General features: G+C 68.0%; 100 protein-coding genes and 1 pseudogene (1 of these 101 cut by a window edge). 50 read left to right on the forward strand and 51 right to left on the reverse strand.

Annotation, left to right across the window (positions count from 1 at the left end):
- Nucleotides 1-344 precede the first annotated feature (344 nt).
- From AL072_RS27050 to AL072_RS27075, 6 genes are read left to right on the forward strand one after another with little or no spacing between them, the layout of a single operon-like run.
- On the forward strand, nt 345-1,331 hold the full coding sequence (locus tag AL072_RS27050) for a beta-ribofuranosylaminobenzene 5'-phosphate synthase family protein (protein ID WP_245637049.1): 987 nt from the start codon (nt 345-347) through the stop codon (nt 1,329-1,331).
- Between the two features lie 28 nt (nt 1,332-1,359).
- Nucleotides 1,360-2,274: an NAD(P)-dependent methylenetetrahydromethanopterin dehydrogenase gene (locus AL072_RS27055; RefSeq protein WP_045585873.1), complete on the forward strand. Its 915-nt coding sequence runs from the start codon at nt 1,360-1,362 to the stop codon at nt 2,272-2,274.
- Between the two features lie 2 nt (nt 2,275-2,276).
- The gene (gene mch, locus AL072_RS27060) at nt 2,277-3,239 is read left to right on the forward strand and encodes a methenyltetrahydromethanopterin cyclohydrolase (RefSeq protein ID WP_045585874.1); all 963 of its coding nucleotides are present in this window, start codon (nt 2,277-2,279) and stop codon (nt 3,237-3,239) included.
- A gap of 5 nt (nt 3,240-3,244) precedes the next feature.
- The gene (locus AL072_RS27065) at nt 3,245-4,126 is read left to right on the forward strand and encodes a triphosphoribosyl-dephospho-CoA synthase (protein ID WP_045585875.1); all 882 of its coding nucleotides are present in this window, start codon (nt 3,245-3,247) and stop codon (nt 4,124-4,126) included.
- On the forward strand, nt 4,095-5,021 hold the full coding sequence (locus tag AL072_RS27070; protein WP_245637050.1) for a quinoprotein relay system zinc metallohydrolase 2: 927 nt from the start codon (nt 4,095-4,097) through the stop codon (nt 5,019-5,021). The genes AL072_RS27065 and AL072_RS27070 overlap by 32 nt, the downstream gene beginning before the upstream one ends.
- A gap of 24 nt (nt 5,022-5,045) precedes the next feature.
- A complete protein-coding gene (locus tag AL072_RS27075) occupies nt 5,046-5,879 on the forward strand; it encodes a quinoprotein dehydrogenase-associated SoxYZ-like carrier (protein WP_045585876.1) in 834 nt (277 codons plus the stop codon).
- Nucleotides 5,880-5,897: 18 nt separating this feature from the next.
- Here the strand turns inward: AL072_RS27075 and AL072_RS27080 are convergent, their stop codons facing one another.
- Nucleotides 5,898-6,257, reverse strand: a complete 360-nt coding sequence (locus AL072_RS27080) for a hypothetical protein (RefSeq protein WP_045585877.1) — start codon at nt 6,255-6,257, stop codon at nt 5,898-5,900.
- A 146-nt stretch (nt 6,258-6,403) separates the two neighbouring features.
- On the opposite strand from AL072_RS27080, the gene folP reads away from it, so the two are divergent.
- Nucleotides 6,404-7,489, forward strand: a complete 1,086-nt coding sequence (gene folP, locus AL072_RS27085; protein WP_045585878.1) for a dihydropteroate synthase — start codon at nt 6,404-6,406, stop codon at nt 7,487-7,489.
- Nucleotides 7,490-7,542: 53 nt separating this feature from the next.
- On the opposite strand, the gene AL072_RS27090 is transcribed toward folP, so the two are convergent.
- The 9 genes from AL072_RS27090 to deoC all read right to left on the reverse strand — a co-directional run bounded on the left by AL072_RS27090 (nt 7,543) and on the right by deoC (nt 17,160).
- Nucleotides 7,543-7,737, reverse strand: coding sequence for a hypothetical protein (locus tag AL072_RS27090; RefSeq protein WP_052710461.1), 195 nt, complete (start codon nt 7,735-7,737; stop codon nt 7,543-7,545).
- Between the two features lie 217 nt (nt 7,738-7,954).
- Nucleotides 7,955-9,604, reverse strand: a complete 1,650-nt coding sequence (locus tag AL072_RS27095) for an FGGY-family carbohydrate kinase (RefSeq protein WP_045585879.1) — start codon at nt 9,602-9,604, stop codon at nt 7,955-7,957.
- Nucleotides 9,605-9,628: 24 nt separating this feature from the next.
- Nucleotides 9,629-10,552, reverse strand: a complete 924-nt coding sequence (gene rbsK / locus AL072_RS27100; protein ID WP_045585880.1) for a ribokinase — start codon at nt 10,550-10,552, stop codon at nt 9,629-9,631.
- A gap of 15 nt (nt 10,553-10,567) precedes the next feature.
- Complete coding sequence (locus AL072_RS27105; protein WP_045585881.1) at nt 10,568-11,653, reverse strand: aldose 1-epimerase family protein; 1,086 nt, start codon at nt 11,651-11,653, stop codon at nt 10,568-10,570.
- A gap of 23 nt (nt 11,654-11,676) precedes the next feature.
- Entirely contained in the window at nt 11,677-12,669 is a 993-nt protein-coding gene (locus AL072_RS27110) for an ABC transporter permease (protein WP_045585882.1), read from the reverse strand.
- Between the two features lie 11 nt (nt 12,670-12,680).
- On the reverse strand, nt 12,681-13,658 hold the full coding sequence (locus AL072_RS27115; RefSeq protein WP_045585883.1) for an ABC transporter permease: 978 nt from the start codon (nt 13,656-13,658) through the stop codon (nt 12,681-12,683).
- Nucleotides 13,659-13,669: 11 nt separating this feature from the next.
- Nucleotides 13,670-15,172 (reverse strand): sugar ABC transporter ATP-binding protein, encoded by a 1,503-nt coding sequence (locus AL072_RS27120; RefSeq protein WP_045585884.1) that lies wholly within the window; start codon nt 15,170-15,172, stop codon nt 13,670-13,672.
- Nucleotides 15,173-15,262: 90 nt separating this feature from the next.
- The gene (locus AL072_RS27125; RefSeq protein WP_045585885.1) at nt 15,263-16,309 is read right to left on the reverse strand and encodes an autoinducer 2 ABC transporter substrate-binding protein; all 1,047 of its coding nucleotides are present in this window, start codon (nt 16,307-16,309) and stop codon (nt 15,263-15,265) included.
- A 179-nt stretch (nt 16,310-16,488) separates the two neighbouring features.
- Nucleotides 16,489-17,160: a deoxyribose-phosphate aldolase gene (gene deoC / locus AL072_RS27130; RefSeq protein WP_045585886.1), complete on the reverse strand. Its 672-nt coding sequence runs from the start codon at nt 17,158-17,160 to the stop codon at nt 16,489-16,491.
- Between the two features lie 245 nt (nt 17,161-17,405).
- Here deoC and AL072_RS27135 point away from each other — a divergent pair, with 245 nt between their 5' ends.
- From AL072_RS27135 to AL072_RS27145, 3 genes are all read left to right on the forward strand, one after another.
- Complete coding sequence (locus tag AL072_RS27135; protein WP_082109410.1) at nt 17,406-18,173, forward strand: DeoR/GlpR family DNA-binding transcription regulator; 768 nt, start codon at nt 17,406-17,408, stop codon at nt 18,171-18,173.
- A 166-nt stretch (nt 18,174-18,339) separates the two neighbouring features.
- Nucleotides 18,340-19,143 (forward strand): enoyl-CoA hydratase/isomerase family protein, encoded by an 804-nt coding sequence (locus tag AL072_RS27140; protein ID WP_045585887.1) that lies wholly within the window; start codon nt 18,340-18,342, stop codon nt 19,141-19,143.
- A 33-nt stretch (nt 19,144-19,176) separates the two neighbouring features.
- Nucleotides 19,177-20,358, forward strand: coding sequence for an acetyl-CoA C-acyltransferase family protein (locus AL072_RS27145; protein WP_045585888.1), 1,182 nt, complete (start codon nt 19,177-19,179; stop codon nt 20,356-20,358).
- Between the two features lie 38 nt (nt 20,359-20,396).
- Here the strand turns inward: AL072_RS27145 and mazG are convergent, their stop codons facing one another.
- The 3 genes from mazG to AL072_RS27160 all read right to left on the reverse strand — a co-directional run bounded on the left by mazG (nt 20,397) and on the right by AL072_RS27160 (nt 24,399).
- Nucleotides 20,397-21,206, reverse strand: coding sequence for a nucleoside triphosphate pyrophosphohydrolase (gene mazG, locus AL072_RS27150; protein WP_045585889.1), 810 nt, complete (start codon nt 21,204-21,206; stop codon nt 20,397-20,399).
- Between the two features lie 242 nt (nt 21,207-21,448).
- Nucleotides 21,449-22,648 (reverse strand): IS256 family transposase, encoded by a 1,200-nt coding sequence (locus AL072_RS27155; RefSeq protein WP_045582226.1) that lies wholly within the window; start codon nt 22,646-22,648, stop codon nt 21,449-21,451.
- A 521-nt stretch (nt 22,649-23,169) separates the two neighbouring features.
- Nucleotides 23,170-24,399: an MFS transporter gene (locus tag AL072_RS27160; protein ID WP_045585890.1), complete on the reverse strand. Its 1,230-nt coding sequence runs from the start codon at nt 24,397-24,399 to the stop codon at nt 23,170-23,172.
- Nucleotides 24,400-24,497: 98 nt separating this feature from the next.
- Between AL072_RS27160 and AL072_RS27165 the strand changes: the two genes are divergently transcribed.
- The 9 genes from AL072_RS27165 (at nt 24,498) to AL072_RS27205 (ending at nt 34,457) form a co-directional block, all read left to right on the forward strand.
- Complete coding sequence (locus AL072_RS27165; protein WP_045585891.1) at nt 24,498-25,436, forward strand: LysR family transcriptional regulator; 939 nt, start codon at nt 24,498-24,500, stop codon at nt 25,434-25,436.
- A gap of 297 nt (nt 25,437-25,733) precedes the next feature.
- Entirely contained in the window at nt 25,734-26,615 is an 882-nt protein-coding gene (locus tag AL072_RS27170) for a formate/nitrite transporter family protein (protein ID WP_045585892.1), read from the forward strand.
- An 83-nt stretch (nt 26,616-26,698) separates the two neighbouring features.
- Nucleotides 26,699-27,976 (forward strand): phosphopyruvate hydratase, encoded by a 1,278-nt coding sequence (gene eno / locus AL072_RS27175; RefSeq protein WP_045585893.1) that lies wholly within the window; start codon nt 26,699-26,701, stop codon nt 27,974-27,976.
- Nucleotides 27,977-28,441: 465 nt separating this feature from the next.
- Entirely contained in the window at nt 28,442-29,884 is a 1,443-nt protein-coding gene (locus AL072_RS27180; protein ID WP_045585894.1) for a bifunctional enoyl-CoA hydratase/phosphate acetyltransferase, read from the forward strand.
- 11 nt (nt 29,885-29,895) lie between these two features.
- Complete coding sequence (locus tag AL072_RS27185) at nt 29,896-31,125, forward strand: acetate/propionate family kinase (protein WP_045585895.1); 1,230 nt, start codon at nt 29,896-29,898, stop codon at nt 31,123-31,125.
- A gap of 64 nt (nt 31,126-31,189) precedes the next feature.
- Nucleotides 31,190-32,146, forward strand: a complete 957-nt coding sequence (locus tag AL072_RS27190; protein ID WP_045585896.1) for a DMT family transporter — start codon at nt 31,190-31,192, stop codon at nt 32,144-32,146.
- 108 nt (nt 32,147-32,254) lie between these two features.
- Entirely contained in the window at nt 32,255-33,025 is a 771-nt protein-coding gene (pgk, locus tag AL072_RS27195) for a phosphoglycerate kinase (protein WP_052710462.1), read from the forward strand.
- A 112-nt stretch (nt 33,026-33,137) separates the two neighbouring features.
- Nucleotides 33,138-34,160 carry a type I glyceraldehyde-3-phosphate dehydrogenase gene (gap, locus tag AL072_RS27200; RefSeq protein ID WP_045585897.1) on the forward strand — a complete coding sequence of 341 codons (1,023 nt, stop codon included), beginning with the start codon at nt 33,138-33,140 and terminating at the stop codon, nt 34,158-34,160.
- Nucleotides 34,161-34,211: 51 nt separating this feature from the next.
- Nucleotides 34,212-34,457: a hypothetical protein gene (locus tag AL072_RS27205; protein ID WP_045585898.1), complete on the forward strand. Its 246-nt coding sequence runs from the start codon at nt 34,212-34,214 to the stop codon at nt 34,455-34,457.
- Nucleotides 34,458-34,541: 84 nt separating this feature from the next.
- Here the strand turns inward: AL072_RS27205 and AL072_RS27210 are convergent, their stop codons facing one another.
- From AL072_RS27210 to AL072_RS27220, 3 genes are read right to left on the reverse strand one after another with little or no spacing between them, the layout of a single operon-like run.
- Complete coding sequence (locus tag AL072_RS27210) at nt 34,542-35,210, reverse strand: peroxiredoxin-like family protein (RefSeq protein ID WP_045585899.1); 669 nt, start codon at nt 35,208-35,210, stop codon at nt 34,542-34,544.
- Between the two features lie 42 nt (nt 35,211-35,252).
- Entirely contained in the window at nt 35,253-36,023 is a 771-nt protein-coding gene (locus AL072_RS27215) for an enoyl-CoA hydratase/isomerase family protein (protein WP_045585900.1), read from the reverse strand.
- 52 nt (nt 36,024-36,075) lie between these two features.
- Nucleotides 36,076-36,717 carry a glutathione S-transferase family protein gene (locus AL072_RS27220; RefSeq protein ID WP_045585901.1) on the reverse strand — a complete coding sequence of 214 codons (642 nt, stop codon included), beginning with the start codon at nt 36,715-36,717 and terminating at the stop codon, nt 36,076-36,078.
- 104 nt (nt 36,718-36,821) lie between these two features.
- On the opposite strand from AL072_RS27220, the gene AL072_RS27225 reads away from it, so the two are divergent.
- Both AL072_RS27225 and AL072_RS27230 read left to right on the forward strand, forming a co-directional pair.
- On the forward strand, nt 36,822-37,760 hold the full coding sequence (locus AL072_RS27225) for a LysR family transcriptional regulator (RefSeq protein ID WP_425388621.1): 939 nt from the start codon (nt 36,822-36,824) through the stop codon (nt 37,758-37,760).
- Nucleotides 37,761-37,885: 125 nt separating this feature from the next.
- Nucleotides 37,886-38,692 (forward strand): SDR family NAD(P)-dependent oxidoreductase, encoded by an 807-nt coding sequence (locus AL072_RS27230; protein ID WP_045585902.1) that lies wholly within the window; start codon nt 37,886-37,888, stop codon nt 38,690-38,692.
- Nucleotides 38,693-38,793: 101 nt separating this feature from the next.
- Here the strand turns inward: AL072_RS27230 and AL072_RS27235 are convergent, their stop codons facing one another.
- Nucleotides 38,794-40,395, reverse strand: coding sequence for a caspase family protein (locus tag AL072_RS27235; protein ID WP_045585903.1), 1,602 nt, complete (start codon nt 40,393-40,395; stop codon nt 38,794-38,796).
- A gap of 115 nt (nt 40,396-40,510) precedes the next feature.
- Complete coding sequence (locus AL072_RS27240) at nt 40,511-41,440, reverse strand: LysR family transcriptional regulator (protein WP_045585904.1); 930 nt, start codon at nt 41,438-41,440, stop codon at nt 40,511-40,513.
- Between the two features lie 108 nt (nt 41,441-41,548).
- Here AL072_RS27240 and AL072_RS27245 point away from each other — a divergent pair, with 108 nt between their 5' ends.
- Nucleotides 41,549-42,379, forward strand: coding sequence for an SDR family NAD(P)-dependent oxidoreductase (locus AL072_RS27245; RefSeq protein WP_045585905.1), 831 nt, complete (start codon nt 41,549-41,551; stop codon nt 42,377-42,379).
- Nucleotides 42,380-42,430: 51 nt separating this feature from the next.
- Here the strand turns inward: AL072_RS27245 and AL072_RS27250 are convergent, their stop codons facing one another.
- On the reverse strand, nt 42,431-43,336 hold the full coding sequence (locus tag AL072_RS27250) for a LysR family transcriptional regulator (RefSeq protein WP_045585906.1): 906 nt from the start codon (nt 43,334-43,336) through the stop codon (nt 42,431-42,433).
- Between the two features lie 100 nt (nt 43,337-43,436).
- Between AL072_RS27250 and AL072_RS27255 the strand changes: the two genes are divergently transcribed.
- Entirely contained in the window at nt 43,437-44,306 is an 870-nt protein-coding gene (locus AL072_RS27255) for an SDR family oxidoreductase (RefSeq protein WP_045585907.1), read from the forward strand.
- Nucleotides 44,307-44,340: 34 nt separating this feature from the next.
- A complete protein-coding gene (locus AL072_RS27260; protein ID WP_045585908.1) occupies nt 44,341-44,814 on the forward strand; it encodes an SRPBCC family protein in 474 nt (157 codons plus the stop codon).
- Nucleotides 44,815-44,836: 22 nt separating this feature from the next.
- Here the strand turns inward: AL072_RS27260 and AL072_RS27265 are convergent, their stop codons facing one another.
- Both AL072_RS27265 and AL072_RS27270 read right to left on the reverse strand, forming a co-directional pair.
- Nucleotides 44,837-45,361, reverse strand: coding sequence for a hypothetical protein (locus AL072_RS27265; RefSeq protein WP_045585909.1), 525 nt, complete (start codon nt 45,359-45,361; stop codon nt 44,837-44,839).
- Complete coding sequence (locus AL072_RS27270) at nt 45,361-45,756, reverse strand: DUF6152 family protein (protein ID WP_052710463.1); 396 nt, start codon at nt 45,754-45,756, stop codon at nt 45,361-45,363. Before AL072_RS27270 ends, AL072_RS27265 begins: the two co-directional genes overlap by 1 nt.
- A 111-nt stretch (nt 45,757-45,867) precedes the next feature.
- Here AL072_RS27270 and AL072_RS27275 point away from each other — a divergent pair, with 111 nt between their 5' ends.
- Nucleotides 45,868-46,428 carry a histidine phosphatase family protein gene (locus AL072_RS27275; protein ID WP_245637014.1) on the forward strand — a complete coding sequence of 187 codons (561 nt, stop codon included), beginning with the start codon at nt 45,868-45,870 and terminating at the stop codon, nt 46,426-46,428.
- Nucleotides 46,429-46,437: 9 nt separating this feature from the next.
- Here the strand turns inward: AL072_RS27275 and hydA are convergent, their stop codons facing one another.
- From hydA to AL072_RS27305, 6 genes are all read right to left on the reverse strand, one after another.
- Complete coding sequence (gene hydA / locus AL072_RS27280) at nt 46,438-47,874, reverse strand: dihydropyrimidinase (RefSeq protein WP_045585910.1); 1,437 nt, start codon at nt 47,872-47,874, stop codon at nt 46,438-46,440.
- 23 nt (nt 47,875-47,897) lie between these two features.
- A complete protein-coding gene (locus AL072_RS27285; RefSeq protein WP_045585911.1) occupies nt 47,898-48,629 on the reverse strand; it encodes a maleate cis-trans isomerase family protein in 732 nt (243 codons plus the stop codon).
- 47 nt (nt 48,630-48,676) lie between these two features.
- Entirely contained in the window at nt 48,677-50,014 is a 1,338-nt protein-coding gene (locus tag AL072_RS27290) for an amidohydrolase family protein (protein ID WP_045585576.1), read from the reverse strand.
- A complete protein-coding gene (locus AL072_RS27295; RefSeq protein ID WP_045585577.1) occupies nt 50,011-50,793 on the reverse strand; it encodes an ABC transporter ATP-binding protein in 783 nt (260 codons plus the stop codon). Before AL072_RS27295 ends, AL072_RS27290 begins: the two co-directional genes overlap by 4 nt.
- A gap of 4 nt (nt 50,794-50,797) precedes the next feature.
- Complete coding sequence (locus tag AL072_RS27300; protein ID WP_045585578.1) at nt 50,798-51,604, reverse strand: ABC transporter permease; 807 nt, start codon at nt 51,602-51,604, stop codon at nt 50,798-50,800.
- 168 nt (nt 51,605-51,772) lie between these two features.
- Entirely contained in the window at nt 51,773-52,813 is a 1,041-nt protein-coding gene (locus tag AL072_RS27305; protein ID WP_045585579.1) for an ABC transporter substrate-binding protein, read from the reverse strand.
- Nucleotides 52,814-53,007: 194 nt separating this feature from the next.
- Between AL072_RS27305 and AL072_RS27310 the strand changes: the two genes are divergently transcribed.
- Both AL072_RS27310 and AL072_RS27315 read left to right on the forward strand, forming a co-directional pair.
- Nucleotides 53,008-53,739 (forward strand): GntR family transcriptional regulator, encoded by a 732-nt coding sequence (locus AL072_RS27310; RefSeq protein WP_245637015.1) that lies wholly within the window; start codon nt 53,008-53,010, stop codon nt 53,737-53,739.
- Between the two features lie 416 nt (nt 53,740-54,155).
- A complete protein-coding gene (locus tag AL072_RS27315) occupies nt 54,156-55,682 on the forward strand; it encodes a S41 family peptidase (protein WP_045585580.1) in 1,527 nt (508 codons plus the stop codon).
- A gap of 12 nt (nt 55,683-55,694) precedes the next feature.
- Here the strand turns inward: AL072_RS27315 and AL072_RS27320 are convergent, their stop codons facing one another.
- The 5 genes from AL072_RS27320 to AL072_RS27340 all read right to left on the reverse strand — a co-directional run bounded on the left by AL072_RS27320 (nt 55,695) and on the right by AL072_RS27340 (nt 60,793).
- On the reverse strand, nt 55,695-56,495 hold the full coding sequence (locus tag AL072_RS27320) for an ABC transporter permease (RefSeq protein WP_045585581.1): 801 nt from the start codon (nt 56,493-56,495) through the stop codon (nt 55,695-55,697).
- Complete coding sequence (locus AL072_RS27325) at nt 56,492-57,412, reverse strand: ABC transporter permease (protein ID WP_082109359.1); 921 nt, start codon at nt 57,410-57,412, stop codon at nt 56,492-56,494. Before AL072_RS27325 ends, AL072_RS27320 begins: the two co-directional genes overlap by 4 nt.
- Complete coding sequence (locus AL072_RS27330; protein WP_045585582.1) at nt 57,409-58,482, reverse strand: ABC transporter ATP-binding protein; 1,074 nt, start codon at nt 58,480-58,482, stop codon at nt 57,409-57,411. Before AL072_RS27330 ends, AL072_RS27325 begins: the two co-directional genes overlap by 4 nt.
- A gap of 71 nt (nt 58,483-58,553) precedes the next feature.
- Nucleotides 58,554-59,609 (reverse strand): ABC transporter substrate-binding protein, encoded by a 1,056-nt coding sequence (locus AL072_RS27335; RefSeq protein ID WP_245637016.1) that lies wholly within the window; start codon nt 59,607-59,609, stop codon nt 58,554-58,556.
- A 227-nt stretch (nt 59,610-59,836) separates the two neighbouring features.
- Nucleotides 59,837-60,793: a LysR family transcriptional regulator gene (locus tag AL072_RS27340; RefSeq protein WP_045585583.1), complete on the reverse strand. Its 957-nt coding sequence runs from the start codon at nt 60,791-60,793 to the stop codon at nt 59,837-59,839.
- Between the two features lie 360 nt (nt 60,794-61,153).
- Here AL072_RS27340 and AL072_RS27345 point away from each other — a divergent pair, with 360 nt between their 5' ends.
- From AL072_RS27345 to AL072_RS27375, 7 genes are read left to right on the forward strand one after another with little or no spacing between them, the layout of a single operon-like run.
- Entirely contained in the window at nt 61,154-62,287 is a 1,134-nt protein-coding gene (locus AL072_RS27345; protein ID WP_045585918.1) for an NAD(P)/FAD-dependent oxidoreductase, read from the forward strand.
- Nucleotides 62,268-62,582: a (2Fe-2S)-binding protein gene (locus AL072_RS27350; RefSeq protein WP_200909932.1), complete on the forward strand. Its 315-nt coding sequence runs from the start codon at nt 62,268-62,270 to the stop codon at nt 62,580-62,582. The genes AL072_RS27345 and AL072_RS27350 overlap by 20 nt, the downstream gene beginning before the upstream one ends.
- Entirely contained in the window at nt 62,579-64,030 is a 1,452-nt protein-coding gene (locus AL072_RS27355) for an FAD/NAD(P)-dependent oxidoreductase (protein ID WP_045585584.1), read from the forward strand. The genes AL072_RS27350 and AL072_RS27355 overlap by 4 nt, the downstream gene beginning before the upstream one ends.
- Before the next feature lie 13 nt (nt 64,031-64,043).
- Nucleotides 64,044-65,201 carry an NAD(P)/FAD-dependent oxidoreductase gene (locus AL072_RS27360; RefSeq protein ID WP_045585585.1) on the forward strand — a complete coding sequence of 386 codons (1,158 nt, stop codon included), beginning with the start codon at nt 64,044-64,046 and terminating at the stop codon, nt 65,199-65,201.
- Nucleotides 65,202-65,226: 25 nt separating this feature from the next.
- Entirely contained in the window at nt 65,227-65,574 is a 348-nt protein-coding gene (locus tag AL072_RS27365) for a RidA family protein (RefSeq protein ID WP_045585586.1), read from the forward strand.
- Nucleotides 65,575-65,608: 34 nt separating this feature from the next.
- Complete coding sequence (locus AL072_RS27370) at nt 65,609-66,373, forward strand: transporter substrate-binding domain-containing protein (RefSeq protein ID WP_045585587.1); 765 nt, start codon at nt 65,609-65,611, stop codon at nt 66,371-66,373.
- 29 nt (nt 66,374-66,402) lie between these two features.
- Nucleotides 66,403-66,750 (forward strand): RidA family protein, encoded by a 348-nt coding sequence (locus tag AL072_RS27375; RefSeq protein ID WP_045585588.1) that lies wholly within the window; start codon nt 66,403-66,405, stop codon nt 66,748-66,750.
- An 81-nt stretch (nt 66,751-66,831) separates the two neighbouring features.
- Here AL072_RS27375 and AL072_RS27380 read toward each other — a convergent pair whose 3' ends face one another.
- Together AL072_RS27380 and AL072_RS27385 are read right to left on the reverse strand one after the other, a co-directional pair.
- Nucleotides 66,832-68,421 carry an MFS transporter gene (locus tag AL072_RS27380; RefSeq protein ID WP_060721752.1) on the reverse strand — a complete coding sequence of 530 codons (1,590 nt, stop codon included), beginning with the start codon at nt 68,419-68,421 and terminating at the stop codon, nt 66,832-66,834.
- Complete coding sequence (locus AL072_RS27385) at nt 68,418-69,521, reverse strand: HlyD family secretion protein (RefSeq protein WP_045585589.1); 1,104 nt, start codon at nt 69,519-69,521, stop codon at nt 68,418-68,420. Before AL072_RS27385 ends, AL072_RS27380 begins: the two co-directional genes overlap by 4 nt.
- A gap of 324 nt (nt 69,522-69,845) precedes the next feature.
- Here AL072_RS27385 and AL072_RS27390 point away from each other — a divergent pair, with 324 nt between their 5' ends.
- The 3 genes from AL072_RS27390 (at nt 69,846) to AL072_RS27400 (ending at nt 72,165) form a co-directional block, all read left to right on the forward strand.
- Nucleotides 69,846-70,619 carry an amino acid ABC transporter substrate-binding protein gene (locus AL072_RS27390; RefSeq protein ID WP_045585590.1) on the forward strand — a complete coding sequence of 258 codons (774 nt, stop codon included), beginning with the start codon at nt 69,846-69,848 and terminating at the stop codon, nt 70,617-70,619.
- A 101-nt stretch (nt 70,620-70,720) separates the two neighbouring features.
- On the forward strand, nt 70,721-71,401 hold the full coding sequence (locus AL072_RS27395; protein ID WP_045585591.1) for an amino acid ABC transporter permease: 681 nt from the start codon (nt 70,721-70,723) through the stop codon (nt 71,399-71,401).
- Nucleotides 71,398-72,165, forward strand: a complete 768-nt coding sequence (locus AL072_RS27400) for an amino acid ABC transporter ATP-binding protein (RefSeq protein WP_045585592.1) — start codon at nt 71,398-71,400, stop codon at nt 72,163-72,165. Before AL072_RS27395 ends, AL072_RS27400 begins: the two co-directional genes overlap by 4 nt.
- A gap of 37 nt (nt 72,166-72,202) precedes the next feature.
- Here the strand turns inward: AL072_RS27400 and AL072_RS27405 are convergent, their stop codons facing one another.
- From AL072_RS27405 to AL072_RS27420, 4 genes are all read right to left on the reverse strand, one after another.
- Nucleotides 72,203-72,928: a helix-turn-helix domain-containing protein gene (locus tag AL072_RS27405; protein WP_045585593.1), complete on the reverse strand. Its 726-nt coding sequence runs from the start codon at nt 72,926-72,928 to the stop codon at nt 72,203-72,205.
- Between the two features lie 159 nt (nt 72,929-73,087).
- Complete coding sequence (locus tag AL072_RS27410; protein ID WP_045585921.1) at nt 73,088-73,501, reverse strand: response regulator transcription factor; 414 nt, start codon at nt 73,499-73,501, stop codon at nt 73,088-73,090.
- Nucleotides 73,502-73,624: 123 nt separating this feature from the next.
- On the reverse strand, nt 73,625-74,359 hold the full coding sequence (locus AL072_RS27415) for a response regulator transcription factor (protein ID WP_245637017.1): 735 nt from the start codon (nt 74,357-74,359) through the stop codon (nt 73,625-73,627).
- A complete protein-coding gene (locus AL072_RS27420) occupies nt 74,352-75,875 on the reverse strand; it encodes a PAS domain-containing sensor histidine kinase (RefSeq protein ID WP_245637018.1) in 1,524 nt (507 codons plus the stop codon). Before AL072_RS27420 ends, AL072_RS27415 begins: the two co-directional genes overlap by 8 nt.
- A 351-nt stretch (nt 75,876-76,226) precedes the next feature.
- Here AL072_RS27420 and AL072_RS27425 point away from each other — a divergent pair, with 351 nt between their 5' ends.
- Nucleotides 76,227-77,924: a methyl-accepting chemotaxis protein gene (locus tag AL072_RS27425; protein WP_045585594.1), complete on the forward strand. Its 1,698-nt coding sequence runs from the start codon at nt 76,227-76,229 to the stop codon at nt 77,922-77,924.
- A gap of 40 nt (nt 77,925-77,964) precedes the next feature.
- Here the strand turns inward: AL072_RS27425 and gph are convergent, their stop codons facing one another.
- A complete protein-coding gene (gene gph, locus AL072_RS27430; RefSeq protein WP_045585595.1) occupies nt 77,965-78,645 on the reverse strand; it encodes a phosphoglycolate phosphatase in 681 nt (226 codons plus the stop codon).
- Between the two features lie 81 nt (nt 78,646-78,726).
- The gene (locus tag AL072_RS27435; RefSeq protein ID WP_045585596.1) at nt 78,727-80,181 is read right to left on the reverse strand and encodes an aldehyde dehydrogenase family protein; all 1,455 of its coding nucleotides are present in this window, start codon (nt 80,179-80,181) and stop codon (nt 78,727-78,729) included.
- Nucleotides 80,182-80,365: 184 nt separating this feature from the next.
- Between AL072_RS27435 and AL072_RS27440 the strand changes: the two genes are divergently transcribed.
- The 6 genes from AL072_RS27440 to AL072_RS27465 all read left to right on the forward strand — a co-directional run bounded on the left by AL072_RS27440 (nt 80,366) and on the right by AL072_RS27465 (nt 88,140).
- Nucleotides 80,366-82,642, forward strand: coding sequence for an FdhF/YdeP family oxidoreductase (locus AL072_RS27440; RefSeq protein ID WP_045585597.1), 2,277 nt, complete (start codon nt 80,366-80,368; stop codon nt 82,640-82,642).
- 405 nt (nt 82,643-83,047) lie between these two features.
- A complete protein-coding gene (locus AL072_RS27445) occupies nt 83,048-84,295 on the forward strand; it encodes an alpha-hydroxy acid oxidase (protein WP_082109398.1) in 1,248 nt (415 codons plus the stop codon).
- 66 nt (nt 84,296-84,361) lie between these two features.
- Nucleotides 84,362-85,126: an acetoacetate decarboxylase family protein gene (locus AL072_RS27450; RefSeq protein WP_045585598.1), complete on the forward strand. Its 765-nt coding sequence runs from the start codon at nt 84,362-84,364 to the stop codon at nt 85,124-85,126.
- Nucleotides 85,127-85,238: 112 nt separating this feature from the next.
- Complete coding sequence (locus tag AL072_RS27455) at nt 85,239-86,474, forward strand: ABC transporter substrate-binding protein (RefSeq protein ID WP_082109399.1); 1,236 nt, start codon at nt 85,239-85,241, stop codon at nt 86,472-86,474.
- Entirely contained in the window at nt 86,471-87,208 is a 738-nt protein-coding gene (locus tag AL072_RS27460) for an SDR family NAD(P)-dependent oxidoreductase (protein ID WP_045585599.1), read from the forward strand. The genes AL072_RS27455 and AL072_RS27460 overlap by 4 nt, the downstream gene beginning before the upstream one ends.
- An 83-nt stretch (nt 87,209-87,291) precedes the next feature.
- A complete protein-coding gene (locus AL072_RS27465; RefSeq protein WP_045585600.1) occupies nt 87,292-88,140 on the forward strand; it encodes a fumarylacetoacetate hydrolase family protein in 849 nt (282 codons plus the stop codon).
- A gap of 10 nt (nt 88,141-88,150) precedes the next feature.
- Here the strand turns inward: AL072_RS27465 and AL072_RS27470 are convergent, their stop codons facing one another.
- Nucleotides 88,151-89,170, reverse strand: coding sequence for a GntR family transcriptional regulator (locus AL072_RS27470; protein WP_045585601.1), 1,020 nt, complete (start codon nt 89,168-89,170; stop codon nt 88,151-88,153).
- Between the two features lie 272 nt (nt 89,171-89,442).
- Here AL072_RS27470 and AL072_RS33830 point away from each other — a divergent pair.
- Both AL072_RS33830 and AL072_RS27475 read left to right on the forward strand, forming a co-directional pair.
- Nucleotides 89,443-89,556: pseudogene (locus AL072_RS33830) on the forward strand (ATP-binding cassette domain-containing protein); the annotation flags it as partial.
- 134 nt (nt 89,557-89,690) lie between these two features.
- On the forward strand, nt 89,691-90,554 hold the full coding sequence (locus AL072_RS27475) for an IS5 family transposase (RefSeq protein WP_052710423.1): 864 nt from the start codon (nt 89,691-89,693) through the stop codon (nt 90,552-90,554).
- A gap of 22 nt (nt 90,555-90,576) precedes the next feature.
- Here the strand turns inward: AL072_RS27475 and AL072_RS27480 are convergent, their stop codons facing one another.
- From AL072_RS27480 to AL072_RS27495, 4 genes are read right to left on the reverse strand one after another with little or no spacing between them, the layout of a single operon-like run.
- On the reverse strand, nt 90,577-91,635 hold the full coding sequence (locus tag AL072_RS27480) for a rhamnan synthesis F family protein (RefSeq protein ID WP_082109360.1): 1,059 nt from the start codon (nt 91,633-91,635) through the stop codon (nt 90,577-90,579).
- Nucleotides 91,636-91,637: 2 nt separating this feature from the next.
- Nucleotides 91,638-94,946: a methyltransferase domain-containing protein gene (locus tag AL072_RS27485; RefSeq protein ID WP_052710425.1), complete on the reverse strand. Its 3,309-nt coding sequence runs from the start codon at nt 94,944-94,946 to the stop codon at nt 91,638-91,640.
- Between the two features lies 1 nt (nt 94,947).
- Nucleotides 94,948-96,294, reverse strand: coding sequence for an HlyD family type I secretion periplasmic adaptor subunit (locus tag AL072_RS27490; protein ID WP_045585602.1), 1,347 nt, complete (start codon nt 96,292-96,294; stop codon nt 94,948-94,950).
- Nucleotides 96,291-98,462 (reverse strand): peptidase domain-containing ABC transporter, encoded by a 2,172-nt coding sequence (locus tag AL072_RS27495; protein ID WP_045585603.1) that lies wholly within the window; start codon nt 98,460-98,462, stop codon nt 96,291-96,293. The genes AL072_RS27490 and AL072_RS27495 overlap by 4 nt, the downstream gene beginning before the upstream one ends.
- A gap of 282 nt (nt 98,463-98,744) precedes the next feature.
- On the opposite strand from AL072_RS27495, the gene AL072_RS27500 reads away from it, so the two are divergent.
- The 4 genes from AL072_RS27500 to AL072_RS27515 are packed head-to-tail and all read left to right on the forward strand — an operon-like array spanning nt 98,745 to nt 105,350.
- The gene (locus AL072_RS27500) at nt 98,745-101,045 is read left to right on the forward strand and encodes a glycosyltransferase family 2 protein (protein WP_045585604.1); all 2,301 of its coding nucleotides are present in this window, start codon (nt 98,745-98,747) and stop codon (nt 101,043-101,045) included.
- The gene (locus AL072_RS27505) at nt 101,042-102,973 is read left to right on the forward strand and encodes a glycosyltransferase family 2 protein (protein ID WP_052710426.1); all 1,932 of its coding nucleotides are present in this window, start codon (nt 101,042-101,044) and stop codon (nt 102,971-102,973) included. The genes AL072_RS27500 and AL072_RS27505 overlap by 4 nt, the downstream gene beginning before the upstream one ends.
- Nucleotides 102,970-104,052 carry a glycosyltransferase family 4 protein gene (locus tag AL072_RS27510; RefSeq protein WP_052710427.1) on the forward strand — a complete coding sequence of 361 codons (1,083 nt, stop codon included), beginning with the start codon at nt 102,970-102,972 and terminating at the stop codon, nt 104,050-104,052. The genes AL072_RS27505 and AL072_RS27510 overlap by 4 nt, the downstream gene beginning before the upstream one ends.
- 5 nt (nt 104,053-104,057) lie before the next feature.
- Nucleotides 104,058-105,350, forward strand: coding sequence for an alginate lyase family protein (locus AL072_RS27515; protein WP_082109363.1), 1,293 nt, complete (start codon nt 104,058-104,060; stop codon nt 105,348-105,350).
- A 38-nt stretch (nt 105,351-105,388) separates the two neighbouring features.
- Here the strand turns inward: AL072_RS27515 and AL072_RS27520 are convergent, their stop codons facing one another.
- The 6 genes from AL072_RS27520 to AL072_RS27550 all read right to left on the reverse strand — a co-directional run.
- The gene (locus AL072_RS27520; protein WP_045585605.1) at nt 105,389-106,627 is read right to left on the reverse strand and encodes a glycosyltransferase family 4 protein; all 1,239 of its coding nucleotides are present in this window, start codon (nt 106,625-106,627) and stop codon (nt 105,389-105,391) included.
- 4 nt (nt 106,628-106,631) lie between these two features.
- Complete coding sequence (locus AL072_RS27525) at nt 106,632-107,189, reverse strand: class I SAM-dependent methyltransferase (RefSeq protein ID WP_045585606.1); 558 nt, start codon at nt 107,187-107,189, stop codon at nt 106,632-106,634.
- The gene (locus AL072_RS27530) at nt 107,189-108,013 is read right to left on the reverse strand and encodes a hypothetical protein (protein ID WP_052710429.1); all 825 of its coding nucleotides are present in this window, start codon (nt 108,011-108,013) and stop codon (nt 107,189-107,191) included. The genes AL072_RS27525 and AL072_RS27530 overlap by 1 nt, the downstream gene beginning before the upstream one ends.
- The gene (locus tag AL072_RS33835; protein ID WP_052710430.1) at nt 108,010-111,132 is read right to left on the reverse strand and encodes a glycosyltransferase; all 3,123 of its coding nucleotides are present in this window, start codon (nt 111,130-111,132) and stop codon (nt 108,010-108,012) included. The genes AL072_RS27530 and AL072_RS33835 overlap by 4 nt, the downstream gene beginning before the upstream one ends.
- Before the next feature lie 24 nt (nt 111,133-111,156).
- Nucleotides 111,157-112,368 carry a calcium-binding protein gene (locus tag AL072_RS27540; RefSeq protein WP_144428392.1) on the reverse strand — a complete coding sequence of 404 codons (1,212 nt, stop codon included), beginning with the start codon at nt 112,366-112,368 and terminating at the stop codon, nt 111,157-111,159.
- Between the two features lie 92 nt (nt 112,369-112,460).
- A protein-coding gene (locus AL072_RS27550; protein WP_052710432.1) for a glycosyltransferase family 2 protein crosses the window boundary here: on the reverse strand, nt 112,461-114,376 show its 3' portion. 43 nt of this gene lie beyond the right edge of the window; only the last 1,916 of its 1,959 coding nucleotides appear in the window; its start codon lies beyond the right edge, outside the window; its stop codon occupies nt 112,461-112,463.

Below are 114,376 nucleotides of genomic sequence, written 5' to 3' on the forward strand. Positions count from 1 at the left end.
AATCACCTGAGCTGGATTTCACCGGTGCGGAAAGTCACTGGAAGGCCGGCCGTGCAATGGGCGGCAGCCAGTGCGGGGAAATTCAAGTGTATGGTCGTCTTCGCCGGCCTCCGGACAAACGCCGTGCCAGGCATGGTTCGTAAAATGGCTGCGCGTCATCGGCCCCGGACATGCCGAGCGATCCGTTCATGGCCAGTTTCCTTCCGAAATGCCGCACCCCGTTCGGGCTAATACGCGTAGATACTCGTTCGCGCTACGGACAATTTTGTTTGCAACGCTAACATTGTGTCCTGGGCCGCGCAAAGGGAATGCAGATGAGCGATCAGCGCAATCGGATAGGAGAGGTGAGAATCCAGGCCCCCGCGCGCCTGCATGCCGGCTTCGTCGATCTCAATGGCGGATTGGGGCGCCGTTTCGGCAGCCTCGGCATCGCCATCGACCGCCCGGCCATCGTCCTGCGGGTCCGCCCGGCTGCCCGGCTGGCAGTCACCGGCCCGTCCGCCGACCGCGTCCGCCGCAGCGTCGAGCGCCTCAGCCGCGAAGCAGGCCTTTCCGACGCCGTCGCCGTGATGGTGGAGGAGGCGATCCCCGCCCATGTCGGGCTGGGATCCGGCACGCAGACCGACCTTGCCGTCGCGACGGCGCTGGTCTGTCTGGAAGGACGGCGCACCGCTGCCCGCGACCTGGCGAGGGTGCTGGAACGTGGCGCGCGGTCCGGCATCGGGCTTGCGGCCTTCGAACAGGGCGGGGTGTTGCTGGACGGTGGCCGGGGCGGGCTGGATGCAGCGCCTCCGGTGATCGCGCGGGCGGAGTTTCCCGAGGACTGGCGCATCCTGCTCCTGCTCCATCGCGGCGGGCACGGGCTGCATGGTGTGCCGGAGGTCGAAGCCTTCCGGCGCCTGCCGCCCTTTCCACCCGCCGCCGCCGCGCATCTCTGCCGGCTGATGCTGATGGTCGCCCTGCCGGCGCTGGCCGAACGCGACGTCGAGCGCTTCGGTCAGGCCATCGGCGAGTTGCAGCGCACGGTCGGCGACCATTTCGCTCCGGCCCAGGGCGGCCGCTTCACCAGCCCGATGGTGGCAGAGGTGTTGGGCTGGCTTGAGGCGCAGGGGATTCCCGGCGTCGGGCAAAGCTCCTGGGGCCCCACCTGCTTCGCCATCGTCGGCGAGTCCGAACGGGCGGAGCGGCTGGCCGCAAGGATGCGCGAGCGCTGGGCCGGAACCCCGCTGGAGGTGCTGGTCTGCTGCGGACGGAATGTCGGCGCGAGCATCGAGAACATCGCCGCCGAGTCCGGGCATGCACCTGCGGTCAGACGGGCGGTCGGCGGATGAACGGGAGAACGATGGGAGAGAGGCAAACATGAGCGCGCCCTATGTGCTGCACATGATCACACCGCTGGCGAATGTCAGCCCGTTCGACGTCAACATGGCGGTCGATGCCGGTATCGACACGGTCATCCCCTATACCGGGATCGGGACCGCTCAGGTCGAAGCCCTGACCCAGGACGCCATGTTCTCCCGCGATCCGAAGAATGCCGTGCGCACCGGCCTGTTCATCGGCGGGCGCGATGCCGCCATGGCGCTGGACATGCTCGACGCGGCGCGCAAGGCGATGTTCTCGCCTTTCCAGATCTCGGTCTTCGCCGACCCGTCGGGCGCCTTCACGACCGCCGCCGCGATGGTCGCGGTGGTGGAACGGGCATTGCAGCGTGCGGGAGTGGCCGGCCTCACCGGCCTCGACGTCCAGGTCTATGGCGCGACCGGGGTGGTCGGCGGCATCGCCGGACTGATCGCGGCGCAGGCCGGCGGCAAGGTCACCCTGGTCAGCCACCGCGGCGTGTCGGCGGTGCAGGGCAAGGCGGAGGAATTCGGACGACGCTACGCCGTGCAACTCGACTGCGCCGACACGTCGGCCGCCGGCAAGGCCGCACTGCTGGAGCGGGCGGACGTCGTGTTGGCCTGCGGCAAGGCCGGCGTCAGGGTGCTGTCCGCCGAGGACCTGCACGCGGCCGGTCGCCTGCGGGTGGCGGCCGACATCAACGCGGTCCCGCCGGCAGGCGTCGAAGGGGTGGGTGTGCAGGATGATGGCGTCGCCTTGCCCGCTGCGCCTGGAGCGGGGAATCAGGCGGTCGGCATCGGCGCGCTCGCCATCGGCAATGTCAAGTTCAAGGTCCAGCACCAGCTGCTGGAGCGCATGCGGAGCGGCGGGACCGCGGTCGCCTTCGATTTCCGGGACGCCATGGATGCGGCGCGCACCATCGCGGGAAAGGCATAATCATGCAGCGTCCGAGCTTGTCCGCTCTCGCCGCCCCGCTTGCCGCGGCCCTGGTGGCGGATGCGGTCCGATTGCGGCTCGGTATCGACCGGGTGGCCGGCGCGACCATCGTCGATGCCGGCATCGCCCATCCGGGCGGGCTGGAGGCGGGACGCCGCATCGCCGAGCTGTGCATGGGCGGGCTGGGCCGCGTCACGCTCCAGGCCGATGCGCAGGCGGAGCGCTGGCCCTTCCTGGTCGCGATGCACAGCGCCGATCCGGTGCTCGCCTGTCTCGGCAGCCAGTATGCCGGCTGGAGCCTGTCGCATCAGGACGATGCCGGATCCTTCTTCGCGCTCGGCTCCGGTCCCGGACGTGCGATGGCACGCAAGGAGACGCTGTTCGACGAGCTGGGCTATGGCGACACCGGCGATCATGCCGTCCTGGTCCTGGAAAGCGGGACCGTTCCGCCGGCTCCGCTGGTCGAACGGATCGCCGGGGACTGCGGGGTGGCGGCGGAACGACTGACGCTGGTGCTGACGCCGACGGAAAGCCTTGCCGGCACGGTGCAGATCGTCGCCCGCTGTCTCGAGGTCGCGATGCACAAGGTGCATGCGCTGGGTTTCCCGCTGGATCGCGTGGTCGACGGCATCGGCAGCGCGCCTCTGCCGCCGCCCGGCAAGGGATTCGTCGCGGCGATGGGGCGGACCAACGACGCCATCCTGTTCGGCGGCATCGTCCAGCTGTTCGTCGCCGGTCCGGAAGATGCCGCCGCCGATCTGGCGCACCGCCTTCCCAGCACGGGTTCGCGCGACTATGGACGCCCCTTCGCCGAGGTGTTCGCCGCGGTGAACAAGGATTTCTATGCCATCGACCCGCTGCTGTTCGCGCCGGCGCGTGTCGTGGTGACGGCGCTCGACACCGGCCGCAGCTTTCACGGTGGGCAACTCGCCCCTGCCATGCTCGACCGGTCGTTCGGCGGGTGAGGGGAATGGTGCCCGACGTCGCCGGACTGTTCGTTGCGGCCTGCCGGGCGGAGATGATGGCGCTGAAGCCCGGCAACGTCCATGTGCATGCGGCGGGCCATGGCATGACGGTGGCGGATTTTCTCGCGTCGGCGGATGTCGCGGCGCCGGAGATCGCGCGTGCCGGTGCGCCGGTCGGCGAGCGCGTATTCGGGGCGGTGCGGGCGACACGGGTAGCGGTGGGATGCAATACAAATCTCGGCATCCTGCTGCTGGCCGCCCCGCTGGCACGGGCGGCCGAGTTGCCCGCATCGTGGCCGTTGCCTGATCGCGTGTGCGCCGTGCTGGAGGAACTGACGGTGTGCGATGCCGAGGCGACCTATGCGGCGATCCGTCTGGCGGCGCCCGGCGGGCTCGGCCGCGCCGCGGAACATGATGTCGACGGCCCCGCCACGGTGGATTTGCGGACCGCGATGGCGGCGGCGCGGTCGCGCGACCGCATCGCGCTGCAATATGCGGACGGCTATCCTGACGTGTTCGGCATCGGCGTCGCCTGTGCGCGGGTGATGACCGGTGGCGGGTCGCTGTCGATGGCCGAGGCCGTCTATCTGGAGTTCCTGACCGCCTTCCCCGACAGCCATGTCCGCCGCAAGCAGGGCGAGGCCGTCGCGGCGGCATTGCTGGCGGAAGCGCGCGAGGTGCGGCGGCGGGTGGAGGCGGCACCGTCCGCCGCCGTCCGCCGGGAGCATCTGTTCGTCTTCGACGCGCGGCTGAAATGGCAAGGCATCAACCCCGGCACCTCGGCTGACCTGACCGTTGCCAGCCTTTTCGCCCATGGGCTAGAGGGGGATGGGAGTGGAGAGCTGGAAGCAAAGGATGAACGGCATGATGGCCGTCCTGCTCCTTGATGTGGCGTTGTGCCTCGTCGTGGCGGCCGTGCCCGCATCGGCCGAACCGCTGACGGTGACGGAGATCGCACCCGGCGTCTTCGTCCACCGCGGCGCCGTCGCCGAACCGGCACCGGACAACCGCGGCGATACCGCCAACATGGGGTTCATCGTCGGCGAAAGCGGCGTGGCGGTCATCGACACCGGCGGCACGCCGGAACTGGGGCATCGGCTTCGCGACGCCATCGCGGCGCGGACCGACAAGCCGCCGGTCATCGTCATCAACACCCACATGCATCCCGACCATGTGTTCGGAAATGCCGCCTTCGCCGGAGTTCCGGTCGCCGGCCACGCCAATCTTCAGGATGCGGCGGCCGCCCGTCAGGAGATTTATGGGCGGCGGCTCGCCGACGAGCTCGGCGCGCAGGCCGCGGCCGGGATCCTGCCGCTGCGGGTGGAGCGGCCGGTCACGGGCGAATTGCAGATCGATCTTGGCGGGCGTACGCTCGTGCTGGCTGCCCATCCGACGGCCCATACCAACAACGACCTGACGGTCTTCGATCCGCAGACCGGGACGCTGTTCACCGGCGATCTGCTGTTTGTCGACCATATTCCGGTGGTGGACGGCAACGCGGTGGGCTGGTTGCGAGTGCTGGATGCGCTGTCCCGCGTGCCGGCGGCACGCGCGGTTCCCGGCCACGGGCCTTTGGTGGTCGCGTGGCCGGACGCACTGGCCGCAGAACGGCAGTATCTGACCGCGCTGGTGGACGGGGTCCGGCAGGTGCTGAAGGCTGGTGGCGGCATTCGGGACGCCGTGGCGTCCGTTGCGGCGGACGAACGGAGCCTCTGGCTGTTGTTCGATGCATACAACCCGCGCAACGTCACGGCGACCTTCGCCGAATTGGAATGGGAATAGCGGCGCAAATCCAGGGAGGATGCGATGGCCCGATATCCATCGATATGGCTGGCGATATGGCTGGCAGGGCTTCTGACGATCCTGTCCACACCCGCTTTTGCCGTCACCGGGACGGCGGACGATGCTGCGCGCTGGGATCTGCTGCACGATATGTATTTCAAGGATCGGGCGGTCGAGGAGGCCGGCGACCGGATGCGGATCGATGCCCCGACCCGCGCCCATGACGCCGCCCTGGTGCCGGTGAAGGTCGAGGTCGCCCCGTCCCTTCGCCTGAAGACGCTGTCTCTGCTGGTCGACAAGAACCCGGTGCCGCTGGCGGCCATTTTCCGCTTCGGTCCGGCCAGCGCCGGCAGTTCCATCGAAACCCGCCTGCGTGTCAACGAGTACACGACTGTCCGCGCCATCGGCGAGACGGAGGACGGTCGGCTGTTGATGGCGCATGTCTTCGTCAAGGCGGCAGGCGGCTGCTCCGCCCCGGCGCTCAAGGATCCGCAGGAGGCAATGGCACGTCTCGGCCGCATCAAGGTCAAGCTGGCGGACACCGTGACCGCCGGCAGCCCGGCTTCCGCACAGGTGATGATAGGCCACCCCAACAACAGCGGGCTTCAGTTCGATCAGGTGAGCCGCACCTATATCCCGGCCCATTACATCGAATCGATCGTCATCCGTTCCGGCGGCCGGCCGGTCCTGGAGGCGGACACCGACATCTCGATCAGCGAGGATCCGAACCTCCGCTTCAGCTTCATGCCAATGGAGGGCGAGAGCCTGGAGGTGGTCGCCCGCGACACCAAAGGCGCCACTTTCACCCGGAGCGTTCCGGAGACGCCGGAGCAGGCAAAGGATGGCCCCGCCCTGTAAGCGCAGACGTACGGGATCTCAGAAACACTGCCGGTCGGCGGCGACCTGGGCTTGGCGGAACCGATCCATCAGATCCTTGGCCCATCCGGCACTGCGGAATATCCCGGCCCGTTCGCCCGGCAACTCGGCCATCACCTTCACGGTCTCGATGGCGGTGTAGTCGTCGTAGGTGATGCGGTCGGCGATGGCGTCGATGCTGCAGGAGCATTTCTCCATGACGATGTGCGACTGCCCGTTGGCCGCCATGCAGCCGATCACGTAATCGGCCCGCGCCGCGGTGGGATAGTCGTTCACCGGACCGGCGGCGGCGGGAACCGTCGAAAGCCCGATCGCGGCCAGCCCGGCCGCTGCGAAGAGACGCACGATGCGAACAGGCATTTTCCGGACTCCTCCCGTCATTTTCCGCGGATCGCAGTCCGAAAGACCACTTCCGCCTGTCTGCAACAGCTTCCCTATATAACAATCAAGGGCGCTGATTGAACTCGTCCATTCCGAGTGGGTGAAGGCGTCCTTCGGAGGGTGTGATGGATGACGAGGCCTGCCGGCTCTATCTGCGTCCGCTGGGGCTGACCGCGCCGGAACAGGCATTGCCCGGTGCCCGTCGGCTGGCAGGTGGCTGGCTGTGCTTCGACCGTTGCGAGGCGGTGCTGCGCGCGGAGAGCGCAGTGGAGCGCAGGGTGCTGTCACTTGCGGATCTCGATGGGTGGGCCGTTCGGCTGCCGGACAGGGTGCAGCCCTCCTGCCGCCTGTGGCTGGATCGGCTGACGGCGGAGCGGCGGCCGATTCTGGGGTTTTCCCTGGACAGGCCGCGCCTGATGGGCATCGTCAACCTCACTCCGGACAGCTTCTCCGATGGCGGGCGGTATCTGGATGCGGACCGGGCGGTCGCGCATGGGATGGAGTTGGCGAGGGCAGGGGCCGACATCGTCGATATCGGTGCGGAATCGACCCGCCCCGGTGCGATGGCCGTTGCGCCGGAGGCGCAGATCGCCCGCGTCGTTCCGGTGATCGCACGGTTGGCGGGGCAAGGCATCGTCGTGTCGATCGACACCCGCAGCGCGGCGGTGATGGCGGCGGCGCTGGCCGCAGGAGCACGGCTGGTCAACGACGTTTCCGGTCTCGGCCACGATCCGCGGGCCTTGCCCGTGGTCCGGGAGGCGATGGGCCGAGATGCCGGCGTCGCCGTCGTCCTGATGCACATGCGGGGAGAACCGGCGACCATGAATCGAGCGCCGGTCTACGGCGACCCGGCGCTCGATGTCTTCGACGAACTGGCGGAGCGCTTGCAACTCTGCGTCGACGGCGGGCTCGACCGGAGCCGTATCCTGGTCGATCCGGGGATCGGCTTCGCCAAAAGGATGGAGCATGGCGCCGCCGTCGCCCGGGCCTTGTCGCTGCTGCACGGGCTGGGCTGCGGCGTGCTTGCCGGCTTCTCACGCAAGGGGCTGGTCCGGCGATGGTCTGACCAGACGGAGCCGGGCGACCGGCTGCCCGGCTCGCTCGCCGCCGCGCTGTCCGCCTTCGAACAAGGGGTTCAAGTCCTGCGCGTCCACGACGTGCGGGAAACGGCGCAGGCGCGCGACGTCTGGGAAACCCTGCGGATGCGCTGAGCGTCCGGTCCGCCGCAGCCCTGGGGTAATCCGCTCGGATCAGCCCATTCGGCTCAGACTTGGCGCGGCTCGCATTTCCAGCGGCGGACCGTGTATTTCGGGTGCTGCTCGGCCCATTCGGCCGCCCGGAACACGCCGGTGCGCGAGCAGGCTATCACGTTGACGAACGGCTCCTGGAACGACGGACGTTCGACGGAGCAGCGGTCGGGTTGGGAGACGAGGCAGACCACGAAGATGAGTTCGATCATGACATCTCCACGCCGTCAGGAGTGTTTGATGGGTTCCAGCCGATGATAGCGGCCAGGGTGCATGCTCAAAGCGTCATGTTGCACTGCACACAAACAGAGCGCCCGAGTCAAGATATTTGCCCTGTGGCGGCCACGTTGGAACGAACATCGGGGATCGGCGTAAAGGCGCGATGAAATAAGGACTCAGGGGTACCCCTTTGTTGCGGAGTGGCCGGCGTCAACCGGCGGCCAGGGCCGGCTCCATCAGTTTTCGGTAGGCCATCTGGTCCTCGTACATCCTCAGGAACACCTGATATTTGGCGTCGTGATAGGCGCGCAGCCGACCGGCGACCGGCTCCAAGGTATGGCCGGCACGGCTCATGCCGGCCATACCGGCGGGGATGTCGGGGAAGGCGCCCGCCGCGACCGCTCCCAGGATGGCGGAACCGAGCAGAACCGCTTCCGGCTCCTCGGGCAGGATCAGGGTGCAGCCGGTGGCGTCGGCATGCGCCTCCAGAAACACTGGATTCTTCGTGCCGCCGCCGCAAGCGAAGATGCTGTCGATCCGATAGCCGGTGTGGTTCATCGTTGCGACGATGTGGCGGGTGCCATAGGCGATGGCCTGCACCGTCGCCAGATAGAGCCGCGCCAGATCCTCCACGCTGTCCGACAGGCGCAGACCACTGACGCCACCGCGCAACGTGGCGTCGGCCCGCGGCGAGCGGTTGCCGTGGAAATAGGGCAGCACATGCAGGTCGCGGGTCAGTTCGGCCACCGGTCCGCCGCTGCGCGCGGCGAACGCCGCCAACTCCTCGTTGAGCAGCTGGTAGACGGTCGTTTCCCTGTGCCGGGCTTCGGCGTCAAGATCGGCTCGGCGTGGATGGCCATTGATGACGTGGTCGATGAGTGCGCCGGTCGCCGATTGCCCGCCTTCGTTCAACCACAGCCCCGGAAGCATCGCCGAATGGTAGGGGCCCCAGACACCGGGGATGAAGCGCGGCGATCCTTCCGTCATCACCATGTGGCAACTCGACGTGCCGCCGATCAGGGCGAGCCGGCGATTGAAGTCCACGGGACCGCTGGCGGCCAGCGGCACGCCGATGACGCCGATCCCGCCGGCATGGGCGTCGATCAGCGAGGTTCCGACCGCGATGCCCGGGGGCAGGCCGAGTTCGCGCGCCGCATCGTCGGTCAGGCCGCCGGCAATGGCGCTGCCGACGCTGCCGACGTCGGTGCCGATACGGGCGTGCCCTTCCTCCACCAGATCACCCAAGCCGATGGCACGGAGATAGCCGTCGTCCCACCGCCCCTCATGGCCCAGATAGGTCCATTTGCACACCAACGAGCAGAGCGACCGCCGCGTCGCCCCGGTCGCCCGCCAGGTCAGGAAATCCGGCAGGTCGAAGAAATGGGCGGCACGGCCCCAGCTCGCAGGTAGGTTCTCCTTCAGCCACAAGAGCTTCGGCGTCTGCATCTCCGGAGACAGCCGCCCGCCGACATAGCGCAGCACCTCATGCCCGCCGGCATTGATCCGTCCGGTCTGGTCGAGCGCCCTGTGGTCCATCCAGACGATGATGTTGCGGGCGTCGTCGCCGTCCGGGCTGACCGTCACCGGCCGGCCTGCCGCGTCGAGCACCACCAGCGAACAGGTGGCGTCGAAGCCGATGCCGACGATGTCCGGCCTTGCGGCACAGCCTTCCAAGGCTTCGCGCACCGCGGCGCAAACCGCGGTCCAGATGTCGTCGGAGGATTGCTCCGCCCATTCCGGGTCGGGGCGCCATGTCCGGATATGCTGGGAGGCGGTGGCCAGCCGGCGCCCATCAAGACCGAAGATGCCGGCGCGGGCGCTGCCTGTTCCAACATCCACTCCGATCACAGCGCGCGTCATGGCATGCCCTCTCCAGGGAAACGGTCAGTGGGTGGCGCAGAAGGCTTCGAACGCCTCGCGGGTGGCGTAGGATTTCTGGGTTCCCGGTCGGGTGATGCTGTCGGCGGCATAGCGCACCGCCATATGGAGGGCGGCGTCGAGGTCGCGGTTCTCGACATAATAGCGGGCGAAGCTGCCGATGAAGGCGTCGCCGGCCCCGGTGGTGTCGACCGGCGTGACCCGCACCGGATCGATGCGCCGCGTCTCCTCCCCCTTCGTCACCAGGAGCGCGCCGCGGGCGCCCAGCGTGACGATCACCGTGCGGATGCCGCGCGCGATCAGCGAGCGGGCCGCCGTCTCGGCCTCCGCCTCCGACGTCACGGCCAAGCCGGAGATGGTCGCCAGTTCCGTCTGGTTCGGCACCAGGAAGGTCACCTGCGCGATCCGCCCGGGATCGAGGTCGGCAGGGGCGGGGGCCGGGTTCAGCAGGGTTTCGATGCCGTGGCGGGCGCCGAACCAGATGGTGTGGTAGATCGTCTCCAGCGGGACTTCCAACTGCATGACGATCAGGTCGCAGCTTTTCAGATCCTCGGCGGCGCGGTCGACGTCGGCGGGGGACAGCAGGGCGTTGGCGCCCTTGATGATCAGGATGCTGTTCTCGCCCGACGGCTCGACGAAGATCGGGGCGACGCCGCTGGAGGTGCCGGGCACCCGCTCGACATGGCGGGTGTCGATGCCCGACGCCTCGAAATTGCGGATGGTGTTGTCGGCGAAGATGTCGTCGCCGACCTTGGTGACCATCATCACCTCGGCCCCCAGCCGGGCGGCGGCGATGGCCTGGTTGGCGCCCTTGCCGCCGCAGCCCATCTCGAAGCGCGGCGCCTCGATGGTCTCGCCGGGGCCGGGCATGCGGGCGGTGTAGGTGATCAGGTCGACCATGTTGCTGCCGACCACGGCGATCTTGCCCATCTTCGGTATCTCCTATCACAGCGCCCGGATGGCGCATTCCTCGGCTTCGGCCTCGTCGGTGGTCAGATAGCCCAGCCGCACCGAGAAGTGCCGTGTCTCGCCACCCGCCAGTTTCTGGACATTGCCCTTCGCGCTTTCCGCACCGTAACCCTCCGGCTCGCAGGTGGAGGGCAGGGCGAAGGCGCAAACCCTCTGGTCGCTGTTGACCAGCACCCAGCGGACCGTCCTCGGGAACTCCCGCGTGCTGTAGGCGATGTGGAAGGCATCGCCTTCGCGCCGTCGCATCATTACCGCGGTGCCGCCATCCTCGTCGGTGCGCAGGCCGCGGATGTAGAAGACCTGCTCCGGGTCGTAGCGTTGCGGTTCGTGGAGAACCTCCATGACCGAAGGATCGCGGGCGAGGGTCTCCAGCAGCGCGTCATAGGCCGGACTGCGCGGCACATGCGCCGGGACCACAGTGCGCACCGCCGTCGCCTCCGGCGTGAAGGGGGCTGGCTGGACGATGCGCGCACCCTCGGCGAAGGCGAAATTGACGTGGCACATGTACATCAGGTCCATGGCCGCGCCCGACAGGTTCTCCACCTCCATCCGGATGTCGAACAGGGCGGAGCCGGGGCGCAGCACCACGCGCGGGCGGGCGGCGTAATGGGCACCGAAGCCCATCACATACTCGCGCAGGCCCGTCACCGCCATGTAGGGGCCTTCGTCATCCTCCCCGACCTCCAGCCCGGCGGCATCCATCGGCGTGCAGGGCATCTCGCCATGCAGCGGGTGGCTGTCCTGCGGACCGGGGCAGCCGTTGCGCAGCAGCCCGGAATGGAAGGCGAAGCAGCCATAGGTGCCGACGATCTCGGTGGCATGGCGCGGCATGTCGAACATGTTCGTCATCGTCAGGTCGACGCCGTCGAACACGGCATCCCAAACCATCTGGCCGTAATAAGGCAGGACCACCAGATGCCCGCGGCGGTTGGACAGCCGGACCGCTTCGATCCCGCTGTCGTAGCGGAACAGGCTGGCCGTCATGCCGTGCGCCTCGGCGATGGGGCGTTCGGCCTCGCCGAAGAAGCTCTTGCGGAAATGGATCGCGGTTCGAACGCTCATCGGATGTCTCCCCGACACTCGGGCTAGCGGGTGCGGTTCTTGTAGGCGTTGATCACGATGACCAGCAGCAGGAACGCGCCCCAGATGAAGTCGATCAGATGGTTGGAGAAACGCAGGATCTGGAAGCCGCTGGACAGCAGCATCAGCGCCACCACGGCGATGGTGATGCCCAGCACGGTCCCCTTGCCGCCGGCCGGGTTGGTGCCGCCCAGCACGGCGATCAGCACCGCCTGCAACAGATAGGAGTTGCCATAGTCCGACTTCGCCGCATTGGTCCGCCCCGACAGGATGATACCGGCGACGGATGCCAGCACGCCGGTCAGCATGTAGCTGTACAGCACCATCCGTTCCCGCTTCAGCCCGGCGAACAGCGCCGCCTTCGGGTTGGTGCCGATCAGCATCAGGTTGATGCCCAGCGCGGTGCGGGTCAGCAGGAAGGCGATCAGGGCGGCGATCACGGCGAACAGCACGAAGGGTGTCGCCAGTCCCAGGATCTTGCCGTTGCCGAGGAAGGCCCAGGCGGTGGGAAAGCCGACGATGGCCGGCCCGCCGGTCAGCACGATGGCGAGCCCGGTGAAGACCTGTCCGGTGCCGAGCGTCGCCAGGATCGGCGTGATGCCCAGCCGGGTTATCAGCAGCCCGTTGGCGGCTCCCGCCACCAGCCCGGTGCCGAGCGCGACTACGGCCCCCAGCAGCACCGTCAGCATGCCGGCATCGGCGATGCCGGCGGCGCCCGCCAGCTTGTGGAACAGCACGCCGGCCAGGATGCCCGACAGGTTGGCGACCCCCACCACCGACAGGTCGATGCCGCCGGTCAGCATGGCGATCATCATCGCGATGGAAAGCAGTCCCAATTCCGGAAAGATGTAGGTGATGGATTCGAAGTTGTAATAGCGCAGGAACTTGTCGGGGCTGAGCGCCGTCATCACGGCGAAGATCAGCACCGTCATGACCAGCAGCTGGACGATGTTGTTGTCGCGGTTGACCAGATTGCGGATGTTCATTTGTGCCTTCATGGTCCGCCTCCTCACGCCGTCCGGCGACGGTCGCGCCAGGCCGACAGGGCGGTCGCGACGATGACGATCGTGCCCACGGCGACGAGCTGCCAGGTGGTGTCGACCTTCATGATGATCAGGCTGTTCTTGACCATCACCAGCATGAAGACGCCGAGCATGGTGCCGAGCACGCTGCCCCGCCCGCCGAAGATCGACGCCCCGCCCAGCACCACCGCGGCGATCACGTCCAGTTCCAGCCCGACGAAGTCGCGCGGGTTGGCCAGCCAGATCATGCCGCTGTGCAGCAACCCGGCGAAGCCGGCCAGCGCACCGGCGACGCAATAGACGAAGAAGATGGTCTTGCGCAGGTCGAAGCCGGCACGGCGTGCCGCCTCCGGATCGCCGCCCAGCGCGTAGGCGCTGCGGCCGATCATGGTGTGGCGCAGCACCAGGTGCATGGCGAGCGCCAGGCCGGCATAGATCAGCACCATTGCCGTCAGGCCATAGGTGGTGCCGTCGGCCTTGGTCACGCTCACCACGTCGGTGCGGGCGAAGTCGATCAGCGCGGTCGGCATCTTGTTGATGTTGATCATGCTGGTGCCGACGACACCCAGCAGGAAGCCGCGCACCATGGCGCTGGTGCCGAGCGTCACGATCAGCGGAATCATGCGGAACTTGTAGACGAAGAAGCCGTTCACGGCGCCGAACAGCAGCCCCATGATCGTGGCGGCCAGCAGCGGCAGGACGACGCCGTTGTATCCCAGCGCCAGCATGCCCTTGATCGTCAGATACATGGCGGCGACGGCGAAGGCCGGGAAGGACACGTCGATGCCGCCCGAAATCAGCACCAGCAGGACGCCCATCGCCATGATGCCGATGATGACGTTGCTGCGCATCAGGCTGAACAGGTTGTCGAGCTGCCAGAAGGCAGGGTTGATCGTGCCGATGAGGACCATGGCGAGCAAAAGGATGCCCGCGATGACCGTTTCCGACCGGCGGAGCAGGGCCATCGGTTCCTCCCCTAGGTAAACGTCTTGAGCCGGTCGCTGACCGACTCTTCGGTGGCGTCGGCGCCGGGCAGATCCTCGACGAAGCGTCCGCGGTGCATCAGCACGATGCGGTTGCAGTTCTGCACCAGTTCCAGGACATCGTCGGAGATCATCAGGACGGCGAGGCCGTGGTGCTGCGCCAGCTCCCGGATCTTGGCGTGGATCTCGGCCTTGGATCCGACATCGACGCCGACCGTCGGGCCGTTGAGGATCAGCACGCGGGCATCGGTCAGCAGCCAGCGGGCCAGGACGACACGCTGCTGGTTGCCGCCCGACAGCTGGATCACCGGTTTCTCGGCCGTCGGCGTGGCGATCTGCATGGCGCGGATCATGCCCTGCGTCAGCTCCTCCGCCTTTTCGCGGTCGATCACCAGCTTTGGCGCCAGCCGTTCATAGGAGGTGGCCAGCATGTTGCGCTTGATGCTCTGCGGCAGGAACAGCCCTTCGGTCAGCCGGTCTTCCGGCACATAGGCGATGCCGGCGGCGATGGCGTCCTGGGTCGTGCGCAGCCGCACCGGCGCGCCGTCGACCAGGATTTCCCCCTGATACTGCGGGGTCATGCCGAACAGGGCGAGCGCAAGATCGGTGCGGCCGGAACCCAGCAGTCCCGACAGGCCGACGATCTCGCCGGGCCGGATGATCAGGTCGAGGCTTTCGCATTTGCCGGGCACCGTGAGGCCGCGGACGTCCAGGCGGGGCGGCGGCGGGGTGCCGGCCGGCGGCGTCCACGAATAGGGTTCGCTGAGGATGTCGCTGCCGGTCATGTGGCGGGTGATCGACGCCTCGTCGAAATCGGCGGTCGGCCCCTCCGCCACCTTGCGGCCGTTGCGGATGACGGTGATGCGCTCGCTGATCTCCAGCATCTCGCGCATCTTGTGGCTGACGAACAGGATGGCGATGCCGCGGGACTGGATGTCGCGGACGATGCGGAACAGCGTCTCGACCTCCTTGCGGGTCAGCGCCGTGGTCGGCTCGTCCATGATGATCAGGCGGGCATCGGACATCAGCGCACGGGCGATGGCGACCAGCTGCTTGCCGGCGGTCGGCAACGACCCGACCTCGGCGTCGAGGTCGAGATCAACGCCCAGCCGGGCGACCGCCTCGCGGGCGATGGCGCGGGTGCGGCCCCAGTTCATCAGGCGCCGCTTCTCGCGCAGATGCACGTTCATCGCCAGATTCTCGGCGACCGTCAGGTTCCCGAACAGGGAGAAATCCTGGTAGATGACCTGGATGCCGTGGGCGATGGCGCCGATCGGGGTCATCCCGCCCGCCGGCTTGCCATCGATCAGGATTTCACCGCCGTCCGGCTGGTAGACGCCGGACATGATCTTGATGACGGTGGATTTGCCGGACCCGTTCTCGCCTGCCAGGCAATGGATTTCGCCCGGCTTGATGACGAGGGACATGGCGTCCAGCGCGACGACACCGGAAAACTCCTTCCGGATGCCGCGGAGTTCGATGAAACCGTCCGACATGTCTTCCGCCCGGCGGTTTGAGGACAGGATGAGGTCACCGCGGCGGATGCGGGCGCCGTCGCCGGACCGCCCGCACCCGCCGGACCGGCGTCAGAAATCGTAGGCGTTCATGTTTTCCTTGGTGACCCCGACCCAGCCCTGGCCGTACAGCAGATTGGCCTTGGCCCCCTGCGGCGTCGTCAGGGCGGTGTAGCCGGGCAGGCCCAGATTCAGGCCGGCCTTGATCTGGTCCTTCTTCCCGTCCAGCGCCATCACCGCCATCATGTTCATGGCATAGCCGGCGACCGCCGGATCCCAGAACTGGATGTACTGGATGTCGCCCTGGGCCAGATACTGTCCGGCCACCGAGACGAGACCGGTACCGGAGAAGTACAGCTTGTTCTTCAGCCCGCGCTCCGCCACCAGACGGCCGGCTCCGGCCGAGGTCGGCATCGGGCCGCCGACGATCCCCTTCAGGTCGGGATAGGTGGTCAGGACTTCCTTCAGCTTGTTGTAGTCGGTGTTGGCGTCGTCATAGGTCTCCAGACGGTTCGTCACCATCTGCATCTTGGGGAAGTTCTGCTTCTGGTAGGCGATGGCGCCGTCGATCCACTCGTTCTGCGACTTCGACGTCAGGCTGCCGACGGTGCAGACATACTTGCCCTCGCCGCCCATCGCCTTGCCCAGCACTTCCATCAGCTTGGCGCCGTAGGCGAAGTTGTCGAAGGCCTCCAGGACATAGTCGGCATTCTGGATGTTCGATGCCTCATGCGCGATCACCACGATGCCGCGGTCGCGCGCCTTCTTCAGCACCGGTTCCACCGCCTCGACCGAGAAGGGGACGATGGCGATGGCATCCACGCCCTGGGCGATCAGGTTTTCGACCAGCTGGACCTGTGCCGCCGCGTCGGCCTGGCTCGGGCCGACCATCCAGGTGTCGTGTCCTGTGTCGGAAGCGAACTGCTTCACGCCGTCGCGCATGCGGTCGAACCAGGCGATGCCGTCCACCTTCACCACGGTGGCAATGGTGTATTTCTTCTTGGTGGCATCGGACTTCAGCGTCTTGACGGCATCCGGGGTCGGAACCGGATCGGCGGCCATCGCCGGCCCTGCGGCCAGCGATGCGGCAACGATGAGCGAGGACAGCAACTTCTTCATATTGGCGTGACTCCCATGGCAGGCGATGAGCGCCGCGCGGCGGCTGTCGGGCAGCCGGCGGTGCCGGGGTGTTTGCCACCCCACTCCGCGTCGTTCCGTTTTTTGGTGATGCTGCGCCGGGTGGAACGGACGGAACACCCGCCCGCCCGGCGCATGCGCCTCGACATGTGCGGACGCCGTCAGCCGCCGACGATCGCCACGCTGGCGCTGGCTCCGATCCGCGAAGCGCCGGCCGCGATCATGCGGCGGGCATCCTCGGTGGTCCGCACGCCGCCCGACGCCTTGACGCCCATCGCGTCGCCGACGGTGCGGCGCATCAGCGCCACATCCTCGGCGGTGGCGCCGCCGCCGGCGAATCCGGTGGAGGTCTTGACGAAATCGGCCCCGGCCTCCTGCGACAGCCGGCAGGCCAGCACCTTCTCGTCGTCGGTCAGCAGGCTGGTCTCGATGATGACCTTCAGCAGCGCGCCGCCGCAGGCCCGCTTGACCGCAGCGATGTCATCACGCACGGCAGCCGCTTCGCCGGCCTTCAGCAGGCCGATGGGGATCACCATGTCGACCTCGCGGGCGCCATGACGGACAACCCATTCGGCGGCATGCGTCTTGATCGCGGTGGGATCGGCGCCGAACGGGAAGCAGATCACGGCGCAGGGGGCGACATTCGAGCCGGCCAGCCGCTCCGTCACCTGCGGAATGAAGATCGGATTGACGCAGACCGCCTTGAAGGCGTGCGTCCGTGCCTCGTCACACAGCCGCGCGACATCGGCGGGCAGTGCGTCGGGTCGCAGCAGGGTATGGTCGATGAACGAAGCCAGATCGGCCGGCGCCGTCGGGACGCTGGACACGGGCATCTTGATCCTCCCGGGGAGACCCTCGCGGGGCCTCTCCTTTTATGCGTCTGGATGTTAACATCCTAACATTTTCTGATAGGATAGTTTCACCATGCTGACCGGTGTGTCAAGATGAATGCATGCCTGTGTGAGCGTAGCGACAACCGCCGCAATCCGGGCAGCAAGCCATTGGGTTTAACCCGTCCGGATTGCTAGGGTGCGGCCGCGCGTGAACTGGGCGGATCGAAGTGGTGCGGGATGCGGACATGTCGATGAGAAGGGCCGATCGCCTGAGCCGGTTGCAGACCGCGTTGGAAACCGGGGGCTATCTCCGGCTGAAGGATGCGGCCCAACTGCTGGGGGTTTCCGAGATGACCGTGCGGCGGGATGTCGCCTCATGCCATGGGCGCTTCACCTACCTCGGCGGCTATATCGCCGGCGGGTTGGAAGCACCGGGCGGCATGGGGTACATCCTTGACCGCGAGCGGGACGCGCATATCGAGATGAAGCGTGCGGCCTGCGAGGCGGCGGCGACCTTGCTGAAGCCCGGCGAGACAGTCTTCATCGACTGCGGCACCACCACACCCCATCTGGCCAGCCGCATCCCGCCCGACAGCCGGATCACCGTCGTCTGCTATGCGATGAACATCGCTGAAATCGTCTGCCGGAAGCCGGGCGTGCGCGTGGTCATGCTGGGCGGCCTCTACCATGCATCCTCGGCATCCTTTTCCAGCCCGGAATCCCTGGAGATGCTGCGAGGGATCGGCATCAACACCGCCTTCATCTCGGCCGGCGGCGTGCATGAAGCGCTGGGGATCAGTTGCTCCAACTTCCACGAGGTGGAGATCAAGCAGGCCGCCATCGCCAATGCCCTGACAAAGGCGTTGGTGATCGATTCGTCCAAGTTCGATCAGGTCAAGCCGGCATTTTTCGCCAAGCTCGACGGCTTCGACCTCCTGTGCTGCGACCGCGGGATCGATGCGGCGCGGTCCGAGCGGCTGGCTGAGGCCGGCGTCCGGAGCGTGCTGGCCTGAACCGCGCGCACGTCGAGGGCGGTTACCCAGGAAGCCCTGCGGCCGCTTCCGCGATGCGCAATCCTGCGCAGGGCAGCCGGCTTACCTTTGGGGTAAGCGGACGGTTGACAGCCCGCACCGTCCGGTAACATACCTTCCTGACGATGGAATTCAGGGAGACGCCACGATGACCGACACCGCCCCGCCGGTCCTGCTCATCCGCGAGGGTGCCGTGGCGTGGATCAGGTTCAACCGCCCCACCGTTCTCAATGCGCTGGACGAACCCACCGCCGCCGCCTTCCGCGATGCCTGCCGCAGCGTGGCGGAGGAGGGCGGACGGGGACCGACGCGCGTGCTGGCGATCGCCGGAAACGGCCGGGGCTTCATGGCCGGCGGCGATGTCGGCCGCTTCAACGACGATCCCGCCTCGGCACCCGAGGTGGCGGGCGCCATCATCGCCCATCTGCACGAGTCCCTGCGCATCCTCGACCGGCTCGATGTGCCTGTACTGGCTGCCGTGCATGGGCCGGTGGCCGGGGCGGGGATGAGCCTCGCCTGCGCGGCCGATCTCTGCATCGCCGCCGACGACGCCAGGTTCACCATGGCCTATGCCCGCATCGGAGCCACGCCGGACGGGTCGGGCAGCTACCACCTGCCGCGTCTGGTCGGCCTGCGCCGGGCCATGGAACTGGCGATGCTGTCCGACGTGATCGATGCCGCGGAGGCGCTGCGGGTCGGCCTGGTCAACCGGGTCGTGCCGGCGGCGGCCCTGGCCGGGGAGGCCGCGGCGCTCGCCGCCCGTCTGGCCGCCGGTCCGACCGCCGCCTATGCCGGCATCCGCCACCTGTTGCGGCAATCCTTCGCCCGGACGCTGGACGGGCAGCTGGACGCCGAACGCGACCGCTTCCTGGCCACTGCCGAAACGGCCGATTTCCGCGAGGGCATCGCCGCCTTCGTCGCCAAGCGCAAGCCGGACTTCACCGGCCGCTGACCCTTCTCCTCCGCCCGACAAATGGATCGAACCATGCAGAACGACATCGTCATCGTCGGCGCCGCCCGTACCGCCATCGGCGGGTTCGGCGGCAGCCTGAAGGATGTGCCGCCGACCCGGCTCGCCACCGTCGCGGTGAAGGCCGCGCTGGAGCGCTCCGGTGCCGCGGCCGATGCGGTCGGCCATGTGGTGATGGGCAACGTCATCCCGACCGAGACCAACGATGCCTATCTCAGCCGGGTCGCGGCGATCGACGCCGGCATTCCCATCGGCGTGCCGGCCTTCAACGTCAACCGGCTGTGCGGCTCCGGCCTGCAGGCCATCGTCTCGGCGGCGCAGTCCATCGCGCTCGGCGACTGCGACGTCGCCATCGGAGCCGGTGCCGAATCGATGAGCCGCGGTCCCTATTTCGTGCCGGGCGCCCGCTGGGGAACCCGGCTCGGCGACGGCGCGCTGGTCGACTACATGAACGGCATCCTGCACGACCCGTGGCAGAAGATTCACATGGGCGTCACCGCCGAGAATGTCGCCGCCCGCTACGGCATCGACCGCGAGGCGCAGGATGCCCTGGCGATCGAAAGCCAGCGCCGCGCCGCGCGCGCCATCGCCGAAGGGCGGTTCAAGGAGCAGATCGTCCCGGTGGAGATCGCGTCGCGCAAGGGCACCGTCGTCTTCGATACCGACGAGCATGTCCGTGGAGACGTCACGCCCGAAGGGCTGGCGAAGATGAAGCCGGTCTTCCGGAAGGACGGATCGGTGACCGCCGGCAACGCATCCGGCCTGAACGACGGCGCCGCCGCCGTGGTGCTGGCCGACGCCCGCCGGGCCGAGGCGCTGGGGCTGAAGCCGCTGGCCCGCCTGGTCGGCTACGCCCATGCGGGCGTCGAGCCCGATTACATGGGCATCGGCCCGATCCCGGCGACCCGCAAGGTTCTGGAGCGTACCGGCCTGTCGGTCGCCGACCTCGACGTCATCGAATCGAACGAGGCCTTCGCGGCGCAGGCCTGCGCGGTCATCCGCGAGCTGGATTTCGATCCGGCCAAGGTGAACCCCAACGGCTCCGGCATCTCGCTCGGCCACCCGGTGGGCGCGACCGGTGCCATCATCACGGTGAAGGCGATCCACGAGCTGCACCGCAGCGGCGGACGCTATGCGCTGGTGACGATGTGCATCGGCGGCGGCCAGGGCATCGCCGCGATCTTCGAGCGGGTGTGACGCCGGCACCCCGGAGCGCGGTCTGAGGGGGAGGACGTCTACCCTTCGCCGCGCTCCTCCCGCTTGGCCTGCTGCCAGAATGCTTCCATTTCGTCCAGCGTGGCGTCCTGCGGCTTGCGGCCCTGGGCCTCCAGCAGCGCCTCGATCCGGTGGAAACGGCGTTCGAACTTGGCGTTGGTGCCGCGCAGCGCCGATTCCGGCTCGACCTTCAGCCGGCGGGCGAGGTTGACCAGGGCGAACAGCAGGTCGCCCATCTCGTCCGCGACCCGCTCCTGCGCCGATCCGGCGTCCATTTCCGCCCGCAATTCCCGCACCTCCTCCTCGATCTTGTCGAGGATGTCGCGGGCGTCGGTCCAGTCGAAGCCGACCCGCGCGGCGCGGTTCTGCAGCTTCAGCGCCCGGGTCAGCGCCGGCAATCCGGCGATGACACCCTCCAGCGCCGACGGCGCCCGCCCCTCCTCGGCCGCCTTGGCCGCACGCTCGGCCGCCTTGTGGTCTTCCCAACGCGAGGTCTGATGGTCGGCGGTCTTCACCTCGTCCGGTCCGAAGACGTGGGGGTGGCGGCGGATCATCTTGTCGGTGATGACGCCAGCGACCTCGTCGAAGTCGAACAGCCCCTCCTCGTGTGCCATCTGGCTGTAATAGACGACCTGGAACAGCAGATCGCCAAGCTCTTCGCGAAGGGCGGCCTTGTCATCCTTCTCGATGGCGTCGGCGACCTCATAGGCCTCCTCGATCGTGTGCGGCGCGATGCTGCGGTAGGTCTGCTCCAGATCCCACGGACAGCCGCCGTCGGGATTCCGCAGCCGCGCCATCACCTCGATCAGCCGGTCGATGTTGCGGGTCATGTCGTGCCGTCTCCGGATACGGGGGAGGGGAAGGGGAGGGACCGCGACGATAGCCGAGCGGGGCGGGCGGGGGAAGCGGGGAGGGCCATGGCCGACGGCGGTTCACCTCCGGAACCCGCATGCATGATCCCCGGCGAATGGAACATTTGAAACCGGGTGAAACATTTTCCCAGATCATGCCCCGAGGAGTGGTGTAGGATCTGGGTCGCTCATCAGGTTCTCCGGCCGGTCTGGCCGGATGGTCAGGCGGCCACAGCGGGCAGGCTGACGATGGGATCATCGCCGAGCGGGGCGATGGTTTCCAGCGTCATGTAGCGTGCCCGCTGAACGGCCCATTCATCGTTTTGCTCCAAGAGGATGGCGCCGATGAGCCTCGTAATCGCTTCCTCGTTGGGAAATATGCCGACAACCTCGGTGCGCCGCTTGATCTCGCCGTTGAGACGTTCAATCGGGTTTGTCGAGTGGAGCTTGGCCCGATGCTCCCTGGGAAAGGTCATGTAGGCCAGGACGTCTTCTTCCGCCTCGTCCATCAGGGTGGCCAGCTTCGGCAGCTTGGCCCGGACCTGATCGGCCACTTGCCGCCACTGCGTGCGAGCAGATGCCGCATCGTCCTGGGCGAAGGCCGTGGCGATGAAGGCCGCCACGACACGGCGTCCGCTCTTGCCGGCGTGGGTGAGCGCTGTCCTGGAGAAATGGACCCGGCACCTTTGCCACGTCGCCTGGAAGACCCGGGTGACGGCGGCCTTGATGCCGCCATGGGCGTCGGAGATCACCAGCTTGACGCCGCTCAGACCACGGCGCTTGAGCTTGCGTAGGAACTCGATCCAGAAGGTTTCCGCCTCGGACGGGCCGATGTCCATGCCCAGCACCTCGCGCCGGCCGTCGGTGTTGACCGCCACCGCGATGGTCACGGCGACCGAAACGATGCGTCCGTTCTGGCGCACCTTCACGTAGGTGGCATCCAGCCACAGGTAGGGCCAGTCGCCCTCGATGGGACGGCCGAGAAAGGTCTTAACCCGCTCGTCGATCTCGGCGCACAACCGACTGACCTGGCTCTTGGAGATGCCAGACATTCCCATGGCCTGGACCAGATCGTCCACCGAGCGCGTCGAGATGCCCTGGATGTAGGCCTCCTGGATCACCGCCGTCAGCGCCTTCTCAGCCATCCGCCGCGGCTCCAGAAAGCCGGGGAAGTAGGAGCCCTTGCGCAGTTTGGGAATGCGCAGCTCGACGGTGCCGGCTCGAGTTTCCCAGTCGCGATCGCGATAGCCGTTGCGCTGAACCAGTCGCTCGGCCGACCGTTCGCCATGACCGGCGCCGGTCAGGCCCTGCACCTCCAACTCCATCAGCCGCTCGGCAGCAAAGCCGATCATCTCGCGCAGAACATCGGCATCCGCGCCCTTCTCAAGCATCGCGCGAAGCGCCATCATCTCGTCGGTCATCGTGGTCACCCTTCGGTCGGGTTGAGGTGTGGTGACCAGACTCTATCGAAGAACCGCGATGACCGCCCCGCTATGGATAACCGGCCCGCCTACGCCAGCCATCGGAGGGCGCTACGGCGGGCCGGTTCCCCACAGCTCCTACACCACCCCGTGGGGCACGACCTTTTCCCCCCTGTTCCACTGTTCACTGCGCGCAGCCATCGGGGCAGGAAACTGGAATTGAGGTTGGAGCATGAGGGCTCTCCACAACAGGGTTCGGGTGTGGAAGCCTACCACAAATCCCGATACGGAGAAAAATCAGGAATAATATCCTTCCAGCGTCCCCCCCAGAGGCAGGACTGACAGGTCTATGGTGCACTGGACTGACATTTTAGCTTTGCGCTTACACAGGGTATAAGCACATAATAATCATTATGGAAATACACGACGCTCCGGGATCATGCGACATCGCATGATCCCGGAGCGTCTCCCCCTATGGCAAGGGCGATTTCAGTAATGGCCCGGTCCTTATCGCCTGATCCTTATCGGCCGGTCCGGGTGGCGAGCCGCAGGGCAAGCGCACCGGCCGAGGCGGCAGTGGCGACGGCGACCACGCCGTTCCACCCCCAGATCGCCAGAGCCTGGCTGCCCAGCGTGGCGCCGGCCGCCATGCCGATGAACATTCCCACCATCAGCACGGCGTTCAGGCGGCTGCGGGCTGCCGGGTCGATGCCATAGACGATGGTCTGATGGGCGATCAGGGACGCCTGGACGCCGAGGTCGAAGCCGACGGCGCTCGCCACCAGCAGCCACAGGCGGCCATCCTCCGGCACCCACGGGGACAGCGCCATTGCGGCGAAGGACAGAACGGCCAGACCGGCACCCAGCCGGGTCATCAGCTCCGGCCCGCGGCTGTCGGCGATGCGGCCGGCGACCGGCGCCACCAGCGCACCCGCCGCACCGGCCAGGCCGAAGGCACCGGCGGCGGCGGCCCCCAGATGGAACGGCGCGCCATGCAGCATGACGGCCAGTGTCGACCAGAAGGCGCTGAAGCCCAGCGACAGCAGTCCCTGCGCCAGCGCCGCCCGGCGCAACGCGGCATGACGGCTCCACAGCACGGCCAGCGACGCCAGCAGCTCGCCATAGCGCAGGTCGGTCGTCGGTGTGAAACGCGGCAACCCGCGCCACAGCGCAACGGCCAGCAGCGCGATGCTCCCCGCCGCCGCCATGAACACCGCCCGCCAGCCGAAATGCTCGGCGACCGCACCGCTGACGACTCGCGACAGCAGGATGCCCAGCAGCAGCCCGGTCATCACCGTGCCCACCGCCCGGCCGCGATGTTCGGCAGGGGCCAGCGCGGCGGCGGCCGGCACGATGTCCTGCGCCATCGTCGCCGACAGCCCGAGCACGAGGCTCGCCCCCAGCAGCGCGCCGATGGACGGAGCCAACCCCGCCGCCAGCAAGCCCGCTGCCAGGACGGCGGCCTTGGCCAGGATGATCCGGCGCCGGTCGAACCGGTCGCCCAGCGGCGCCAGCAACAGGATGCCGAAGGCGTAGCCGAGTTGCGTCATCGTCGGCACCCAGCCGACCGCGCGGTCGTCGGCCTGGATGTCGGCGCCGAGAACCCCCAGCATCGGTTGGCTGTAATAGAGCGAGGCAACGGCCAGACCGGCACCGGCCGCTAGCAGGAGGACCAGAGGCTGGCTCAGCCCGGTCTCGCGCACCGCCGGCATGGCAATCGGGCTTTCATGCGCATCTTGAATGCTGGACATCGTGTCATCCCCTCAAGGGCTTGGTTGAGGGGGATAATGGCCCTGAAAATCCATGCATGGTAGCCGAACAGGGTGTAGATTTGTTATACACTGGGCGTATGAACGGCGATCTTCTTCCCATCGGCAGCGACCGCATTGCCCTGTTGGAAACCTTCATCCGCATCGTCGATTCCGGCAGCCTTTCGGCGGCGGCGGCGCAGTTGGGCAGCACCCAGCCGACGATCAGCCGCCGTCTGCAGCAGCTGGAGCGCCTGCTGGGCGTCCGGCTGCTGCAACGGTCGACCCATCGGATGAAGCTGACCGAGGACGGTGCGCGCTGCTACGAGCGGGCCAAGGATCTGCTCGACGGCTGGCAGATGCTGGAAAGCGACGTGCGCGGGGCCGACGACCAGCCGTCCGGGCATTTGCGGGTGGTCGCGCCCCATGCCTTCGGACAGCAGCAGTTGATCGGACCGTTGGCCGATTATCTGCGACGCTACCCGCGGATGACGGTGGAGTGGCTGCTGCACGACCGCATGCCGGACTTCATCGCCGAAGGCATCGACTGCGCCATCCGCGTGGGCGAGATCGGCGATCCGTCGGTCATCGCGCTCCGGCTGGCCGAGGTGCCGCGGATCGCGGTGGCCGCCCCTGCCCTGCTCGCCGGCCGGCCGGTGCCGTCCCACCCGTCCGAACTGGCGGAACTGCCGTGGCTGGCCTTGCGCACCTTCTACCGGGACGAGGTGACGCTGACCCATGCCGGAACCGGCGAGATCGCGCGCTTCCCGATCCGGCCGCGCCTGTCCACCGACGGGTTGCAGGCGGTGCGCAATGCGGCGATCGAGGGGTTGGGCGCCGCCATCGGGTCGCACTGGGCGATGGTCGAGGATCTGGCGGCTGGCCGGCTGCTGCATCTGGCGCCGGACTGGCAGGCGGCGGCGCTGCCGGTCAATCTGGTCTATCCGCCGGCCCGCTTCCAGCCGGCCCGCCTGCGCCGCTTCATCGAGGTGATGCGGCGTGCCGTTCCCGTCGCCTTCGGCACGGTCCAGGCACCATAGGCGGTTCGCGCCGCAGTGCGGCGGACCGGATGCGCACTGTCATGATGTAGCAACACTACAGAACCTCAACCGGCGCAGGCATCGGTTCGTCTTCCCTGAAAAATCTCGCTTTTCCTCACTGAATCCGGGCTCCCCCTGCGACCGAATTACCCGGGCGATGCGCTTGCCAGGGCCGGACCGACGAGAGTATGTAGTAAAGCTACAAGGCGGGCGCGAAACCCGGCCCCACCCCCAAGACCGGCATCGGACCGGCATCGGGGCGCGGCAGCAAGGACATCGAGCCAAGGACATCGAGCGATGAACATGGACAGCAAGGATGTGGGCGGCTGGAGCCAGCCGACCCCTCAGACCCTCGACGCACTGATGCCTGACGCCATTGCGCTCGCCGCCGAGAATCTCGGCGTGAAGAAGGCCCATTACGACACCCCCACCCTGTTCGCCCTGGCGGTCCTCGCCGGTGCCTTCATCGCGCTGGGCGGCCTGTTCGCCACCGTCGTGATGTCGGGGGCGGACGGCATGCTGCCCTACGGGCTGACCCGCCTGCTGGGCGGGTTGGTCTTCTCGATGGGGTTGATCCTGGTGATCGTCGGCGGGGCACAGCTGTTCACCGGCGACGCGCTGATGGTTATGGCCTGGGCCAGCGGCCGGCTGCATGCCCGCGAGATGATGCGGGTGTGGACCACGGTGTGGATCGGCAATTTCGTCGGCGCCGCCGGCACCGCGCTGCTGGTGTTCCTGTCCGGGCAATACACCTTCGGCCATGGCGCGGTCGGCGCGTCGGCCCTCTATTTCGCCATGTCCAAGAGTTCGCTGCCGACCGGTCAGGCCTTCTTCCTGGGCATCCTCTGCAACGTGCTGGTCTGTCTCGCGGTGTGGCTGGCGCTGGGCGCCCGCAGCGTCGGCGACAAGATCCTGGCGATCACCTTCCCGGTTGCCGCCTTCGTCGCCGCCGGCTTCGAACACTGCGTCGCCAACATGTATTTCGTCCCGCTCGGCTTGCTGATCGAATGGGGCGCCCCCGCCAGCTTCTGGGCCGATCTCGGCCGCGCCGCGCCCTCCATCCCGGTCGGCCATTATCTGGTCAACCTCGTCGCCGTCACCATCGGCAACTGGATCGGTGGAGCGGTCATGGTCGGCGCCGTCTACTGGTTCATCTACCGGCGCCCCAAGCTGCACTGAGCGGCCCTGACGCGGCACCGGCACGAGACACCTCCCCCAAATATCTCCCCAAGATACCTCCTAGATACGGGACATCCCTTCCCATGAGCGCCATCACCGAAATCCACGCCCGCGAAATCCTCGACAGCCGCGGCAACCCGACCGTCGAGGTCGACGTCTCCCTGGACAGCGGCGCCTTCGGCCGCGCCGCGGTGCCGTCGGGCGCCTCCACCGGCGCCCATGAGGCGGTCGAGCTGCGCGACGGCGACATGAGCCGCTTCGGCGGCAAGGGCGTGCTGAAGGCCGTGCAGTCGGTCAACGGCGAATTGTCCAAGGCCCTGATCGGCATGGACGCCGCCGACCAGCGCGTGCTCGACATGACCATGATCGAGATCGACGGCACCGAGAACAAGAGCCGCCTGGGCGCCAACGCCATCCTGGGTGTTTCGCTGGCGGTGGCGCGCGCCGCCGCCGAGGATGCCGGCCTGCCGCTCTATCGTTACGTCGGCGGCGCCTTCTCGTCGCTGCTGCCGGTGCCGATGATGAACATCATCAACGGCGGCGCCCATGCCGACAACCCGATCGACATCCAGGAATTCATGATCATGCCGGTGGGCGCCGAGACCGGCGCCGACGCCATCCGCATGGGCTCCGAGATCTTCCAGTCGCTGAAGAAGAAGCTGAAGGACGCCGGCCACAACACCAATGTCGGCGACGAGGGCGGCTTCGCCCCCAACCTCGCCTCGACCGAGGATGCGCTCGGCTTCGTCATGAAGGCGATCGAGGCCGCCGGCTACCGGCCGGGCGACGACGTCATGCTCGCCATCGACGCCGCCTCGACCGAGTTCTTCAAGAACGGCAAGTATGAGCTGGCCGGCGAGGGCAAGTCGCTGTCGCCCGAGCAGATGGTCGCCTACTGGGCCGATCTGGTCGGCCGCTATCCGATCATCTCGGTCGAGGACGGCATGGCCGAGGACGACTGGGAGGGCTGGAAGGCGCTGACCGACGCCATCGGCTCCAAGGTGCAGCTGGTCGGCGACGACCTGTTCGTCACCAACCCCAAGCGCCTGGCCGACGGCATCAAGCGCGGCGTCGCCAACTCGATCCTGGTCAAGGTCAACCAGATCGGCACCCTGTCGGAGACGCTGGAAGCGGTCGACATGGCGCACAAGGCCGGCTACACCGCCGTGCTGTCGCACCGCTCGGGCGAGACAGAGGACAGCACCATCGCCGACCTCGCCGTCGCCACCAACTGCGGCCAGATCAAGACCGGCTCGCTCAGCCGTTCCGACCGCCTCGCCAAGTACAACCAGCTGATCCGCATCGAGGAGCAGCTCGGCGTCGCGGCCCGTTTCGCCGGCCGCGGCATCCTCAAGGCCTGATCCGCCAAAGGGTTTCGTCAAAGGGTTTCAGAGCTCCTGGGATCCCGACGCCCGGCAGCCGCCCCGCCCCGCCCTCTCCCGCCCCCGGAGAGGCGGCAAAGGGTGGGACGGCTGCCCCAAAGGGATTTCATGGACGGGCGGCGAGCGTCGTGATCGCTGAGACGTCTCGCCCTTGGCCCCCTCCTCCCGTCTCTCCCCGGGGGGAGGGGGAAGCCCCGCAGGTCCCCACCGGCCCCGGCTCCGACGCCCCTTCCGCCGCAGCTGCGGCATAGTGTCAAGGCCGCCGGTTCCGCTTGGTTTCGTGTTGCAATGCACACTTGATATATTAATATATTTATGGTTCCCGCGCGGCGTTGAAGCCGGCGCACACATGGCGGCGGAACGTCCCCGATTTTTGAGACGCCGCCCCATCGGACCGCACAGACGGGCCGTTCGCTCGACCCGGTCAACCGGAGTGTTCAGACAATGCGTGCCAGTGGTGAAGCTTTCGGCAACGGCGCCAGCGCCGCGGTCGAGAATGTGACCTTCGACGAAATCCAGATCGGCCAGTCGGCCAGCCTGTCGCGCCAGTTGACGCTGACGGATGTCGAGCTGTTCGCCACCGTGTCGGGCAACATCAACCCGGCCCACCTGGACCCGAAATTCGCGGCCGACAGCCGCTTCCAGAAGGTGATCGGACCGGGCATGTGGTCCGGCTCGCTGATCTCCGGCGTGCTGGGCACCACCCTGCCGGGCGCCGGTTCGCTCTATGCCGGACAGAGCCTGCAGTTCCGCCGCCCGGTGGGGCTGGGCGACGTCGTTACCGCCACCGTCACGGTGATCGAGAAGCGGCCGGCCAAGAACATCGTCGTCTTCGACTGCGTCTGCACCAACCAGGACGGCGAGGTGGTGGTGCTGGGCACCGCCGAGGTGATCGCCCCGACCCAGAAGGTCATCCGTCCGGCGCATGAGCTGCCGCAGATCCAGATGATCCGCCACGACAAGCACGACGCGCTCCTGCGCAAATGCGACGAGCTGCCGCCGGTGCTGACCGCCGTCGCCCATCCCTGCGACGAGAGCTCGCTGCGCGGCGCCGTCGAGGCGGCCGAAGCCGGGCTGATCGACCCGATCCTGGTCGGTCCGGCCGAGAAGCTGAAGGCGCTGGCCGCGTCCAAGGGGCTCGACATCGCCCGCTTCCGCATTGTCGACGTGCCGCATAGCCACGCCGCCGCCCAGACCGCCGTCGCGCTCGCCCGTGCCGGCGAGGCCGAGGCGGTGATGAAGGGCAGCCTGCACACCGACGAGCTGATGAGCGAGGTCGTCCGCAAGGAGACCGGCCTGCGCACCAACCGCCGGCTCAGCCACGTCTTCGTCATGAACGTGCCGACATACCCGCGGGCGCTGCTGATCACCGATGCGGCGATCAACATCTACCCGACGCTGGAAGACAAGGTCAGCATCACCCAGAACGCCATCGACCTCGCCAAGGTGCTGGGCGTCGAGGTTCCGCGCGTCGCCATCCTCTCGGCGGTCGAGACGCTGAACCCGAAGATCGCCACCACGCTGGAAGCCGCGGCCTTGTGCAAGATGGCCGACCGCGGCCAGATCACCGGCGGCATCCTCGACGGCCCGCTGGCCTTCGACAACGCCATCAGCCGCGAGGCCGCCATCACCAAGGGCATCAATTCCCCGGTCGCCGGCCAGGCCGACATCCTGCTGGTCCCGGACCTGGAAGCCGGCAACATGCTGGCCAAGCAGCTGTCCTTCCTCGCCAACGCCGACGCCGCCGGCATCGTGCTGGGCGCGCGGGTTCCGATCATCCTGACCAGCCGCGCCGACAATGTGCGCACCCGCCTCGCCTCCTGCGCGGTCGCATCGCTGCTCGCCGCCTCGCAACGCCGGCCGACGCTGTCGCTGGCCGCCGAATAGGACCCCTCGTCATGGTCGCATCCTCCTCCAAATCCGGCAGCGACGCCTGCCTCGTCGTCAATGCCGGCTCCTCCAGCCTGAAATTCTCCGTCTTCCAAGGTGGCAGCGCCGCCGAGCTGGAAGCGGTCGTCACAGGCCAGATCTCCGGCATCGGCACCGCCCCGCGCTTCGAGGCGAAGGACGCCGCCCGCCACAAGCTGGCCGACCACAGCTGGCCGGCGGGCGAGAATCCGGGCCGGCCGGAGCTTCTCCACCATCTGCTCGACTGGATCGGCGACACGCTGAAGGGGGCCACGCTGGTGGCCGCCGGCCATCGCGTCGTCCATGGCGGCACCCGCTTCTCCCAGCCGGTGCGGGTGACGGCGACGGTGCTCGACCAGCTGGAGGAGTTGATCCCGCTCGCTCCCCTGCATGAGCCGCACAACATCGCCGCCATGCGGGCGCTGGCCCAGGTCTACCCGTCGCTGCCGCAGGTCGCCTGCTTCGACACCGCCTTCCACCAGACCCAGCCCTGGCAGTCGCAGACCTTCGCCATTCCGCGCGAGTTGACGGCGGAAGGCATCCGCCGCTACGGCTTCCACGGCCTGAGCTACGAGTACATCGCGCAGCGCCTGCCCCAGGTGGCGCCGGAACTGGCCGACGCGCATGTCGTGGTCTGCCATCTCGGCAGCGGCGCCAGCCTGTGCGCCATGCGCGCCGGCCACAGCGTCGACAGCACCATGGGCTTCACCGCGCTGGACGGCGTGCCGATGGGCACCCGGCCGGGCGCCATCGACCCCGGCGTGCTGATCTACCTGATGCGCGAGAAGGGCTACGGCGCCGACGAGCTGGAAAAGCTGCTCTACCACAAGTCGGGCATGCTGGGCGTGTCGGGCATCTCCAACGACATGCGCGACCTGGAGAATTCCGACCAGCCGGCCGCGGCCGAGGCCGTCGAGCTGTTCTGCCACAATGTCGCCAAGCAGGTCGCGGCGCTGGCCGGCTCGATGGGCGGGCTGGACGCGGTGGTCTTCACCGCCGGCGTCGGCGAGAACTCGACCCTGGTCCGCTCGCGTGTGGTGGAAAAGCTGTCCTGGCTCGGCCTCGCCCTCGACCCGGCGGCCAACCGGGCCAAGGCGACGCGCATCTCCGCCCAGGAGAGCCGGGTGCCGGTCTTCATCATCCCGACCGACGAGGAACGGATGATCGCCCGCCACACCCTGGGCGTCATCGCCGCAGAGGCGCTGAGCCGGGCGGCCTGACCGCGGCGGTCCCCTTTGCCCCCCGGCAATGGTGCTGGGGGGCCGTCCTTCAGCGAAGGGCATCATGGAACAGGTTCCCACCCAACCCACCGCCCAGCCGCCGGAGAATGTCCGGCTCGGCATCCTGTCGATGCTGTTGGCGATGGTGTTGATGACCATCATGAACGCCCTCGCCAAGATCCTGGCCGAACGCTATTCGCTGGGCGAAGTCACCTTCTTCCGCAACCTGTTCGCCCTGCTGCCGGCCGTCGCCATGGTCGTCGCCGGCGGCGGGCGGCGCTGCCTGCACACCGAGCATTGGCCGGGCCATCTGTGGCGCGCCATCGTCGGGCTGGCCTCGATGGTGCTGCTGTTCTGGGCCTACCACCTGATGCCGCTGGCGAATGCCGTGGCCATCTCCTACTCCGCCCCGCTGTTCCTCACCGCCCTGTCGGTGCCGCTGCTGGGGGAGCGGGTCGGCCCCTTCCGCTGGGGGGCCGTGGTGGTCGGCTTCGCCGGGGTGCTGATTATGGTGCGGCCCGGCCCCGACATGGTCGACCGCGGCGCCATGGTCGCCCTGACCGCCGCCGTCTGCTACGCCCTGGCGATGATCGCCATGCGGCAGCTCGGCCGCACCGAGAAGCCGGTGACCACCGTCTTCTACTTCACCGTGATCTCGACCCTGCTCAGCGCGCTCGCCCTGCCCTTCGGCTGGACCACTCCGGACGCATGGTCGCTCGTGCTGATGGCGGCGATGGGCATCGCCGGCGGCGGCGCCCAGTATTTCAGCACCCGCGCCTATTCGCTGGCCCGGGCGGTGGTGGTCGGCCCCTTCAGCTATGCCAGCCTGATCTATGCAACCATCCTCGGCTGGCTGGTCTGGGGCGATGTACCCGCCCCCCATGTGCTGATCGGCGCGACCGTCGTCATCGGCAGCGGCCTGCTGATCCTGTATCGCGAAACCCGCCGGGCTGCCGTTCCCCGGCCGGAGGCCGACTTATGCCCGAAGCCGCAGACCACCGGGCCGGCCAGAACGGCATGAGCCGCGTTCTGCGGCATTTTGGCAGGCCCCGGCCAAAGGAGGCGGAACGCTCTTGCGCCGGCTTCTGATATATTAATATACTTCCTGATGAAGGAAAGGACAGGCATCATGGCTAGGTTCGATGTCGACAGCACTCCGGTTCCCCGCCTGGCCGGCCGGATGCGACTGATCCAGGGCGGACGGGACGCGGACACTCCGTCCGGCCCGGCGCCCTTCTCCCCGGTCCACAAGGCCGGACGGCCGGAGGTTCCGGCGGCCACCACGCTCTGCGCCATCGTCGGCGGGACCGGCCTGTCCGGCAAGCTCGACCTGCTGGCCCGGCTGGTGACGCGGGTCGACGTGCTGGCGCTGGGCGGTGGCATCGCCAACAGCTTCCTGGCGGCGGCGGGCACCGAGATGGGAGCCTCGCTGTGCGACCATGACCTGATCGGCCGGACCCGCACCCTGCTGGACAAGGCGAAGGCTTGCGGCTGCGAGCTGTTGCTGCCGGTCGACGTGGTGGTGGCGAGCGAAGCCCGGGAAGGGGCGGAGGACCGCATCGTTCCCTGCTCCGCCATCGGGCCGGAGGACATGGTCCTCGACATCGGCCCGGCGACGGTGACGCGCTTCACCGCCCGCATCGAGGCGGCCCACACGGTCCTGTGGACCGGGCCGCTCGGCGTCTACGAGATCGCCCCCTTCGACGGCGGCACCAACGCGCTGGCCTGGTTCATCGCCCGGCGCACCCGCGACGCCGGCCTGTTCTCGGTCGCCGCCGGTGCGGACACCCTCGCCGCGCTGGCCGCGGCAGGGGTGACGGACCGTTTCAGCGACCTCGCCAGCCGGGAGTCCCTGGCGGCCCGGCTGGACGGACCCGCGACGCGGGCCGTCCCTGCCTGAGGCAGCCTTCAAAAAACGAATCCCCGGCGGGTCGAATCCCCGCCACCTCGGTTGAAACGGGTCTCCGCCCCCTGCCGGCTTGAGACCGCAATGGAACGACTGGAGCACGATCATGGCTGTACGGGTAGCGATCAACGGTTTTGGCCGCATCGGCCGTCTGGTTCTGCGCGCCATCTACGAGAGCGGCCGCAAGGACGTCGAGGTGGTGGCGATCAACGACCTGGCCGATCTCAAGGCCAACGCGCACCTGCTGAAGTACGACAGCGTCCACGGCCGCTTCCCCGGCACCATCGAGACGGGTGTCGATGAAAACGGAGGGGGCGTCCTGATCGTCAACGGCCACTCCATCAAGGTCGTGCAGGAGCGTGACCCGGCCAAGCTGCCGTGGAAGGATCTGGGCATCGAGATCGCCATGGAATGCTCGGGCATCTTCACCAAGCGCGCCGACGCCGCCAAGCATCTGGAAGCCGGCGCCGAGAAGGTGCTGATCTCCGCCCCGGCGACCGACGAGGACATCACCGTCGTCTACGGCGTCAACCACGACAAGCTGACGGCCGAGCACAAGATCGTCTCGAACGCGTCCTGCACCACCAACTGCCTGGCCCCGGTGGCCCATGTGCTCCACAATCTGGTGGGCATCGAGAAGGGCTTCATGACGACGATCCACTCCTACACGGGTGACCAGCGGATCGTCGACACCAACCACAAGGACCTGCACCGCGCCCGCGCCGCGGCCCTGAACATGATCCCGACCTCGACCGGTGCGGCCAAGGCGGTCGGCAAGGTCCTGCCGGAACTGAAGGGCAAGCTGGACGGCACCGCCATGCGCGTGCCGACCCCGAACGTGTCGGTCGTCGACTTCAAGTTCACTGCCGGCCGCGCCACCTCGGTCGAGGAGATCACCAAGGCGATCTCCGACGCCGCCAACGGCCCGCTGAAGGGCGTACTGGGCGCCTACAGCGAAGCGCTGGTCTCGTCGGACTTCAACCACGATCCGCACAGCTCGACCTTCGCGCTGAACGAGACCAAGGTCGTCGACGGCAATTTCGTGCGCGTCATGGCCTGGTATGATAACGAGTGGGGCTTCTCCAACCGCATGGCCGACACTGCCATCGCGATGGCGAACGCCAAATAGGACACCCGCCGCCGACCAAGGGCGCCGACCCAGATCCAAAGGAGCCGGACGATGAGCAAGACGATCATGTGGGCCGAAACCGACGCCAAGGGCTTCGAGTCCGAGTGCCTGTTCAACGAGGACAGCCGCCACTATGAAGTGATGGTCTGCGCATCGGGCCGCCGGCTCTGCCGGTCGGAGTCGTTCCCGGCACGATCCGATCCCATGCAGGGCATGACCGACGAGGACCGCCGGCAAGCCCTGCACTGTGCCGAGCGTCTGGTCACCGAGATCGAGCACGACCTGGGCGACCGCTGATAGCGCCAAGCGACCGCCCCCGCTCCGGCATGGGGCGGAGCGGGGGCGGAGGGCCGTTGTCGGGAGGGATCGGAGCGTCAGGGGTCAGGCGGCCCTCGCACCGCGCAGCGCCGGCAGCATGTCCTCGGGTTCGGGGCGACGCGTGTAGTCCGGATTGACCTCGGCATAGAGGATCGCCCCGTCCTGCCCGATCACGAACCGGGCGGGCATCGGCAAGCTCCAGCTCGGGTCGCCGTTGAACGCCGGCAGATCGTTCTTCAACCCCTTGTACAGCTCGATCAGATAGTCGGGCAACTCGAAGCGCAGGCCGAAGGCGGCGGCGACATCGTTGTGCGGGTCCGACAGGATCGGAAAGCCGAGCGCGTTCTGGCGCACCGACTTGCGGCTGTTCGGGGCCGTCTGCGGCGAAATGGCGACCAGGCCGGCCCCGAGCGCCTGGAAGGTCGGCAGTGCCGCCTGCAACGCCTGCAGTTCCATGTTGCAGTAGGGGCACCAGACTCCGCGATAAAAGCTGACCACCAGCGGTCCATCGGCCAGCAGTTCGGCCGACGACACCGCCCTGCCGTCGGAATCGCCGAGCGTGAAGGCGGGGGCCTTGTCCCCGGCCTTGAGCGCATGCGCGGCAGCGCCCGAGGCGATCAGTTCGGCAGTGGCGCGCTGCATCGTCTCGATCACCGGGCGGGGAACATTGTAGGGCGGCTTGCCCGCCTGGAAATCGGCCTTGAAGGCGTCGAGCTTGTCCTGGAGCGACATGGGAATTCCTTCGTCGTATGGATGGAGGGAGGGAGATGAGGGTCAGGCGTTCGCAGCGGTGGAGCGGGCGACCTCGGCCGCGCTGATGCCTTCGAGGGCCAGGCCGTAGCCGACGCCTTCGTCGATGATCCGGCGCAGCTTCTGCGTCAGCGCGATGCGCGTGTAGCGGCTGGTGAGCGGCGGCAGTGCGGCCAGTTCCTCGGCGATCCCATGCGCCCGGGCGAGCAGTTGGCCGGCGGGCACGATCTCGTTGACGGCACCCCAGTCCTTCGCGGTTTCGGCGTCGAGGATTTGGCGGGTCAGAATGAAATGGCGGCCGCGCACGCTGCCGATCACCTCCGGCCAGAGCAGGTTCACGCCGTCGCCGGGGACGATGCCGAAATCGAAATGCGGCTTGTCCTGGAAGATCGTTTCCGGCGTGGCCAGAACGATGTCCGCCAGCAGTGCATATTCGGAATGGAGCAGCACCGGCCCGTTGAGGGCGGCGATCATCGGCACCTCGATGTCGAGGATGTTCATCAGGACCTTCCTGCCTTCGCGGAAGATCTTGTCGTAGCCGCGCGGACTGAAGAAATCGAAGCCCTCGGGGCTGATCGCGTCCATGAAGGCATCGCCCGATCCGGTCAGGATCACCACGCGATTCTCCGGATCCGACCCGATCTCGTGAAAGAGGTCGACGAACTGCTCGTGTGTGTGGCCGTTGAAGACGAGCTTGCCGCCATCCGTGTGCAGCCTCACTTCCAGGACGCCGCTGTCCGAGCGGGTCAGGCGGGCGTTGGCGAAGGCAGTGCGATAGGTTTCGAAACGGGACATCGGGGTCACTCCTTGGATGGACTTGGATCGGATTTGGATCGGAAAAGGGAAATCAGGCGTCCCGCGGGACGAGCGTCTCGACGCGGGCGATCGCGCGCCGAACGGCGGGACGGGCCGCGACGGCGTCGAACCAGCGGGCGAGATGCGGACGGCCATCGAGCGTCATGCCGGAAAAGTCGCGGCGCCAAAGCCAGCCGAAATGAGCGATGTCGGCGATGGTGAAGTCGTCGCCGGCGACGAAGCGGCGCTCGCCGAGCAGCGCGTCGAGCCGGTCGAGCACACGGTTCGCCTCGGCGGTGAAGCGTGTTTCGGCGAGCGGTTGCGGCTCGGCCGCAAAGCGTTTGAAGAAGCCGGCGTTTCCGAAAGCCGGGCTCAGTGCCGAGGCGTGGAAGAACAGCTGCTCGAACACCCGCGCCCGGGCCACGCCGTCGTGCGGAAGCAGTTTTCCGGTCTTCTCGGCGAGATGAACAAGGATGGCGGCGCTTTCGGACAGCACCAGCGGCGCATCGGCCGTGTCTTCGCGATCCACCAGCACCGGCACCTTGCCGTTGGGGTTCAATGCGAGGAATTCCGCCGCTTTCTGCTCGCCCTGGCGGACATTGACGGGTTTCAGTTCATAGGCGAGGCCCATCTCCTCGAGCGCGACCGGAACCTTGACGCTGTTCGGCGTCGCAAACCCATAAACCTCGATCATGTTTCGGTTCTCCCTTGCAGCGTCGCTGCCAATGGGAGAGTTATCGCCATTCCCTATCGCACAGGGCAGTCGGTTCGAAGCGATAATGGTAATTCTTCTGAGGAATGACGATGGACCGGTTTCAGGCGATGACCGCCTTCATACGGGTGGTGGAAAACGGCTCCTTCTCGGGAGCGGCCCGGCAGTTGGGGGTGGGGCAACCGGCGATCTCGAAAACGGTCGCGCAGCTGGAGGAGCGGCTGCAGGTGCGGCTGTTGCTGCGTTCCACCCATGGCCTGACGCCGACCGAGGCCGGACTGCGCTTCTACGAGCGTGCGCGGCTGGCCATTCGGGAGGCCGACGAAGCGGAGCTGGCGGCGCGCGGCGAAGGCACGAGCCTGTCGGGGCGGTTGCGCATTTCGGCGGCGACCACCTTTGCCCGGCTGATGATCATGCCGCGCCTGCCCGAATTCCTGAACCGGCATCCCGCGCTGGATATCGACGTGATCCTGGACGACCGGGTGATCGACCTGGTGTCTGAAGGGATCGACGTTGCCTTGCGCATGGGCACCTTGACGGACTCGACGGCGGTGGCGCGGCGGATTGCGAGCGGTGGCCGTTCGGTCGTGGCGACGCCCGCCTATCTTGCCCGTGCGGGCGTGCCGCGGACGCCGGCCGACCTCGCCGGCCATGACGCGGTGGTCTACAGCCAGCTCAGCAACAGCTGGGCGTTCCGCCAGGGCGGGACCGAAGCGTCGGTCGTGGTGCATGGTCGGCTGCGGGTCAGCGCCGCTGAAGGGATTCGGGCGGCGGTGCTGGCCGATCTGGGACTGGCGGTCGCGTCCGACTGGATGTTCGGCCCGGAGCTTGCCGATGGCGCGGTGCGGCGGGTGCTGGAAGACTGGGTGCTGCCGCCGATCGATCTGTGGGCTGTGTTTCCCACCGGCAGGCTGGCGAGCGCCAAGGCGCGCGCCTTCGCGGATTTCGTCGAGGCCATCCTGAACGGCGACGGCGTACCGGTTCCGGACTCACCCTTCGACGGATGCCATTCCAACGGGGCATAGGCATTAGTCGGACAACCCCTCTACGCGCCGTTCCGGCATAGGTTCAGGGTCCGCCCCGTCCGGAGCACCGCTCTGGACCGGCGCTCATCCCATCCCGTCATTGCATCGATCTACACGGAGGCGACATGCTTCTCTCTGGAAAACATGTGCTGGTCACCGGCGGCTCCAGCGGCATCGGCTTTGCCGCCGCCCGGGCACTGGCCGAAAAGGGGGCCGCCCTCGCCATCACCGGCCGGCGCCCTGACCGGTTGGCCGCTGCGGTCGAGGCCTTGCGGGAAGCGGGGGCATCCGTGACCGGCATCGTGGCCGACGTCTCCACCGCCGAGGGGCGCAAGCAGACGCTCGAACGCGCGCTCGATGCGCTGGGCGGCCTCGACATCCTGGTCAACAATGCCGGCGGCGTTCGCGCCGGGCGGCTGGAGCAGGTCACGGAGGAGGACATCCTCGCGATGATCGCCGTCGACCTGACCGCACCCATCCTGTTGACGCGGGCCGCCCTTCCGGCACTGCGCGCCAGCGGCGAGGGGATGGTGGTGAACATATCGTCGGGCCTGGGGCTCATCGGCGCGCCATTCTACGCCACCTATGCCGGCGCCAAGGCCGGGCTGGCCCGGTTCGGCGAAGCCTTGCGCCGCGAGCTGAAAGGCGAGGGCATCCATGTGCTGACCGTTTATCCCGGCGCCACCGACACCCCGATGATGGCATCGAACAATGCCGGTCCGGAGTTGGGCTTTACCCGTGAGAGCGCCGAGGCGGTCGCCACCGCCCTCGTCGCAGGGATCGAAGCGGAGGGGCTCGAGGTGATCCGCGGTGGCGAAACACGGGCGGCGATGATCGCGCTCAACCGGGACGACCCGCTGGCCGTCGATGCGCGGTTCCTCGACCTCAAGGCCCGCCTCGAGGAGGCGGTCAAGGAACATGCCGCCTTGTGATCAGGGGGTGGCACCGAGCTGGGCGATCGGGCAGGGGTTTCGTGCGTTCGCCGTGAAACGCTCGAAACTCCTGCCCTCGGCGCCGCCCTTGGCCCGGTGGATCAGTTTTCCTCGTCTTCGGCCGGCTCTTCGTCCAGGACGACCTCGTCATCGACGGCATAGAGCATGCAGTCCTCCTTGCCGGCCGTCTGCCCGCACTTCTCCACCGCCGCCGCGCCGGCCTCCTCGGCGCTGTCGCGGTCCCAGACCGATGCCCAGCGGCCGGTCAGCGTCACCGCAACCGCCTTGTGCCCGTTGTTGCGCTGGTAGTTCACCATGCCGACCCTGCGCGTGTGGTCGCTGACGAAGGGGACGCGGGCCGGATCGAATTTTCCGGCCCCGACGATCTCCACCGGCATCGGCAGGAAGGTCTTGGCCTCCATCACCACGGCATCGCCGACCGCGTAGAGGGTGCAGGGCTCGTCGGCCCTGTATTGGCAATATTGCAGGGCGCTACGCCTGATGTCGTCCTCGGTCCGGCTGTTCGACTTGTTCGAGAAATAGGCGTAGTTCCCCTTCGCCGAGATCGCCAGGGCCTTGGGCGACGGCAGGTCGGGATAGGAGGCGAGCGCGGCGCGCGACTTGGGCGTGAGATAGGGGATCGCCGCCACATCGACCCGCTTGGCCGGGGGAGCCTGCGGCGCCAACGCCGCGACCGTCGTCGGCGCGCGTTCCGGCGAGGTCGTCTCCGCGCTTGCCGTTGCCGAAGCCAGGGGCGCGCCCAGTTCCGCGACCCTCGCCTCGGCGATGGCGGTGAAGGTGCCCTGGGGAAATTGCTTCAGATAGGCTTCGAACAGGCCGCGGTTGGAACTGCCCTTGATGCTGTCCCAGAACATCGCCTCCTTGTCGGCCGCCGCCGGCACGGGTGCGGCGGCGGCCGGCGCCTGCGTCACCACCGTCGTCGGTCCCAGGAAATAGAAGCGTCCCTCGATCGGCGAGGCCGACACCCAGGGCTGCTGGACACCGCCGGTGTTGCGCTTCACGGCGAGGCCGACGTCGTTGAAGATGTCGAACACCGTCTCCCCCGGTTTCAGCAGGGCCTTCGACAGCGCCTCGGTATAAGGGCTGTTGGCGCCGCTGCCGTCGGCGGCCACGGCGCCCGGCTGGGTCGCATAGGCGATGATCGTGCCGGCCGGCGCCTGCATCTGCGCCAGCCCCGGCGACACCGCCCGCAGGCCGCGCCCGCCGAACGGATTGTTGCGGCAGGCGTCGAGGATGACGATGTTCAGCCGGCTTTCCGCCAGCGCCATCTCGTCCAGCACCATGGCGACGTCGATCAGCTCGTAGCGGACGTCCGATTCCCTGGTCAGGTTGGCCGAGACCGGCAGCAGGAAATTCGTGCCCCGCGTCTGCAACCCGTGTCCGGCATAGTAGAACAGCCCGACATCGGCCCCCGCCAGCTTGGTCCCGAAGCTGCGGATCGCCTGTTCCGTCCCCGCCTTGTCGAGGTCGAGCTGGGCCGCACCGCCGATCAGCTCGAACCCGGCACCGCGCAGGGACTCCGCCATCGCCTTCGCGTCGTTGACCGGATTGGGCAGTCGCGGCGCATGCCGGTAGTCGCTGTTGCCGAGCACCAGCGCGACCCGCCGCTCCGCTCCCCAGGACGGGCCCGACACCCAGACGAACAGGGCCAGAGCCAACGCAACGGTGCGTGCCAGGGTCATCACGGCGTCTTTTTCCTTCGAATCGAAAGCATTGCGGCCACTCTGCCCAGGCAACGCTCCCGGTTTCAAGGCCGGCGACGATCCCCCTTGCGCAACCTCCGGCCGGGTCACCGGTTCAGCCTTCGCCGTCGCCCATTTCCGCGTCCATCGCACGAACAGCGTCGATGAAGGCCCGCAGGGCCGGCGCCATCTGCCGTTGGCGCGGGTAGCACAGGAATCGGCCGGGAAAGGCCGCGGACCAGCGCTCCAGCAGCGGAACCAGCGTTCCCGCCGCGATATGCTGCCTCACCGTATCCTCGACGCAGAAGCCGATTCCAATTCCCCGCAGGGTCGCGCGCAACGCCATGTCCTTGTCGTTGAAGATCAGCGGTCCGTCGACTGCGACCTCGAACCAGGATCCGTTCTCGAAGAATTCCCAGGCATAGGGCATCACATGCCCCGGCCAGCGCCAGCGGATACACCGGTGATCGACCAGATCGCGGGGGTGTTCCGGCCGGCCGTGGCTCTCCAGGTAGGCCGGCGCCGCCACGGCGACCTGCCGCAGATCCGGACCGAGGCGCACCGCGACCATGTCGCGGTCGATCACCTCGCCGATCCGGATGGCCGCATCGAAGCCGCCGGCCACCACATCCACCACCGCGTCATCCAGCGTGATGTCCAGCACGACGTCCGGGTAGCGCTGGGTGAAGGACACCAGCATCGGCTCGATATACCGCTCGGCCGCCGCATGGAAACTGTGGATTTTCACGGTCCCGGCCGGGCGCTCCCGGTACTGCCGCACCTGTCCGACGGCGTCGCCCAGTTCCGAGACGGCCGGCTGGACTCGCCGGTATAGATTCTCGCCGGCCTCGGTCAGCGCGACGCTGCGCGTGGTGCGGTTGAGCAGCCGCACTCCGACCCGCTCCTCGAAGCCGCGCACCAACTGGCTCAGCGCCGATGGGGAGACGCCCAGCCGCTCCGCCGCCCGGCTGAAGCTCAACGTCTCGCCGACAGCGAGAAATGCGCGAAGCTGGTTGTAGTCGCTGCCGGAGAGCATGGGATCCATCGACCGATGATAACCATTATTCAGCTCAGCTTACAAGTCTCGTCAGAAATCCCGGCATTCTGCGCCGGTCGGCCGAGGTGTATCTCCAGGTGCGAAAGGAGACCTTCCATGACCACTTGGTTCATCACCGGCATCTCGCGCGGCCTCGGCCTGGCGCTCGCCAGGGCGGCGCTGGCGGAGGGCGACACCGTCATCGGCACCGTCCGGTCCGGCAAGCCCGATCTGCCCGCCGGCGGCGGCAGCCTGCATGTCCTCACCCTCGACCTCGCCGACGGCGATGCGGCGGAGTCGGCCGTCAGCCAAGCCTTCGCGTTGGCCGGCCGCATCGACGTGATCGTCAACAATGCCGGCTACGGCCTGCTGGGGGCGATCGAACAGGCGACCGACGAGGAGGTTGCCCGCCTGTTCGCGGTCGATGTGTTCGCCCCCTTCCGCATCATCCGCGCGGCCCTTCCCCGCCTGCGTGCCCAGGGGTCCGGCCATATCGTCAACATCACCTCCATCGCCGGACGGGCGCCGGGGGCAGGCGCCGGCCTCTACGCCGCGGCGAAGCATGCGCTGGAGGGGCTGTCCGCCGGCCTCGCGCAGGAGGTCGCACCGCTCGGCATCAAGGTGACCGCGGTGGCTCCCGGCGCCTTCCGCACCGACTTCCTGTCCAGCCATTCGATCCGCAAGAGCGCCACGGAGGATGCGGCCTATGCCGACAGTGTCGGTCGGATGTCCGCTGCCTTCGACGGCATGGCGGGCCGCCAGCTCGGCGATCCGGACCGCGCGGCGCAGGCCATCCTGGCCGCCGTCCGCGCCGACGACCCGCCGCTTCATCTGCTGCTGGGAACCGACGCCCTCACCCGCGCCCGGACGAAGCTCGGCAGCGTGATCGCGGAGATCGACGCCTGGGAAGCGGTGACCCGCGGCACCGACTTCACCGGCCGCGTCTGATACAAGGGGCCGGCTTGCAGGCGAAGCCTGATCAAGCCGGCTTCCGGCCCGTCACGTGCCGATATAGGCGGCCAGTTCGTCGGACGTCCCGATGGGAAAGGCCTGTTTCAGATGGTCGAGGAACGCCGATACCCTGGCGCTCAGCAGCCGCCTGGACGGGTAGAGCGCCCACAGGACGATCTCCGGCTCGTCGGCGTCGCCCCACTGCACCAGCGTTCCGTCGGCCAGATCCCGGCTTACCAGCGACACGGGAAGGCGGGCCACGCCGACCCCCGCCCGCACCGCATCCCGGATCATCACGAGGGATGACAGGGCGAGGACCGGCTCGACCGTCATCCTCGACCGGCCGGCAGGCGTCCTCATCTCCCAGGCGGGGCGCTCGCCGGCCGGCCGGCCGGGCGCCGGGCGGACGACGGCCGGGACCGCGGCGTCTCCCGGGGACCGGGCGAGGCCGGGACTTGCCACGACGACCATCCGGTCGCGCAGGAAGGCCCGCCCGACCAGACTGTCGTCCGGATCCGGATTGACCCGGATCGCCAGATCATACCCCTCCTCGACCATGTCGACGGCACGGTCCTCCGCCGTGACTTCCAGCCTCACCTCAGGATGCTTCAAGGCGAAGCCTGCGGCGATCTTCCCCATCGCAGTCAGGGAGAGCAGCAGCGGCGCGGTGATCCGCAACCTCCCCCGCGGCCTTTCCCCGCCGGACGCGATCGCCGCTGCCGTCTCTTCCAGTTCGGTGAGCAGACGGCCTGCCCGCTCGAACAGCGCCCGCCCCTCCTCCGTCAGCTTCAGCGTCCGCCCTCCGCGTTCGAACAGACGCAGGTCGAGGTCGGCCTCGAGTTCCGCGACCCGGCGGGACAGCGTCGCCTTCGGGCGTCCGGCGGCGCGTGCCGCCCGTCCGAACCCGCCGTGGCGGGCGACGAGATTGAAATCGGCGAGAGCGAGCAAATCCATTCGTTCCACCAGCGAGACAGTTTGTCCAAATCTAACGTCTATCGGCATGAATATGGATCGGTCAATAACAGGGCATCTCAAATCCGAACCGGAGCTTCCCATGACCATCCTCGTTACCGGCGCAACCGGCGCGGTCGGCCGCCACACCGTTGCACAGCTCGTGAAGCGCGGTGCCGATGTGCGTGCCCTGGTCCGCGATCCGGCCAAGGCCAACCTCCCGGCAGGGGTCGGCATCGCCCAGGGCGATCTGCTCGACGTCGACTCGCTGCGGAGCGCCTTCTCCGGCGTCTCCACGCTCTTCCTGCTCAATGGGGTGGTGCCGGACGAATTCACCCAGGCGCTGATCGCCCTCAACCTTGCCCGCGAAGCCGGGGTTGCGCGGGTCGTCTACCTGTCGGTGATCCACAGCGACCTCTACGTGAACGTGCCGCACTTCGCGGGCAAGTTCGCCGTCGAGCGGATGATCGGGCAGATGGGGCTCAATGCCACAATCCTGCGTCCGGCATACTTCATGGACAACGATCTCACCATCAAGGATGTGGTGACCGGCCACGGGGTCTACCCGATGCCGATCGGGGACAAGGGGCTCGCCATGATCGACACGCAGGACATCGGCGAGATCGCGGCCATCGAACTGCTCCGCCGCGAGCGGGCGGCCGACCCGCTTCCGCCCGACCGGATCAACCTCGTCGGTCCCGACACGCTGACCGGTGCGGATGTCGCCGCGATCTGGACGGAGGTTCTCGGGCGCCCGGTCACCTATCCCGGCGACGATACCGCCGGGTTCGAACAAAGTCTCCGGCGCTTCATGCCAGGCTGGATGGCCTTCGACATGCGCCTGATGGCCGAACGCTTCCTCACCGACGGCATGCTCCCCGAGGCCGGCGACGGCGCCCGTCTCACCGCGCTCCTGGGGCGCCCGCTGCGCAGCTACCGCGACTTCGCCGCCGGGATCGCGGCCTCGGCCTGACGACACTCACCGCCAGACGGGAAGGACCGCCATCATGATCTATTCGACCGCGACCGTCCCGGTGAACCCGGACGGCGAGACCGTTCTGAGCCGCGCGCAAGTATGGAAGGGCTTGGTCCTCAAGGCCCGCGACGCCCGTCTGTTCCTCCCGCCGGGTCTCTGCACCCGGTGCGATGTCGTCGAGGAGGGCGCAACCCATTTCGTGCGTGAGGCGACCATCGGCGGCGCCGACATCCGCGAGATCATCGCGCCGGAAGCGGAAAGCAAGGTCACCTTCTTCCAGGCCACCGGGCCGCGCGAGGGAGCGATCGTCAACGAGCTGTTCACGGACGACGCCGGTGCACTCCAACTCCGCTTCTACTGCTATCTCGGCCTGCGCGGCAAGGAGCCGAATGGCCCCGAGGAACAGGCCGAACAGGTGCAGTTCGACAGCGACAGCGGCTACAGGGCCGCCCTGCTGTCGACGCTGAAGCGAACCCGCGACCTGCTCTCGCAGGGCCGGCTCTGACCGCCTGGAGCAGTCCCGGCGGCTACAGGTAGGCGATCAGCCGTCCCGCGGCCAGCACGCCCACCCACAGCAGGAGGGAAGCCGCCCCGGCAAGCCGCGCCGCCGGCGGTGGCTTCCCTCCGCCCGGATGCCCATCCCGATGCCCGCCCCAGAGATGGATTTGCCGGCCCGGTCCGCGATGGAACAGGGCGATGTTGGCGAGCGCCAGAACCAGAAGCCCGATCTTCACCAGAAAGGCCGGGTTGCCGGCGAGTGCCGTCGCTTCGCTGACGAACAGCAGCAGGCCGGTCGGCACCACCATCGCGAAGCCGGCCACTGCCACCGGCAGCAGCAGGCGGGACAGCGCCCGGGCCGGCAAACCCGCATGCAGGCCGATCAGTCGCAGATCGAAGGCCACGATCGACCCGACCAGCAGCGCCAAACCCAGGATATGCAGCACCTCGACCAGCGGATAGAGCCAGAGCGACTGCCGCAACGTCTCACCCAGGCCGGACGTCTCCAGCGCCACCAGCCAGCCGGGACCGAGCGGGCCTTGGCTGTGGTCCATCAGCGCAGCTCGACCGTCTGTCCGTCCGCCGTGATGCGCTCCGCCCGCAGTTCGGCGGGGTCGGCTTTGGCGGCATAGCCGACGACGGTCACCGTCTGCCCGACCTTGATCGCGCCGTCCGGCAGGCCGCGGGCGGTCATCCGGCCGGGCGGCGCCAGCACCACATGCCACAGCGTACCGTCCGACCGCAGATTCAGCATCGCATGCGGGTTGCGGAAGGCGAGCTGCTCGACCGTGCCGGTCAGGGTCAGCGTCTTGCCGGACTCGTAGCCGCCCCATCCGTGATGGGCGAGGGCGGGCACGGCGACCATCGCCGTGGCGGCGCAGGCGGCGGCAACAAGTGCCCGAATCCGGGCGTTGCGGATTCGGGCGTTGATCGGATGGGCATTGACCATGGCGACACTCTCCCTCGAATCAGGCATCCTCGGCTCACATGGGGTGTGCCGAAGCCCCGGCAAGAGGAGGCGAGGCACCACCCTCCGGCCGCACCACCAACGGAGATGCCGATGCCCCGGATGCCCACCCCGTCCCGCCGCTTCGCGATGGCCGTACTGCTCTCCATCCTGCTGCCCGCCGGCCCGGCCCGGTCGATGGAGACGACCGGCCTCGTCGTGCTGATGCGCCATGCGCAAGCGCCGGGCACCGGCGACCCGCCCGGTTTCCGGCTGGAGGATTGCGCGACGCAACGCAACCTCAGCGACGGCGGGCGAGCCCAGGCCGGACGCATCGGCGACCGGCTGCGGCAGCTCGGCATCCGCGAAGCCCGCGTGCTGTCCAGCCGGTGGTGCCGCTGCCTGGACACCGCCCGGCTGCTGGATCTGGGCCCGGTCGCGGGGCTTCCCGCCCTCGACTCCTTCTTCGGTCAGGCGGAGGACGCCAAGGGCCAGACGGCCGGGCTGCGGCAATTCCTTGCCGACCTGCCGCGCGACGGAGCGCCGGTCATCCTGGTGACGCATCAGGTCAACATCACCGCCCTGACCGGCATTTTCCCGGCCTCCGGCGAGGCGATCCTGCTGCGGGCGAACGGCACGCCCACACCCGACCTCCTCGACCGGCTGGCAGATTAGAACGGCCGGCTAGAAGGGCAGCGCCGGGGCCGGCGCTCCCTTGGGCCGGGCGGGGGCCGGCAGGCCGCAGGGCAGGAAGCTGCCGCGGCCGGGGGCCGCCAGCAACGCGCCGTCGCGGCACACCACCTCGCCGCGCGACAGCGTGACCACCGGCCAGCCGGTGACCTCGATCCCCTCATAGGGGGTATAGTCGACATCGTGATGCAGGATGGCGTTGCTGATCGTCACCTTGCGGGCGGGATCCCAGAGGGCGATGTCGGCGTCCGAGCCGACGGCGATGGTGCCCTTGCGCGGATGCAGGCCATACATGCGGGCCGGATTGGTGGCGGTCAGCTCGACGAACTTCGTCAGTTCCATCCGGCCCGTCATCACCCCTGCGGAGAACAGCAGCGGCAGCCGCGTCTCCACCCCCGGAATGCCGTTGGGCACGCAGCGGAAGGGGGCCTTCTCTCCATTCACCTTCTTGCCGCCCGGCCCGTCGAAGCGGAACGGCGCATGGTCGGAGGAAAAGACCTGGAAGGTGCCGCCGGTCAGCCCGTCCCAGATCACCTGCTGGTTGGCGGCGTCGCGCGGCGGCGGCGAGCAGATGCATTTCGCCCCCTCGAATCCCTCCCCGCCCAGATCGTCGGCGGTCAGGAACAGGTATTGCGGGCAGGTCTCGGCATAGATGCGCAAGCCCCTGCCCTGCGCCCACCTGATCTGCTCCACCGCGTCGGCGCCGGAGACATGGACGATCAGGATCGGCACGTCGACCAGCTCGGCCAGCGAGATGGCGCGGTGGGTCGCCTCGCGCTCGGCCACGCGCGGACGGGAGACGCCATGGAAGAAGGGGGCGGTCTGGCCGGCGCGCTCCAGCCTCTCGGTCAGCCAGGCGATGCAGTCGGCATTCTCCGCATGCATCATCACCATCGCGCCCTCGCTGCGGGCGATGTCCAGCACCTCCAGGATCTGGCGGTCGTTCAGCTTCAGCGCGTCATAGGTCATGTAGATCTTGAAGGAGGTGTAGCCGTCGCGGATCAGCGCCGGCAGCTCCTGCCCCAGGACCTGCTCGGTCGGGTCGGTGACGATCAGGTGGAACGCATAGTCGATCACCGGCTTGCCCGCCGCCCGGCGGTGATAATCCTCCACCGCGGCGTGCAGCGACTGGCCCTTCTGCTGGCAGGCGAAGGGCAGCACCGTGGTGGTGCCGCCGAACGCCGCCGAGCGGGTGCCCGACAGGAAATCGTCGGCCATCACCGACGCATCGCCGGTCGGCTGGTCGAAATGGACATGGCCATCGACCCCGCCCGGCAGGACCAGCAGCCCGGCCGCGTCGATCTCCTCCCGCCCGGCGGCGAGCCCGCTGCCGAGCGCCGCCACCTTGCCGTCCCGCACGCCGACATCGGCCTTGAACACGTCCGACGCGGTGGCGACCGTGCCGTTGCGGATGACCAGATCGAAGTCCATGCTGCCCTCCCCTCTTTCCGCTCTTACCCGTGCAGTTCCTGGAACAGGCTGCCCCAGCCCCGGACCCGGCGGGTGTCGACGCCGGTCATGCGCAGCGCCTTCCACAGCACGGTGGACACCGTGTCGTAGACGGGGATGCCCAGCGCCTTCTCCACCCGCTCCGCCACCGGGGCGCCGCGCATGTTGGTGCAGATGATGGCGATGGCGTCGGGCTTGGCCTCCGCCACCTCCATGCACATGCGCTCGATCCGTTCCTCGGAGATCTCGGAGAAGGAGAAGTTGCCGCGGTCGTTCAGGTGCCGCTCGGCCACCACATCGAAGCCGGCGGCGTTGTAGTTGGCGACCATCGTCTCCTGGATCTCGTCGAGATAGGGGCTGACGATGGCGAAGCGCTTGCGCCCCGTCGTCTCCAGGATCTCGTTCAGCGCCAGCATGGAGGTGCAGGCGGCAATCCCGGTCTCATCCTCGATCGCCTTGCACAGCTTCACGTCGGCATCGAAGCCGAGCCAGCCGGCGGAGGTGCCGTTCCAGCCGATCACGTCCAGCCGGGCGTCGGCCAGCAGCCGGGCGGCATCCAGGAAGGGCGCGTCGGTGAACTGGTCGAGCGCCGCGGCGCGCAACGAGATCTCCTTGACGGTGAAGCGGCCGAAATGGGCGCTCACCTCCGGCAGGCCGCTCAGCATGGCGGCGGTCACCGGTTCCAGCACCGTGTTGGAGGACGGGGTCAGCATGCCCAGAAGAACGCGCTTGGTCATCTCGGGGGACTCGTCTTTCTTGGAGAGGGTTGGCTTTGAAGGTTGGGTCAGGCCCGCGCCCACAGGGCGCGGGCGGCCTTGTCGGCCTCGGTGCAGATCTCTTCCAGGTCGGCGCGCACGGGGCGACCGTCCTCGACCAGGATTTCGCCGTCCACCAGCACCATCTCGACGTCGCCGCCGCGGCCGGTGTGGACCAGCGTGCCCAGCGGGTTGATCAGCGGGCGCAGATGCGGCCGGCGGGCGTCGAAGACGACGAGGTCCGCCGCCTTGCCGACGGCCAGCGTGCCGATCTCGTCGGCCATGCCGACGGCGCGGGCGCCGCCCAGCGTCGCCATGCGGAAGACGTCGGCCGGCTGCCAGTCGGCGGTGACGCCGCCCTGGCCGATGCGCCCGGTGGCGAGCGCCCAGCGCATCGCCTCCACCATGTCGCCATGCTGGGTGTCGGTGCAGAGCGCCAGATTGACGCCCGCCGCCTTCAGCGCCGGGGTCGGCGCCAGCCGGCCCGACGCGGCGTTGCATTTCGGCACATGGACGGCATGGGCCCCGGCCCGCGCCAGCCGGGCGATGTCGTCCTCGTCGACATAGAGGCAGTGGGTGGCGAGCAGCTGGTCGTTCAGCAGCCCGGTCTCCTCCAGCAGCGCCGCCGGGGTCAGGCCGGTGGCGGCCTTCACCCGCTCGACCTCCACCCGGCTCTGCGCCAGATGGGTGTTGACGCGCATGCCGCGCGCCGCGGCCTCCACCGCCAGCGTGCGCAGGAAGCCGGGGGAGCAGGTGTCGGGCGCATGCGCCGCCATCTGCACCCGGATGCGCCCGCCGAGCGCACCGTCCCAGCGGTCATGCAGGTCGAGCGTCCGGCGCAGCAGATCCTCGCCGAGCGCCGCATCGAAACTCCATTCGCCCTTCGGCACGCGGGCGAAATCGACGTCGTGCACCCGCCAGCCGGCATGAATGCGAAGGCCCAGTTCGGCCATCGCCTCCAGCGTCGCGTCGGCATGGACGAAATGGTCGCAGACCAGGGTGGAGCCGGCGAGCAGCGCCTCCACCGCGCCAAGGCGGGCCAGCGCGCGGGCCTCCTCCGGCGTGGCGTCGGTGCCCTTGGGCACGCCCGGCGTGTAGGACGGCGCGAAGCCGAGGTCGGCGGCGACGCCGCGCACCATCACCAGCACCGCATGCAGATGGGCGTTGACGAAGCCCGGCGTCACCAGCCGGCCCGGCAGCGCAACGGTCCGCAGGGCCGGCGGTGCGGGCTGCGCGGCCGGTGCCAGATGGACGATCCGGCCGCCGCGGATGCCGAGCGCCGCACCCTCGATCACGCCGGCCTCATCGCCGGTGATGACCGTGGCGCCGGTCAGCAGAAGGTCCAGCGGCTGTAAGGCGCCGGTCATGCCGCGGCGACCTGCCGCTGTTGCAGGCCCTCCTCGCGGATCAGGTTCAGGATGTGACGCTTGTGGTCATTGAAGCGCGGGCTGGTGATGTCGCGCGGGCGCGGCAGGTCCAGCTCGATGCGTTCGCGCAGGCGGCCCGGCCGGCTGGTCAGCACCGCGACCTGCGTGCCCAGCACCAGCGCCTCGTCGACGCTGTGGGTGACGAAGACGATGGTGCAGCGCTGCTTCTGCCAGATGGCGACCAACTCCTCCTGCATGTCCATCTTGGTCTGGGCGTCGAGCGCGGCGAAGGGCTCGTCCATCAGGATGACCTGCGGGTTCAGCAGCAGGGCGCGGGCGATGCCGACGCGCTGGCTCATGCCGCCCGACAGCTCGGCCGGGTAATGGTTCTCGAAGCCCTTCAGCCCGACGAGGTCGATGTATTCCTGGGCGGCGGCGCGGCGGTCGGTCTTGCGCCAGCCCTTGAGGCGCAGGTGGAAGGCGATGTTCTCCCACACCGGCAGCCAGGGCATCAGGGTGGCCTGCTGGAACACCATGCCGCGGTCGGCGCCCGGCCCTTCCACCGGCTTGCCGCCGACGGTGACGGTGCCCTTGGTCGGCTTCTCGAACCCGGCGATCATGTTCAGCAGGGTGGACTTGCCGCAACCCGACGAACCCAGCAGGCAGAGGAACTCGTTCCGCTCCACCGTCAGGCTGACGTCGTCGATGGCCAGCAGGTCGCGCTTGCGCTTGGTGTCGCTGTAGATCTTGGTGATGTTCTGCAGTTCGATGGAGGCCATGGGGTCAGCCCTCCCGGCTCTGGAGCGTGGAGGCGTGCTGCCAGTGCAGCGCCGCGGACATCAGCAGCTTGATCAGCGCGTCGGTGGCGTAGCCCAGAAGCCCGATGCTGGCCATCGCGGCAAGGACGAGGTCGTAGCGCAGGAAATAGTAGCTGTCCCACAGCACGTACCCCAGCCCGCTCTTGACCGCGACCATCTCGGCGGTGACGGTCAGCATCCAGGCGGCGCCTATGCCGATGCGCAGGCCCGCGAAGATGCTGGGCAGCGCCGCCGGGAACACCACATGGCGCAGCAACTGCTGCTCGGTGGCGCCCATCATCGAGGCGGCGCGGATCAGGTTGCGGTCGGCGGTCTTCACGCCATGGATGGTGTTCATCAGGATCGGGAAGAAGGCGCCGAGGAAGACCAGGAAGATCGCCGGCTTGTTGGCGATGCCGAACCAGATGATCGCCACCGGGATCCACGACACCGGCGGCACCGGGCGCAGCATCTGGATGGTCGGCTCGATGGCGCGCTCCACCCAGCTCCACCAGCCGATTGCGATGCCCAGCAGCACGCCGCCGGCCACCGCGATGCCGTAGCCGGCGGCGACGCGCACCGCGCTGGACAGCGCGTCGGCCAGCCAGCGCCCGCTGTTGGCCTGCGACGTCTCGTCGAAGCCGAAGACCCAGTCGGCCCAGCTGTGCAGCACGACCGACGGGGCCGGCAGCAGCGCCGCCGGCAGCAGGCCGGACCGCGACACGATCTCCCAGGCCGCGAGGATCAGGACGGGAACGACCGCGCGCTCCCAGGATTTCGACAATGCGGTCATGGACCGGCTCCTTAAACGCCGTCGGTGGCGGAAAATCTCCGAATACCCCCTCCCCCGCTCCCGCGGGAGAGGGGGTAAGTGCGAGAGCGGCGGAGTTCCCTCTCCCGCGAAGCGGGGGAGGGTTGGGGAGGGGGAAGAACTTGGAGAGGCTGGACCTTCAGCCTGCCCTCAGCCCCCCAATTCGCTCTTCGGCTTCTTCGTCACCGCCTCCAGGAAGCGGTAGTCGATGTTCTTGACCACCGCGTCCGAGACGTCATGGCTGATGTACTTCAAGTCCCGCATCATCGTGGCGATGGCGACGGTGCTGTCCTTGTGGATGGCATAGTCGGGGAAGGCGTTCTTCAGCGATTCCGCGGCGATGTCCTTGTTCAGGCCGGTGTATTTGTTGATGGTGTCGACCCACACCGTCCGGTCGCTCTTCAGCTTGTCTACCAGCGCCACCACCGAGGCCACCGTGGCTTCCACCGCCTTCGGGTGCTCCTTGATCACGTCGGAGCGGGTGACGATCAGGTTGGTCAGGTTGCCGGCCGCCTGGTCGTAGGGCAGCGCGAAATGCGCGCCGACGCCGGTGCTGCGGATCTGCGAGGCGAAGGGCTCCACCGTGCAGATCACGTCGACCTCGCCGCGCTGCAGGGCGGCGGCATGGTCGGACGGGTTGGGGATGTTGATGAACTGGACGTCCTTGTTGACGTCGATGCCGTGCTTCTGGAAAGCGCCGCGCATGTGGATGTCCTGCGCGTTCCCGCGCGAGGCGGCGACGCGCAGCGGCTCGCCCTTGGCCTTGCGGGATGCCGCCAGCGCCTTCAGCCCGGCCCAATCCTCCGCCTTCAGGTCGATGCCCTTGGCGGTGACGATCTCCGAACCGCCATTCACCTGGCCGGAGATGGCGACGATGTCGAAGCCCTTGTCCAGCGCTGTGACGTAGTGGAGGTAGGTGACCTGCGCCACGTCGATGCTCTTGGACACCAGCGCCGTCAGCACGTCGTTGCCGGAGTTGAAGTTGATCGCCTCGATCGACACGCCCTTGGCCAGATCGGGCGTCAGCGCCATCGGCAGGCAATGGGCGCATTTGGCGAAGCCGAGTTTCACCGCCTCCGCTTCGGCGGCCTGCGCGGCCGGGACGGCGCCCGTCACCACAGGCAGGGCCAGCGCGGAAAGACCCAGCGTGGCGGCGGTGACGGCGTTCAGGGAGAAGGACCGGATCGACATTGGGCTTCGGCTCCAGAGGCTGTTGCGTTCCCATGGCGGTCGCAAAGCCCGTGCCAGATTGTATACAAAATCTCTATTTTCATTTTTATATTTAATATCAATATGATAGAATAGTTTTTATTCAAGGTGTGACTCTCGACGATTCTTGCCTTATTTTTGAGCGCATGACATCGTTTGAGCATGAATGCCCAAGTATGATGCAGAACAGACTCCACCGGATCGACATGGACAGCCTCAAGACCGCGAGACCCGCCAGCGGCCCCCTGCGCCGCGAAACGCTGCATCATTCCGCCGTGGCGGAGTTGCGGGCGATGATCCTGGACGGGGAGCTGCCGCCCGGTCGCCGCGTGCCGGAGATGCAGCTGTGCGAACAGTTGGGTGTCTCCCGCACCCCCCTGCGCGAGGCGTTGCGCGTGTTGGCGGCCGAAGGGCTGGTGGAGTTGCGGCCACATCGGGGCGCGGTGGTGACGCCCATCGACCCCAAGGAGATCGCCGCGATCTTCCAGGTGATGGAGGCGTTGGAAAGCCTTGCCGGCCGCCTCGCCTGCACGAGCGGATCGGACGCCGCCTTCAGCGAGCTGAACCGCCTGCACGACGAGCTCGCCGCCCAGTTCCGCGCCGGGGAGCGCGCGGCCTACTCGACCACCAACCGCCGCATCCATGCCTGGATCGTCGCCATGGCCGGCAATCCGGTGCTGGAGGCCACCCACAAGGGCTTCGCCGCCCAGCTTGCCCGCGCCCGCTCCCTGGCGAACTACGACGCCGACCGCTGGCAGGAGTCGCTGACCGAGCATGAGGCGATCATGGCGGCGCTGCGCCGTCGCGACGCCGACGGCGCAGCCGGCCTGCTGGCAGGCCACAGCCGCCGCACCGCCGACGCCGTGCTGAGGACGCTGCGGCAGGGCGTGGAGAACGGAGACCGCTGAGCGGCCGCGCGTGCATGGATTTTCTCCCTGCCCCTCCCCGCAGGCCCGTGACCATGATAGGAATGAACAGGCTGTCTCCGTGCGGGGAGCGTTCCCGATGTCCCACCGGTTTCCCTCTGCCGACTCTGTTCGGCAAAGGATTGTTTCAGCGGAGGAATCCGGGAGCAGGCTCGCGCTGGCCGCCGCGGATGGAACAATGGAACAGGCCTGGATTCCTGTTTCAACCTGTTTCAAACGTTCCATGTCCCTCCATCCCGCGGGAATCGGGGGGCTCGGACGGCCCCATTGCGCGGCATCCGTTCACCGGCATTGCTGGCCGGTTGTATTCGCCTCCCATTTGCCTTACCAAAAGGATCGAAGCCATCGGGAAGCCGTGCCGAACCGTCCGGCATGGAGCGGCAAAAGGGAGCGTCGCCATGCTGAACTATCTTGCTACGCCCCTGCTGGCGGCCACCCGCGGCACGGTAATGGAACCGGATGCCGGCACGCGCAACGCCCTGTGCGATGCCCTGCGCTTCGCGCTTGAAAATTACTATGTCCACCTGCCGCAGAAGCGGGCCGGCTTCGCCATCGATCCGGTGCAGGCCCTGCAATTGCTGAAGGAATCCGACGGCATCCGCTTCAGCCGGCGGCTGCTGTCCATCATCTCCTCCCTGCACGACCGCCACACCACGCTCCGGCTCGCGCCGCCATGGTCCGGCCTGGTGGCCTATGTGCCCTTCCTGCTGGAGCAGTATTTCGAAAACGGCCACCCCCGCTACATCGTCACCAAGCGCTTCTTCGGGTTCGAGGAAATCCCGCTGGGCGTCGAGGTCACCCACTGGAACGGCGTTCCAATCCATCTGTATCTGGAGAATCTGGCGGCAGAGACCCAGGGCGCCCATTGGTCGGCACAGATGCGGCTCGCCCTGTCCAACCTGACCATCCGGCCGCTCGCCTTCATGCTGCGGCCGAGCGAGGACTGGGTGGCGTTGACCTATGTCGACCCATGGGGCAAGCCATACACCGCCACCACGCCGTGGCGCTGCTACGCCTCCCAGCCGGAAGCGGTGTCCGGTCCGGTGTCCGGGGCCTACGCGATGGCGCAGGGCGTCGATTACAAGCTGCTGGCGACCGGCGCCTTCCTGCGCGACGCCGGCCGCACCACGCAGCCCTCGCCCACCGGCTTCGCCTCGCAGGGGCCGTTCCGCCATGGCCGGGTTCCAACCCCGGCCGGCGAGGCGGGCTATCTGCGCATCTTCACCTTCCAGTCCGACGCACCGGCTCAATTCGCCGCGACGGCCGCCGGCATCCTGGCATCCCTGCCGCAGGAGCGACTGATCGTCGACATCCGCGGCAACCCCGGCGGCAACATCCTGGCGGGCCAGAAGCTGGTCGCGCTGCTGGCCGGCGGCCGGATCCCCGGCATGGCCCCCATCGCCTTCCGCAACACCGCCCAGACCCTGGCGCTGACGACCCTGCCGCCGCTCGCCCCCTGGCACCCGTCGATCCGGTTGCAGACCTCCACCGGGCTCGGATTCTCGCAGGCCTTCAGCATCACGCCGCTGGACGACCTGCCGCCCTACCGCTATCCGGGCCGCATCCTGCTGATCGTCGACGCGCTGTCCTACAGCACCAGCGATTTCTTCGCCGCCGACTTCGTCGACAACGGCCTGGGACCGGTCCTCGGCGTCGATCCGCTGACCGGCGCCGGCGGCGCCAACGTGTGGGAATGGGGGGCGCTGATGGAACTGGCCGGCCCGGCTGGCGGCGCCGTCGCTCCGCTGCCCCCCGGCTACGAACTGAACCTGTCGGTGCGCCGCGCCCTGCGGACGGGGACCAGCGCCGGCATCCCGATCGAGGATGTCGGCGTGCCCGCGACCATCGTCCACCACCTGACCAGGACCGACATCCTCGACGAGAACCGCGACCTGATCGCGTTCGCTGCGCGGGTGCTGGGCTGAGAATCCCGCTCTTCAATCCCGGCCCTTGCCGACCAGCAGCCGCTCCAGCCCATAGACGCGGTCGAGCACCAGCATGGCGGCGACCGTCACGAAGATCAGCGCCGCCGACACCGCGGCGACCAGCGGGTCGATGTTGTCCTGGATGTAGAGGAACAGGCGCACCGGCAGGGTGGTGGTCTCCGGCGAGGCGATGAAGACGGTCATCGTCACCTCGTCGAAGCTGTTGATGAAGGCAAGCACCCAGCCGCTGGCGACGCCCGGCAGGATCAAGGGCAGCGTCACCCGGCGGAAGCAGGTCCAGGACGAGGCGCCGAGCGAGGATGCCGCGTTCTCCACCGCGCGGTCCATGCCGGTCGAGGCCGCCAGGATCAGCCGCAGGGCGAAGGGCAGGATGATGATGACGTGGCTCAGCACCAGCCCGACGAAGGTGCCGCCCAGCCCGATCATGGTGAAGAAGCGCAGGAAGGCGATGCCGAGCACGATGTGCGGCACCATCAGCGGCGACAGGAACAGCGCCTGGATCGCCTCGCGCCCGAAGAACTGGTGGCGCGCGATGGCGAGCGCCGCCGGCACCGCCACCAGGATCGCCAGGGTGGAGGACACCGCCCCCAGCAGCAGGCTGTCCTTGAAGGCGCGGATGAATTCCGGGTTGTCGCCGATGGCGCGGAACCAGCGCAGCGACAGCCCGTTGGTCGGCAGCGACAGATAGCCTTCCGAGGTGAAGGCCACCGCGCAGACGATCAGGATCGGCGCCAGCAGGAAACCCAGGAACAGGACATGGAAGATCAGGGCGACCGGACCGTTGCGGTTCATTCGAACACCTGTTTGTAGCGACGTTCGACCAGCCGGTTGCAGCCGACGATGATGACGACGTTGGCGATCAGCAGCAGCACCGCCACCGTGGCGCCCAGCGGCCAGTTCAGCGTGTTCAGGAACTCGTCATAGGCCAGCGTCGCCGCCACCTTCAGCCGCCGCCCGCCGATGATCGCCGGGGTGGCGAAGGCGCTGGCCGCCAGCGCGAAGACGATGATCGAGCCGGACAGGATGCCGGGAACGATCTGCGGCAGCACCACGCGGCGCATCACCGTCAGCGGCCCGGCGCCCAGCGACAAAGCGGCATTCTCCACCTGGGGATCCAGCCGTTGCAGCGACGCCCAGACCGACAGCACCATGAAGGGCACCAGCACATGGGTCAGCGCGATGACCACGCCGGTCTCGGTGTACATGAACTCGATCGGCGTCGCGATCAGACCAAGCGCCATCAGCCCCTGGTTGACCAGCCCGGTCGAACCGAACAGCAGCGCCCAGCCCAGCGTGCGCGAGACCACCGAGATCAGCAGCGGCCCCAGCACGATCAGCAGGCACAGGCCGCGCCAGGGCGACTTCATCCGGCGCAGGATATAGGCCTCCGGCGCGCCAAAAACCGCGCAGAGGATCGTCACCACCGCGGCGATGCGGAAGGTGCGCAGGAAAACCTCGTGGAAATAATCGTCGGCGACGATGTCGGCGTAGTTGCCGAGCTGCCAGACATTCTCGATGCCGCCGTAGAAGCTGAAGCTGTTCAGCGACAACAGGAAGGTCATGACCAGCGGCACCAGCAGCAGCACCGCGAACAATGCCAGGCCGGGAGCGCTCAGCAGATAGGGCACCAGGGGCCAGCGCCGCCGCCGGGGGCCCGCCGGCGGCTGGGTAGCGGCCATTTGGGGATCGCCGGAAGCCGCCATGCTCATGCTGCCTCCCGGGCGGCGGAGGCCGCCTCCGGATCGGCGGGCATCACCGCCATGTCGTCCGCCCGCCAGCCGACCATGACCCGGTCGCGTTCGGCCGGCAGGGGCGAGCCGTCATGCTGGCGGATCACCATCATGCGGCCGGCCGCAGTCTCGATCTCGAACAGCCATTGGGTGCCCTGGAAGACGCGGGCGAGCACGGTGCCGCCGAGGCCGCCCTCGCCGACGAAGCCGACCTTCTCCGGCCGGACGGCGAGCGCCCCCGGACCGGGCGGCACCGGCTGCGACACCGGCCAGACGCTGTCGGCGATGGTGATGACCGTGCCGGCCGCCCCACTGCCGACCATGCCGGGCAGCAGGTTGGTTCGACCGAGGAAATTGGCGACGAAGGCGTTGGCCGGACGGTCGTAGGCCTCCTGCGGGGTGGCGACCTGCTGGATGCGGCCCTTGTTCAAGACGACGACGCGGTCGGACAGCGCCATCGCCTCCGACTGGTCGTGGGTGACCAGGATCATGGTGGTGCCGACGGTGCGCTGGATGCGGCGCAGCTCGATCTGCATCTCCTCGCGCATCTTGGCGTCCAGGTTCGACAGCGGTTCGTCCAGCAGCAGCAGGCTCGGCTTGATCACCAGCGCACGGGCCAGCGCCACGCGCTGCTGCTGGCCGCCCGACATGCGGCGGGGATGGCGGTCGCCATATTGTTCCAGCCCGACCAGCTTCAGCGCATCGGCGACCATGCGGTCGCGGTCGGCCCGGCCGACCTTGCGCATCTCCAACCCGAAGCCGACATTCTCCGCCGCGGTCATGTGCGGGAACAGCGCATAGCTCTGGAACACGATGCCGAGCCCGCGCTCGTTCGGCTTCTTGGCCAGCAGATCCTGGCCGTCCAGCGTCACCCGCCCGCCATCGGCGTCGAGAAAGCCGGCGATCATCTGCAAGGTGGTGGTCTTGCCGCAGCCCGACGGCCCCAGCAGCGAAACCAGTTCGCCCTTCTCCACCGTCAGCGAGACATGATCGACCGCCGTCCAGGTGCCGAAACGCTTGGTCAGTTGGTCGAGAACCAGATAAGCCATACCGTCGTTCCCCTCTCCCTTTTCAGGGGCCGCCCGCTCCCCACCATGGGGGAGCGGGCGGCATCAGCCGATCAGCGCTCGATCTCGCGGGTCCAGCGCTTGTTCCACACTTCGCGGTTCTTGTTGATGGTGTCCCAGTCCACCACCAGCAGCTTGCCGACCTGCTCCGGGCCATAGGGAATGCCGGCCTGTTTCTCGACGGGCAGCTCCACCGTCTTGTTCACCGGGCCGAAGCCGGCGCTGACGGCCAGCGCGGTCTGCGCCTCGGCACCGAGCATGTGCTGGATGAACTTCTGCGCCTCGGCCGCATTCTTGCTGCCGGCGATCTGGCAGGCGGCGGAGCCGAGCACGATGCCGCCTTCCTTGGGATAGACGAAGGTGGCGGGGAAGCCGGTGTCGGCCAACGCCTTGGCCCGGCCCGAACCCCAGACCGCGATCACCGCCTGGTTGCTCTGGAACAGCTCGGTCATCTTGCCGGGCGACGGCTCGTAGGCCAGCACGTTCGGGTTGATCTTGTCCTTGAATTCCTTGAAGCCCGGATCGATGTTGGTCTCGCCGCCGCCGTTCAGGCGGGCCATCATCACCAGCGCGTGCAGGCCGTAGCTGTTGTTGATCGGCGGGATCGCAAGCTTCTTCTTGAAGCGCGGATCCTCGATGTCCTTCCAGGAGGTCGGAGCCGGGATCTTGTTCTCGTCGAAATACGCCTTGTTGTAGAGGATACCGGTGCCGACCGCACCGAAGTTGATCGCCTTGCCCGACGGCATCTTCGCCAGATCGTAGAGCTGGTCGTAGACAGGCGCCTTCTCCAGGTCGGCGCAGAAGTTCAGCGCCACCGCCTGGTACATCGGCCCGTCGTCGAGAATGACGACATCGATCTGCTGGTTGCCCTTCTGGGCCTGCAGCTTGGCGAGATTGTCGGTGGAGTTGCCGGCCACATACTCGACCTTCACCCCGTTCGCCTTCTCGAAGGCCGGGATGATTTCCTTGCGCATGGTCTGCTCGAAGGAACCGCCATAGGCAGCGACGTAGAGCGTCTTTTCCTGGGCCGCCGCCGTCTGGACCGCGGCCATGCCGCACCACAGGGCTGCCGTCGCCATCAACCCGCACATCACGGAGCGCATCGTCATTCTCCTCTCCACTTGTCCCTGTTCATGGTCCTGAGCTTCATTGAGCCTGATCTTCGGTCCATGCCGCCGGGCAGGTCCGGATCGCCGCTTTGACCGTCCGCCGCCTTGCCGTCCGCCATCGCGGCGGGCCGTTTGTCCGGGAAGGTCGTGGTCAGGACATGGAGCAGGGTGATGGTGCAGTCACATAACCGTCAAATCGAATTCCCGCCATCATTCATCCGAAAATGTTATAATTCCGTGCTCCGAACCACTTGCAAGCCGTTCCGGCCTTCGCCGGCCGGTCCTCCCAGGCTGTCGCGGAAGCGTGTCGTCTCCTCCAGGAAGCCGGCCAGGAAATCCTCGGCGATCATCGACAGCGGCACCTGGGCGGAGCGCAGGATGGCGATGTCGAAACCGATGCGGGGCGCGAACGGACGAACGACCAGCCCATGCGGGACATAGTCCTGGGCGGTGAAGGGATCGACGATCGACATGCCATGGCCGGCTGCCACCATGGCGCAGGCGTTCATGGTCAGCTGGGTCTCGACCCGCATCACCCGCCTCACGTCATGATCGGCGAAGATGGTGTCGATGCGATAGCGCAACAGCGTCGGCGGGGTGGTCGAGATGAAGCTCTCGCCTTCGAAATCCTTTGGCCCCAGCACATCCTTGGCCGCCAGCGGATGGCCGGGCGGCAGGATGGCGACGGCGGGAAGCCCGTGGATCTTCTCGGTCAGCACCGCGGCATGCTCGATGGGCGTATGGGCGAATCCCAGCTCGCACTGGCCGGTCGCCACCCAGTCCAGGATGATGGGCGAGGTGCTGCCGCGCAGCGCGATGTCGACCCGTGGCCGTTCGGTCAGGAAGCGCGCGACATAGCGCGGCAGGAACCCGACGCCCAGCGCCGGCATCGCCGCCACCCGCAGGGTTCCGCTGCGCCGGGAGGTCAGGTCGCGCGCCGTCTGCTCGATCAGGTCCAGCCCGACGAAGGCACGGTCGACCACCTGATAGAGCGAGATCGCCTCGCTGGTCGGGGCGATGCGGGGACCGCGCCGCTCGAACAGCGTCAGCTTCAGCGCATATTGCAGGTCGCTGATCAGGCGGCTGACCGCCGGCTGCGAAATGTTCAGCAACTCCGCCGCCGCGGTGATGCCGCCGGTCAGCATGACGGCACGGAAGGCTTCGATCTGGCGCGGATTGATCATGCCGCCCGTCCCATGCCTGCAACGGCAACATAACATTTGGTCATGAAAGGCCCCTTCAAACTGATTTGACAGTTATAGGTTGGCTGCCGATGCTGTCGCAAGGATCGAAGAGCGGCCACGCGTCGCCGGGCAGCATTCTGCGGCGCCCAGCCAAAGAAAGCCATGCGGACCGCAAGCCTTCATACGGGAGTCCGGGGTGCGATGCCGGACCGTCCCGGCATTTGGAAAAGACCACGCGCTGCATTGCCAGGCATTCGGCACCGCCTGCGGGAGCCGGACAAGGAGATGCGCGCCTCACGAAAACGGCGGCGGCCGGTGCGCAAGGGACATTGCGGGAAACCGGCCGCGGGAGTGGAGACGATGACTGAGCCCAGTCGGGGCGGAGAGTATGACGTCGCCGTGATCGGCGGCGGGCTGGTCGGGTCGGCGCTGGCCTGGGGTCTCGCCCGGTCGGGCCGGAAGGTCGCGATGCTGGACGAGGGCGATATCGCCGTGCGGCCGTCGCGCGGCAACTTCGCCCTGGTCTGGGTGCAGGGCAAGGGGCTGGGGATGCCGGAATATGCCGGCTGGACCAAGCAGTCCTCCGACCTGTGGGGCGGCTTCGCCGACCTGCTGCGCGAGCAGACCGGCATCGACGTCGCCTTCCGGCGGTCCGGCGGTTTCATGCCGATGCTGTCGGAAGAGGATCTGCAGGCCCGCGCCAACACCCTGATGCGGCTGCACAACCAGCCCGACATGATCCGCTACCCCTACGAGGTGATGGACCGCGAGACGCTGCGCAAGGAACTGCCCTTCATCGGACCCGACGTGGTCGGCGGCACCTATTGCCCGCTCGACGGCCATTGCAACTCGCTGCGGCTGCTGCGGACGCTGCACAAGGGCATCGGCATGCTGGGCGTGGCATATCTCCCGAACCATCGGGTGGAGCGCATCGACCACCGCGACGGCGGCTTCCGCATGGCGACCGCCGGCGGAGAAATCCGCGCCGGCAAGGTGGTGCTGGCCGCCGGCCACGACAGCTTGCGGCTGGCGCCGATGGTCGGGCTGTCGGCCCCCGTCCGCCCGCAGCGCGGCCATGTCATCGTGACCGAGAAGACCGCCCCCTTCCTGCACCATCCCACGGGCTATGTCCGCCAGACCGACGAGGGCGGGGTGATGATCGGCGACAGCTTCGAGGAGGCCGGCCTAGACACGACGTTGCAACCAGGCGTGTCGTCCGCCATCGCAGAGCGCGCCATCCGCTTCTTCCCGCTGCTGGGCAAGCTGAACGTGGTGCGGAGCTGGGCGGCGCTGCGCGTCCTGACGCCGGACGGCTTCCCGATCTACGAGGAATCGGCGACGGCGCCCGGCGCCTTCGTCGTGACCTGCCACAGCGGCGTGACCCTCGCCGCCAACCATGCGCTGACGCTGGCGCCGCTGATCGCGGCCGGCGACCTCGGCGACCGCTTTGCGCCCTTCAGCGCCCGGAGGTTCCATGTTTCGCAGGCTGCCTGAGATCGAGACCGCCGCCAAGACCGCTGCTGAAACGGTCGCCTTCACCATCGACGGCCGAGCCGCCAGCGCCCGGACTGGCGACAGCGTCGCCGCCGCCCTGCTGGCCAACGGCGTCGTCACCTGCCGCAACACCCCGGTCAGCGGCGCGGCGCGCGGCCCCTACTGCATGATGGGCGTGTGCTTCGACTGCCTCGTCACCATCGACGGCACCGGCAACCGCCAGGGCTGCCAGGTGCGGGTATCCCCCGGCATGGCGGTCGAGACCCAGAACGGCAAGCGCGAGGTTGAGCGATGAGCGCCCAGGGCAAACGGTTCGACTTCGACATCGCCGTGATCGGCGCCGGCCCGGCCGGTCTGGCCGCGGCGGCGCTGGCGGCGTCCAAGGGCGCGTCGGTGGTGCTGCTGGACGAACAGGCGGAACCCGGAGGCCAGATCTACCGCGCCGTCACCGAGACGCCTGTCCGCGACCGCAAGATTCTGGGACCGGACTATTGGCATGGGGCGGAGCTGCTGGGGCCGCTGCGCGACAGCGGCGCCACCCATTGGCCGGGCACCACCGTGTGGAGCGTCGCCCGCCCGCGGGAAGACGCCGCCGACGGACAGCGCCGCATCCAGATCGGCCTGTCGCGCAACGGCGCCGCGGCGATGCTGACGGTGCGCCATGTCATCATGGCGACCGGCGCGCTGGAACGTCCCTTCCCGATCCCCGGCTGGACTCTGCCGGGCGTGCTGGGGGCCGGCGCGGCGCAGGTTCTGCTGAAGACCTCCGGCCTCGTGCCGTCGGGCGCCACGGTGATGGCGGGCAGCGGACCGCTGCTGTGGCTGCTGGCCTGGCAATATCTCCAGGCCGGCGCGCGGATCGACGCGATCCTCGACACCACGCCCAAGGAGAACTGGCGCGCCGCCCTGCCGCTGCTGCCGGGATTCCTGCGCTCCCCCTATCTCGGCAAGGGCATGAAGCTGATGCTGGAAGTTCGGCGCAAGCTGACCGTCATCGGCAACGTCACCGCCCTGCGCGCAGAGGGAGATGGCGCGCTGAAGAGCGTCACCTACACCCGCAACGGAACCGAACACCGGTTGCCGGCCGACACGCTGCTGCTGCACCAGGGCGTGATCCCGAACCTGAACCTCGCCAACGCCACCGGCTGCGCCCAGCGCTGGGACGAGGTGCAGCGCTGCTGGCGGCCGACCACCGACGAGTGGGGCGCCACCTCGGTCGAGGGCGTGTCGTTGGCCGGCGACGGTGCCGGCATCGGCGGCGCCCGCGCGGCGGAAGAGGCCGGACGGTTGGCGGCGCTTGATGCGCTGCACCGGCTTGGCCGCATCGACCGGGCCCGGCGCGACGAGGAGGCCGCGCCCTTCCGCGCCGCGCTGGACCGCACGCTGACCGGACGCAAGTTCCTGGATGTCCTCTACAGCCCGGCGCGAGCCTTCCGGGCGCCGGCCGACGACACCATCGTCTGCCGCTGCGAGGAGATCACCGCCGGCGCGGTGCGCGAGGCGGTGCGGCTCGGCTGCTCCGGCCCCAATCAGGCCAAGAGCTTCCTGCGCTGCGGCATGGGACCGTGCCAGGGCCGGCTGTGCGGCCCGACGGTGACGGAGGTCATCGCGGCAGAGCGCGGCGTCTCCCCGGCCGAGGTCGGCTACTACCGGCTGCGGCCGCCTGTCAAGCCGATCACGCTTGCCGAGTTGGCCGCCCTGCCGAAGACCGACGCCGACATCGACGCCGTCTTCAAGCATTGACGGAAGGCGCCCGATGACCGCGATCGCCTCCCCCCGCCCGACCTTGCCCCAACCGTCCATCCAGCGTCCCGACGTCATCGTCATCGGCGGCGGCCTGCATGGCTGCTCGGCCGCCCTGCATCTGTCGATGCGCGGCGTCCGGGTGCTGGTGCTGGAAAAGGACCATGTCGGCCGCCACGCCTCCGGCGTCAATGCGGGCGGCGTGCGCCAGCTCGGCCGCCATGTGGCGGAGGTGCCGCTGTCCGTCGCCTCCATGGCGCTGTGGCACCACATCGGCGAGCTGGTGGACGACGATTGCGGCTTCGAGAGCCACGGGCAGGTCAAGGTGGCGGAGAGCGGGGCGGAGCTGGCGATGCTGGAGGCCCGCGTCGCGGAACTGCAAGCGCTGGGATTCACCCACGAGGAGGTGGTCGGCCGGGACGAGCTGCGGGCGCTGGTCCCCGCCATCGCCGATCATTGCGTCGGCGCGCTGGTCTCGCGCGGCGACGGGGCGGCGATCCCCTTCCGCACCACCTTCGCCTTCCGGCGCAAGGCGATCTCGCTCGGCGCCCGCTTCCAGGAGGGCGGGGCCGTGACCCGGCTGGTCCGCCAGGGCGGTCTGTGGAGCGTGGAGACCGGCGATGGCGGCAGGTTCGAGGCGCCGGTGGTGGTGAACTGCGCCGGCGCCTGGGCCGACCGCGTCGCCGCCCAGGTGGGGGAACCGGTCCCGCTGGAGGTCATCGCCCCGATGCTGATGATCACCGCCCGCGTGCCGCCCTTCATCAAGCCGGTGGTGGGCGCGACCGGCCGCACCCTGTCCTTCAAGCAGTTCCCCAACGGCACCGTGCTGATCGGCGGCGGGCTGCTCGGCCGGGCGGAGCGGGACGAGAACCGGACCGAGCTGGACTTCTCGCAGGTGACGGTGAATGCCCGCACGGTGTGGGATTTGTTCCCGGCCATTCGCGGCGCCACCATCGTCCGCGCCTGGGCTGGGATCGAGGCGCGGATGCCCGACCAGATCCCGGTCATCGGCCCCAGCGGGACGGAACCGGACCTCTACCACGCCTTCGGCTTCTCGGCGCACGGCTTCCAGCTCGGCCCGATCGTCGGCAGGATCACCGCCGACCTGATCACCGGGGGCGCCACCGACCTGCCCATCGCCCCCTTCCGCATCGGCCGCTTCGCCGACTGACCCCCACATCATCGGAGCTTCCCCCGTGACGATCCAGCGCTTCCACCTGACTCCCCGTCTCTGCGACATGGTCATCCACAAGGACACCGTCTATTTGGCAGGCCAGATCGTCGATGACGGCTCCACCACCGTTGAGGCTCAGACCCGCGACGTACTGCGCCAGATCGACGCCCTGCTGGCCGAAGCCGGGACGAGCAAGAGCAACATCCTGACCGCCACCGTCTATCTGGCCGATATCGCCACCTTCGCCGAGATGAACGCCGCCTGGGACGCCTGGGTCGACAAGGCCAACCCGCCGGCCCGCGCGACGGTGGAGGCCCGGCTGGCCGACCCGTCGATCCTGGTCGAGATCGTCGTCGTCGCCGGCCGCTGACCCTTCCCACCTGCCATTATTCCCGGAGCCTGCCATGAAGCGCCTCCTCACGGGCGTTGCCGCCCTTCTGTTGCTTGTGTCCGGCGGTGTCGCCTCGGCGCAGGAGATCCGCATCGCCACCGAAGGCGCCTACCCGCCCTTCAACTTCACCCAGCCCGACGGCAAGGTCGCCGGGCTCGAGGTCGATCTCGCCAACGCGCTGTGCGAGCGGATGAAGCGCCACTGCACCATCGTGGCGCAGGACTGGGACGGCATCATCCCCGGACTGCTGGCGAAGAAGTACGACGCCATCATGGCAACGATGAACATCACGCCGGAACGGGCGAAGGCCATCGGCTTCTCCACCCCCTACATGGTGGTTCCGGCCTATTTCGTGGCGCCGGCCAAGTCCGCCATCGACGGCTCGCCGGCCAGCCTGCACGGCAAGACCATCGGCGCCCAGGTCTCCACCACCCATTCCCGCTATGTCGAGAAGCATCTCGGCGGCGACGCCACGCTGAAGACCTACGACACCGCCTCCAATCTGCTGGCCGACCTGAAGGCCGGGCGGGTGGACGCCGCCATCACCACCGGTGCCACCGCGTCCGACTGGGTCAAGGGCGACGGTGGCAAGTCGATCAAGCTGGTCGGCCAGCCGGTGATCGACCCCGAGGTGTTCGGCCCCGGCATCGGCGTCGGCCTGCGCAAGGAGGACACCGCGCTGAAACAGTCCTTCGACGAGGCCATCCGCGCGGTCGTGCAGGACGGAACGCTGGCAGGCATCGCCGCCCGCTACGTCGATTTCTCCATCACCCCGTGACCCCTTTCAAAAACCAGGAGCATTTTCCAGTGATCAAGCGCATCGAGAAGACCAAGATCATGCACCGCGTCGTCGTCAACAACGGCACGGCCTATCTCGGCGGCATCATCGCCGACGACGTCGGCGTCGGCATGGGCGGCCAGGTCACGCAGATCTGCGGCAAGCTCGACCAGGTGCTGGCGATGGCCGGCAGCGACAAGACCAAGCTGCTGTCCGCCCAGCTGTTCATCACCGACATGAGTCTGAAGGACGAGATGAACGAGGCGTGGCTTGCCTGGCTCGACGGCAACGACCTGCCGGCCCGCGCCACCATCGGCGTCGCCGACCTCGGCAAGCCGGAGATCAAGATCGAGGTGGTGGTCACCGCCGCCGTCTGATCGGACGCCATCCGGCTGGAGTCTTCCGACGGACCATGCGACGCCCCGTGCCCGACGCGCGGGGCGTCACTGTTTGTGTTACTATTTTGGGGCCGGGCGCAGCAACGCGATCAGCAGCAGTCCGCCCACGATGAACCAGCCGATCACGACGAAGCCGTCGATGTAGGCCAGCACATAGGCCTGCTTGCGCACCGCCGCCGACATCAGCGACAACGCCCGCTGCGTCGCCTCCTCGGTCCCGGTCGAACGGGCGGCGACCCGCGCCATGGTGCCGGCCAGCCGGCCGACGGTGTCGGCGTCTCCCGCCACCACGTCGGACACCAGCCGGAAGCTGTGGAACTGCTCGCGCACGCGGACGAAGGTCTGCATGAAGGCCGCGCCCAGTTCGCCGCCCAGCAGCCGGGCGGTCTGCACCAGCGCGCCCAGCGCCAGGATGTGGGCCTGGGACAGGTTCTTGATGTTGAAGTAGATCAGCGACGTCATGGCGAAGGACTGGCCGAAGGCCTGGAGCATCTGCGAGGGCAGGAAATCTGCGCCGACCCAGTCGGCCGTCAGCTGCGACGCGAGCCAGCAGGCGATCCCCACCGCCGCGAAGCCGACCGCCATCAGCACGCGCGGATCGGCATGGCGCAGCAGCGTGCCGACCAGCGGCGCCAGCAGGAATTGCGGCAGCGCGATCAGCAGCAGCGTGTCCCCCACCTCCAGCGCCCGGTAATTGTTCACCGTGATCAGGTATTGCGGGACGAGGAAGGCGGTCGACAGCATGACCAGCCGCAGCAGCACCAGCAGCAGGCACAGAAGCGGGATGTTGCCGCGGAACAGCACGCCGAAGGTGATCCAGGGCTTCGGACAGGTCAGTTCCTGCATGACGAAGGCGGCGACCAGCAACCCACCCCCCAGCAGCAGGCCGGTGACGAGGCCGGAGTTCAGCCAGTCCAGCCGGTTGCCCTGGTCGAGCGCTGCGTAGAGCATGGCGAAGCCGGCGCTGGCATAGAGGATGCCCCACCAGTCCGCGCCCTTCATCAGGTCGCGGCGTACCGGCTCGGCCGGCATGCCGAAATGGATGCAAAGCGCCATCAGCGGCGCCAGCAGCGCCGTGTCCCAGAACAGCCAGCGCCAGTCGAGATTTTCGATGACCCAGCCTTCGATGGAGGCGGAGAAGTTCAGCGACAGCTCGACATTCATCGCGTAGACGGCGATGCCGTAGACCAGATAGCGCGGCGGCAGGTTGCGGACGATGAAGCCGATGGTCAACGGGATGAAGGTGCCCGACGACAGCCCGGCCAGCACCTGGAAGGTAAGCACACCGGTCAGCGTTCCGGTCAGCGGCAGCGCCAGCGTCGCCAGTCCGTAGGTGACCGAGGAGACCAGCAGCACCCGCCGCGGCCCGAACACCACGCCAAGGAAGGCGGCGGCCGGCGCCACCAGCATCTGCGCCACCGTGTAGGCGGTGGGGATCCATGCCCCCTCGTCGAAGCCGGCACCGATGGCGCCGCGGATGTCGGCCAGCCCGAAGCTGGTGATGCGTGCGGTCAGGGTGGAGATCAGCGCTCCCAGCAGCACGCCCAGCAGCCCGATCACCGGATGATGGGTGAGGACCGGTGCGGCCTCCCGGCCGGCGCCCGGCAACAAAAGCCGCCCAGCCGCCCGTCCGGCGATGTCCGCGCTCACCGCACGGTCTCCCCGGCCGTTCCCTCGGTGTCGATGGTGACGACGACCGACATGCCCGGGCGCAGCCGGTCCCGCAACGGATTGGGGTCGTCGAGGACGATCTTCACCGGGATGCGCTGGACGATCTTGGTGAAGTTGCCGGTCGCGTTGTCCGGAGGCAGCAGGGCGAACTGGCTGCCGCTGGCCGGCGATTGGGCGGCGACCCGCCCGCCGAGCGGAGTGTCGGGAAAGCTGTCGACCCGGATCGTCGCCGGCTGGCCGGCCCGGATGCGGGTCATCTGGGTTTCCTTGTAATTGGCGATCACCCACACCGCCGGCAGCGGCACCAGCGTGATGATCTGGCTGCCCTGCCCGACATACTGGCCGGGGCGGACCTGCCGCAGGCCGACCATCCCGTCGGCGGGGGCGCGGATCGTCGTGCGGTCCAGCGTGATGCGGGCAAGGTCGAGGTCTGCCTGCCGCTGCAGTCGGGTGGCCTGGGCCTGACGGACCTGCACATCGATGCCGTCGAACGCCGCCTTCTGCTGATCGACCAGCGCCTGCCCGGCTTCCAGCGCCGCCTGGGCGCGGCGGGACGTCGCCTGGGCCTGCTGCAGCGCCTGCAGCGTGCCGGCCAATCCCTGTTCGGACAGTGAATGCTGGCGCGACTCCTCCAGCCGCGCCCGCCATGCGTCGGCCTCCAGCCCGTGGACATTGGCCTCGGCTTGATCGACCAGGGCACGCTGGATGCGTTTCTGGATGTCGAACTGGGCGATCGCCGCATCGGCCGCCGCCAGCGCCGCCTCCGCCTGCTCCACCCGGGCACGGTAATCGTCGTCGACGATGATCGCCACCGGGTCGCCGATCCTCACCCGCTGGAAATCCCCCACCGGCATGTCGCGGACGATGCCCGACACCTGGAACGACAGCGGCGTGATGTCGGACTGGAGATAGGCGTCATTGGTGCTCTGCCGCGTCGCCGACCCGATCCAGCGGTCCCAGCGCGTCGCGAAGGCCGCCACCAGCACCGCCGCCAGCCCCAGCACCGCCAGACGGACCAGCCACGGGCTCCAGGCGACCGGCGGAGGCGCGGCAGGAGGAGGCGCGGCGGCGTCTGTCATGCGTGACACTCCAAGGAGCTCGATTCCGGTTTCGGTTCCCCGACCCTACCCCAGGCCCCGCGAAAAGGCGCGGTGCACCAAAGTGTAGCCCCACGGCTCCGGTTCGCGGCCATCGACGGCGACGGCCGCGCCGGGAGAATTTCCCACGAAAATCCGTTCGCGGTACGCATTATGCACAGTTGATATACGCTAAATAGGTATCGTATTCCCTTGTCCCGGCATATTCTTCCCTGTAGCGTGACGGGAACCGCCCGGCGCCGGCAGAGCGCCCAAGGTGGCGGACCAACCCAACCTTCCAATCCGATAAACACCGGGCACCAACCGATGAACTGGCTGAAATCGCTTCTCGTCGCCGGCCTGATCCAGGTCGCCGCCGTCGCCTCCGCTCAGGCCCAGACGGATCTTGACCGCATCAAGGCGGACGGCGTTCTGAAGATCGGGACGGAGGGCACCTATGCCCCCTTCACCTATCATGACGCCTCCGGCACGCTCGTCGGCTTCGACGTGGAGATCGGGCGCGAGGTCGCCAAGCGCATCGGCGTCAAGGCGGAGTTCCTGGAAGGCAAGTGGGACGGGCTGATCGCCGGCCTGGACGCCCGCCGCTACGACGCCGTGATCAATCAGGTCGGCATCACCGAGGCGCGCAAGGCCAAGTACGATTTCTCCGACCCCTACATCACCAGCCGCGCCGTGCTGATCGTGCGGGGCGACAACGACGCCATCAAGGGTTTCGCCGACCTGAAGGGCAGGAAGGCGGCCCAGTCGCTGAGCAGCAACTTCGGCAAGCTGGCAGAGGCGTCGGGCGCCCAACTGGTCGGCACCGACGGCTTCGACCAGTCGATCCAGCTCGTCCTGAACGGCCGGGCCGACGCGACCGTCAACGACAGCCTGTCATTCCTGGACTTCAAGAAGCAGAAACCCAACGCCAACGTGAAGATCGCCGCGACCCAGGACGCCGCCGACCATTCCGGCATCATCGTCCGCAAGGGCGAGGCGACGCTGGTGGCCGCGATCAACGATGCCCTGACCGCCATCAAGGCCGACGGCACCTACAAGACCATCTCGCAGAAATATTTCGGCGACGACGTTTCGAAGTGACGGCACGGGACCGGCGCTGACCCCTCTCTATCCGGGAAGGGGCGGCGCCGCCATGTCCCGGCCCCGATTTTGCGCCCTGAACCCGCGAGAGGCACTTTCCCGTGCTGCACTGGCTTACCCTGATGGCGGACTCGCTTCCGTCGCTGCTGTGGGCGGCGCTGACCTTCACCGTTCCGCTGACGCTGGCGTCCTTCGCGCTCGGCCTTGCCGTCGGGTTGGCGGCGGCGGTGATCCGGCTGTTCGGTCCGGCCCCGCTGGCCGCCGCCATCCGTTTCTATGTCTGGATCATCCGCGGCACGCCGCTGCTGGTGCAGCTGTTCCTGATCTTCTACGGCCTGCCCAGCGCCGGCATCGTGCTGGACGCCTTCCCGGCGGCGCTGATCGGCTTCACGCTGAATGTCGGCGCCTACACCTCGGAGATCATCCGCGCCGTCATCGGCTCGGTCCCGAAGGGCCAGTGGGAGGCCGCCTATTCCATCGGCATGAGCTGGTCCCAGGCGATGCGGCGCACCATCCTGCCGCAGGCCGCGCGGGTGGCGGTGCCGCCGCTGTCCAACAGCTTCATCTCGCTGGTCAAGGACACCTCGCTCGCCGCAGCCATCACCGTGCCGGAGCTGTTCCAGGCCGCCCAGCGCATCGTCGCGACCACCTACGAGCCGCTGATCCTGTATGTGGAGGCGGCGCTGATCTATCTGGCCCTCAGCTCCGTGCTGTCGGCGCTGCAGGTCCGGCTGGAGCGCCGGCTGGGCCAGTATGGCGGTTACCTGGAGGCCAAATCGTGATCCGGCTGTCGAACATCGAGAAGCGCTTCGGCGACCTGACCGTCCTGAAGGGCGTGACGGTGACGGTGGCGGAAGGGCGCGTGACCGCGTTGATCGGCCCGTCCGGCGGCGGCAAGAGCACGCTGCTGCGCTGCATCAACCTGCTGGAAATCCCAACCTCCGGTACCGTGCGCATCGGCGAGGAGGAGCTGTCCTTCCAACCCGGCGGCCAGACGGGCTGGAAGGACATCCAGCGGCTGCGCGGCCAGACCGGGATGGTGTTCCAGAATTTCCAGCTCTTCCCCCACCGCACGGCGGTGGAGAATGTGATGGAGGGGCTGGTCACCGTGCAGAAATGGCCGGCCGACAAGGCGCGCGACCGTGCCATGGCCCTGCTGCGCAAGGTCGGCATGGACCACAAGGCCGATGCCTGGCCGGCGACCCTGTCGGGCGGGCAGCAGCAGCGCGTCGCCATCGCCCGCGCGCTGGCCCCCTCCCCCCGCGTGCTGCTGTGCGACGAACCGACCTCGGCGCTCGATCCCGAGTTGGCGGACGAGGTGGTCGAGGTGCTGGGCACGCTGGCGGCGGAGGGCACCACCATGGTGATAGCCACCCACGATCTGCGCCTCGCCTCCCGCATCGCGCATGAGGTGGTCTTTCTCGACGGCGGGCTGGTGGTGGAAGCCGGCCCGTCGCGCGACCTGTTCACCCGTCCGGCCCGCGAGCGCACCCAGCGCTTCATCGCCACGCTGACCCAGCAGGGGCAGCAGGGCGAGGGAGTCTGAGCAGCTTTTCCGAACTCCCTCCAGGGAGGGACGGGGATCAGAAGCCGCCGGCGAGATCGGCCAGGGCGTCGTGGTCCAGCAGTTCCAACTTGCCGCCGACCAGGATGCGGATCAGTCGGGCCGATTTCAGCTTGGTGAAGGTGCGCGACACGGTCTCGGTGGTAAGGCCGAGATGGTCGGCGATGTCGCTGCGGCCCATCGGCAGGTCGATGGTCCGGTCGCCGCCCTTGCGGTCGCAGAGGCGCAGCAGGAAGCTGGCGACCTTCTCCGCGGCAGTCTTGCGGCCGAGCAGCACCATCTGGTCCTGTGCCGCCATCAGTTCCGAGGTGGTCGCCGACAGCAGCTTGCGGGCAAGGGCCGGCTGCGCATCGAGCAGGACGTCCAGTTCCAGGCGCGGGATGCGCTGGATGGTGGTCGCGGTCACCGCTTCGGCCGTGTAGAGATACTGGGCGGCGAAGGCCAAGCCCATCATGTCGCCGGCATGCAGGAAACCGATGATCTGCCGGCGCCCGTCGGGCAGCATCTTATGCAGCCGGACCATGCCGCTCTGCACCCGGAAGACCGAGCCGGCGGCATCGCCTTCGCTGAAGACCGTCATGTCGCGGTCATAGACCTTGGCATGGCCGAGCGCCGCCAGCGGATCGGCGGCGCTGCGCGGCTGAAGGGCAGGCAGTCCCGCGGCCGGCGTCATCGCAATGGCGGAAACCAGGTACCCCGGGACGGCGCGGCTGGCATTGGCGGCAATGGCGGCGTGCGTGGACATGGGGGCCTCGGCCGTTGCGGTGCGGTCCGGTTCATTCCGGTGTGCACGTGATGGTCCGAAGCTATCCGGCGTCCGCCCTGCTGTGCAGTTCGGTGATGTACCTAAGGAAGTTTGCGTACGTAGGTATACCTACATACAGGAGCCCGACCCTCTGTCCCGTCAAGTGGACCCTGCCGTCGGCGGCAGCAGCCGGTTCAGGGTCTCGATCAGCAGATCCTCGTCGAAGGGCTTCTCCAGCACGGCTATCACCCCGGCATCCTTTGCGCGGGAGAAGGTGGCGGGGTCGCCGCGCCCGGACACCATGATCACCGGCATGCCATGCAGGTCGCCGCCATGACGCTCCATGAACTCCAGCCCGCTCATCACCGGCATGTGCAGGTCGAGAACGAGGCAGCCCTGCGGATTGCCGTCGAACCGGTCGAGGAATTCCTGGCAGGAGGCGAAATCCCGCACCTCGAAGGCGAAGGCTTCCAGCAGGGCCTTCAGGGAATCCCGGACCGGCTCGTCGTCGTCGACGATATGGACGATCCCGTCGCCCGGCGCAACGCCCGGCCCGTCGCCAGATCGATCCATGACAGCCTCCGAATTCCATGCAAGCACGCCGGCGCCGACGGTGCGGCGCGTCATGAACCATAAAATGCAGCGGAGGGCATCGATATAAGGACGATTGCGTATGGAGGCCGGTTTTGATGCAGATCAGCCGTCGCCAGGCGTCACCCCTGCGGCGATCGCCATGCGCACCAGCGACGGCAGGCTGTCGGCCTGCATCTTCTCCATCACGCGGGCACGGTGGATCTCCACGGTGCGCGGGCTGATCGACAGTTCGAAGGCAATGACCTTGTTCGATTTTCCCGCCACCAGCCAGCGCAGGACGTCATGCTCCCGCGGCGTCAGCGCCGACAGCCGGGCCAGGATTTCCGGCGGCACGGCCGGGGATGGGGCGGCAGCCGCGGTGGAGGCGGCGGCCGGCTGCTCCGGGGCGGCGGCCGGTTGGCCGGCTGGGCCCTTCCGGGCCTCCGCCGCATGGTCGAGGGCGGAGCGGACGGCCGAGAGCAGCGCGTCCTCCTCGAACGGCTTCTCCACGAAATCGACCGCGCCGGCCTTCATGGCGCGCACGGCCAGCGGCACGTCGCCATGGCCGGTCATCACGATCACAGGCATGTCGCGACCGTCACGGCCCAGCCGTTCCTGGACCTCCAGACCGCTCATGCCGGGCATCCGCACATCGACGAGCAGGCAGCCGGGACGCGACGGCGCACCGGACTCCAGGAAGGCGACCGGGGTCGCGAAGCTCTCCGCCCGGAAGCCGGCGCATTCCAGGAGGATCTGCAGGGACTCGCGGATGGGCTCGTCGTCGTCGAGGATGAACACCGTCAGGTTGGACAGGGCGTCGGCGGGCGCGGTGTCGGCGGGCATGGCGTCTTCAGGCATCGCCGGCCTCCGGAGCGGCCAGGGGAACGGTGAACAGGAAGGTGGCGCCCGTCTGCGGCGTTTCCAGCCACAGGCGCCCGCCATGGGCCTCGATGATCGACCGGCAGATCGACAGGCCCAACCCCATGCCGCTGCTCTTGGTCGTGACGAAGGGCTGGAACAGCTGGCTGCGCACCGTGTCCGGCACGCCGGGCCCGGTGTCGCTGACGGCGATCCGCCGGAAATCCGGCTCGTCGGGCGCCGGGCCGGTGTGGATGGTCAGCTCCCGCCTCTCGCCTTGCGCCATCGCTTCGATGGCGTTGCGGACGAGGTTGAGGATGACCTGCTGGACCTGGACCTTGTCGACCAGCACGCGGGGATCGGCGGAATCGAAGTCGTACCGCACATGCAACCCCCGCTCCTTTGCGCCGACCAGGGCCAGAGCGCCCGCCTCCTCCACCACCTTGTTGAGGGACTCGACGGAACGGTGGGTCTGGCCCTTTTCGATGAAGCTGCGCAGGTGGCGGATGATCTGCCCGGCGCGGGTGGCCTGGGCGCTCGCCTTGTCGACCATCTCCATCGCCTTGGCCACCGTTTCGGGGCGCTCCATCAGGCGTTTGGCGGCCTTCGCGTAGTTGATCACCGCGGTCAGGGGCTGGTTCAACTCATGCGCGAGGGTGGACGCCATCTGGCCCATGGCGCTCACCCGGCTGACATGCAGCAGCTCCGCCTGAAGCTCCTGCAGCCGCCGCTCGGTGGCCTGCCGTTCGGTCAGGTCGCGGACGAAACCGGTGAAGCGGCGCTGGCCCGACAGCAGGACCTCGCCCACCGCCAGCTCCATCGGGAACACCGACCCGTCGCGCCGCTGACCGGAGACGACGCGGCCGATGCCGATGATCCGGCGCTCGCCGGTGCGCTGGTAGCGCTCCAGGTAGCCGTCATGCTGGTCCCGGTAGGGCGACGGCATCAGCATGCTGATGTTGCGCCCGACGACCTCCGACGCCTCGTAGCCGAACAGCCGTTCCGCCGCCGGGCTGAAGGATTCGATCAACCCCTTCTCGTCGATCACGATGATGGCTTCGGGGACCGTCTGCAGGATGGAAAGCAGGCGGGCCTCCCGCTCGCGCAGCGCCGCCTCCGTCTGCCTGGCTTGTGTCAGGTCGCGGATGATGCCGATATAGACCGGCGCCCCGTCCTGGCTCGCCTCGCCGATCGATAGCTCCATCGGAAAGCTGGTGCCGTCCTTGCGCAGGCCGGTCACCTCGCGGCCGATGCCGATGATCCGGCGCTCGCCGGTGCGCTGGTAGCGCTCCAGATAGCCGTCATGCTGTTCTTGGTAGGGCGACGGCATCAGCATCCTGACATTCTGCCCGACCACCTCGCCGGCGGTCCAGCCGAACAGGCGTTCGCAGGCGGGATTGAAGGTCTGGATCCGTCCGCGGCCGTCGATGATGACGATCCCGTCGGGCACGGTGTCCAGCATCGCCCGCAACTGCGATGAAGCGTCCAGGTTTTCATCCCGGAAGTCGTCGGCCACGTCCCATCCTCAACACTGCCATATCGTCGGCACCAGAGTAGTTGAGCGCAACCGTTGGTCAAGGCTCCATATCGCCGGGATCGGCGCGGCCCCGCCCACAGGGAACGGTTGCGGCGGAAATGCCTGCACGGTCAGCTTGAAAAAGGGTTTGTTCGGACACGATCATTCATTTATCATATTTCAGTCGAAGTAATCAAATAGTAATTATTTTTGCCGAAATTGGCCCCTGCCGCCCCCGGCTGCCGGTCCAATGGGCAGAACGCCCACCCTTCCCATCCTTCCATCGCGTCCGGCGAGCCGTCGGCGCGACCGGCTCAGTCACGCCCCTGTTCCCGCATAGAAAGGCACACCATGCACCGCTGGTTTTCCGACCGGAAACTGGTCCACAAGCTGTTGATTCCGGCGATCCTGCTGCTCGCCGTGATGGGAAGCGTGGTGTGGACCGCCCGTTCGGCGCTGGTCGAGCTGACCGCATCCACCAGCCGCGTGACCGAGGTCGTGGCCGGGCGGCTGTCCGCGGCGCTGGCGATCCAGTCGGCGATGGGCGATGCGATGGATGCGGAATCGAACGCGCTGGTCGCCGGCACGCGCGAGCGCATCGACGCCGCCTTCGGCACCTACAAGGACAACATCGGCAAGGCGCTGGCCGCCATCGACCGGCTGGCCGCCGCCTATGACACCGCCGCCGACCGCGAGGCCATCGCCGGCATCAAGTCCATCGTTGGCGAATATGAACGGGTGTCGCAGAAGGCGGTGGAGCTGGCGCGGGCCTACGACACCGACAGCGCAATCCGCGTGTCGATCGACGTCGGCCGCCCGGTGCGGCAGAAGCTGACCGCGGCATTGGGCGAGCGGGTGGACCGCAGCGTCGAGGAGACCAGGCTGGCGGAGGAGCGGGCGCTGGCCCTGTCGTCCAGCGTCATGACCCGCCTGACGACCGTCGCTGCGGTCGGGTTGCTGGTAGCCATCGGCCTGTTCGGCTCCATCATCGTGGTCTTCGTCGTCCGCCCGCTGCACCGACTGATCGACGACATGACCGCCATCGCCGGCGGCGACCTCGCCGTCACCGTCCAGGGCGCCGAGCGCAAGGACGAGGTCGGCCTGCTCGCCCGCGCGCTCCAGATCTTCAAGAGCAACGCTCTGGCCATCCGGACGCTGCAGGAGGAGCGCGAGGCGCAGAAACAGCAGGCCGAGCGCGACCGGCAGGCCGCCATGCGGGCGCTGGCCGACCGCTTCGACGCCGACGTGCAGGATGTCGTGCAGGCGGTGGCATCGGCGGCGCGCCATCTGCGCAGCAACGCCGAAACGATGACCGCCATCGCCTCGCGCACCACCGAACAGGCGTCGGCCGTCGCCGCCACCACGGCGCAATCCTCCGCCAACGTCGCCACCGTCGCCGCGGCGTCGGAGCAGCTTGGCGGCTCCATCGGCGAGATCGGCCGACAGGTCAACGCCGCCGCCGCCATCGCCCGCGACGCGGTGGAGGAAGGCGAACGGACCAACGCGCTGGTCACCCGGCTGGTGCAGGCGGCGCAGCGGATCGGCGACGTCGTCAGCCTGATCCAGAATATCGCCAGCCAGACCAACCTGCTGGCCCTGAACGCCACCATCGAGGCGGCACGGGCGGGAGAGGCCGGCAAGGGCTTCGCCGTGGTCGCGCAGGAGGTGAAGGCACTGGCCACCCAGACCGCCCAGGCGACCGAGGAGATCGGCAGCCAGATCGCCGAGATCCAGACGGTGACGGATGGCACGGTGACCGCCATCCAGACCATCGGCCGCACCATCAACGACGTCGACGCCATCGCCGGCGCCATCGCCGCCGCAGTGGAACAGCAGACCGCCGCCACCCAGGAGATCGGCCGCAACATCCAGCAGGCCGCGCAGGGCACCCGGCTGGTGACGGACAATATCTCCGCCGTCAGCGGCTCGGCCGGCGAGGTCGGGCGGGCGGCATCGGAGGTGCTGGGCGCCGCCGACAGCCTGTCGCACGATTCCGACCGGCTTCGCGAGCGGATTCAGACCTTCATCGGTGAGGTCCGGACGGCGTGACGCCTACCGCTGGAAAATGGGCCGCCGATCTGCCGGGACGTCAGGCCGACAGCCGTCCCGGCAGATCGGCGAACCCTTCGAGGATGCCGTCGTGCGGCAGGCCGTCGAGCGGGACGCGGGCGTAGCCGTAGGGCACCATCAGCACCAGCGCCACCCCGGCCGCGCGCGATGCCGCCACGTCATGCTCGTTGTCGCCGACGAAGGCGGCCTCGCCGGGCGGAACCCCCAGCCGCTCCAGCAATCCCAGCACCGGTTCCGGCGAGGGCTTGCGGGTCGGGTAGCTGTCGCCGCCGACCACGGCGGCGAAGCGGTCGGCGATGCCGAGATCGTCCAGCAGCCGCGTCGTCGCCGCCATCGGCTTGTTGGTGCAGACACCGAGCCGCAGCCCGGCCTCGGCAAGCCTGCCCAGCGTTTCGGCGACGCCGGGATAGAGCGCGCTACGGGCGCTGGGGTCGGCCTCGTAGATCGCCAAAAAGCGTCGGAGGCAGCGGGCAGCCTCGTCCGGGGACGGAAGCCCGCCGGTGGCGGCCAGCACGCGTTCCACCAGCTTGGGCGCCCCGTCGCCGACGAAGGAGCGCACCGCCGGCAGGTCGACCGGCGGCCGCCCCAGTTCAGCGAGCAGGGCGTTCGACGCATGCGTCAGGTCGGCGATGCTGTCCACCAGCGTACCGTCGAGATCGAAGGCGACAGCGCGGATGGGGCGGCGGCTCAGGGGATCCATGGTGGCTGCACCTTACTGGCGGAGAAAACGGGCCTCGTCGGCTGCAGGAGCGGGGATGAGCGAGGCGCGACCGACAGCCGGTCAGGCCGGCGCGTAGCCGACGGTGCCCTTGATCTCCAGGAACTCCTCGAGGCCGAACTCGGCATATTCGCGGCCGTTGCCGGACTGCTTGTAGCCGCCGAAGGGTGCGCCGGCATCCCAGGCCGGATGATTGATATAGACGTTCCCGCTGCGCATGCGGGCGGCCACCTTGCGAGCGCGTTCCAGCGACCCCGACTGGACATAGGAGGCGAGGCCGTAGGGCGTGTCGTTGGCACGCCGGATCGCCTCCTCCTCGCTGCCGTAGGGCAGGATCGCCAGCACCGGGCCGAAGATTTCCTCGCGCGCGATGGTCATGTCGTCGGTGACGTTGGCGAAGACCGTCGGGCGGACGTAATAGCCGCGGTTCAGCCCCTCGGGACGGCCGGGGCCGCCGGTGACCAGCTCGGCTCCCTCGGCGATGCCGGCCTCGATCAGGCGCTGGATCTTGTCGTACTGGATTTGGCTGACCACCGGGCCGAGCCGGGTATCGGCAGCGGCCGGCGCGCCGGCCTTGAGCCGTTCGGCCGTGGTCCTGGCGATCGCAATCGCCTGGTCGTGCAGGGAAGCCGGCACGAACATCCGGGTCGGGGCGTTGCAGGACTGCCCGCTGTTGTTCATGCAGCTCTCGACGCCCAGCTTCACGGCGCGGTCCAGGTCGGCATCGTCCAGGATGATGTTGGCGGACTTGCCGCCCAGTTCCTGATGCACGCGCTTGACCGTATCGGCCGCCGCCTTGGCGACGAGGATGCCGGCGCGCGTCGATCCGGTGAAGGACACCATGTCGACGCCTGGATGGCGCGCGATGGCCTCGCCCACCGTCGGGCCGTCGCCGTTGACGAGATTGAACACGCCCTTCGGCACGCCGGCCTCGTGCACGGCCTCGGCGAAGAGGGTGGCGTTGAGCGGGGCGATCTCGCTCGGCTTCAGCACCATGGTACAGCCGGCGGCCAGCGCCGGTGCCACCTTGCACATGATCTGGTTGATCGGCCAATTCCACGGCGTGATCATGCCGACCACACCGATCGGCTCCTTGCTGATCAGGGTCGAGCCGCGCAGTTCCTCGAACGCAAAGCTCTCCAGCGTCTCGATCATCCGTGCAAGATGGGCGGTGCCCATCGCGGCCTGCGAGCGATGGGCCAGCGTCGTCGGCGCCCCCATCTCGCGCGACAGTGTGTCGGCGACGGCATCGTACCGCGCCTTGTACGCGTCCAGCAGGCGCCGCATCAGCGCCAGCCGCTCCTCGCGCGAAGTGGCGGAGAAGGCCGGGAAGGCGGCGCGGGCGGCGGCGACCGCGCGGTCGACATCGGCCGAGGTGCCCAACGCGATGGTGGCGAAGGGCTCCTCCGTCGCGGGATCGATCACATCGAGCGTCGCCCGGACCGCCGGATCGACCGCCGGATCGACCGCCGGATCGACCCATGCGCCGTCGATGTAGAATTTCAGGAAGTTCGACACCGGAGCCTCGCTTTCATGGGGTGAGAACCGGCGGCATCTCGGCCGGGCCGGCATCTTGCCTCGCAGCGGACGGTTGATCAACCAGAAGCGGGCCGAAGCGGGGCAGGATGGGGACCGGACTCGGCGGACCTTTCCGCATCCCCGGCTGTTGAGCAGGCCGTAACGCAATTCCGGGAATGCGGCCATGTCCAAGGACGACGACACCACACAGTATGACGGCGCGGCCGGCGGTTGGGGATCGGTGCGCGGCATGCTGTCCACGTTCCGGGAAGAGGCGGATTCCCCGGCGGTCCTGCGCACGCTGATGCGGCAGAACAAGCCAGGCGGCTTCATGTGCACCTCCTGCGCCTGGACCAAGCCGGCCCATCCCCACCCGTTCGAATTCTGCGAGAACGGCGCCAAGGCGACCTTATGGGAGCTGACCTCCCACCGCTGCACGCCGGACTTCTTCGCCGCGCACACCGTCGGGGAGCTGAAGGGCTGGACCGACCACGACCTGGAACGGCAGGGCCGGCTGACCCATCCGATGCGCTACGATGCGGCCAGCGACCGCTATCTGCCCTGCAGCTGGGAGGATGCCTTCGAGGAGATCGGGGCGGAGTTGGCGGCACTCGATCCCAGGACGGCCGTCTTCTATGCCTCCGGCCATGCCTCGCTTGAGACCGCCTATCTCTATGCGCTGTTCGCCCGGCTCTATGGGCACAACAACCTCCCCGACAGCTCCAACATGTGCCACGAGACCACCTCGGTCGCGCTCAAGGCGGTCATCGGCGCGCCGGTGGGGACGGTGGCGCCGGACGATTTCGGCCAGTGTGACGCCATCTTCTTCTTCGGGCAGAACACCGGTTCCAACAGCCCGCGCTTCCTGCATACGCTGCAGGAATGCGCTCGGCGCGGCGTCCGGATCGTCACCTTCAACCCGGTGCGGGAGAAGGGGCTGGAGGTCTTCGTCAACCCGCAGCACCCGCACGAGATGCTGACCGGGGACGGCACCCGGATATCCTGCCAGTACCATCAGGTGACGGCGGGCGGCGACATCGCGGCGATGCTCGGCCTGTGCAAGCATCTGATCGCCGAGGACGACAGGCTGCGGGCGGATGGCCGACCGGGGGTGCTCGACCATGGCTTCATCGCGGAGCACACGATCGGCTTCGCAGAGTTCGCCGCCATGGCCCGCAACACTACCTGGGAGGCGATCGAGGCGGCCTCCGGGCTTGCGCGCGCGGCGCTGCTGGACGCGGCGGGGGTCTACATGGCGGCGGAGCGGACCATCGGCATCTACGGCATGGGGCTGACCCAGCATGTCCATGGCTTCGAGAATGTCGCCGGCTTCGTCAACCTGCTGCTGCTGAAGGGCAACATCGGCCGGCCGGGCGCCGGGATCTCGCCGGTGCGCGGCCATTCCAACGTCCAGGGCCAGCGCACGGTCGGGATCACCGAGAAGCCGGAGCTGGCGCCGATGGACAAATACCGGGAGTTGTTCGGCTTCGAGCCGCCCGGCGAGACGGGCATGAACACGGTCGATGCCTGCGAGGGCATCCTGGCCGGCCGGGTGAAGGCCTTTGTCGGGCTGGGCGGCAATTTCCTACGGGCGATTCCCGAACAGGCGGCGATGGAACAGGCCTGGACCGCGCTGCGCCTGACCGTCCAGATCGCGACCAAGCTGAACCGCAGCCACCTGATCAACGGCAGGGTCGCGTTCCTCCTGCCCTGCAGGGGCCGGGCGGAGGAGGATGTGCAGGAGAGCGGCCCGCAGACCGTGACGATGGAGGACAGCCTCAGCCGCATCCACGGTTCCTTCTCCACCCACGAGCCGGCGAGCCCGCATCTGCTGTCGGAACTCGCGATCGTGGCGGGCCTCGCCAAGGCGACGCTGCCGCCCAACCCCAAGGTCCGCTGGGACGACTGGACGGCCGACTATGCGGCGGTCCGCGACCTGATCGAGGCGACCTATCCCGACCAGTTCAAGGATTTCAACAAGCGGGTCTTCACCCCCGGCGGCTTCCACCGCAGGAACACGGCGCGCGACCGGATCTGGAAGACCGGGAGCGGGAAGGCCGTCTTCACCACGCCCACCATGCTGTCCGCCACCAGCATCGCCGACGCGCCGGGCCGCTACCGCCTGATCACTCTGCGCAGCAACGACCAGTTCAACACCACCATCTACGGCTACAGCGACCGGCTGCGCGGGATCGAGGGGCGGCGCAACGTGCTGCTGATCAACCCGCGGGACATCGAGCGGGCCGGCCTCGCCGACGGTCAGGTGGTGGCACTGGAGAGCGACGCGGGGGACGGAACCCACCGCGAGGTGGCCGGCCTGATGGTGACCCCCTTCGACCTGCCCGACGGCTGCCTCGCCGGCTATTACCCGGAACTGAACCCGCTGGTGCCGCTGTGGCTGCATGACATCCACTCCAAGACGCCGGCCTCCAAGGCGGTGCCGGTGCGCATCCGCAGCTGAGCCTTTTCCCGTAAGACGGCCGGCACCCGGGCGGACTGCATCGCGGCACGGCACGCCGTGATGCAGCCTGCCCCCTGTCATCATCGCAGTCCATGCCTGTTCCGCTCGACCCTGGCGCCGTGGCGGTGGCGCCGCGCCAGGGAACCCCATGCCGGCCGGCATGATGGGGCCGATCTTCGCCAACCGTGCGATGCCTCCATTGTAAGGCATCCGGATAGCTTGAAGATCCCATTGACAGCCGGGCGGTCACACTGCATTTTAAGTGCGTACTTTGGATGCAATGTACGTCAGTTGCCGCCGACCGTCCGGAAGACGCGACCCGACCGTATCCGCCAGCGCACCCATACCCTCGGGGGACATGGATGCCGCGGCCATTGCAGGCCTTGCAAAAGAGCGGAATTGACCATGCCATCGCCCAGGCCGGTGATCACCTGCATCGAAGACCTTCGCATCCTGGCGCGGCGCCGCGTGCCGAGGATGTTCTACGACTACGTCGACTGCGGCTCCTGGACGGAAAGCACCTACCGCGCCAACACGGCCGATCTGGCCGCCCTCCAGTTCCGCCAGCGCATCGGGATGAGCATCGCCGGACGGACCACGGAAAGCCGCATCCTGGGGGAAAGCGTCGCGATGCCGGTGGCGCTGGCGCCGACCGGCCTGACCGGGATGCAGCATGCCGACGGCGAGATTCTGGCAGCACGGGCGGCGGAACGCTTCGGCGTGCCCTTCACCCTGTCGACCGTCAGCATCTGTTCCATCGAGGATGTGGCGGCCAATACCGGCAAGCCATTCTGGTTCCAGCTCTACGTCATGCGGGACCGGGCATTCGTCGAACGGCTGATCGCCCGGGCCAAGGCCGCGAACTGTTCGGCGCTCGTGCTCACCCTGGATCTGCAGATCCAGGGACAGCGGCACAAGGACTTGAAGAACGGCCTGTCGACCCCGCCCAAGCCCACCCTGCGCAACCTGGTCGATCTGGCGACCAAGCCGGGTTGGTGCCTGGGAATGCTGCGGACCAAACGGCGGACCTTCGGGAACATCGTCGGCCATGTGTCAGGGGTTTCGGACGTCTCCTCGCTCGCCGCCTGGGTCAGCCAGCAGTTCGATCCGACCCTGACCTGGGAGGATGTCCGCTGGATCAAGAAGCTGTGGGGCGGCAAGCTGATCGTGAAGGGCGTCCTCGACGTCGAGGATGCGCGGCTGGCCGTCGAGAACGGAGCGGATGCCATCGTGGTGTCGAACCATGGCGGCCGGCAGCTCGACGGGGCTCCGTCGAGCATCGCGATGCTGCCCGCCATCGCCGAAGCCGTCGGACAGCAGACCGAAGTCCTGTTCGACAGCGGCATCCGGTCCGGGCAGGACATCCTGAAGGCCGCCGCCCTGGGCGCCAAGGGCGTCATGGTCGGGCGGGCCTTCCTGTACGGGCTGGGCGCCATGGGCGAGGCCGGCGTCACGCGCTGCCTGGAAATCCTGCAGCGGGAACTCGACCTTACCATGGGATTGTGCGGCCTCACCGACATCGGCGCGGCCGATCCCTCCATCCTGATCAATGGCGGCGGCGCGAACGACAGCCGGCACAGGCCATCCGCCCTCCCGCCCGGCGTTCCCGATCTCGCCGCCCGCCCCGGCCACCGGCCCATATCCGCCGCATGACGGACAGCCGGACCGGCGCCCGGCTGAACTTCGAATACCAAGACTTCGACCGAGGAAGGAAACGTGATGTTCGGTAAGTACAAGATGCACGAGAACAGCGGGGTCAACCCGCCCTACGCGCCGGCCTATCCGCTGGAATGGGAATGCCCGCTGCGCACGGTCGAGGTCGTGACCCGCGTGGAGCAGTCCAAGGTGGCGAAGCTGCTGGCGGACACGCCGTTCGAACTCGTCAACGATCGCGTCGCCTTCCGGTTCATGCTGTCGCCCGGGCACACGCTGGCCCTGCATGCCGGAGAAATGTTCGACCTCATGGTTTCGGTGCCGGTGCGCTACGACGGCCTGTTCACCCATACGCACATCTTCATGTACTGCTCCGACCCCATGGGCATCGCGGCCGGCCGGGAGGTGTTCGGCTACACGAAGAAGGATGCGACCTACCGGTTCGACGAGGCCGCCGACGGCAGCATCGAAGGCTGGGTCAAGCGCCGCGGAACGCCGCTGGCCGACTTCACCTTCACGCCCGACGATACCGCGCCGGCCGTGCGGCTGGTCGAGGAGGACGAGCAGCCGGCCGGCGAGATCCATGTGCGCCGCGTTCCGCACCCGGAACGGCCCGAACCCGTCTATGCGGACATCGTCTACCGCCGCACCCCGCTGGAATATTCGCCGCCCCGCACCGGGCGGGCGACGATGACGCTGCATGCCTCGGAGTATGATCCCATCGCGGCGCTCGAACCGGAGATCCTCGGCGCGCATTTCATGGCGTCCGACGTCTATGGCGGCGGCTTCGCGGTCGAGGACCGGCGCCTGCTGAAGCGCCTGATCCCCTGACCGGTTCGCGCCGGCAGCCCTGAACAGACACAAGAAAGAAGCATCGCTTCCGGCGGGGCATCCCCCTTGCAGCGTCCTTGCGCCGCCGAACCGTTGGGAGGAAACAATGTCCATGAACAGCAAGGGATTCCACCGCCGGCACGTCCTGGTGTCGGCCATCGGCATGCTCTGCCTGTCGGGCGTCGGCGCGCAGGCGCAACAGGCGCAGCAGGCACCGCTGAAGATCGGCGTGCTGACCGACATGTCCAGCCTTTACGCCGACATCACCGGCAACGGGTCGATCAGCGCGGTGCAGATGGCGATCGAGGATTTCACCGCCGGCCGGAAGACGCGGCCGATCGAAGTCATCAGCGCCGACCACCTCAACAAGGCCGACATCGCCGCGGCCACGGCGCGGGAGTGGATCGACCGCGAGGGCGTCGACGTCATCGTCGACGTGCCCAATTCGGCCGTGGCGCTGGCCGTCGGCAACATCGTCCGCGACAAGAACAAGGTGATGCTGGCCTCCGGCCCGTCCTCGTCCGACCTGACCGGGAAAAGCTGCTCGCCGAACACCATCCACTGGACCTACGACACCTATTCCCTGGCGACCGGCACGGCGACCGCCGTCGTCGAATCCGGCGGCAAGAGCTGGTTCACCCTGACCGCCGACTACGCCTTCGGCCACGCAATGGAACTGGACGTCAAGAACGTTGTCACGAAGATGGGCGGGCAGGTGGTGGGAAGCGTGCGCACCCCGCTCAACACCCAGGATTTCGCCTCCTTCCTGCTCCAGGCGCAGGCGTCCAAGGCCCAGGTCATCGGGCTGATCAACGCTGGCGGCGACACCATCAACTCGATCAAGCAGGCGGTGGAGTTCGGCATCACCAGCGGCGGCCAGCGGCTGGTCGCGACCGTGCTCTACGTCAACGACGTGCATGCGTTGGGATTGCCGGTGGTGCAGGGGCTGCAATTCACCGAGGCCTTCTATTGGGACCTCAACGACCAGACGCGCGCCTGGAGCAATCGCTTCGCCGAACGCAACGGTGGCCGCAAGCCCAGCGCGCTCCAGGCGGGTGCCTATGCTTCGGTTCTGCATTATCTGCGCGCGGCCGAGGCGGCGGGCGGTTCCGCCGACGGCAAGGCGGTGGTCGAGAAGATGAAGGCGATGCCCACCGACGACCCGCTGTTCGGCAAGGGCAGCATCCGCGTCGACGGCCGCAAGCTGCACGACATGTATCTGTTCGAGGTCAAGAAGCCGGACGAATCCAAGTATCCGTGGGACTACTACCATGTCCGGAAGGTCATTCCGGCGGCCCAGGTCTGGCGCCCGCTGGCGGAGGGCGGCTGCTCGCTGGTGAAGTCGTGAGCGTCGCCCTGGTGACCGGCGGCGGCGGAGGCATCGGCCGGGCGACCGCGCTCGCCCTCGCCCGCGACGGTGCCGACGTCGCCATCGCCGATCTGGACGTTCCGCAGGGGGAGGAGACGGCCCGCCTGGTCGAGGACGCCGGACGCCGGGCGCTCTTCCTGCGGACCGACGTGACGGACGGTGCAGAAGTCGCCGCCTGCGTCGACCGGGTGGAACGAAAACTTGGGCCGATCAGCGCCTTCGCGAACAATGCAGGCATCGAGGGGGTCGTCGCCCCGATCCATCTCTATCCGGACGAGGTGTTCGACAGTCTGCTCCAGGTCAACGCCAAGGGCGTCTTCCTGGGCCTGAAGCATGTCCTCGCCCGCATGATCCCGCGCGGGGCGGGTGCCATCGTCAACACCGCCTCGACCTCGGCCGTCCGCGGCCGGGCCGGGCTGGCCGGCTACGTCGCAACCAAGCATGCGGTGCTGGGCCTGACCCGCGTGGCGGCGCTCGACGTGGCAGGAACCGCGATCCGGGTGAACGCCATCCTTCCGGGCCCGGTCGAAACACGGATGATCGAATCGCTGGACGAACAGGCGCGGCGGTCGGGCGGCATCCGCCGTGCCGGAGCCGCTGCCTACGGCAAGCCCGACGACATCGCGACCGTGATCGCCTTCCTGCTGTCGGACAAGGCGAAGCATGTCAACGGCGCCGCCTGGACCGTGGACGCCGGCGCCACGATTGCCTGAAGGGCCGCCCGGGCGGCGGTTCCCTCCCCTTTTCCCAGATCGACGCCGTGGAACGGCGGACGACCAGCCAGGATTACCTTGCCATGAAGCTCTGCCAATTCGGCGACCCGAACCGTGAAAAGCCCGGCCTGATCGACGGCCAGGGGCGGTTGCGCGACCTCTCGGCCCTCCGCGACGCCATCACGGCGGACGACCTTTCGCCTGCCGGGCTTGCCGCGCTCGCCGCCATCGATCCCGACAGCCTGCCGCTGGTTCCAGGCACGCCGCGCCTGGGCGTGCCGTACCGCGGCATCTCCAAACTGGTCTGCATCGGGCTCAATTATTCCGACCATGCGGCGGAAACCGGCCTTCCCATCCCGTCCGAGCCGATCATCTTCCTGAAATCGACCACGGCGATCTGCGGGCCGGACGACGACACCATCCAGCCGCGCCATTCGACCAAGCTCGACTGGGAGGTGGAGCTTGCCGTCGTGATCGGCAGCGAGGCCCGCTATGTCAGCGAGGATCGGGCACTCGACCATGTCGCCGGCTATTGCGTGATGAACGACGTGTCGGAACGCGCGTTCCAGATGCAGTCCTCGCAGTGGGACAAAGGCAAGGGATGCGACAGCTTCGCGCCCATCGGTCCCTGGCTGGTGACGGCGGACGAGGTACCGGACCCGCAGTCCCTCGACATGTGGCTGGACGTGAACGGCCGGCGGATGCAGTCCGGCAACACCCGCACCATGATCTTCGGCGTGGCGACGCTGGTGTCCTATTGCAGCGCCTACATGACCCTGCGTCCGGGCGACGTCATCGCCACCGGAACCCCGCCGGGGGTCGGCATGGGCATGAAGCCGGAACCGGTCTGGCTGAAGCCGGGCGACGAAGTTGCGCTCGGCATCGAAGGCCTCGGCCAACAGCGCCAGCGCGTCGTGGCATGGCCCGGATGATTCGCGGGGTTCAGGACCGGCCGGGCGCGTCTCCAGGCGCGAGATAGGGAGGGAACTGCAGCTGCGTGGTGCTGGCGATGATCTCGAACCGCTTCAGCCAGCGGTCGTCGGCGACCTTCAGATGATCGTGGAGAGCCTGCGCCGCACCGCCGGCATCGCCGCGCAGGGCCCGTTCGACGATGTCCAGATGCTCCCTGAGCGCTCCCTCGATCATTTCGACGGGAACGCCGAGGAACGGATGGAACAGGTAGCGCGTCGGACCGAAGACCATATGGGTCCGTTCCAGCGCCCGCAGGATCTCCTTGTTGGGACAGAAGCCGAGAATGCCGACATGCAGGTCGCGCTCCACCTGATCGAAGGCGGAACTGCTGGGACTGGAATGGTCCAGCGCCTGCCGGATGTTCGCCCGGGCCTTGCGCAATTCCGCCGCCGCGATGCAGGGCAACGCCTTCAGCAGCGCCTGGGGTTCGAGAAGGCGACGCATCTCGTAGAGATCGCGGATGTGTTCCGGCGTGATGCGCCGTGCCAGCCAGTGGCCGGCATTGTCCTTTTCGATCAGCCCCATGCCATGCATGCGGGCCAGCAGGTCGCGCGTCACCGTCCGGCTGACATCGAAATGCAGTGCCAGCTGCTTTTCGTTGATCCTCACCGCCCCGAACAGGATACGGATGAAAAGCTCCTGCTCCACCTCCTTGTAGATGCGTTCCCATTGCGGCGTCGCCTGGATCTTGACCGGGTCAAGGGTGGCGAGCGGCCCGTCGCCACCGGTTTCGTCCTTGCCGGCAACGACGAACCCCTTGCCGTCATGTTCATCGAGGATGCGGTCGGCGCAGAGCGAGCGCAGGGCATGCCGGGCCGGTGAGCGGCTGATGCCGAAAGCCTTGGCGACCTGGGCTTCCTGCAACCGCTCGCCGGCAACGATCCGTCCGTCCGCGATCATGGATTTCAGCAATAGATACGCGCGCTCCTGCAGCGATACCGTCCTGTCGCCGCCTTCGGAGCACTCGTCTGTCAGAATCGCGCTTTTCATTGGATCGCCTTGATGACAACGGGAGACGGGCTTTCAACCGCTACAATCATGATCAGCCGCCGCCATTCCTGCACATCTCCCACGCCATGCGAGGCCATCCATCCACAGCATGAGGGAACTCGAATTGTCAAGCAACTGAACGATTGATTGAGGAACTTTGGATGCACTATACACAAACAACTGCCGCTTTGAACGATCCGGATGCACGGAACGATACCAATCGCTCCGGTTTCCTGCCCGCCCCCGACGACATCATCCTGTAAGCGCGCAACCTGACAAAGGAGTTCAAGGGCTTCGTCGCAGTCAAGGAGGTGAACCTGCAGGTTCGCCGCGGCACCATCCATGCGCTGATCTGCCCGAACGGCGCCGGCAAGAGCACGGTGTTCAGAACCTGTTTGCAGCGGGCTTGTGCCAGCCGGTGCTGAGCGGGATGCTACTTTAAGCTGAAGAGAGGTGTTGCGCCGGGCGGCTGGTCTGGTAGGGCGGTGGGCATCGTCAACAGCCATTCGAGCCACATTTCATGGGCAGCGCCCTTCGTCCCGCAAGCACCACGCCGGCGTCCTGGGACGCGTTCTCCGACGTCGATGCCTTCGTCGAGGAGGTGCTGGTCGAACCGGCGGCGATGGCGGCCGACGGCACGCGTCCGCCCGCACCGGGGCCCAAAGCGTCTCTCACCGGAGCCGGGCTGCGCAAGGCAATCATGGCCATCTGGTGCGTCGGCTTCTGCGGCATGCAATGGCGCGCCATCGGCCAGCTCACCGACATCCCGTTTGGCACGCTGTACACTCTGTTCGCCCGCTGGACACGGCTTGGGCTGTGGCGCCGCTTGCTCGATCGGCTGCGCCGCACATGGCGTCTGGCCTGCGGCGATACGGCGGAGCCGAGCGCGGTGGTGATCGACAGCCGCACCTGCCCAGCGGCTCCGAGTTGCTTTGCGCGTGGCGTGGACGGCGGCAAGAAGATCCGTGGCGTGAAGGTCCATATTGCCGTCGAGAAGTACGACATTCCGCTGGCGATCGATGCAGCGCCGGCCAACGTGCACGACACCAGAGGCATCGTGCCGGTGCTGCGCCAGTTCGCCGGATGTGGCTTCCAAGGGCCGGCCATCGGCGATCTCGGCTATCGCGGCGAACGTCTGGCCAAAGCCGCGGAAACGTTCGGCATCACGGTCCGGCCGATCGCCCGCGGCCGCAAGGGGGTATTCATCCCGACCGAGATCGCCTGGGTGGTGGAGCGCTCCTTCAGCTGGATCCGACGCTACCGGAGATTGAACACCATCGTCGAGCGGACGAAGGAGCACCTCGTCGCTTTCGTCCAAATCGCCTTTATCTCGATCCTCGCACGGCACCTGAAGCGGTTCGTTCCCCAGGAGGTCAGCGCATAACTGCTGCAAACAGCTTCTGAGTTTACACGGAACGGTTTCGCGACGCGCCCTCCAGATGGCGCAGTATGAGATCGGGGTCGTAGTTGCTGCCGGACGCCACGACCGATTCCCAGCGATGGACGAAGGGTACACGCGCCGGATTCTTCTGAAGAAGTTCACGTTTGAGGAACGGACAGCCCATCTCGGTGATCAGGTAATCCCAGAAATAATGGCTACCGTTCAGCGGCTGGCCCTGGTCGACGGCATGACACAGCACCGCCAAATAATCGCGGTGGCGATGATCGAGCAAAGGAGAGGTGAGAAGGTCTCCGATGCGCACCGCCTCCCTGATCTCCGCAGCCGCTTGGCGGTAGGGGAAGAGCGCGGCGCAGCGCAGCCCGTCACGGATCAGCGCCCGTGACAGACCAATCTCGTACCGCCGCACCACCCAGGTCTTGGACTGCACGTAACGCACGCTGCGCCAAAAGCGCCGGAAAGCCTGGCTGCGCAGGGCGCGCTGCTTGAAGAGAAGAAAGTAGCTTTGAAGGTGGTAGCCGTGTTCCCAACTGTCGGTGATGCCCCAGACGACGGCCCGCTCCGCGTCCGTCCGCTCCAGAAGGGCCGACAGGTCGCCGAAGGGACCATAAACACTGTCGTTGACCAGCAGAAGTTCGTCCAGCGCCTCGATGTCGCCGATCAAGGTCAACCCGTCCTTGAAGGCTCCGAAGTCATAGCCCAGGTTGCGCCGCCGGGCGATCACCGCGCAGTAGCCCTTCAGCGCGACGAGCGCGTCCGGGACCAGCAACGGCGCGTTGCTGACAAAGACGATGGCGAAGCCCGCGCGGCGCAGTTCCGCCAGATGATAGAGAACATAGTCGTGGACGACCCCGTGCCGGTCGTAATGCACGAACACCGCGATCCTTCCGCCGACCGGCAGAGGATATCCCCCGTCCCAGTACTCTTCGATGCAGCCGCTGCGGTGGTTCAGCCAACTCAGGAGAAAGGCGATATAGGCACAGGCATGCGCCCCCATGCGTTCGAGGAACAGCCAAAGCCGAACCGCACATACAGAGATCGGGGCAAACCTGAAAGCGCTCGTCATCGTCAGGCCCCCAACAGCCGGTCCGCCCACTCGCGGCCGGCGGCGGGAATTTCCGGCAACTGGCCTCCACCCGCCGCCGGGCTCGCCGTCATCAGATCCCTTGCCGCCTCACGGGCCTCGTCCATCCGCCCGGCCCGTTCGAGCGCCAACCCCTCATGGTGGCGGGACGGCCAGAACAGGACAGGTGCCGCTGCGGGATCGATCCGGCAGGCCGCCCAGAGCCGACCGAACGCCGCCGCCGCCCCAACGGGATCGGCACTATGGTTGAGACGCAACATCCCGATCGCGAAGGCCAGCGACAAGCGCTCGCCGTAATTCTCGCCCCCGTCCCCGTCGGGAATATCGTCGCCCTCGGCAACCAATGTGGCGGCGGCCTCGTAGGCGCCTGTATTGACCAAAGTGACGATCAGCCGGCCGCGCGTCCTTTCTGTGCGCTCCGCCGAAATCACCGAGGCGGATGCGCCGCTTCCAACCTGCCGCAAGTCGTGCCAGGCGCGCAGCGCTTCACCGGCGTCGGTCACGGCCAAGGCCGTCACCCTTTCGCACTGGGCGTTGGCGGCAAGGTCCGCGGTTTCGCCGTCATCGGTGCCCATACCCTGCAGCACCGTCCGAAGACGGGCCGCGAAGGCCGCCGCCGCCCCGAAGGAGCGCGCCGCACCGGCAGCGTCACCGCGGGCATTGCGCTGAACGATGCCCTGGGCATGGAGCACGCCGCAAAGGTTGAAGGGAAACCGCTCCGCCAGATCGGTGAAGGTCGCCTCGCCCGGCTGGGGCAGGACGATTCCTTCGGGCACGGCAAGGTCGAAGCCGTAGGCGGACATCCAGCCCTGCCGCAATGCCTCCAAAATCGCCTCGGCCTCGCGATAGCGGCCGGCGTTCACCCGCTCCTTGAGAAGACGGTGCCGGAACCCGTCACCGAGTGGCGTCCCGGCCACGTGCAGGGCGGTTCGCCCCTCCAGATAGCGTTCGTAGGCGGCCCGGTCCAAAGGACGGGTGGCGGGCAGCGGCCGGTCGGAAGCAATGGCACGCAGACGGTGATGCTCCTCCTCGACCCGCACATGGGCGAAGCCGGCGCGCTCCAGCGCGTCCTTCAGCGCACCGGCGGAGAAAAGCACGATATGATAGCCCACGCTGAGAAGCGGCAGCAGGGTGCCTGCCTCCGTGGCGGGATCGATCGCGGCGGCGTTCGGCGTGGTCAGCACCAGCACCCCGCCCGCCGACAGCATTCCTCGCGCTTCCGCCAGAAAGGCGCCGGGGTCGGCCAGATGCTCGATCACTTCGGAGGCGACCACGGCATCCCATGCCGCGGTTTCCTCCGGCATGCCCTGCGCGCCGACATAGGCATGCCGGATGTCCAGCCCAAGAGCCTCCCGTCCAGCGCGTGCGAACAGGCCGGGGTCATAGCCACGGACGGTCCAGCCGCGCTCTCGGGCGCCGTAGTCGAGGGAGAAGCCGTAACCACAACCGATCTCCAGGCAGCGGCGAATCGGCAGCAGGTCGAGAATGGCGGTCGGCTCCAGCATGACGTCCGGCCCGCCGCCCTGTTCGACGTAGAACTTGATGTAGCTTTCGGCGTCGGTGCCTTGTTCGTAATCCCCGTCCGGAGGTGGGTCGAAAAAGGCGCTTCCGCAGACCGGGCAGTCATGAAGGCGGTAAAGGCGCCCTTGTCCGGTGGTGTGGCGGATGGTGAGGCGATGGGGTTTGGCCCCGCCGGCCGAGCAAATCGGACAGGATTGCTCGACCGGCTCTCCGGGGCGCCAGTCGATCATGGGTTCGTCAAGCTCCTTCAGGGCTTCCATCGCCGCGCTCTCTCTCTGGCCCGCCGCCAACTCCAGCCATCGCCGGGCCGCCGTCGGATCGGCTGGCACTCCAAGACCGTGCATATAAAATCGACCGAGATTGGTCCGGGCACCGGCATGGCCGGCTTCGGCGGCCCGGACGGTCCAGTTCACTGCCGCCCGGTCGTCCCGCGGCACCCCGTCTCCGGCGGCGTACAGGGCACCCAGCCGGAAGGCGGCATCGGCGCTGCCCGCCGCCGCCGCCCGCTCGTACCACGACACGGCAACCACGGGATCGCGGGGAACACCGATCCCCATGGCGTGCACGAGACCGAGATTGCACAGGGCGTCCGCGCTGCCGGCCTCTGCGGCGCGGGAAAAGCAATCGATGGCGCGGGCCGGATCGGCGCCGGCGAAGGCGCCCCCTGCGTGAAGCGTGCCCAGTTCCACCTGAGCGGGAACATCCCCGTTTTCGGCGGCGCGTTCCAGCCAGCGGACGGCGGTGTCCATGTCGCGGGAGACTCCGCGTCCGATCCGGTGGAGCCCGGCCAGGATGCGCTGGGCCTCCCCATGGCCCAGTTCGGCCGCCATGCGATACCAGCCCGCCGCCTCTCCCGGATTGGAGGGAACGCCGCCGGTATCGGAGCCATGAAGATCGCCGAGCGCCACCATCGCGTCGGCATCGCCTTGAAGGGCGGCGCGGCGCAGCCAGCTTTCGCCGTTCGTCCGATCCGCCGGGATGCCTTGGCCGTGAAGGGTCAGCGTGCCGAGCGCCCGTTGGGCCGCCGCCATCCCCGCCTCGGCGGCTTCCCGGAAACAGTCGGCCGCTTTCGCGAAATCCTGCGGCCCGCCAAGCCCGCGGGCGTGAATGAGCCCGAGAAAGTAGAACGCCGCCTTCTCTCCGCCCGCCCCGGCGCGGGCGAACCAGACCGCAGCGCCGGCCGGGTCCGGCGGACCGAGATAGCCTCCGGCCAGAAGCGTGCCGAGACCGAGCTGACCGCCCGCATGCCCCTGCTCCGCCGCCCGCTCGTACCAGTGCCGCGCCTCACCGTAATCCGGCGCGCGATCGACGCCGTTCGACAGGATGCAGCCAAGAAGCGCCTGCGCCGACGCCACCCCCCGCTCCGCCGCCACGCGCGCCCAGCGCACCGCCTCGCCGACATCGCGGTCCAAACCGACGCCATTGGGATAGAGCGTATTCAGTACCGCCGCCGTCGGGGCGGTGCCCGGCGTCTGGGCGGAACCGTGGAAGCACAATTCGGCCAGCCGGGCCTGAGCGTCGGCGTGCCCCTGCTCGGCAGCGGCACGATACCACCGGACGGCGTCGAGCGCGTTGGCGAGAACGCCGTCGCCACGATCGAAGGAGCCGCCCAGACGGAACTGGGCTTCGGCACAGCCGGCCGCCGCGGCGGTTCGCCAATCCCGCGTGGCACCCGCCGTGTCTCCCCGGCCGTGCCGGCGGAGGGCTCTGGCATGGAGCCGGCGCGCCCGTGCCTCCCGCCCGAACAACCGGTACAGGACATTCGTCAGCACTTCACGGCTCCCGCATTCCTTCCGCCACATTTTCCCAGATGCGGTCCAGCACATAGGAGATCAGAGTGCGCGACCCCACGATGATATCGGCGGTCAGCGTCATGCCTGGAACCAGCTGGAAATCCGGTGGCATCCGGCGCAGCGCCAAGGAGTCGACGGTGATCCGCGCCTTGTAGAAGCGGGGACCGATCATCGCCTTGGGATCCGTGACGGAGAAGGAATCGCCGCTGATCGTGCGCACGACCCCCTTGGCAGTTCCATATTCGACGTATCGATAGGCGTCAAGCTTGAGCTCCGCCCGATCCCCGACTTTCAGAAAGCCCTGGTCGGCGGCGGCGATGTCGGCCTCCACCTCCAGGGGCGCCCGCACCGAAACCAGCGTAACCAGCGTCTGCGCCGATGTCAGGACCGAGCCGACCGACACCCGCGCCACTTCCAGCACCACCGCGTCGTCGATCGCCTTCAGCTCGACGAGGTCGCGGCGCCTCTGCGCCTTGGCAAGTTCCTCGCGGGCATGGGCAAGGTCTACCGTGTTGGTCACGAGTTCCTGAATGGCCGACCCTAGCCATTGCTGGAGAAACCCTTCCCGTTCGGCGGTAAGCGCGTCCAACTCATGCTGGGCGGTCTTGGCGCTGCCCTCGGCGGCGGTGAGGCTGCGCGAAATCTCGACACGCGTGTCGCTGGCCATCAGCACGTTGAGGCGGCTGCCGGTCTTGTTCTGCTCCAAGGCCATGCGCATCTGCTCGACCTCGGTTAGGAGGCTGAGACGGGTGCGGTAGAGCCGTATTTCCTCACGGACGCGGGCCAGGGTCGCCAGCGTCGCTTCCCGCCGCTGGTCGTAGGTTGCAAGCTTTGACTTCTGCTCCGCCCTACGGTGGCTGGCGATGGCGGCCTGGAGCTGCTGGAAGGGATCCTGGGCATCGGTCGGCTGGTAGATGCGGCCGTCGCGCTCCGCTTCCAGCCGGGCGACGGCAGCAGCCAGCGCGGCGACCTGATGCTCGAGCTGCGCCGCGTCGGCGGCGGTGATGGTCGGGTCGAGGGTAGCCAGAACCTGACCGCGCCGCACCGTCTGGCCTTCGCGGACGTCGAGGCTGCGGACGATGGAGGTTTCCAACGGCTGGACCACCAGGGTGGGTGCCTGCGACACCACCCGTCCGCGCGCTTCCACGATCTCGTCGATCCTCCCGACGGAAGCGAGCGCGATGCCGCACAGCACCATCAGCGCCAGCAGCATCACGGCCAAGCGCGCGCCCAGCGGATCGCGCCCTCCGGTGATCCCGGCGGTTTCCGACTGGAAGTCGTTGATCGACTGGCGGGCGTCGCGATCCTCGAACCGGCGGCGCATCATGACGGCACCCGGGCATCCAGATGGCGGTTCTGCTGGAACCACAGATGGCGGTAGATCTCCGAACGCTCCAACAGCGCCTCGTGCGGACCGGCATCGCACAGCCGGCCGCGTTCGAACACCAGGATCTGATCGCAATCGACCAGCGAGGCCAGCCGGTGGGAAATCACCACCAGCGTACGCCCCTGGGCGATGCGCTTGAGGTTGGCGTTGACGATCGCCTCGCTGTCGGGGTCGAGGGCGCTGGTCGCTTCATCGAAGAGCAGGATCGGCGGGTCGCTCAGAAGCGCCCGCGCGATCGCCAGACGTTGCCGCTGCCCCCCGGAAAGGTTCGCCGAACCCTCCTCGATCATCGTTTCATAGCCGCGCGGCAGGCGTTCGATGAATTCCTCGGCACCGGCCAGCCGGGCGGCCCGAACGATCTCTTCCGGTCCGGCATCGGGACGGGCGGCGGCGATGGTGTCGCGAATCGTGCCGTGGAAGAGGAAATTGTCCTGGAGCACCACGCCCATGCTGGACCGCAGATGCTCGAGGTCGTATTCGCGCAGCTCCACCCCGTCGATCCGGATCAGCCCGCCATATTGCGCGTATAGCCCCTGGAGAAGCCGGGTGACGGTGGTCTTGCCCGAACCGGAGCGTCCCATGATCCCGACGATGCTTCCCGGCCGGATCGTCATCGACACCCCGTCCAAGGCGGGAGAAGCGGCACCGGGATAACGGAAGCTGACATCCACGAATTCGATGCTCCCCCGCATCTCCGGCCGCAGGCCGCGCCGCCCCCGCCCCTCCTCGGCCGGATGATCGACGACCAGGGAAATCTCCGACACCGCTCCGCGTATCTCCTGCATCTCCTGCAGCAGCGAGGCGAGCTGCACGATGGGCGCGGTCGCGCGCGACGCAATCATGGCGAAGGCCACCAGCGTCCCGGCATAGACCGGCTCACCGCTGGTGATCGCCACATAGGAGCCGAAGCACAGGGAACCGGCATAGATGGCCTTTTCGAGCGGCTGCAACAGGGTCTGGGGCTGATTCGACAATTCCTGGAACGCCGTGCTGGCCCGTACCGCCTCGGCCACCCGGACATCCCATTCCACCTTCTTGCGCCGTTCCAGCGCCAGGGCCTTGATGGTTCGCATGCCGTGGATGGCTTCCACCAGGAATGCCTGCTTGCGGACTTCCGCCTCCACGACCCGCCGATGGGCGCGCCCCAATGGACGGATGTAGAGCGCCACGATGAGGAACATCAGGGCCCCGAGTCCGAGCACCCACAGCGACAGCAGCGGATCGAGCGCCACCATGGCCGGGATCAGCACCAGCAGCGTCACCGTGTCCAGAAGCGTGCCGAACAGCCGTCCGGTCAGGAATTGGCGGACCCGCCAGACCTGAGCCAGCCGGTGGGTCACGGCGCCGGTCGAGTTGCGCTCGAAGAAATCTATGGGAAGGCCCAGCAACCTGTCGACGATGTAAAGACTGAGACGGGCATCGATCCTGGCCGTCCCGCGGGCGATCAGATGGCGCTTCAGATAACCGAAGGCCGTATCGAAGACGAGGAAGAAACCGATCGTGCCCACCAGCACGGCCAAGGTCGAAAGCCGCTGGTGAACCAGCACCTTGTCGACGATGATGCGGTAGATCAGCGGCGGAGCCAGCGCGAAGATGCCCAGCATCACCGCCGACAGCCCGACGGCGCGGAAAATGCGCTTCTCGCGAAGCACCTGCCGAAAAAGCCAGTGGAAGCCGAACGCCGTCTCCTCGTCGTTGAGATGGTGGCGGCGCTTGAGGAAAAGCGCCTCACCGGCCCAGACGTCGGCCAGCCGCATCTCGTCCACACAGACCAGCGCGCCTTCCAGGCTGACGGGATCGCGCAGCACGGCGACGGCGGGCCGGGCGTCGGCGCGCAACTCCGTCAGAACCATGGCCCGCCCGTCCTTCAGGCGAAGGAGGAGAGGAAGCGCTCGCCCCAGGCCCGAAAGATGCCGCCAGCGCAGCCGGGCCTTGCGGGCAACCAGCCCATTCGCCTCGGCCAGGCGGGCGAGTCCCGGCAGAGACGGTTCCCTGTCACCGCCCAGATCCTGGGCCAGACGATCAGCCGCCAGATGTATGCCGTGAACGCGGGCGATCTGAACCAGGGCCATCAGACCGGAGGGGACCGCCGTGGATACGTCCGTCATCTGCGGCCGCTCCAACTCGATCCAACCGCCTTGGCACACCGCAGAGGAAACATTTGAATTTATGGTCTGTAGTTTTCCCTCCAGCCATGTTACTCAATTTAAGTTAAAAAGAAATGCAATCCTGGCAGGATGCATGCGTTGGACCTGAAGCAGGATGAACGGCAATTTGCGGGTATTCGCCCTCTTGTCCGCCCCCAGCCATCGGGTCGACCCGTGAGTGAAATAGACTCCGCGACGTTCGCCGCCCAAAACATCCATCAGGCCGCGGGTTCTTACCTCGGCATGTTCGAAAACGTCGCGGAAACCGGTGACGGACTCTGGTTCGCGGAAGGCTGGGTCGTGGACCTGGAAGCGTCGGAACGTCCGGTGGTCGTCGAGCTTCTCGTCGACGGCCAAGGTGTCGCTGCGGCGGTCGCCGACCTTCCCCGGCACGACCTCGGGGCGGCGGCCGGGCGTAGCGCCAGGGGATTCCGGATCGTCCGACAGCGCCCGGGCTCGGCGGCGGCCGGATCCACGATGGCGGTTCGTGTCGCCAACACCGACTGGCTTCTCCCCGGCTCCAGGCCCGCTCCACAGCCGGGAGCTCCGCCCGCCCGCCGCCACGTCCGGGGGGATGTCGATGGGGTCGAGGGGCTGACGGTTTCTGGCTGGGTTCACGACCCGGCGGCGCCCGCCGACCGGTTGTCGGTCGACCTCATGGCTGGCGACCGGGTGATCGCCTCCGGCCGGGCCGACCGCTTCCGCAGCGACCTGCTGGACGCCGGTATCGGCGACGGCGCGCACGGATTTCGAGTGACCCTGCCGCCGGACTTCGCCCATGTCGCGTCCCACGCGGTCCAGGTCGTGGTGCGCGAAACCGGACGGCCCTTGAACGCCGATACGGTGACCGTCGAGGGGATCCCGACCCTTCCTGCCGGAACGCTGGAGACGGCCAGTGAGGAAGAGTTGCGCTCGCAGGTCACCGCCCTGGCCTGCGCGCTCGACCGCCTGACGGTCGGACGACAGACCTCGCTGCCGTTTCGCGATTATCCGGCCTGGAAGGCGATGTACGGCACGGCGGCGACCCCGGCCGACGCTCCCCAGGGCTGGCGGTGTCTGGTCCTGGTGATCGGAAACGACGACGACGCCTCCGCCCGAACCGAAGCCAGCCTCGCCGCGCAAAGCCGCGCACCGGATTGCGTGCTGTCCCTTTCCGCCGAAGGCCGGATCGGCGACCTCGATGCCGGGAGCGGCGGACTGGTTGCCGACCGGCTCGCGGTGGTTCCCCTTCTGGCCGGCGAAACCCTCGCCCCGGATGCGTTGGTTCGGCTGACCTCGGCGCTTGCCGGCGGTGCCGGCATCGCCTACGGCGATTACGAGCGGATGACGGACGACGGGCCGGAACCGCTGTTCTCTCCCGACTGGAACGACAGCTTCTTCCTCCATCGCCACTACATCGGACCGGCCTGCGCCATCGCCGGTGCCCGTCTGGGCGCGGTAGACCCCAATGACGGCCCGGCCGACCTGTTTTTCCGGGCGGTCGAGGCGGCCATGGCGGAGGGCGGCGGCGTCCACCATATCCCGCACATCCTGGCCGCCCGCCCGGATGGAGCCGCCTGGCCGGACGAGGCTGCGGCGGTGGAACGCCATCTCTCGCGACGCGGTCTACCGGCACGCGTCGGCCCCGCCTCCACAGCCGTTCCCGACGCCCGGTCGATCGACTGGGAGCCACGGAGCGCACCGCCCTCCGTCAGCGTCATCGTGCCCACCCGCGACGCCCTCGCGCTGGTGCAGGCCTGCCTCGACACCCTCCTGCACCGCACCGCCTATCCTGCGGTCGAGGTGATCCTGGCAGACAACGGCAGCCAGGATCCGGCAACCCTGCGCTATTTCGCCCAGATGGCGCGGAGCGGCGGGATCCGCATTCTGCCCTGCCCTGGACCGTTCAATTACGCCGCCATCAACAACCGCGCGGCCGTGGAGGCGCGAGGCGAGATTCTCGCCTTCGTCAACAACGACATCGAGATTCCGGAGAATGCGGGTGCCGACTGGCTGGTGCGCCTGACCGCCCATTTCGTCCGGCCGGAGATCGGCGTGGTCGGCCCCAAGCTGCTGTATCCCAACGGAATGGTTCAGCATGGAGGCGTCGTCCTCGGGGTGAACGGGCTGGCCGACCATAGCTTCCGCCATGCCCGAGGCGATGAACCGGGCTATGACGGGCGGCTTGCCGTGCCCCATGAGGTCTCGGCCGTGACCGCGGCCTTCCTCCTGACCCGGCGCAGCCTTTTTCTGGAACTTGGCGGCTTCGACGCCGAACATCTGCCGGTCGCCTTCAACGACGTCGATTACTGCCTCAAGGTCGGGGCGGCCGGACAGCGGGTGCTGTTCGACCCGACGGTCGCCCTCCTCCACCGGGAATCGGCGACGCGCGGCACCGACTCCGCCCCTCACCGCCGCGGTCAGGCGTGGCGGGAGAACGAATGCATGAAGCGGCGATGGGCGGGGATCATCGGCGACGACCCCTTCTACAATCCCAATCTCGGCCTTGACGGGCTGCCTTTCAGCGGCATGGCCCTCCCGCCCCGGCGGCGGAGGGCGCCTTGACCCACCCCACCAAGCCCCGCAACACCACCGCCGACCAAGGCTATCTGGACGGCTTCGACGGGAAAACCCTCAGCGGATGGGCGTGGGACGGTGGCGACGGATTCCACATGGTCGACATCCTCCTCGACGGCCGGCGGATCGGAAAGGCGGTGGCCGACCAGTACCGCGCGGATCTCAAGGCGGCAGGAATCGCCGACGGGTGCCGCGCCTTCCGCTTCGATCTGCCCGACGGCCTTCTGACCGGCCAGCGCCAGACGCTGTCTGCCCGGCTGTCCGAATCCGGCCGGGAACTCAACGGCTCTCCGCTGGAGATCATGGGCTTCGACGACGACGCGACGGCGCCGTCCCCGGACACCGACCTGACCTGCAATCCGGCCCTCGCCGGGGCGGCCGAAGGGGAAACGGTGCTGCGCGGCGGGCTGCACGAGGCGGCGCCGGGCCTTTGGCTCGAAGCGGTGGGGGAAACTCCAGCGGAGGTCCGCGCCGCCCGCGCCATCATCGACGGGCTTGGCGGCACGACGGCGGGTATGCGGTTCGAGATGCCCGACCCGCCGCCGGCTCATGCTTCGCCCGCGGTTCGTCTCATACATGCATGGCGCCCGTTCCCCTATGTTCTGGCCGGACCGCTCACCCTGACCTTCACGCTGGCCGGATCGGAGGCCGGGCGACGGAGCGGGTTGTCCGTCGGGATCGGGATGGTGAGGGACGGCGCTCTCATCCTTTTCTGGACGACGGCCGTCCGGCGAATTCCACCCGGCACGCAGCAGGTCGCAGTGGCGGTCGACGCGCCGGTGCTGAACGCCGCCGCCGGGCGTTGCCGGGCGGAGGGCGGGCGCGCGGTGGCGGTCGTGGAGTTCCGGGGGACCGGCACCGTCACGTTGTCGCCGCCCGGCCTCAGGCTCGGCCGGCAGCACCCGGATGCCGCCCCCACCGGACTGCGGGACTTCGAGGATCCGGCGATCCGCGCGCAGTGGACGGCCTTGCAGCGGCCCGTTGCCCCCGCCCGGCCCACCGCGATCACGGCGGACGGATCCTGGATCTGCGCCGATATCCTGAACGTGCCGGAAATCATCGTTCCGATCTTCAACGCGCCGCAGGCGGTCGCCGGTTGTCTGGCGGCGATCCGTGCCGCCACGCCGCGTCCCCATCTGCTGACGCTGGTCGACGACGGTTCCCTTGAGGAGACGGCCCGACTTCTTGACAGCGCGGCGGCGGGAAATCCCTGGGTACGGGTCATGCGATCCGGCCGCAACGAGGGGTACACACGGGCGGTCAACCGGGCGGTCACATCCTCGGCCGGTCATGTGGTGGTGATCCTCAACTCCGACGCGCTGGTGACGCACGGCTGGCTCGACGGCCTCCTGGAATGTCTGGAGACCGGTGGCGACGGAGAGGCCGCGACGATGATTGCCGGTCCCATGTCGAACGCGGCGAGCTGGCAGTCGGTCCCCTGGACCCGCAACGCGGAAGGCTGGGCAGTCCATGCGCTCGGCCCGGAGGAGACCCCGGAGGACCGCGCCCGGCTGTTGCGGACGGTCTCGCGGCGGATCTTTCCGGCCGTGCCAATCCTCAACGGATTCTGCCTCGCCATCCGGCGGCGCCTGTTCGAGGACATCGGACTCTTCGACGAACATGCGTTCCCGGACGGCTATGGCGAAGAGAACGACTTTTGCCTGCGCGCCGCCGATGCCGGATTCGCGATGCGGGTAGCCGATCACGTCTACGTCCACCACCTGAAGTCGCAGAGCTTCGGCACAGACCGGAGGAACGCGCTGACGGCGCGCGCCAATACCATTCTGACCGTCCGCTACGGCCGCGCTCGCCTCCACGGCATCGAAGAGACGATGGCCGCCCAACCCGACCTCGCCGCGGTGCGCCACGCCTTCGAAGTCGCATTCGCCCGAAGCGGCGGGAGGGACGACCGGTGATCGGACGCATCCTCTACATCCTGCCCGCCGCAGGCTACACCGGCGGGGCCAATTCCGTCGTGCAGGAGGCGGCCGGGCTCCTGCGCATGGGACTAGACGTTTCCATCGCGGTCGACCGGCGCAATCATGCGGAGTTCGCGGGGGCCTATGCCGGGCTGCCGGCCGTGACCGCCGCCCCTGTGCTGGCCACCTATGATGACCCGGCCGGGCTCGCCGGGCTGCTCGCCACATCGAAAGTCGCGATCTGCACGGTGGCGACCTCGGTCCCGGCGGTGATCGGCGCCTGGGAACACCTGCCCGAAGCCGACCGGCCGAGGCTTTTCTATTACATCCAGGATTATGAGCCGCTGTTCTTCGATCCGGGGACGGAGGACTGGACCGCGGCCTGCCGATCCTACGAGTTCGGCGGGATCCTCCAGGGGATGGCCAAGACCGACTGGCTCCGCGACACGGTCGAGGCCCGGCACTCCATAAGGGTGTCGCGGGTGAAGGCCAGCATCGATCACGGCGTGTACTTCCCCTATCTCGCGGCGCGCGGCGGCGACCAGCTGGTCCTCGCCGCGATGCTGCGTCCGCACACGCCGCGTCGGGCGCCGCGCCGGACCTGCCGCCTGCTGAACCGGCTGGCGGCCGAACTCGGATCCCGCGTCCGGCTGGTCGTCTTCGGCTGCGGGCCGGAGGAAATGCGTGAGCATGGCTTGATGCTGGATCCCGCGATCGAACGCCACGGCCGCATCATCCGCGAGCAGGTGGCCCGGATCCTGAGGCGCACCGACCTTTTCCTCGATCTGTCGGATTATCAGGCGTTCGGCCGCACCGGGCTGGAGGCGATGGCCTGTGGCGCCGCAGCGCTGCTGCCGGTTCACGGTGGTGCCGGCGAATATGTGGTTCACGGCGAAAACGGCTATCTGGCCGACACCCGCGACGAAGACGGGCTGTTCCACACGGTCGAAGCCTATGCCGCCCAGGCCCCGTCGACCCGCCGGGCGATGGCCGTGGCAGCCATGGCGACGGCGGCCGACTACAATGTGGAAAAGGCCTGCATTTCTGTTCTTGGCGTTCTTCTCGGCACACGGTGACAGTCATGAGCAACATTCCACCCGACGCTTCCTCTCCCTCCCCCTCCGGCCATCTTGCGGTGGAGGGGTCTCCGGCCTTCCTTTCCGGGCTGGGGTTCTACGATCCGGCGCTGGCCAAGCGGCTGAAGGATGCCGCCGGGCGGAGCGATGCCGGGGCGCGGGCGGTCCTCGCGGCGCTGATCGATTCGGCCGACCGGGCCCTCGGCACCCCCTTGCGCACCGTCCTCCAGAAAACCGAATGCGCGCCAAGCGGCGATCCCAGGGATTATCACAGCCTGGCGCCCTACTGGTGGCCGGATCCCGACACCAAGGACGGTATTCCCTACCAGCGGCGCGACGGCGAACGCCTGCCCGAAGCCGATCTGCGGGCGCCGGAAAGCCTCAAGTTCGACGTCTCGCGGTTCCAGGGTGTGTTCGACGATGTGACGGTCCTGGCCTGGGCGCACCATTTCACCGGCCGGGCGGATTATGCGGAAAAGGCGCTGGCGGTGGTCCGCGCCTGGTTCCTCGACGAGCAGACGGGAATGAATCCCAATCTGGATTACGCCCAGGTCCGGCGGGTCCATCGCCGCAACCGTGGCCGCCCGTCGGGAGTGATGGAAGCGAAGGCGATCGCCTTCCTTCTGGACGCGGTTTCGCTGCTCTCCGCCGCCGGCGCCTTCCCGGACGAGGATCGGGCGGCTCTCACCGATTGGTGCCGCCGTTACGCCGGATGGCTGGAAAGCAGCGACTCCGGCCGCAAGGAATGCGCGGCCCAGAACAATCATGGGACCTGCTTCGAAATGCAGGCCCTGTCGCTGGCGGCCTTCCTGAAAGACGCCGACGCCGTCCAAAAGGCGGTGGAGCGCTGCCGGGGCCGCCTCGCAGACCAGTTCACGCCCGATGGTCGGCAGCCGCAGGAGGAAACGCGCTCCATCCCCCTTCATTACCGGCTGTACAACCTGCAAGCCTGGTGCGTGGTCATCCATCTCGCCCGGCGCAGCGGATGCGATCCGGCCCCGCCCGGCTCACCGGCCCACCGGATTTTGGCGGGGGCGGTTCGGGACGTCATACACGACGTCGGGGTCTGGCGCCGCGACGGGAGCAGCATGGAGGCCGGCGACTGGAACATCGGGCGGCGCCTCGGCCGTGGAAAGCTTGGACTCCTGGTGCGGGCCGGCGCCACTCTCTTCGACATCCCCGAGCCCGCTGGCATGCGCGCCGATCCCCACCCCACCCGTGACCCGATCTGCTGGGAACTCGCCTTCGGCTGGCTTCCTCCCTCCGAATCAAGCCCGCCCGACCCCGTTTCCCCCTGAACCCCGTCGCCGCGCGGGGCACGAACAGGGAGCCGGCATCAGGGAGCTGGCGGCACCCGCCCATCGCGCAGCGTGTCGAGCAGGTCGAGATAGCGCGGCAGGGTCACGGTCGTCAGGTCGTACCGTTCAACCACGGTGCGGCGGGCGGCGGCTGAAAACGCCGCGCGGGCGTCGGCGTTCCCGAGAACGCCGACCACCGCGTCGGTCAGCGCGGCGGTATCGAAGAAGTCCACCAGCCGGCCGTTCTCGCCGTCGCGCACAACCTCGGCCACCGGTGGCGTCGCCGACCCGACCACGGTGCAACCGGCGGCCATCGCTTCCAGCATCGACCAGGACAGGACGAAAGGATAGGTCAGATAGACGTGGGCGGAGGAGACGCGCAACGCCGACAGGAACGTGCCGTAAGGAACCTGGCCGAGAAAATGAACCCGGCCAGTGTCGAGCCGGCCACCGAGTTCGGCCAGCAGACGCTCACGGTGGCAGGGGGCGCCGGCCAGCGGCGGGCCGTAACTGACCTCGTCGCCGCCGATGACCACCACCTGCGCCGCCGGGCGGCGGCGCAGGATGCCGGGAAGGGCGCGCATGAACTCTGGAAAACCGCGATAGGGTTCCAGATTCCTGGCGACGTAGGTGACGACTTCGTCGGCGGCTGTGAGCGACCGTCCGCAGGGAAGACGAAGACGGGCCTGCGGATCGGGGGTCACCGTCCGGGTATCGACCCCCTCATGGATCACCGAGATGCGGCGGCCGATATCCGGCGGATAGAGCGACCATTGCCAGGCTGTCGGAGTCTGGCCCCAGTCCGCGGCATCGGCGCCCAGCAGGTTGATGACATTCTTGGTACGCAGCCGCGGCCCGTCGTTGGGCCGCAAGGGGGCCGCAGGATCGAAGCCGACATCGGCCTGCCGGGATCGGTAAAAGAACTCAAAATAGGCCAGCAGCGGAACATCGGGCCAGACATCCTTGATGTAGAGCGTTTCGCCCCAGCCGTTGTGGCCGATCACCAGATCGGGGGTGAAGCCCTCCCGCTTCAGCCGCAGGCACAGCTCATGCACCATCTGACCGGCGATCACCCCCGCCTCCAGGTCGAGAAGGTAATGGTGCAACCCCGGCGTGGTCTGCCGGAACGGTTGGTAGGTCAGCATCTCGACGCCGGGGAGCGGTTGGGCCGCGTTCTGGGTCACGAACACGACCCGGTTCCCGGGACGGGAGGCCAGATGCCGCACGACATGGCGGTATTGGCCGGGGCTGTTCTGATGGATGAAGAGATAGCGCAACGGCCTAATCCAGGCTTCGGTGGGCGATGGCGAACAGTTCGTATTCGGCGGTTCGCCGCAGGACCGTCGTCCCGGTAAAGCCGGCCTCGGCGAGGAGCCTGGCAAGCCGTTTGCGGGTGAAGCCCGTCCGATGCGCCATCAGCGTGCGGCCTGCGGCCAGCAGCGGGGAAAAGCCGAAGACCATGTCGATCGGCCGCACCGGTCCACTGGCCGCGACATAGAGCACCTCTTCCGCCAGGTCGTTGGCGATCAGCGCCGCGACCGCCTGCAGATCGGGGGTGGCCAGCATGAGCACCCCGCCCGGCCGCAACACCCGGCACAGCGCCGACAGGGCGGCCGGCACCTCGTGCGTTTCCAGATGCTCCAGCGTGTGGGAAAGCCACAATGCATCCGCCGCGCCATCGGCGATCCCGTCCAGTTGCGGCAACGCGGCCAGCAGGTCGGGCCGGCAGGACGGATCGGCGTCCACCCGTACCTCCCGCCAGCCGGGGGCGGGAAAATGCTCGCGAAGCCGGGCATCGGCACCGGGGCCGCAGCCGATGTTGAAGACCGATCGGGTCATCAGCGACCGCCGCCGACCGGCCGCGCGACCAGCCTGATGTTCATCCCGATCAGCGGGTCGCTGATAGCGTCCGACCGGCAGAGCGCTCCCCCGGCGAGAGGGCCGACCCGTGCGCCGCTGAGGAACAGTCCCTCGGCCATGCACTCGAAGGCGGTCGCTGCGGCGCCGCGAAGCCGGATCGCGAACCCCATGAGCGGGATGCCGAGCCCCCGGGTGCCGCACAGCGTGCCGGCCTCGATCCATGGCGACTCCCAGCCGGCGCCGGTGATGCAACGGTATTCCATGGCGTCCGCGGCGACGGCTCCGCGCGGCATCGCCGCGAAGGCTTCGATCCACAGCCTTTCTTCCGGACAACCGGCCCAACCCTCGCCGGTGGCCGCCTGGTCCCCCCGGTTGCGGACATGAGCAACCAGATCGACCGTGGCGGTCACGGCCAGGACTGGCCGTTGCGCTGCTCCCCCCTCCAGCGTCGTGGGCGCGCCGGCCAGCCGGCTTATCTCCAACGCCAGCCGCTCGCTATCGCCCTCTTCGGTGTAGGACGTGAGGATGAACCGGCCGATGCCGCCGCTCACCTGGACCGCAAGGGCATCGCCGACACGGACAAGGGCTCCGGCGGATCCCGGCGCCGCCCCCATCATCGCCACCTTGGCGGGATTGCCAGGTGCCTCGGCGAACAGAATGAAGGGCATGGTTCCGCCCGGCGCGGCGGCTGGACCGCCGGTCACCTTCAAGGCATAGAGGCCGGGTTCGAGCGACAGACGGCTGGCGGCGGCGCAGAGCCCGCCGGCTGGCGGCGGAGCAGCTGGAAGGGGCAGGCTCATCATGGAGAGCGATCCGGGGGAGGGAGACAGGGAACGGTGCCGCGGCAGGCTGCAAGCAGGGCATCGTTGACGGCCCCGGCCCCGCTGTCCAGAGGCAAAAGCCAGCCGCCGCCCAGGTCCCGGATACGTTCGGCCATCGCCCCCAAATCGAAGGCGAGCACCGGCAATCCCGCCGCCCAGGCTTCCGACAGGGCGTAGCACCAGGTTTCGGGCCAGACCGACGGCAGGAAGACGAGATCGGCTCCGGTTTCCGCGATCAACCCGGCGGCTTCGCCTTCCCGGTAGGGACCGGTCACGAAAACCTGACCGGTCGCGAACAGACCGACATCGTCCTGGGAATGCCCGACCAGAATGAACTCCAGGGGCAGAGCACGGGTGGCGGCGTCCCGCGCGCAGTCGTGGAGGACATGATAGCCCTTGTGGGCGCCCACCGCACCGATCACGCAGATCCGCCAGGGCTTCGCATCCGTCCCGCCCGGCCGACCGGCGGGACGGCGCGGAATTGGCGGGCGGACATCATCCCAGGACCGAACCGTGACGGCTGCCCCTGGAACGTGCCGCCGGATCCGGTCGGCGGCGTCCCGGCTGGGTGCCAGAACTGTCCGGGCGTTGCGGAGAAGCGTGGCATGTCGGGCACGGTATCCGGCAACCGACAGCCCTCGCCCGAAACGTGAACCGTTGAGGGCGACGCAGCGTGTGCAACGCCCGCCATCCTCCCCCTCGTCCGGGCCGCCGCAAAAGCGGCCGGACCCGTCGATCATCGTGATCCGCGGGCAGATCGGGCCGTAATCGTGGAGCACGACATCGAGGAGCACGCCCAACCGCCCGGCGAGCTCATCGACCATGGGATCATGGTTCAGCAGATGATGGATCTCAATCGCCGCAACTCCTGCCCGAAGAAGAAACTCGCACAGCGCCTCTGCTTCCGTGGCGGGCGTGAACACCAGATCCTTGAGGTCGGGCTGGTCGTAGACCTCGACCCGGCAACGGGCGGGCCTGCCTGCCGCCGGCGGGTGGGGCCGCAGGATCAACGTCCGCAGCCCATCGGCCTCCCTTTGCCGGCAGCGCTCCTCGACATGCCGGGCGACGCCGCCCCCGAGGTCGAAGGTGACGAGAAGCAGGACGTTCCCGTCCGCTCCCGCCGCCACGAACCGGGCCTCGTCCAACCGCCGCCGGGCGGCGGCCAGCGGGTCGGCGGCGGCGAAACGGCGGATGAGCCCGTCATAGCCGGGATGCAGCGCGTTGAGGGCGGCGAGGTTGCGGGCCAGAAGCCGGGACTTCTCCGAACCGAAGGATCGGCTGCCGACATGCCCCACGAAAACGTCGGCCGCAGCCACGTGACGCCAGCCCATCCGGCGCGCCCGCAGGCAGAAATCATTCTCCTCGCCGTAACCGCGTCCAAACCGTGTTTCCGACAGTGCCCCCACCTCGTCCAGGCAATCGCGGCGAAGATACCAGCAGAAACCCACGCCGGTCGGGATCTCCACCCGCAACCCGGCATTGGCCGCCGCCGCCAGGGCGTCGCGCGCGGCGACACCGTCCCGATCGGGGATCGGGCCGCCGCCTGACGGGTAGCTGAGAATGGAAGCGTCGTTCGACAGCGCGGTCGCACTGCCCACGCCGGGGGAGCTGTACGCCGCCGCCCGCAGCCGCCGCCACCAATCGCCGGCCGGCAGCGTATCGGCGTTGAGCAGGATGGCGTCGCGATCGGCATGGACCGCCAGCCCCCTATTGGCGCTGGCCGGGAAGCCGAGGTTGGATGGGTTGCGGACGAGATGAATGCGCCCCGACGCCGCCAGCGCGCGAAGTTCCTCAGTCAACCCGGCATCGGGACTGGCATCGTCGATCACCACCACGGTCCCCGGCATCGTCGCCGTGGTGTCCAGCACCGCCGCGATGCAGGCCATGGTCTCCGTCCTGCCACAGTAGACAGGAATGACGACGTCCACCCCTGCCGCCATCCGGGCCTGGGCCTGCCGCGGCGGTGGCTCGTCCACCGGCATGGGGATCGGCGGCAGACCGGCGGCCAGCACCCGTCGCCATGCCTCGCCATCCTTCGGCGTCCCGAGAACCCGTGCCACCGCCGGCCAGTCCGTCCACCCGACCGGACTGCCCTCCAGGGGAATGCCCGCGGCGGCGACCCACAGGCGTCCCGGCGTCAATCCGCTGTCGCCGAGGTCGAGGTGAAAGGCCCCGCCCACGGCCGTCACGATCCGCTCTCTCGCCCTTTCGTCGATCACAGTCACGGTCATATCCCGGCCGGGACCGCCGGGCCGCCGAACCCAGCCGGTCAGCCGGGATCCCGTCAGCGACACCTCTCCTTCGATCGCCCGGCGCCCGGTTCCTTCGGAGGATGCGGTGCCTACAGGCGCTCCCAGGAACGCGACCTCTCCGAGGAACAGCGCGACCGGCTCCCCGCGCCATCCGGGCGGCATCGGCAGAGCGAAGCCCGCCAGAAGCACATCGGGGCACCCTGCTCCGATCCCGAAACGCTCCAAAAAGGCGGCGGGCAGCTGGCCGTTGGGAAAGAGCGTTCCGTCCGCGACGCCCGCGATCCGCAGCGACAGGCCCGGACCGCTGCAGACCCGCATGGCACCAATGATGCGCATGGTGTTCGGGGCGATTTCATCCAAAGCCATCCATCCCGGAACCGTGCCGGAGTGAACCGCCTGATCCGCCAGCCCGGCCAGAATCGGCGTCCGGCGAACCGGCAGCCGGCCGAGCAGACTTTCGACAAGAGCTGCGGCAGCAGCCGCCTCTCCGGTCAGGAACCGGGCAGACGCGAGCGCCATTTCCGCCTCGGTCCCCGCACCCATGGCCAAGGATGCGTCAAGATGCGGAATCGCCTCGTCCGCCCGACCGGCGGCGATCAACAGGGCGCCGAGAAGCGCGGCCAGCGACGCATCATCGGGCGCGACACGTCGGGCGCGCCCGGCATAGCGCAGAGCCGTCGCCCTATCGCCTGTGGCCGCCGCCGCGCGGGCCAATGCCGCCAGCGCTATGCGATGGCAGTCCGGAACACCGAGGAGAATACGGGCAAGCTCCTCGGCCTCGCTGAACCGTCCTTGGTCCAGCAGGGCGTCGAGGCGTTCGGCAGGATCGTCGCTGGCATTGATCGGCATCCCGCACCCGCAGCCGGCGATGCGTCAGGCGAAATGGGACGTGTTGAGCCCCGTGAAGCCGACCAGCGTGATCTGGGTTCCATCGGCCAGCGCGATGATGGTGTTGCCCCCCTGCACGACAGCATTTTCGACCAGGCTGGCGGCACTGACGCCATAGCCCTGGACTGCCAGCTTGTTGCCGGAGGACGCACCGAAATCGCCGATCATCGAATGCCCGCCGCCAAACACCGTGGAGAATACGAAAAGATTGTTGTCGGCGCCGCCGAGCAGCGTCGAGTTTCCGGTTCCACCGATGACCGTGTCGTCGCCGCCACCGCCGCGCAGGGTGGAATTCCCCGAACCGCCGACCAGCAGGTCGCCGCGCGAACTGCCGGTCATGTCGGTATTGCCCGTACCGCCCATCAGCGTAACGGTGCTGGCACCCGACACGGTGGATGCACCTTCGCCGGCAAACATCGCGGTGTTGCCGCTGCCGCCGACCAGAAGACCTTGGCCGGTGCCCCCCAGCAGCGTGGAGTTGCCGGCGCCGCCGAACAGCGTGGAGTTGCCGGCGCCGGCCTGAAGCACCGAGTTGCCGCCGCCTCCGACCAGAATTGAGTTGCCGCCGCCGGCAATGATGGTGTCGTTGCCGGTCCCGGCAAAAACAGTGTCGTTGCCGTTGGCATAGACGAGGTTGTTTCCGCCGAACAGCCCGACCGTGTTGTTGCCGGCGCCGGCGGATATGGTGTTGTTGCCGTTGGTGGTGATGACGACATCGTCGCCCCTGCCGGCCACGATGTTGAAACGATCCGTCGCCTTGGCTTCGGCCGCGGTGCCGATGACAGAACCGCCGTCGCCACCGACCACGGTGCCCGAACCGGTGCCGGTGTTGATCTGGGTCCCGGAGACGTCGTTGCCGACCAGCAGCCGGTTCTCACCCGCCCCGCCGGCCACGCTGACTGCCCGTTCCGTGTCGGTGACCACCAGGACCGAATTGTCCCGGCTCACCGCGGCGACCGTGTCGACACCCGAAACGGTGACGACCTCCACCTCGGTCCCGCTGCCGTTCCAAACCGATGTGTTGACGATGGACGGGTTGGAGAGAATCGAAGTGATGGCCGAAGAGGGCACCGTCGTCGTCGGCGTCGTCCCGGTGGACGAAACGGTTTCGGTCCTGACGACTGTGGTCGAGAGCGTGGACATCACGTTGGTCACGCTGGCGCCGTTAATACCGCCGCTGATGGTATCGATGGCCATGGATGCCGACTTCGCTTCGTTTGTCGCCGCAGGGTTGCTATCCTGTGCCAGGATTCGCTGTTACAGCGTATCCTAGGTTTTCGTAGGAGTCCTTATAATAAATTCGACTGATTGTAACACGATTCCGCGCCCAGCAGCGCCCTCTCGACCCAAGCTTCGGTGTAGTCCAGCCGGACCGGCGAATAGCGGTGCTCGTCAAACGCAGCACTTCCCGATTGGGTCAGCGAGTTCTCGTGGTGCAGACCGATGGCGAGACAATCAGGCAGCGAGCGAACCGCCCCCCAGCCGTAGCGCATCCGGATACGGGTCAGAAACTCGGAATCGGCGCCCGTCCGAACCTCCTCGAAAAGGCCGACAGCCTCGACCAGCTCCCTTCGGAACAAGGTGGATGCCGGATTCAGATGTCCGTACCCTCCACCCCGGCGGAAGACGATGTGCCCGTCCCCCGTCATCCGCAGCCAGTTCGACGTCGAGCACGCCACCCTGTCGTCCATCGCGTCAAGCTGGCGCCGCAGATGCGCGGGATGCATCCAGTCGTCCGAATCATGAAAGGCCAGGAACGCACCTTTCGCCTGTTCGATACCTCGGTTCTTGGAAGCGTAGGTTCCCCGGTTCGCGTCATTTAGGATGACGGTGACCCGCGGGTCGCGACGGGCGAGCCGGGCGATCACGGCCTGAGACCCGTCGGTGCTGGCATCGTCGATGATGATGAGTTCGAGATCGCCGATGTCCTGAGCAAGGACGCTGCCCGCCGCACGCTCCACGGTGGCGGCCGAATTGAAGCAGGACATCATAACCGACACCTTCGGGAATTCCCCCGACCGGTCGCGGGCGGCCCTGTGGAAGGCGAAGGGAGCGGGGATGATCGAGCGGTCGTGGCTATCGATCTCCAACCCATGCATGGCGCCGTACATCCGCAAGAGGGAGAACCATCCTTCCCGGTCGCCGCGGTCGAGAGCCAGGTTGGCGAAGCCCGGCAGATGCTCGCCCTGGAGGCCGGACAGCCCGGCCGCCCGGCTGAACATGGCGGTCGCCTCCACCGGCCGGCCGTCGGCGCGCAGGAACTCGGCGACCATGAGCGCTTCGTTCTTGTCCATCAGCGGGTTGTTGAACAGGGCGACCCCGGCGAGGGTAAGCGCGGTTTGACGGTCGCTATCGAAAACCGCCGACAGATAGCGGACGAGCAGATCGCCGCGCGTCGGAACCTCGTGGAACGCATCCCGGCACAGCCGCGTTCCGACGGCCTGATTGCCGCTCCGCAGTGCCCAGCGCGCGGTGAGCCCCATCAGTTCCAGCCGATCCGTCTCTGCCACAACTTCCAGATAGGCGGCATCGTCGAGAATCCGGGTTCCGATCGCGAAGGCACTTCGGTTGGCGTTGAGACTGGCGAGAACGCGGGCCGCCTCGATCATCAGATAAGGCCGCAACGGCCCGGCAACCGTCCAATCCCCCCGCTCGCACGCCCGGTGCAGAAGGACCAGGACCAGTCGAAAGTCGGACTTGCCAAGAGCCCGCATCATCTCCCTGGATTTGCCCGGATTGTCGCCCGCCTGCAGCCCCTTGGCCAAATCGCCGATCCGGCACAGATAGGTTCCATGCCGCCCCTTGACCGACAACATCCGGTCCCACCAGCCAGCCAGCCCACCGGGCGAAACGCGGAAGGACGGATCGGGCGAGGCCAGCGCCTCGCCGAGGTTTCCGGCCGCCAGGATGGTTCTGTTCGCGTCCTTCAGCAGCCCATTCCGGGCTGCATCCTCACGCAACGCGCCACGGAACAGCTTGTCGGCGAACACCACGGACACCATGGCATGAAGGCCGTCCTGCGCCTGCCCCGCCTCCCGCGCTCCATCGGTCAGGGGAAGCGCAGACAGCAGGGCGTGCCGGATCGTCGGCGGCACGGCCACGTCCCCAGCGTCCCGGCTCCGCGATTCCGTCGAGGCCGGGCAGAGTGCCGCATCGAACAGGCCGCGAACCAAGGCGTCCCGCTCCGGCAAGGGCCGGTTCTGAT

The organism is Azospirillum thiophilum (assembly GCF_001305595.1).
GTDB lineage: Bacteria > Pseudomonadota > Alphaproteobacteria > Azospirillales > Azospirillaceae > Azospirillum > Azospirillum thiophilum.

Excerpts from the sequence above, each read along its gene's own strand:
- AL072_RS27325 (WP_082109359.1), bottom strand. The coding sequence starts at position 57,412 with ATGAGCATGGCGGCTTCCGGCGATCCCCAAATGGCCGCTACCCAGCCG.
- AL072_RS27345 (WP_045585918.1), top strand. The coding sequence starts at position 61,154 with ATGACTGAGCCCAGTCGGGGCGGAGAGTATGACGTCGCCGTGATCGGC.
- AL072_RS27190 (WP_045585896.1), top strand. The coding sequence starts at position 31,190 with ATGGAACAGGTTCCCACCCAACCCACCGCCCAGCCGCCGGAGAATGTC.
- AL072_RS27245 (WP_045585905.1), top strand. The coding sequence starts at position 41,549 with ATGACCACTTGGTTCATCACCGGCATCTCGCGCGGCCTCGGCCTGGCG.
- rbsK (WP_045585880.1), bottom strand. The coding sequence starts at position 10,552 with ATGGGCAAGATCGCCGTGGTCGGCAGCAACATGGTCGACCTGATCACC.
- AL072_RS27055 (WP_045585873.1), top strand. The coding sequence starts at position 1,360 with ATGAGCGCGCCCTATGTGCTGCACATGATCACACCGCTGGCGAATGTC.
- AL072_RS27480 (WP_082109360.1), bottom strand. The coding sequence starts at position 91,635 with ATGACGAGCGCTTTCAGGTTTGCCCCGATCTCTGTATGTGCGGTTCGG.
- AL072_RS27360 (WP_045585585.1), top strand. The coding sequence starts at position 64,044 with ATGACCGCGATCGCCTCCCCCCGCCCGACCTTGCCCCAACCGTCCATC.
- AL072_RS27185 (WP_045585895.1), top strand. The coding sequence starts at position 29,896 with ATGGTCGCATCCTCCTCCAAATCCGGCAGCGACGCCTGCCTCGTCGTC.
- AL072_RS27540 (WP_144428392.1), bottom strand. The coding sequence starts at position 112,368 with ATGGCCATCGATACCATCAGCGGCGGTATTAACGGCGCCAGCGTGACC.
- AL072_RS27385 (WP_045585589.1), bottom strand. The coding sequence starts at position 69,521 with ATGACAGACGCCGCCGCGCCTCCTCCTGCCGCGCCTCCGCCGGTCGCC.
- AL072_RS27415 (WP_245637017.1), bottom strand. The coding sequence starts at position 74,359 with ATGCCTGAAGACGCCATGCCCGCCGACACCGCGCCCGCCGACGCCCTG.
- AL072_RS27270 (WP_052710463.1), bottom strand. The coding sequence starts at position 45,756 with ATGGTCAATGCCCATCCGATCAACGCCCGAATCCGCAACGCCCGGATT.
- AL072_RS27180 (WP_045585894.1), top strand. The coding sequence starts at position 28,442 with ATGCGTGCCAGTGGTGAAGCTTTCGGCAACGGCGCCAGCGCCGCGGTC.
- AL072_RS27455 (WP_082109399.1), top strand. The coding sequence starts at position 85,239 with ATGAACAGCAAGGGATTCCACCGCCGGCACGTCCTGGTGTCGGCCATC.
- AL072_RS27390 (WP_045585590.1), top strand. The coding sequence starts at position 69,846 with ATGAACTGGCTGAAATCGCTTCTCGTCGCCGGCCTGATCCAGGTCGCC.
- mch (WP_045585874.1), top strand. The coding sequence starts at position 2,277 with ATGCAGCGTCCGAGCTTGTCCGCTCTCGCCGCCCCGCTTGCCGCGGCC.
- AL072_RS27065 (WP_045585875.1), top strand. The coding sequence starts at position 3,245 with ATGGTGCCCGACGTCGCCGGACTGTTCGTTGCGGCCTGCCGGGCGGAG.
- AL072_RS27235 (WP_045585903.1), bottom strand. The coding sequence starts at position 40,395 with ATGACCCTGGCACGCACCGTTGCGTTGGCTCTGGCCCTGTTCGTCTGG.
- AL072_RS27330 (WP_045585582.1), bottom strand. The coding sequence starts at position 58,482 with ATGGCTTATCTGGTTCTCGACCAACTGACCAAGCGTTTCGGCACCTGG.
- AL072_RS27295 (WP_045585577.1), bottom strand. The coding sequence starts at position 50,793 with ATGGCCTCCATCGAACTGCAGAACATCACCAAGATCTACAGCGACACC.
- mazG (WP_045585889.1), bottom strand. The coding sequence starts at position 21,206 with ATGACCCGCAACATCGACCGGCTGATCGAGGTGATGGCGCGGCTGCGG.
- AL072_RS27135 (WP_082109410.1), top strand. The coding sequence starts at position 17,406 with ATGTCGATGAGAAGGGCCGATCGCCTGAGCCGGTTGCAGACCGCGTTG.
- AL072_RS27530 (WP_052710429.1), bottom strand. The coding sequence starts at position 108,013 with ATGATGAGCCTGCCCCTTCCAGCTGCTCCGCCGCCAGCCGGCGGGCTC.
- AL072_RS27515 (WP_082109363.1), top strand. The coding sequence starts at position 104,058 with ATGAGCAACATTCCACCCGACGCTTCCTCTCCCTCCCCCTCCGGCCAT.
- AL072_RS27285 (WP_045585911.1), bottom strand. The coding sequence starts at position 48,629 with ATGACCAAGCGCGTTCTTCTGGGCATGCTGACCCCGTCCTCCAACACG.
- gph (WP_045585595.1), bottom strand. The coding sequence starts at position 78,645 with ATGGATCCCCTGAGCCGCCGCCCCATCCGCGCTGTCGCCTTCGATCTC.
- AL072_RS27095 (WP_045585879.1), bottom strand. The coding sequence starts at position 9,604 with ATGACGCGCGCTGTGATCGGAGTGGATGTTGGAACAGGCAGCGCCCGC.
- AL072_RS27470 (WP_045585601.1), bottom strand. The coding sequence starts at position 89,170 with ATGAAAAGCGCGATTCTGACAGACGAGTGCTCCGAAGGCGGCGACAGG.
- AL072_RS27445 (WP_082109398.1), top strand. The coding sequence starts at position 83,048 with ATGCCATCGCCCAGGCCGGTGATCACCTGCATCGAAGACCTTCGCATC.
- AL072_RS27410 (WP_045585921.1), bottom strand. The coding sequence starts at position 73,501 with ATGGATCGATCTGGCGACGGGCCGGGCGTTGCGCCGGGCGACGGGATC.
- pgk (WP_052710462.1), top strand. The coding sequence starts at position 32,255 with ATGGCTAGGTTCGATGTCGACAGCACTCCGGTTCCCCGCCTGGCCGGC.
- AL072_RS27105 (WP_045585881.1), bottom strand. The coding sequence starts at position 11,653 with ATGAGCGTTCGAACCGCGATCCATTTCCGCAAGAGCTTCTTCGGCGAG.
- AL072_RS27120 (WP_045585884.1), bottom strand. The coding sequence starts at position 15,172 with ATGTCGGACGGTTTCATCGAACTCCGCGGCATCCGGAAGGAGTTTTCC.
- AL072_RS27110 (WP_045585882.1), bottom strand. The coding sequence starts at position 12,669 with ATGAAGGCACAAATGAACATCCGCAATCTGGTCAACCGCGACAACAAC.
- AL072_RS27250 (WP_045585906.1), bottom strand. The coding sequence starts at position 43,336 with ATGGATTTGCTCGCTCTCGCCGATTTCAATCTCGTCGCCCGCCACGGC.
- AL072_RS27170 (WP_045585892.1), top strand. The coding sequence starts at position 25,734 with ATGAACATGGACAGCAAGGATGTGGGCGGCTGGAGCCAGCCGACCCCT.
- AL072_RS27205 (WP_045585898.1), top strand. The coding sequence starts at position 34,212 with ATGAGCAAGACGATCATGTGGGCCGAAACCGACGCCAAGGGCTTCGAG.
- AL072_RS27355 (WP_045585584.1), top strand. The coding sequence starts at position 62,579 with ATGAGCGCCCAGGGCAAACGGTTCGACTTCGACATCGCCGTGATCGGC.
- folP (WP_045585878.1), top strand. The coding sequence starts at position 6,404 with ATGGATGACGAGGCCTGCCGGCTCTATCTGCGTCCGCTGGGGCTGACC.
- AL072_RS27210 (WP_045585899.1), bottom strand. The coding sequence starts at position 35,210 with ATGTCGCTCCAGGACAAGCTCGACGCCTTCAAGGCCGATTTCCAGGCG.
- AL072_RS27165 (WP_045585891.1), top strand. The coding sequence starts at position 24,498 with ATGAACGGCGATCTTCTTCCCATCGGCAGCGACCGCATTGCCCTGTTG.
- AL072_RS27335 (WP_245637016.1), bottom strand. The coding sequence starts at position 59,609 with ATGACGATGCGCTCCGTGATGTGCGGGTTGATGGCGACGGCAGCCCTG.
- AL072_RS27300 (WP_045585578.1), bottom strand. The coding sequence starts at position 51,604 with ATGACCGCATTGTCGAAATCCTGGGAGCGCGCGGTCGTTCCCGTCCTG.
- AL072_RS27255 (WP_045585907.1), top strand. The coding sequence starts at position 43,437 with ATGACCATCCTCGTTACCGGCGCAACCGGCGCGGTCGGCCGCCACACC.
- AL072_RS27070 (WP_245637050.1), top strand. The coding sequence starts at position 4,095 with ATGAACGGCATGATGGCCGTCCTGCTCCTTGATGTGGCGTTGTGCCTC.
- AL072_RS27215 (WP_045585900.1), bottom strand. The coding sequence starts at position 36,023 with ATGTCCCGTTTCGAAACCTATCGCACTGCCTTCGCCAACGCCCGCCTG.
- AL072_RS27370 (WP_045585587.1), top strand. The coding sequence starts at position 65,609 with ATGAAGCGCCTCCTCACGGGCGTTGCCGCCCTTCTGTTGCTTGTGTCC.
- AL072_RS27315 (WP_045585580.1), top strand. The coding sequence starts at position 54,156 with ATGCTGAACTATCTTGCTACGCCCCTGCTGGCGGCCACCCGCGGCACG.
- AL072_RS27230 (WP_045585902.1), top strand. The coding sequence starts at position 37,886 with ATGCTTCTCTCTGGAAAACATGTGCTGGTCACCGGCGGCTCCAGCGGC.
- deoC (WP_045585886.1), bottom strand. The coding sequence starts at position 17,160 with ATGCCCGTGTCCAGCGTCCCGACGGCGCCGGCCGATCTGGCTTCGTTC.
- AL072_RS27145 (WP_045585888.1), top strand. The coding sequence starts at position 19,177 with ATGCAGAACGACATCGTCATCGTCGGCGCCGCCCGTACCGCCATCGGC.
- AL072_RS27425 (WP_045585594.1), top strand. The coding sequence starts at position 76,227 with ATGCACCGCTGGTTTTCCGACCGGAAACTGGTCCACAAGCTGTTGATT.
- AL072_RS27465 (WP_045585600.1), top strand. The coding sequence starts at position 87,292 with ATGAAGCTCTGCCAATTCGGCGACCCGAACCGTGAAAAGCCCGGCCTG.
- AL072_RS27320 (WP_045585581.1), bottom strand. The coding sequence starts at position 56,495 with ATGAACCGCAACGGTCCGGTCGCCCTGATCTTCCATGTCCTGTTCCTG.
- AL072_RS27405 (WP_045585593.1), bottom strand. The coding sequence starts at position 72,928 with ATGTCCACGCACGCCGCCATTGCCGCCAATGCCAGCCGCGCCGTCCCG.
- AL072_RS27220 (WP_045585901.1), bottom strand. The coding sequence starts at position 36,717 with ATGATCGAGGTTTATGGGTTTGCGACGCCGAACAGCGTCAAGGTTCCG.
- AL072_RS27290 (WP_045585576.1), bottom strand. The coding sequence starts at position 50,014 with ATGACCGGCGCCTTACAGCCGCTGGACCTTCTGCTGACCGGCGCCACG.
- AL072_RS27075 (WP_045585876.1), top strand. The coding sequence starts at position 5,046 with ATGGCCCGATATCCATCGATATGGCTGGCGATATGGCTGGCAGGGCTT.
- AL072_RS27475 (WP_052710423.1), top strand. The coding sequence starts at position 89,691 with ATGGGCAGCGCCCTTCGTCCCGCAAGCACCACGCCGGCGTCCTGGGAC.
- AL072_RS27160 (WP_045585890.1), bottom strand. The coding sequence starts at position 24,399 with ATGTCCAGCATTCAAGATGCGCATGAAAGCCCGATTGCCATGCCGGCG.
- AL072_RS27500 (WP_045585604.1), top strand. The coding sequence starts at position 98,745 with ATGTTCGAAAACGTCGCGGAAACCGGTGACGGACTCTGGTTCGCGGAA.
- AL072_RS27140 (WP_045585887.1), top strand. The coding sequence starts at position 18,340 with ATGACCGACACCGCCCCGCCGGTCCTGCTCATCCGCGAGGGTGCCGTG.
- AL072_RS27440 (WP_045585597.1), top strand. The coding sequence starts at position 80,366 with ATGTCCAAGGACGACGACACCACACAGTATGACGGCGCGGCCGGCGGT.
- AL072_RS27275 (WP_245637014.1), top strand. The coding sequence starts at position 45,868 with ATGCCCCGGATGCCCACCCCGTCCCGCCGCTTCGCGATGGCCGTACTG.
- gap (WP_045585897.1), top strand. The coding sequence starts at position 33,138 with ATGGCTGTACGGGTAGCGATCAACGGTTTTGGCCGCATCGGCCGTCTG.
- AL072_RS27080 (WP_045585877.1), bottom strand. The coding sequence starts at position 6,257 with ATGCCTGTTCGCATCGTGCGTCTCTTCGCAGCGGCCGGGCTGGCCGCG.
- AL072_RS27450 (WP_045585598.1), top strand. The coding sequence starts at position 84,362 with ATGTTCGGTAAGTACAAGATGCACGAGAACAGCGGGGTCAACCCGCCC.
- AL072_RS27090 (WP_052710461.1), bottom strand. The coding sequence starts at position 7,737 with ATGATCGAACTCATCTTCGTGGTCTGCCTCGTCTCCCAACCCGACCGC.
- AL072_RS27260 (WP_045585908.1), top strand. The coding sequence starts at position 44,341 with ATGATCTATTCGACCGCGACCGTCCCGGTGAACCCGGACGGCGAGACC.
- AL072_RS27525 (WP_045585606.1), bottom strand. The coding sequence starts at position 107,189 with ATGACCCGATCGGTCTTCAACATCGGCTGCGGCCCCGGTGCCGATGCC.
- AL072_RS27490 (WP_045585602.1), bottom strand. The coding sequence starts at position 96,294 with ATGATGCGCCGCCGGTTCGAGGATCGCGACGCCCGCCAGTCGATCAAC.
- AL072_RS27495 (WP_045585603.1), bottom strand. The coding sequence starts at position 98,462 with ATGACGGACGTATCCACGGCGGTCCCCTCCGGTCTGATGGCCCTGGTT.
- AL072_RS27305 (WP_045585579.1), bottom strand. The coding sequence starts at position 52,813 with ATGTCGATCCGGTCCTTCTCCCTGAACGCCGTCACCGCCGCCACGCTG.
- AL072_RS27240 (WP_045585904.1), bottom strand. The coding sequence starts at position 41,440 with ATGGATCCCATGCTCTCCGGCAGCGACTACAACCAGCTTCGCGCATTT.
- eno (WP_045585893.1), top strand. The coding sequence starts at position 26,699 with ATGAGCGCCATCACCGAAATCCACGCCCGCGAAATCCTCGACAGCCGC.
- AL072_RS27265 (WP_045585909.1), bottom strand. The coding sequence starts at position 45,361 with ATGGACCACAGCCAAGGCCCGCTCGGTCCCGGCTGGCTGGTGGCGCTG.
- AL072_RS27115 (WP_045585883.1), bottom strand. The coding sequence starts at position 13,658 with ATGGCCCTGCTCCGCCGGTCGGAAACGGTCATCGCGGGCATCCTTTTG.
- AL072_RS27340 (WP_045585583.1), bottom strand. The coding sequence starts at position 60,793 with ATGATCAATCCGCGCCAGATCGAAGCCTTCCGTGCCGTCATGCTGACC.
- AL072_RS27225 (WP_425388621.1), top strand. The coding sequence starts at position 36,822 with ATGACGATGGACCGGTTTCAGGCGATGACCGCCTTCATACGGGTGGTG.
- AL072_RS33835 (WP_052710430.1), bottom strand. The coding sequence starts at position 111,132 with ATGCCGATCAATGCCAGCGACGATCCTGCCGAACGCCTCGACGCCCTG.
- AL072_RS27310 (WP_245637015.1), top strand. The coding sequence starts at position 53,008 with ATGATGCAGAACAGACTCCACCGGATCGACATGGACAGCCTCAAGACC.
- AL072_RS27155 (WP_045582226.1), bottom strand. The coding sequence starts at position 22,648 with ATGACCGACGAGATGATGGCGCTTCGCGCGATGCTTGAGAAGGGCGCG.
- AL072_RS27125 (WP_045585885.1), bottom strand. The coding sequence starts at position 16,309 with ATGAAGAAGTTGCTGTCCTCGCTCATCGTTGCCGCATCGCTGGCCGCA.
- hydA (WP_045585910.1), bottom strand. The coding sequence starts at position 47,874 with ATGGACTTCGATCTGGTCATCCGCAACGGCACGGTCGCCACCGCGTCG.
- AL072_RS27350 (WP_200909932.1), top strand. The coding sequence starts at position 62,268 with ATGTTTCGCAGGCTGCCTGAGATCGAGACCGCCGCCAAGACCGCTGCT.